This is a genomic window from Pedobacter hiemivivus (genome assembly GCF_004331685.1).
In the GTDB taxonomy this organism is placed as follows: Bacteria; Bacteroidota; Bacteroidia; order Sphingobacteriales; family Sphingobacteriaceae; genus Pedobacter; species Pedobacter hiemivivus.
In genome coordinates this window covers 1-115,343 of sequence record NZ_SJSM01000015.1, presented here as the reverse complement: position 1 = coordinate 115,343, position 115,343 = coordinate 1, and the positions used below count along the sequence as shown (strand labels likewise).

Annotated in this window: 89 protein-coding genes and 1 pseudogene (1 of these 90 running past the window's edge); 42 read left to right on the top strand and 48 right to left on the bottom strand. The window is 39.6% G+C overall.

What is annotated here, in order from left to right; translation table 11 throughout:
- Positions 1–438 carry the 5' portion of a UbiD family decarboxylase gene (locus tag EZ444_RS19740; protein WP_131610877.1) on the bottom strand. 1,395 nt of this gene lie to the left of the window's left edge, so only the first 438 of its 1,833 coding nucleotides appear in the window; it begins with the start codon at positions 436–438; its stop codon lies beyond the left edge, outside the window.
- An 81-nt stretch (positions 439–519) separates the two neighbouring features.
- Positions 520–999 (bottom strand): Dps family protein, encoded by a 480-nt coding sequence (locus tag EZ444_RS19735; protein WP_131610872.1) that lies wholly within the window; start codon positions 997–999, stop codon positions 520–522.
- A gap of 186 nt (positions 1,000–1,185) precedes the next feature.
- Here EZ444_RS19735 and EZ444_RS19730 point away from each other — a divergent pair, with 186 nt between their 5' ends.
- Both EZ444_RS19730 and EZ444_RS19725 read left to right on the top strand, forming a co-directional pair.
- A complete protein-coding gene (locus EZ444_RS19730) occupies positions 1,186–2,370 on the top strand; it encodes a LysM peptidoglycan-binding domain-containing protein (protein WP_131610871.1) in 1,185 nt (394 codons plus the stop codon).
- Positions 2,360–3,001, top strand: coding sequence for a uridine kinase family protein (locus EZ444_RS19725; protein ID WP_131610870.1), 642 nt, complete (start codon positions 2,360–2,362; stop codon positions 2,999–3,001). The genes EZ444_RS19730 and EZ444_RS19725 overlap by 11 nt, the downstream gene beginning before the upstream one ends.
- 158 nt (positions 3,002–3,159) lie before the next feature.
- Here EZ444_RS19725 and EZ444_RS19720 read toward each other — a convergent pair whose 3' ends face one another.
- The 5 genes from EZ444_RS19720 to EZ444_RS19700 all read right to left on the bottom strand — a co-directional run bounded on the left by EZ444_RS19720 (position 3,160) and on the right by EZ444_RS19700 (position 8,702).
- A complete protein-coding gene (locus EZ444_RS19720; protein ID WP_131610869.1) occupies positions 3,160–3,816 on the bottom strand; it encodes a 3-oxoacid CoA-transferase subunit B in 657 nt (218 codons plus the stop codon).
- Between the two features lie 17 nt (positions 3,817–3,833).
- A complete protein-coding gene (locus EZ444_RS19715) occupies positions 3,834–4,535 on the bottom strand; it encodes a CoA transferase subunit A (protein WP_131610868.1) in 702 nt (233 codons plus the stop codon).
- A gap of 52 nt (positions 4,536–4,587) precedes the next feature.
- A complete protein-coding gene (locus EZ444_RS19710; RefSeq protein ID WP_131610867.1) occupies positions 4,588–5,685 on the bottom strand; it encodes a PQQ-dependent sugar dehydrogenase in 1,098 nt (365 codons plus the stop codon).
- A 66-nt stretch (positions 5,686–5,751) separates the two neighbouring features.
- Positions 5,752–8,124, bottom strand: a complete 2,373-nt coding sequence (locus EZ444_RS19705) for an endonuclease MutS2 (RefSeq protein ID WP_131610866.1) — start codon at positions 8,122–8,124, stop codon at positions 5,752–5,754.
- Between the two features lie 2 nt (positions 8,125–8,126).
- The gene (locus tag EZ444_RS19700) at positions 8,127–8,702 is read right to left on the bottom strand and encodes a DUF4296 domain-containing protein (RefSeq protein ID WP_131610865.1); all 576 of its coding nucleotides are present in this window, start codon (positions 8,700–8,702) and stop codon (positions 8,127–8,129) included.
- A gap of 70 nt (positions 8,703–8,772) precedes the next feature.
- Here EZ444_RS19700 and EZ444_RS19695 point away from each other — a divergent pair, with 70 nt between their 5' ends.
- The 6 genes from EZ444_RS19695 to EZ444_RS19670 all read left to right on the top strand — a co-directional run bounded on the left by EZ444_RS19695 (position 8,773) and on the right by EZ444_RS19670 (position 16,341).
- A complete protein-coding gene (locus EZ444_RS19695; RefSeq protein WP_131610864.1) occupies positions 8,773–9,465 on the top strand; it encodes a YggS family pyridoxal phosphate-dependent enzyme in 693 nt (230 codons plus the stop codon).
- A gap of 6 nt (positions 9,466–9,471) precedes the next feature.
- A complete protein-coding gene (locus EZ444_RS19690; RefSeq protein ID WP_131610863.1) occupies positions 9,472–9,939 on the top strand; it encodes a GNAT family N-acetyltransferase in 468 nt (155 codons plus the stop codon).
- A 16-nt stretch (positions 9,940–9,955) separates the two neighbouring features.
- Positions 9,956–10,753 carry a DUF3298 and DUF4163 domain-containing protein gene (locus tag EZ444_RS19685; protein WP_225874778.1) on the top strand — a complete coding sequence of 266 codons (798 nt, stop codon included), beginning with the start codon at positions 9,956–9,958 and terminating at the stop codon, positions 10,751–10,753.
- Between the two features lie 3 nt (positions 10,754–10,756).
- Positions 10,757–12,031 (top strand): aspartate kinase, encoded by a 1,275-nt coding sequence (locus tag EZ444_RS19680; protein WP_131610861.1) that lies wholly within the window; start codon positions 10,757–10,759, stop codon positions 12,029–12,031.
- A 4-nt stretch (positions 12,032–12,035) separates the two neighbouring features.
- Positions 12,036–13,220, top strand: coding sequence for a hypothetical protein (locus tag EZ444_RS19675; protein WP_131610860.1), 1,185 nt, complete (start codon positions 12,036–12,038; stop codon positions 13,218–13,220).
- Between the two features lie 124 nt (positions 13,221–13,344).
- A complete protein-coding gene (locus EZ444_RS19670; RefSeq protein ID WP_131610859.1) occupies positions 13,345–16,341 on the top strand; it encodes a glycosyltransferase family 117 protein in 2,997 nt (998 codons plus the stop codon).
- A 153-nt stretch (positions 16,342–16,494) separates the two neighbouring features.
- On the opposite strand, the gene EZ444_RS19665 is transcribed toward EZ444_RS19670, so the two are convergent.
- Together EZ444_RS19665 and EZ444_RS19660 are read right to left on the bottom strand one after the other, a co-directional pair.
- Entirely contained in the window at positions 16,495–17,130 is a 636-nt protein-coding gene (locus EZ444_RS19665) for a peroxiredoxin (RefSeq protein WP_131610858.1), read from the bottom strand.
- Positions 17,131–17,203: 73 nt separating this feature from the next.
- A complete protein-coding gene (locus EZ444_RS19660) occupies positions 17,204–18,148 on the bottom strand; it encodes a DUF72 domain-containing protein (RefSeq protein WP_131610857.1) in 945 nt (314 codons plus the stop codon).
- A gap of 640 nt (positions 18,149–18,788) precedes the next feature.
- Here EZ444_RS19660 and EZ444_RS19655 point away from each other — a divergent pair.
- Complete coding sequence (locus tag EZ444_RS19655; RefSeq protein ID WP_131610856.1) at positions 18,789–18,971, top strand: hypothetical protein; 183 nt, start codon at positions 18,789–18,791, stop codon at positions 18,969–18,971.
- Positions 18,972–19,058: 87 nt separating this feature from the next.
- Here the strand turns inward: EZ444_RS19655 and EZ444_RS19650 are convergent, their stop codons facing one another.
- The gene (locus EZ444_RS19650; RefSeq protein ID WP_131610855.1) at positions 19,059–20,150 is read right to left on the bottom strand and encodes a S1C family serine protease; all 1,092 of its coding nucleotides are present in this window, start codon (positions 20,148–20,150) and stop codon (positions 19,059–19,061) included.
- A gap of 7 nt (positions 20,151–20,157) precedes the next feature.
- Entirely contained in the window at positions 20,158–20,724 is a 567-nt protein-coding gene (locus EZ444_RS19645) for an RNA polymerase sigma factor (protein ID WP_131610854.1), read from the bottom strand.
- Positions 20,725–21,258: 534 nt separating this feature from the next.
- Between EZ444_RS19645 and EZ444_RS19640 the strand changes: the two genes are divergently transcribed.
- Positions 21,259–21,471 carry a hypothetical protein gene (locus EZ444_RS19640; protein ID WP_090779564.1) on the top strand — a complete coding sequence of 71 codons (213 nt, stop codon included), beginning with the start codon at positions 21,259–21,261 and terminating at the stop codon, positions 21,469–21,471.
- Positions 21,472–21,853: 382 nt separating this feature from the next.
- Here EZ444_RS19640 and EZ444_RS19635 read toward each other — a convergent pair whose 3' ends face one another.
- Positions 21,854–22,099: a helix-turn-helix domain-containing protein gene (locus EZ444_RS19635; protein ID WP_131610853.1), complete on the bottom strand. Its 246-nt coding sequence runs from the start codon at positions 22,097–22,099 to the stop codon at positions 21,854–21,856.
- A 128-nt stretch (positions 22,100–22,227) separates the two neighbouring features.
- Here EZ444_RS19635 and EZ444_RS19630 point away from each other — a divergent pair, with 128 nt between their 5' ends.
- The 3 genes from EZ444_RS19630 to EZ444_RS19620 all read left to right on the top strand — a co-directional run bounded on the left by EZ444_RS19630 (position 22,228) and on the right by EZ444_RS19620 (position 24,814).
- Positions 22,228–22,536 carry a hypothetical protein gene (locus EZ444_RS19630; RefSeq protein WP_131610852.1) on the top strand — a complete coding sequence of 103 codons (309 nt, stop codon included), beginning with the start codon at positions 22,228–22,230 and terminating at the stop codon, positions 22,534–22,536.
- A 289-nt stretch (positions 22,537–22,825) separates the two neighbouring features.
- A complete protein-coding gene (gene purB, locus EZ444_RS19625; RefSeq protein WP_131610851.1) occupies positions 22,826–24,172 on the top strand; it encodes an adenylosuccinate lyase in 1,347 nt (448 codons plus the stop codon).
- A gap of 90 nt (positions 24,173–24,262) precedes the next feature.
- Positions 24,263–24,814 (top strand): NifU family protein, encoded by a 552-nt coding sequence (locus EZ444_RS19620; protein ID WP_131610850.1) that lies wholly within the window; start codon positions 24,263–24,265, stop codon positions 24,812–24,814.
- A 55-nt stretch (positions 24,815–24,869) separates the two neighbouring features.
- Here EZ444_RS19620 and EZ444_RS19615 read toward each other — a convergent pair whose 3' ends face one another.
- From EZ444_RS19615 to EZ444_RS19600, 4 genes are all read right to left on the bottom strand, one after another.
- Positions 24,870–25,664: an inositol monophosphatase family protein gene (locus EZ444_RS19615; protein WP_131610849.1), complete on the bottom strand. Its 795-nt coding sequence runs from the start codon at positions 25,662–25,664 to the stop codon at positions 24,870–24,872.
- A gap of 12 nt (positions 25,665–25,676) precedes the next feature.
- The gene (locus tag EZ444_RS19610) at positions 25,677–26,831 is read right to left on the bottom strand and encodes a prolipoprotein diacylglyceryl transferase (protein WP_131610848.1); all 1,155 of its coding nucleotides are present in this window, start codon (positions 26,829–26,831) and stop codon (positions 25,677–25,679) included.
- Positions 26,832–26,863: 32 nt separating this feature from the next.
- A complete protein-coding gene (gene mtaB / locus EZ444_RS19605) occupies positions 26,864–28,183 on the bottom strand; it encodes a tRNA (N(6)-L-threonylcarbamoyladenosine(37)-C(2))-methylthiotransferase MtaB (RefSeq protein ID WP_131610847.1) in 1,320 nt (439 codons plus the stop codon).
- A 154-nt stretch (positions 28,184–28,337) separates the two neighbouring features.
- A complete protein-coding gene (locus EZ444_RS19600) occupies positions 28,338–28,904 on the bottom strand; it encodes a UbiX family flavin prenyltransferase (RefSeq protein ID WP_131610846.1) in 567 nt (188 codons plus the stop codon).
- Positions 28,905–29,245: 341 nt separating this feature from the next.
- On the opposite strand from EZ444_RS19600, the gene EZ444_RS19595 reads away from it, so the two are divergent.
- A complete protein-coding gene (locus EZ444_RS19595; RefSeq protein WP_131610845.1) occupies positions 29,246–30,115 on the top strand; it encodes an AraC family transcriptional regulator in 870 nt (289 codons plus the stop codon).
- A gap of 3 nt (positions 30,116–30,118) precedes the next feature.
- On the opposite strand, the gene EZ444_RS19590 is transcribed toward EZ444_RS19595, so the two are convergent.
- The 5 genes from EZ444_RS19590 to EZ444_RS19570 all read right to left on the bottom strand — a co-directional run bounded on the left by EZ444_RS19590 (position 30,119) and on the right by EZ444_RS19570 (position 35,183).
- Positions 30,119–31,216, bottom strand: a complete 1,098-nt coding sequence (locus tag EZ444_RS19590; RefSeq protein ID WP_131610844.1) for an SGNH/GDSL hydrolase family protein — start codon at positions 31,214–31,216, stop codon at positions 30,119–30,121.
- Positions 31,217–31,307: 91 nt separating this feature from the next.
- Positions 31,308–32,072, bottom strand: a complete 765-nt coding sequence (locus EZ444_RS19585) for an SDR family NAD(P)-dependent oxidoreductase (protein WP_205945311.1) — start codon at positions 32,070–32,072, stop codon at positions 31,308–31,310.
- Positions 32,073–32,095: 23 nt separating this feature from the next.
- Positions 32,096–33,223: a DUF4861 family protein gene (locus tag EZ444_RS19580; RefSeq protein WP_131610842.1), complete on the bottom strand. Its 1,128-nt coding sequence runs from the start codon at positions 33,221–33,223 to the stop codon at positions 32,096–32,098.
- Between the two features lie 18 nt (positions 33,224–33,241).
- Positions 33,242–34,084, bottom strand: coding sequence for a 5-dehydro-4-deoxy-D-glucuronate isomerase (kduI, locus tag EZ444_RS19575; protein ID WP_131610841.1), 843 nt, complete (start codon positions 34,082–34,084; stop codon positions 33,242–33,244).
- Positions 34,085–34,139: 55 nt separating this feature from the next.
- Positions 34,140–35,183 (bottom strand): LacI family DNA-binding transcriptional regulator, encoded by a 1,044-nt coding sequence (locus tag EZ444_RS19570; protein WP_131610876.1) that lies wholly within the window; start codon positions 35,181–35,183, stop codon positions 34,140–34,142.
- Positions 35,184–35,330: 147 nt separating this feature from the next.
- Between EZ444_RS19570 and EZ444_RS19565 the strand changes: the two genes are divergently transcribed.
- The 3 genes from EZ444_RS19565 to EZ444_RS19555 are packed head-to-tail and all read left to right on the top strand — an operon-like array spanning position 35,331 to position 38,049.
- On the top strand, positions 35,331–36,065 hold the full coding sequence (locus EZ444_RS19565; protein ID WP_131610840.1) for a (Fe-S)-binding protein: 735 nt from the start codon (positions 35,331–35,333) through the stop codon (positions 36,063–36,065).
- Positions 36,066–36,095: 30 nt separating this feature from the next.
- Positions 36,096–37,475 carry a lactate utilization protein B gene (locus EZ444_RS19560; RefSeq protein ID WP_131610839.1) on the top strand — a complete coding sequence of 460 codons (1,380 nt, stop codon included), beginning with the start codon at positions 36,096–36,098 and terminating at the stop codon, positions 37,473–37,475.
- Entirely contained in the window at positions 37,468–38,049 is a 582-nt protein-coding gene (locus EZ444_RS19555) for a LutC/YkgG family protein (RefSeq protein ID WP_131610838.1), read from the top strand. The genes EZ444_RS19560 and EZ444_RS19555 overlap by 8 nt, the downstream gene beginning before the upstream one ends.
- On the opposite strand, the gene EZ444_RS19550 is transcribed toward EZ444_RS19555, so the two are convergent.
- Entirely contained in the window at positions 38,046–39,290 is a 1,245-nt protein-coding gene (locus EZ444_RS19550; RefSeq protein WP_131610837.1) for an MFS transporter, read from the bottom strand. The genes EZ444_RS19555 and EZ444_RS19550 overlap by 4 nt on opposite strands.
- A gap of 190 nt (positions 39,291–39,480) precedes the next feature.
- Here EZ444_RS19550 and EZ444_RS19545 point away from each other — a divergent pair, with 190 nt between their 5' ends.
- The 13 genes from EZ444_RS19545 (at position 39,481) to EZ444_RS19485 (ending at position 58,057) form a co-directional block, all read left to right on the top strand.
- A complete protein-coding gene (locus EZ444_RS19545) occupies positions 39,481–40,992 on the top strand; it encodes a choice-of-anchor I family protein (RefSeq protein WP_131610836.1) in 1,512 nt (503 codons plus the stop codon).
- Between the two features lie 111 nt (positions 40,993–41,103).
- A complete protein-coding gene (yiaK, locus tag EZ444_RS19540) occupies positions 41,104–42,087 on the top strand; it encodes a 3-dehydro-L-gulonate 2-dehydrogenase (RefSeq protein WP_131610835.1) in 984 nt (327 codons plus the stop codon).
- 67 nt (positions 42,088–42,154) lie between these two features.
- Positions 42,155–42,892, top strand: coding sequence for a FadR/GntR family transcriptional regulator (locus tag EZ444_RS19535; RefSeq protein WP_131610834.1), 738 nt, complete (start codon positions 42,155–42,157; stop codon positions 42,890–42,892).
- A 30-nt stretch (positions 42,893–42,922) separates the two neighbouring features.
- On the top strand, positions 42,923–45,064 hold the full coding sequence (locus tag EZ444_RS19530) for a heparinase II/III domain-containing protein (protein ID WP_225874777.1): 2,142 nt from the start codon (positions 42,923–42,925) through the stop codon (positions 45,062–45,064).
- 6 nt (positions 45,065–45,070) lie between these two features.
- Positions 45,071–45,406, top strand: coding sequence for a cupin domain-containing protein (locus tag EZ444_RS19525; RefSeq protein ID WP_131610833.1), 336 nt, complete (start codon positions 45,071–45,073; stop codon positions 45,404–45,406).
- A gap of 26 nt (positions 45,407–45,432) precedes the next feature.
- Positions 45,433–46,314, top strand: coding sequence for an alpha/beta hydrolase (locus EZ444_RS19520; protein WP_131610832.1), 882 nt, complete (start codon positions 45,433–45,435; stop codon positions 46,312–46,314).
- 13 nt (positions 46,315–46,327) lie between these two features.
- Positions 46,328–47,611 (top strand): MFS transporter, encoded by a 1,284-nt coding sequence (locus tag EZ444_RS19515; RefSeq protein WP_131610831.1) that lies wholly within the window; start codon positions 46,328–46,330, stop codon positions 47,609–47,611.
- Between the two features lie 13 nt (positions 47,612–47,624).
- The gene (locus EZ444_RS19510; RefSeq protein ID WP_131610830.1) at positions 47,625–48,377 is read left to right on the top strand and encodes an SDR family NAD(P)-dependent oxidoreductase; all 753 of its coding nucleotides are present in this window, start codon (positions 47,625–47,627) and stop codon (positions 48,375–48,377) included.
- Positions 48,378–48,528: 151 nt separating this feature from the next.
- Positions 48,529–51,732 (top strand): SusC/RagA family TonB-linked outer membrane protein, encoded by a 3,204-nt coding sequence (locus EZ444_RS19505; RefSeq protein ID WP_131610829.1) that lies wholly within the window; start codon positions 48,529–48,531, stop codon positions 51,730–51,732.
- 3 nt (positions 51,733–51,735) lie between these two features.
- On the top strand, positions 51,736–53,337 hold the full coding sequence (locus EZ444_RS19500) for a RagB/SusD family nutrient uptake outer membrane protein (RefSeq protein WP_225874776.1): 1,602 nt from the start codon (positions 51,736–51,738) through the stop codon (positions 53,335–53,337).
- A 17-nt stretch (positions 53,338–53,354) separates the two neighbouring features.
- The gene (locus EZ444_RS19495; RefSeq protein WP_131610828.1) at positions 53,355–54,941 is read left to right on the top strand and encodes a hypothetical protein; all 1,587 of its coding nucleotides are present in this window, start codon (positions 53,355–53,357) and stop codon (positions 54,939–54,941) included.
- Between the two features lie 17 nt (positions 54,942–54,958).
- Complete coding sequence (locus EZ444_RS19490; protein WP_131610827.1) at positions 54,959–57,280, top strand: chondroitinase-B domain-containing protein; 2,322 nt, start codon at positions 54,959–54,961, stop codon at positions 57,278–57,280.
- 6 nt (positions 57,281–57,286) lie between these two features.
- A complete protein-coding gene (locus tag EZ444_RS19485; protein ID WP_131610826.1) occupies positions 57,287–58,057 on the top strand; it encodes a polysaccharide lyase family 7 protein in 771 nt (256 codons plus the stop codon).
- 3 nt (positions 58,058–58,060) lie between these two features.
- Here the strand turns inward: EZ444_RS19485 and EZ444_RS19480 are convergent, their stop codons facing one another.
- The 3 genes and pseudogenes from EZ444_RS19480 to EZ444_RS27895 form a co-directional block, all read right to left on the bottom strand.
- Positions 58,061–58,384, bottom strand: coding sequence for a hypothetical protein (locus EZ444_RS19480; RefSeq protein ID WP_131610825.1), 324 nt, complete (start codon positions 58,382–58,384; stop codon positions 58,061–58,063).
- Between the two features lie 145 nt (positions 58,385–58,529).
- The gene (gene arr / locus EZ444_RS27900) at positions 58,530–58,937 is read right to left on the bottom strand and encodes an NAD(+)--rifampin ADP-ribosyltransferase (RefSeq protein WP_394365962.1); all 408 of its coding nucleotides are present in this window, start codon (positions 58,935–58,937) and stop codon (positions 58,530–58,532) included.
- Positions 58,938–59,219: pseudogene (locus EZ444_RS27895) on the bottom strand (NAD(+)--rifampin ADP-ribosyltransferase); the annotation flags it as partial. It lies immediately after the preceding gene.
- A gap of 274 nt (positions 59,220–59,493) precedes the next feature.
- On the opposite strand from EZ444_RS27895, the gene EZ444_RS19470 reads away from it, so the two are divergent.
- The 3 genes from EZ444_RS19470 (at position 59,494) to EZ444_RS19460 (ending at position 61,682) form a co-directional block, all read left to right on the top strand.
- Positions 59,494–59,706: a hypothetical protein gene (locus EZ444_RS19470; protein WP_131610823.1), complete on the top strand. Its 213-nt coding sequence runs from the start codon at positions 59,494–59,496 to the stop codon at positions 59,704–59,706.
- A gap of 148 nt (positions 59,707–59,854) precedes the next feature.
- Positions 59,855–60,418 (top strand): dihydrofolate reductase family protein, encoded by a 564-nt coding sequence (locus EZ444_RS19465; RefSeq protein WP_131610822.1) that lies wholly within the window; start codon positions 59,855–59,857, stop codon positions 60,416–60,418.
- Between the two features lie 43 nt (positions 60,419–60,461).
- A complete protein-coding gene (locus EZ444_RS19460) occupies positions 60,462–61,682 on the top strand; it encodes a dicarboxylate/amino acid:cation symporter (RefSeq protein ID WP_131610821.1) in 1,221 nt (406 codons plus the stop codon).
- On the opposite strand, the gene EZ444_RS19455 is transcribed toward EZ444_RS19460, so the two are convergent.
- On the bottom strand, positions 61,679–63,814 hold the full coding sequence (locus tag EZ444_RS19455; protein ID WP_165503672.1) for an ATP-binding protein: 2,136 nt from the start codon (positions 63,812–63,814) through the stop codon (positions 61,679–61,681). The genes EZ444_RS19460 and EZ444_RS19455 overlap by 4 nt on opposite strands.
- A gap of 335 nt (positions 63,815–64,149) precedes the next feature.
- On the opposite strand from EZ444_RS19455, the gene EZ444_RS19450 reads away from it, so the two are divergent.
- A complete protein-coding gene (locus tag EZ444_RS19450; protein ID WP_131610819.1) occupies positions 64,150–65,121 on the top strand; it encodes a c-type cytochrome in 972 nt (323 codons plus the stop codon).
- A 30-nt stretch (positions 65,122–65,151) separates the two neighbouring features.
- On the opposite strand, the gene EZ444_RS19445 is transcribed toward EZ444_RS19450, so the two are convergent.
- Together EZ444_RS19445 and EZ444_RS19440 are read right to left on the bottom strand one after the other, a co-directional pair.
- Positions 65,152–78,003, bottom strand: coding sequence for an MBG domain-containing protein (locus tag EZ444_RS19445; RefSeq protein WP_131610818.1), 12,852 nt, complete (start codon positions 78,001–78,003; stop codon positions 65,152–65,154).
- 137 nt (positions 78,004–78,140) lie between these two features.
- Positions 78,141–79,130 carry a helix-turn-helix domain-containing protein gene (locus EZ444_RS19440; RefSeq protein ID WP_131610817.1) on the bottom strand — a complete coding sequence of 330 codons (990 nt, stop codon included), beginning with the start codon at positions 79,128–79,130 and terminating at the stop codon, positions 78,141–78,143.
- Between the two features lie 236 nt (positions 79,131–79,366).
- Between EZ444_RS19440 and EZ444_RS19435 the strand changes: the two genes are divergently transcribed.
- From EZ444_RS19435 to EZ444_RS19415, 5 genes are all read left to right on the top strand, one after another.
- Complete coding sequence (locus EZ444_RS19435; RefSeq protein ID WP_131610816.1) at positions 79,367–79,558, top strand: cold-shock protein; 192 nt, start codon at positions 79,367–79,369, stop codon at positions 79,556–79,558.
- A 415-nt stretch (positions 79,559–79,973) separates the two neighbouring features.
- A complete protein-coding gene (locus EZ444_RS19430) occupies positions 79,974–80,528 on the top strand; it encodes an RNA polymerase sigma factor (protein WP_131610815.1) in 555 nt (184 codons plus the stop codon).
- A complete protein-coding gene (locus EZ444_RS19425) occupies positions 80,525–80,896 on the top strand; it encodes a hypothetical protein (RefSeq protein ID WP_131610814.1) in 372 nt (123 codons plus the stop codon). The genes EZ444_RS19430 and EZ444_RS19425 overlap by 4 nt, the downstream gene beginning before the upstream one ends.
- Before the next feature lie 53 nt (positions 80,897–80,949).
- Positions 80,950–81,285, top strand: a complete 336-nt coding sequence (locus EZ444_RS19420; RefSeq protein ID WP_131610813.1) for a hypothetical protein — start codon at positions 80,950–80,952, stop codon at positions 81,283–81,285.
- 54 nt (positions 81,286–81,339) lie between these two features.
- On the top strand, positions 81,340–83,529 hold the full coding sequence (locus EZ444_RS19415) for an outer membrane beta-barrel protein (RefSeq protein WP_131610812.1): 2,190 nt from the start codon (positions 81,340–81,342) through the stop codon (positions 83,527–83,529).
- Here the strand turns inward: EZ444_RS19415 and EZ444_RS19410 are convergent.
- Positions 83,526–84,221 (bottom strand): Crp/Fnr family transcriptional regulator, encoded by a 696-nt coding sequence (locus tag EZ444_RS19410; protein ID WP_131610811.1) that lies wholly within the window; start codon positions 84,219–84,221, stop codon positions 83,526–83,528. The two genes, EZ444_RS19415 and EZ444_RS19410, sit on opposite strands and share 4 nt — an antisense overlap.
- Before the next feature lie 268 nt (positions 84,222–84,489).
- Between EZ444_RS19410 and EZ444_RS19405 the strand changes: the two genes are divergently transcribed.
- Complete coding sequence (locus EZ444_RS19405; RefSeq protein WP_225874775.1) at positions 84,490–86,085, top strand: chloride channel protein; 1,596 nt, start codon at positions 84,490–84,492, stop codon at positions 86,083–86,085.
- Positions 86,086–86,215: 130 nt separating this feature from the next.
- Complete coding sequence (locus EZ444_RS19400; protein ID WP_131610809.1) at positions 86,216–87,100, top strand: sugar phosphate isomerase/epimerase family protein; 885 nt, start codon at positions 86,216–86,218, stop codon at positions 87,098–87,100.
- A gap of 69 nt (positions 87,101–87,169) precedes the next feature.
- On the opposite strand, the gene EZ444_RS19395 is transcribed toward EZ444_RS19400, so the two are convergent.
- The 9 genes from EZ444_RS19395 to EZ444_RS19355 all read right to left on the bottom strand — a co-directional run bounded on the left by EZ444_RS19395 (position 87,170) and on the right by EZ444_RS19355 (position 99,786).
- Positions 87,170–88,111 carry a sugar phosphate isomerase/epimerase family protein gene (locus EZ444_RS19395; RefSeq protein ID WP_131610808.1) on the bottom strand — a complete coding sequence of 314 codons (942 nt, stop codon included), beginning with the start codon at positions 88,109–88,111 and terminating at the stop codon, positions 87,170–87,172.
- 29 nt (positions 88,112–88,140) lie between these two features.
- A complete protein-coding gene (locus EZ444_RS19390) occupies positions 88,141–89,073 on the bottom strand; it encodes a phosphodiester glycosidase family protein (protein ID WP_165503671.1) in 933 nt (310 codons plus the stop codon).
- 4 nt (positions 89,074–89,077) lie between these two features.
- Complete coding sequence (locus EZ444_RS19385) at positions 89,078–89,989, bottom strand: phosphodiester glycosidase family protein (RefSeq protein ID WP_131610806.1); 912 nt, start codon at positions 89,987–89,989, stop codon at positions 89,078–89,080.
- Between the two features lie 8 nt (positions 89,990–89,997).
- Positions 89,998–91,365 carry an IPT/TIG domain-containing protein gene (locus EZ444_RS19380; RefSeq protein WP_131610805.1) on the bottom strand — a complete coding sequence of 456 codons (1,368 nt, stop codon included), beginning with the start codon at positions 91,363–91,365 and terminating at the stop codon, positions 89,998–90,000.
- A 12-nt stretch (positions 91,366–91,377) separates the two neighbouring features.
- The gene (locus EZ444_RS19375) at positions 91,378–92,658 is read right to left on the bottom strand and encodes a DUF5689 domain-containing protein (RefSeq protein WP_131610804.1); all 1,281 of its coding nucleotides are present in this window, start codon (positions 92,656–92,658) and stop codon (positions 91,378–91,380) included.
- A gap of 11 nt (positions 92,659–92,669) precedes the next feature.
- The gene (locus EZ444_RS19370) at positions 92,670–94,106 is read right to left on the bottom strand and encodes a SusD/RagB family nutrient-binding outer membrane lipoprotein (RefSeq protein ID WP_131610803.1); all 1,437 of its coding nucleotides are present in this window, start codon (positions 94,104–94,106) and stop codon (positions 92,670–92,672) included.
- A 13-nt stretch (positions 94,107–94,119) separates the two neighbouring features.
- On the bottom strand, positions 94,120–97,455 hold the full coding sequence (locus EZ444_RS19365; protein ID WP_225874774.1) for a SusC/RagA family TonB-linked outer membrane protein: 3,336 nt from the start codon (positions 97,453–97,455) through the stop codon (positions 94,120–94,122).
- Between the two features lie 475 nt (positions 97,456–97,930).
- The gene (locus tag EZ444_RS19360; protein WP_131610802.1) at positions 97,931–99,067 is read right to left on the bottom strand and encodes a FecR family protein; all 1,137 of its coding nucleotides are present in this window, start codon (positions 99,065–99,067) and stop codon (positions 97,931–97,933) included.
- A gap of 128 nt (positions 99,068–99,195) precedes the next feature.
- On the bottom strand, positions 99,196–99,786 hold the full coding sequence (locus EZ444_RS19355; RefSeq protein WP_131610801.1) for an RNA polymerase sigma factor: 591 nt from the start codon (positions 99,784–99,786) through the stop codon (positions 99,196–99,198).
- Positions 99,787–100,142: 356 nt separating this feature from the next.
- Here EZ444_RS19355 and EZ444_RS19350 point away from each other — a divergent pair, with 356 nt between their 5' ends.
- The gene (locus tag EZ444_RS19350; protein WP_131610800.1) at positions 100,143–100,775 is read left to right on the top strand and encodes a hypothetical protein; all 633 of its coding nucleotides are present in this window, start codon (positions 100,143–100,145) and stop codon (positions 100,773–100,775) included.
- Between the two features lie 546 nt (positions 100,776–101,321).
- Here EZ444_RS19350 and EZ444_RS19345 read toward each other — a convergent pair.
- The 10 genes from EZ444_RS19345 to EZ444_RS19300 all read right to left on the bottom strand — a co-directional run.
- Positions 101,322–102,641: a MutS-related protein gene (locus tag EZ444_RS19345; protein WP_131610799.1), complete on the bottom strand. Its 1,320-nt coding sequence runs from the start codon at positions 102,639–102,641 to the stop codon at positions 101,322–101,324.
- Positions 102,642–102,679: 38 nt separating this feature from the next.
- Complete coding sequence (locus tag EZ444_RS19340) at positions 102,680–103,984, bottom strand: MutS-related protein (protein WP_131610798.1); 1,305 nt, start codon at positions 103,982–103,984, stop codon at positions 102,680–102,682.
- Between the two features lie 12 nt (positions 103,985–103,996).
- Entirely contained in the window at positions 103,997–106,321 is a 2,325-nt protein-coding gene (locus tag EZ444_RS19335) for a Gldg family protein (RefSeq protein ID WP_131610797.1), read from the bottom strand.
- Positions 106,322–106,330: 9 nt separating this feature from the next.
- On the bottom strand, positions 106,331–107,254 hold the full coding sequence (locus EZ444_RS19330; protein WP_131610796.1) for an ABC transporter ATP-binding protein: 924 nt from the start codon (positions 107,252–107,254) through the stop codon (positions 106,331–106,333).
- A 36-nt stretch (positions 107,255–107,290) separates the two neighbouring features.
- A complete protein-coding gene (locus tag EZ444_RS19325) occupies positions 107,291–108,052 on the bottom strand; it encodes a DUF4397 domain-containing protein (RefSeq protein WP_131610795.1) in 762 nt (253 codons plus the stop codon).
- A gap of 26 nt (positions 108,053–108,078) precedes the next feature.
- Positions 108,079–109,515, bottom strand: coding sequence for a RagB/SusD family nutrient uptake outer membrane protein (locus EZ444_RS19320; protein WP_165503670.1), 1,437 nt, complete (start codon positions 109,513–109,515; stop codon positions 108,079–108,081).
- A gap of 58 nt (positions 109,516–109,573) precedes the next feature.
- Entirely contained in the window at positions 109,574–112,903 is a 3,330-nt protein-coding gene (locus EZ444_RS19315) for a SusC/RagA family TonB-linked outer membrane protein (protein ID WP_131610793.1), read from the bottom strand.
- A gap of 105 nt (positions 112,904–113,008) precedes the next feature.
- Positions 113,009–114,202 (bottom strand): FecR family protein, encoded by a 1,194-nt coding sequence (locus tag EZ444_RS19310; RefSeq protein WP_131610792.1) that lies wholly within the window; start codon positions 114,200–114,202, stop codon positions 113,009–113,011.
- A 63-nt stretch (positions 114,203–114,265) separates the two neighbouring features.
- The gene (locus tag EZ444_RS19305) at positions 114,266–114,859 is read right to left on the bottom strand and encodes an RNA polymerase sigma factor (RefSeq protein WP_131610791.1); all 594 of its coding nucleotides are present in this window, start codon (positions 114,857–114,859) and stop codon (positions 114,266–114,268) included.
- 230 nt (positions 114,860–115,089) lie between these two features.
- A partial coding sequence (locus EZ444_RS19300) for a transposase (RefSeq protein ID WP_165503669.1) occupies positions 115,090–115,343 on the bottom strand: 254 nt, incomplete at its 5' end.

Here is a 115,343-nt window from a genome sequence, read left to right as displayed (position 1 = left end):
CATTGTAATAAAAGGACCGCCATCCATAGGCCAGTTTACAATTTGTGGCAATGCACCAATCGTTGTTTTGCTGAATACGGATTTAAAAGTTTGTTTTAAAGGTAGTGCAGTCAGTGCCGTAAGTGCAATTCCTGGTAATTTTAATGGATTTTTTAAGGCTTTAACAGGATCAGAACGAAGGTTTACCAATTGTTCTACTTTAGGCAGACTATCCCTAAACATAAATTTAGACCGTTCCAAGGTGCCAAATAAATTGGAAACCGCTGGAAACTTGCTGCCTTTCACGTTTTCAAAAAGCAGGGCTGGCCCATTTTGCTCATATACGCGCAAATGAATGGCCGCCATTTCGAGGTAAGGATCAACCTCTTCTTTTATTCGAATCAAATGACCGTGCTTTTCTAAATCGGCAACACAATCTGCTAAGCTTTTATATCCCATCGCCTCAAAGATATTAAAAGAAAAATCGTCATGCCGAAATATATTCAACATGACGATTCGCATAAAAACTAATGTAGGAAATTATTTCTTACCGGAAAATGAGCGTAGCATCCAGGTGTTTTTCTCTTTAAACTGCATAAACTTATTTACCATATCGTTGGTACCATCATCACTTGCATCGGCAGTAGCATTAAGCAATTCGCGTTCTAATTCAATCAACTTAGCCATATCGTGCAGAACGGCATCCACCATATCCAGATCTTTCATTCCTATAGTATTCACTTCCTGAATGGTCGACTCTTTAATATAATCGGCAAAACGGCTATGTGGCGGTTTACCTAATGTCAACACACGCTCCGCAATTTCATCTATGGTCAATTGAGCATTGGTATATAATTCTTCAAACTTTATATGTAGCGTAAAGAAATTCTGACCTTTAACATTCCAATGGCAACCTCTTAATTTCTGATAGTGAACATGGTAATTGGCCAGGTAATCATTTAACATATCAACTACCGGTTTTACTTCTTTTTCTTTTAAACTGATTTCTTTTGCATCCATAATATTTTTTTAATTTTATTTTGAGAACAGTATTTGTCTGCTATTGTAACAGATGAGACCATAAATGGTTTGGAAAAATGTTAATCAGGCAGGCAATAGGACAGGAAAAAGAACGTTTAATATTCGAATTCGACGCTTTATTTATATTATTCGTATAATTGCCCTTTAAATTTTACAAAGACATTAATGCATAAATATTATATAGTATCCGTATTTGCACTCCTGATTAACTTGTCTGCGGCAAGTGCCATTACAAGAGATTCAATAGGAGTAGAAAGTCTCAACGGAAAAAAAATAATCGTACACCAAGTTGTTGCTAAAGACACTTATTATTCAATCGGCAGACGTTACAATGTAGTTCCGAAAGATATCATGAACTTTAACGACAGTAAGTTCTTACAGATTGGTGTAATTGTTAAAGTACCTACAAACACGCCTTTTACAGCTTCAGCTGCCAAAAGTAAAACCTCAACTGCTGCAAGTAAAGCAAATCAGACTGCTGTTGTGGCAACCACTTCAGAAGGGAACCTTTCGGAACATATGGTTCAGAAAAAGGAAAACCTGAACATGATTGCCAAACAATACGGGGTAACGGTTAATGACATTAAAGAGGCAAATAACCTCAACTCTAACAACCTTCAGATTGGGCAATTGTTAAAAATACCAGGAAATGCTGCTGAACAACCAGCAACAAAGCAACGCACGACGCAAGTGCCGCCGGTGCAACAAAAAGCAGAAGAAACTGTCGTAAAAACTAATATCCCCCCTGAAAACAGGTATAAAAAACCTGAGCAAAAACCAGAGAAAAAAGCAGCAGACACCAGTAAACCAGAAGAGTTTATTGAGCATAAAGTAGCTTCAAACGAAACCATGTATTCTATCGCTACACGCTATAAAATAACCATGGATCAGTTAAAAGCGAAAAACAACCTGCATGACAATTCTTTATTTGTTGGACAAAAGCTATTGATTAGTGGGCAGTATCCTCCGAAAAATGTTCCGTCTACTACAGAAAACCATGTAGATACTTTAAATTCTATAAAAGATCCTGCCTTAAGGTTACCTGCTAGCAGATACGGTTTAAATCAGGTAGATGAAAAAGGAACGGGTATCTGGATTATGGATGCAGACCTTGATCCTTCTAAAATGCTGGTATTACACCGTACAGCGCCTATTGGAACGGTGATGAAAATCACTAACCCAATGACCAACCGGTCGACCTTCGCTAAAGTTGTTGGTAAATTCACTGAGAATGAATCAACAAAAGATGTTATCATTGTAATGACTAAAGCTGTTGCTGATGCTCTGGGAGCTTTAGACAAAAGATTTTATTGCAATTTAACATACGGCGGACAAGACAATGAACAATAAGCCCTTCATTATTGGTATAGCGGGAGGAAGTGGATCCGGCAAAACCTTTTTTTTAAACTCTTTTTTACATCATTTTAAAAATGATGAAGTAACGCTCGTTTCTCAGGATGATTATTACCACCCTGCTGGCGAAATGACCCAGGAAGAGAATAAAATCTACAACTTTGATCTCCCAACCACCATTGACGATCAACAATTTTTAGTAGACATAAAAAAACTCATTAAAGGGGAAGTGATCTATAAAAAGGAATACAACTTTAACAACCCTTTGGCCGTTACCAAAATATTGGAAATCAGTCCTGCACCAATCATCATTGTTGAAGGACTTTTTATTCTCCACTTTAAAGAGATCGCAGCCTTACTGGATCACAGAATCTTTGTGGAAGCGGAAGAAGAGGTTGCCTTGCAACGTCGTATCAAACGCGATGGCATGGAACGTGGCTATCCTGAAGAAGATGTAGTGTACAAATGGCACAACCATGTAGTGCCAGCTTACAAGGAGTTTTTACTCCCTTATAAAGAGACCTGCGAGACTATTGTGATCAATAACAATGATACTCCTGATGACATCATTAAAATAACAGAAGAGATTTCTGTGGATTTGAAAGAAAAATACTGCAATCGCATTTAAACAAAAATACTGCAATCGTAATTACATAAAAAAGGAGCTTTAATAAGCTCCTTTTTTATTTGTACGGCCGTCATCCTGAATTTATTTCAGGACCACTCTTAGGGCGGTTTTGAATAATATGTGCGAGGTCCTGAAATAAATTCAGGATGACGACAGCATTAAAATACCATTTCTGGTACGTCGTCATCCGCAAACAATTTACCCAAGGTAGCTTGTCTGATAAAGTCAACACTTACCCCTGGCGCACGTTCAATCAGTCTAAAGCCGCCTTCTGGCAATACGTCCAACACAGCAAGTTCCGTTACAACTTTCTTAATACACTTTACGCCCGTTAGTGGCAAAGTACATTTCGGAAGTAATTTACTTTCGCCAGCCTTATTTACGTGCTGCATGGCAACAATTATATTTTTAGCAGAAGCAACAAGATCCATTGCACCGCCCATACCTTTCACCATTTTACCTGGGATCTTCCAATTGGCGATATCTCCATTTTCTGATACCTCCATGGCACCAAGAATAGTCAAGTCTATTTTCTGACTTCTAATCATTCCAAAGCTCAATGCCGAATCAAATATTGATGATCCTGGCAAAGTGGTAATGGTCTGTTTTCCGGCATTAATTAAATCGGCATCTTCTTCTCCTTCAAAAGGGAAAGGGCCCATTCCTAACAGTCCATTTTCAGACTGCAGTACTACATTTATTCCATCAGGGATATAATTGGCAACCAATGTTGGAATACCAATTCCTAAATTCACATAATATCCGTCACGTATTTCTCTTGCGATGCGCTGCGCAATTCCATTTTTATCCAGCATATAAATATTTTATAGGATTACCCTCTAGTTCTAACTGTACGTTGTTCTATTCTCTTCTCATAATTTGCTCCCTGAAAAATGCGGTGAACAAATACACCAGGCGTATGCACCTGATCCGGGTCAAGCTCCCCTGCCTCAACCAGTTCCTCCACTTCGGCAATCGTTATTTTACCGGCCATAGCCATCACTGGATTAAAGTTGCGACTGGTAGAACGATAAATCAAGTTGCCAGCAGTATCACCTTTCCATGCTTTTACAATTGCAAAATCGGCATCAAAAGCATACTCCATCAGGTAGTCTTTACCATTAAAGTTTCTTACCTCTTTACCTTCAGCAACTTCAGTTCCTACTCCTGCTGGAGTAAAAATTGCAGGCATACCATAACCAGCAGCCATACATCTGGTAGCTAAAGTCCCTTGTGGGATCAATTCCACCTCAAGTTCGCCACTTAACAACTGACGCTCAAACTCAGCATTTTCACCTACATAAGAAGAGATCATCTTTTTTACCTGACGTTGTTGCAACATCAATCCTATACCAAAATCATCAACACCCGCATTATTAGAAATACAGGTCAATTCTTTAACACCCTTTTTTACCAGTGCAGTAATGCAGTTTTCTGGAATTCCACACAACCCGAATCCGCCAAGCATTAAAGTGTCACCATCTTTAATGTCTTTTATAGCTTCTTCCGCACCCGAAACAACTTTATTGATCATACATTAATATATTTTGCTGCTAAATTATACTATATCTGCCGTACCGACCAACTTATTTAGCGATTTCTATGATCTTATCGTCATTCCCATTACTACTTCCAATATATACTTTGCCATCTGGCGACTGACAAATAGCCCTTAAGCGGCCATATTGGTTTACAAAAAAGTCTTTGCTACCCAGTATTTTATCGCCAGCATCACTCAACTTAAGTTGGGTAAACTTGGTGGCCTTTAAACTAAGTAGCAATAATGAATTTTTAAATTCGGGGATAAGACTAGAGTTGTAATAGGTAAGTCCAGATGTGGCAATGGTAGGTGTCCATGCCATCAATGGTTCTACGACATTATTTGCAGCACAAAATGTCTGCTCAGCACTCTTATCGCAGAAGCCTTCTACGTTTGGCCAGCCATAATTGCGTCCTTTCAGAATCAGGTTTACCTCATCATCATTATTTGGTCCGTGTTCTGAGGCATAGAGTTTATCACCAGCCTGTACCAATCCTTGAGGATTTCTATGACCAAAGCTCCATACCCTGTTATTCGGGAAAGGATTATCAGTCGGAATCGATCCGTCCATATTTACCCGCAGTATCTTACCAGATAACGAACCCATATTTTGGGCGTTGCTAGCCGTACTCGCATCACCGGTAGTTATAAAAAGTTTCTGATCCGCAGAGACCAATAATCTCGATCCATTATGGATAGACGATGCCGGAATCTGATCAAGAATAATTAATGGCGAATTTAAAGTATTACCAGTATAAGTATAGCGAACCACCTTTTCCTTATAGCCGCCGGAGTTGTAATTGTAAACTACATACACCCATGGATTTGTGCTAAACTGCGGGTTAATAGCCATCCCCAATAAGCCGCCCTCACCATCCGCCACCACATCAGGAACATTTAACAACAAAGTAACGGCACCAGTTTGCGGGTTAACCCGACTAATCTTGCCTCCACGTTCTGTGATCCAAAGCTGCTGATCCGGCCCATAAACCATTTCCCATACATGAGAAAGTCCGGCACTTAGTATCCGCGTTTTTATCTCGACATTAGGTAACTCTTCTTCCTCTTGAGTTGGCGACTTCTTTTTTGAACAAGCATAGAAAGCAATTAAAATAGAGAGGATACTGATCGCTAAAATTTTCATAATGATTGTGATTATATTTAAACGGACAAAACCGACTTAACTATAACACACTCATTCTAAATATGTTTAATTAAAATAAACATAGGTTATACCGTCTCCGCCTCTATCCGCATGCTCATCCTCAACACGGTTTACCTGGCTATATTTTTTCAGGTATTGCCTAATCATTTTTCTAAGGATACCATCCCCTTTACCATGAATCAGTTTAACCACAGGAAAGCCAAGCATAATCGACTTATCTAAATACTTCTCTACCTCATGCAGCGCATCCTCCCCGCGCATTCCTCTTAAATCCAGCTCAGCATTAAAACTACTGATCGCTTCAGAAATACTGCCGGAATAAGAATTATGCTGCACAATTTTCTTAGCCTGTTTATTGCTGATCTTTTGCACCCTATTTTTTTTCACTATAGAACGCAGATCGCCAAGCGCCAACACCAGGTTATCTCTATTAATTTCTAAAACCTGGCCCATGGTCTCAGTACCTTTCAATTGCACCAAATCCCCCACTTCGATAGGCGTATTTACAGGCTGAGGCACTTCCGGCTTTTTCTCTTCCTTTACCTGGTTCTGCACCAACACCTTTTGCAGGTTTTGTCTCAGTTCCTTGGTTGCCACTTTATCGGCCTGCTTCTCTTTAATCTCAGCTATGGTATTTTCTACCAGCTTATTCGCATTCTTAATGATTGCCTGCGCCTCCAACTTTGCTTCTTTAATGAGTAATTTCTTGTTCTCGTCCAAAAACAACTTCAACTTCTCATTCTCGGCAACCAGATTTTTAACCTTATTCTGCTGAGTAGATAAATGGAGCTTGGTATCGTAAATCTGCTTTTTCTCACGTTCCAGATCTACCAGCAAACTATCTATCCTGTTCTGATTGGTTCCCGTTTTCGCGCGAGCCAATTCAAGCACTTCCTTTTGCAGACCTATATTCTGGGCAATTTCAAAAGCATAAGAACTTCCGGGCTTACCAATTTCTAAAACGTACATGGGTTTCATTTTCCCATTGTCAAACAACATCGAAGCATTCTCCAGTCCGGGCGTATTACCGGCAAACAGTTTTAAATTCGAGTAGTGCGTGGTAATTACGCCCCTCACCTTTTTATTGTTCAATACTTCCAATACCGCCTCGGCCATAGGTCCCCCAAACTGCGGATCAGTACCTGTACCAAACTCATCAATCAGCACCAATGATTTAGGCGTAGCATGCGCCACGAAATACCGCATCTTGGTTAAATGTGCACTATAGGTACTCAAATCACTCTCAATAGATTGATCATCACCAATGTCCGCAAAGATATTATCGAATATACCTACCTCACTCGACTCATGAGCTGGGATCAGCAAACCTGATTGCACCATGATCTGTAATAAACCCACTGTTTTCATACAAACAGATTTACCACCGGCATTAGGCCCCGAAACCAATACAATTCTCAACTCATTATTGATGTGAATATTTAAAGGAACAACCGTCTTTTTATCTTCTTTAAAGGAAAGGTATAACAAGGGATGCATTGCATTGATCAGCTTCGTTTTAGCTTCCGGAATCAGTATAGGCATATCAGCCTCTACTTCTATCGCAAACAAAGCCTTAGCCCTTACAAAGTCAAGCTTGGTCAGGAAACCATGGTACGACAACAATAACGGCGTATAAGGACGTAAATCATTGGTTAAGGCAATCAAGATTCTAATGATCTCTCTTCGCTTATCAAACTCAAGGTCGCGCAGCTTATTGTTTAACGTAAACACCTCTTCTGGTTCTATGTAAACCGTTTGCCCACTTGCAGATTCATCATGGATAAAACCGCGCAGTTTTCTTTTATTTTCTGCTAAGACTGGAATACACATGCGACCATCACGAATGGTTAAACTACCATCGGCCACCCAATTGTTACCCACCGCCTGCTTATAAATCGAATCCATCCGCCTGCGTACATCTTGTTCTGTCTTAGCGATATCGCCAATAATACTTTGCAATTCATGCGAAGCATTTGGCTTAATTTTCCCTTTTGGATCAAGAACAGTCTCTATTTTTTTAAGGATATTTTTTTCTACCGGAAGGTGCTCAAACAAGGCTTCCAAATTAGGATAAACATCCTTTCTTTCTTCAAAAAACCGCAAAACAGCAAATACCGTTTGCAAAGAAGCATACATCTGGTGCAATTCATCCTCAACCAGGTAAGCCCCCTCTACCCTAATCTTTTCAGCAAGGGTTTTAATGTCAAAAAAGGTGCTGATTTGTAAAGGCTCTTGATTTTCAAGGATACTTTTAAACTCCTGCGTTTGCCTCAAAAACTTATTGATCTGGTCAAACTTGGTCATCACCTGCATCTTCCCAACCATCTGTTGTCCCATCGGACTCAAACAATGTTTGTAAATAAGCTGTCTTACCTCACTAAAGCCCAAACGCTCCAAACAATTCTCTGGATATAACATACTTATTTTAAATCTTTCAGACCTTTATAGTCCATTTTTAATCTGATCACGTCAATACTCTTTTTAACCGTGTCCTTTAACTTCGCGCTATCACTTAGCTTAGCAGTATCTGTTAACTTTTTCTTCAGCTTAGTCCGATCTTTCAACAAAAAGTCGGCCCAGAAAGTAGAATCTGCAGTCCTTGTCGAATCCCGAACCATTTTCAGCCTTGCTTTCTGTATTTCATTTGCATTAAAAATAGAATCGGCCTTCACTATGGCATCTTTTTCCTTTGTCAACTGACCAGTAACTTTTACATAAATATCATTCAATACTTTAGGCTCTTTATAATAGTAATTCATGCTCTTGTTATACAAGGCCGAATCGATATCATATTTCTTATAAATGCCCTTATAATAACCCGCAGCAATAATTTTCACCGAATCAGGGCGGGCAACCTGACCTATATAACTATCTGCAATATGAATATCGTGCAATACCTTCGCCATCTCATCAGGTTGGATGATATCTTTTGGGACACCCGGTTTACATCCTGAGATAGAAAAAAAGACAATTACGATATATAAAAAGTTCCTCATTATGTTAAAACATCATTATTTCTTAGACAAAGTTCGCTAAGGTTGTTAATTTTACCAAAAATACTGATAAATGAGTATAGCAGATAACTTATTAAAATATAAAAGCGAATTAGATCCGATATCCGTTAAATTAATTGCGGTGTCTAAATACCAGGAAGCCGATGCCGTTTTAGAAGCCTATAACGCCGGACAAAGGGTATTTGGTGAGAATATTGTACAGGAACTGGTTGATAAACAAGCTAAATTACCAAAAGATATAGAATGGCACCTAATCGGCCATTTACAAACCAATAAGGTTAAATACATTGCTCCTTTTATTAGCCTGATCCAATCGGTAGACAGCTTAAAATTATTGACGGAGATTAATAAACAAGCGCTTAAAAACAAACGGGTGATTGATTGTCTGCTTCAGATTTATATTGCTGATGAAGACACCAAGTTTGGACTAGGCTTTGATGAAGCCATAGAATTACTACGTTCTGATGAGTTTGCTGAGCTAAAAAACGTACGAATTGTAGGCGTTATGGGTATTGCGAGCAACAATGCATTGGAAAAACAAACTAACGATGAATTTAATGAATTAAAGGTGTTGTTTGACGGAATTAAACTGAGTTTCTTTAGAAAAGCAGATTATTTTAAAGAAATATCAATGGGCATGTCTAGCGATTATAAACTAGCCATCGAACAAGGCAGCACTATGGTACGCATTGGCAGTAGCATTTTTGGGAAGAGAAAGATTAAGCATTATAAAGAAGAGTTGTAAGGTAGAATGAACATAAATTTAAGAGTAGCGGTAAAAGAGGATTGTGTAAGATTATTAGAACTGGTACATGAGCTGGCAGTTTATGAAAAGGCTCCTGAAGAGGTTACAGTTACGTTAGAAGAATTTGTTGATGCAGGTTTTGGCGAGCATAAAGTATGGGATGCCTTTGTGGCCGAGGTAGATGGATTTATTGCAGGCTTTGCGATTTATTACACCAGATACTCCACATGGAAAGGCTGTCGCTTATACCTGGAAGATTTTATAGTAACAGAAAGTTACAGAGGTAAGGGTATTGGTAAATTACTTTTTGAACGTGTGATGCAAGAGGCAAAAGACAAGGGGTATAACGGTATGAACTGGCAGATTTTAGACTGGAATGAGCCTGCCCTTAATTTTTACAACAAGTACGATGCACAGATCGAAGCAGGTTGGCTTAATGGTTCATTCTCAACAGAACAGTTAAGTAAGAAATAATATTAAAAATGCAGCCATGAAAAAATTAGCCCTTTTATTCCTCTCATTAAGCTTCATCGCCTGTCAGAATGAGAAAAAAACCATTAGCAGTTCAGACCAAGTAAACGAGACTGACCTCTCTTTTAAATATGACTCGGTAAAAGTATCCAGCAACGTTTTGGTTAAGGGTAACGAAAACTTGACCGATACCACAAAAGCAGTCATTTCCTATCCTGTATTTTCAGATCAAAAGATAAACCAGTTTATTGAGCAAAAGGTAATGAAGTTTGCAAATGAGGGGGAACATTATGCCACTTACAATGACTTTGCAAGTTCTTTCATTAAAAACTTCGATGCTTTTAGCAAAGAAAATAAAGAATATGGCCAAACCTGGTTTTTGGATGCAAAAGTTAAGGTTGAGGAACAACACCCACAATATCTTTCTTTCCTGATCACTTTTGTGAACTACGAGGGCGGTGCACATCCCAATAGTTCCTTCACTTACCTGAATTATGATCCGCAAAATCATCAAGAGATTCTTTTAGATTCACTGATCAATCCGGGTTCAATGCCAGAATTAACTGCCATAGCAGAAAAAATATTTAGAAAAAATGAGAAGCTATCCCCTACTGCAAGTTTAAAAGACAATTACTTCTTTGAAAACGACAAATTTAGCTTAAATCAAAATTTCAGCATCAACAAAAAAGGCCTAAAGTTCCTTTACAATCCGTACGAGATTAAAGCTTATGCCTACGGAATTACTGAGCTGGTTATTCCTTTTGCCGATTTAAAGGATGTCGCAAAACCAAACAGCTTACTTAACCCCGCTAATTAGAAAATGAAGATATATAAATTTGGAGGAGCATCGGTTAAAGATGCCGAAGGAATAAAAAACGTTTCATCAATTATCCAAAACCATAAAGGCAATCAGCTGCTGATTGTGGTTTCTGCAATGGGTAAAATAACCAACAAACTGGAAGAGCTAACAACGGCCTATTTAAACGGTCAGGATGATGTTCACCAGATATTTGATGAAATAAAACTATATCACTTTAACATTTTAAATCAACTCTTTCCAGATCACAATCATCCAATATTCAATGATGTTGCAAATACTTTTGTAGAGATTGATTGGCTGATTGAAGAAGAACCAGAAGATGCTCCTGATTATATATATGATCAGATCGTTTCTATTGGCGAGATTATCTCTACCAAGATTCTTGCAGCCTATTTGGGTACCTTACAAAACAACGTGAAATGGGTAGATGCGCGTAATTTTGTTCATACCGACAATACTTACCGTGAAGGGCTGGTAAACTGGGAAAAAACAGAAGCTGAAATACAAGAAAATCTGGCTCCTCTTTTAAAGGACAATATTGCCGTAACACAAGGCTTTATTGGTAATACCAGCGAAAACTTTACGACTACATTGGGCCGCGAGGGTTCGGACTATTCTGCAGCTATATTTTCGGCCTGTTTAAATGCAGAATCTATGACGATCTGGAAAGATGTACCGGGCGTTTTAAATGCCGATCCTAAATGGTTTGATGAAACGGAAAGGATTCCACAGCTTTCCTATCATGATGCCATAGAGCTAGCCTATTACGGCGCCACGGTTATCCATCCAAAAACCATCAAACCCATACAAAACAAAAACATTCCTTTGTATGTACGCTCATTTCTTCATCCCGATGCAGAAGGAACGGACATTACCGATCTAAAGAATCATTTACCAGTACCTTCCTTTATTTTTAAGGTAAATCAGGTTTTGTTGTCCATATTTCCTAAAGATTTCTCTTTCATTATTGAAGAGAACTTGAGCCATATTTTTAGCCTCTTTCATAACCACAGAGTTAAAATCAATACGATGCTCAACTCTGCGATCAGTTTTTCCATCAGCTTTGATTATGATGCAAAAAAACTGGAAAGCTTAATCGCAGACCTATCTAAGGATTATAAAGTAAAATACAATACAGACGTTGAATTGGTGACCATCAGGTATTACAATCAGGAAACGATAGATCGCGTAACGGTAAATAAAAACATTCTTTTGGAGGTGAAAAGCAGAAATACCTGCCAGATTGTAATGAGAGATAAAAAAGAAACGGAGTAAATCCTTGAACAAGCACATTTTAGATAAAGCCGTACAGGAATTCATCAGTCAACACTTAAATGATGATGTCCATAAAATCGCTATGGCTAAAAGTCCTTTTAAGGATGTTGAAGCCCGCGAACTGGCCAATCAAATTGCTGCAAAAAACAAATCCGTTAAGAAACTATCCACGTGGTACCAGACAGAAGGTATCTACTACCCGCCGCTACTTTCGATAGAGCAATGCTCATCAGAGACAACAGCGGCATACAAAGCGAAACTGGTTATTGGAGACAGCCTTATCGATCTGACAGGCGGCTTTGGAGTAGACAGCCATTACTTTGCAAAGGCAGTTAGCTCGGTGGTACATTGCGAAATAAACCCTGAGCTATCCGAAATAGCAGCACACAATGCAAGGGTATTAGGGCAAGATAACGTGAACTTCCTGGCTACAGATGGACTGGCTTACCTTCAAAACACGAAAGCTACCTTCGACACCATCTATATCGATCCGGCAAGAAGAAGCAGCGCAGGAAAAGTGTTTATGCTAAAAGACTGTACCCCAAACGTGGTGGAACATCTAGATTTGTTACTTCAAAAATCTTCAAGAATCATCGTTAAAACAGCTCCCCTCTTAGACCTATCCGCGGGCCTAAAGGAATTGAGGAATGTTACTGAAATCCATATTGTAAGTATAAAAAACGAATGCAAAGAGTTGCTGTGGATTATAGAGAAACAGGAAGTCTCAAACGTAAAAATAACCTGTACCACCTTAAATGAAAGTGAAAAGAGTTTTAGTTTCTTAAAAGGCGATGAAGAAGCTAGCTTGCCTCAAATACTTACACAACCCCCTTCTGGCTACCTGTACGAACCAGATACAGCATTACTAAAGAGCGGAGCCTTTAACCTGATCGGTTTGACTTACGGATTAAAGAAGCTGAATACGCAAACACAGCTTTACAGTAGCGAGCAAATCAACCAACAGTTTCCGGGAAGAATCTTTAAAATAAATAGAATCATTAGCTCTGGAGAATTAAAAAAAGAAAAACAGCTTGTTGGCAATGTAATCGTTCGGAACTACAGAGATAAAGCAGAAAATCTGGTCAAAAAGTATAAAATAAAGCCCGACAACCACCGGTTCCTGATTTTCACAGAGAGCAAAAATGATGGCTACATCGTAATTGATGCCACTATCGAGCAGCATTATTAATCCTTTTCAAAGCATTCCTAATGCTAGGTTACCTTCTAGAATTTAACAAACTTTAACACTCACAACCAACTGTTTCTTAATGATTTAATTATTTTTGATTAACCATAAATCAAAAACCTAAATCATGAAGAACTACCAACGCATTAATAACCTCACGGGCTTCATTCTTTTCGCCTCTGCTAGTATTGTTTATTGGCTTACCATGGAGCCTACCGCTAGTTTCTGGGACTGTGGCGAATTTCTCTCTGCATCCAATAAACTAGAAGTAGGTCACCAACCCGGAGCCCCTTTATTTCTGATGATTGGCAAAATGTTCTCCCTCTTAGCCATGGGCGATACCGCCAAAATAGCTTATTGGATAAACTTCAGTTCGGTATTGTTTAGTGGGGCAACCATTATGTTTTTATACTGGACCATCACTGCGTTGGCTTCAAAAATATATCCAAAAGAAAAAAGCACCGTTCAAAGCTTTAGTATAATTGCTGCCGGAGTAATAGGTGCATTGGCTTATACTTTTTCCGACACCTTCTGGTTCTCGGCAGTAGAGGCTGAAGTTTACGCACTTTCTACCCTATTTACCGCGATTGTATTTTGGTCGATCCTAAAATGGGAAAACAATATGGATAATCGATGGTTGGTGCTCATTGCGTTCTTAGTCGGACTTTCCATTGGCGTTCACCTACTCAGTCTACTCGCCATTCCAGCTATAGTGCTGGTTTACTACTTCAAAAAAGCTTCAAAACCAGATTTAATCGGCACGCTCAAAGCCTTTGCAGTTGGCTGTCTGCTGGTAGGACTGGTACAATTTGTAATCGTACAATACCTGGTGCTCTTTGCTGCAAAATTCGACCTCTTTTTTGTAAACACTCTTGGCTTTAGTTTTGGTTATGGGGCTATGGCATTCATTTTCCTACTAGCCGCGGCTATTGCTTATGCCATTTTCTATTCTATTAAACATCATAAATACAACCTTAACCTTGCGCTTGTCTGCTTAACTTTCATTCTTTTTGGTTTTAGTTCCTATTTCATGATCGTGATCCGGGCCAATGCCAAACCCAATATCAATTTATCAAATCCAGACAATCCATTTTCATTACTTAGCTATTTAGGTCGCACCAATTACGGTGATACGCCATTGTTATATGGAAAAACATTCGACGCACAACAAACCGAAATCAAAGAAACAGGCACAGAATACAGAAAGGGTGCTAAAACTTATGAAGAGTCTGGTAAGGCTTACAAGCTGAGCTATGATAAAAACCTACTCTTTCCACGCACTTACAGTAATAAACCCAGACATGCAGAATTTTATAAAAACTGGATGGGACTCGAAGAAAATGAGAGCCCTGGCTTTTTCCAGAATCTAAGCTTCTTTCACTCCTATCAAGTAGGCTTTATGTACTGGCGTTATTTCTTATGGAACTTTGTAGGGCGCCAAAGCGACGTCCAGGGACAAGGTAGTTTAACAGAAGGAAATTGGATTACAGGAATTAAAAGTTTGGATGGTTTGAGACTTGGAAATCAAGCGAAATTACCACCTTCTATCACCGCCAACGAAGGAAACAACATCTATTATGGCTTACCATTCCTTTTGGGCATTGCAGGTTTGATCTTTTTATACAGAAAAAACAAACAGATGACGATCATCATTGCGACGCTTTTCTTTTTCACCGGACTGGCCATTATTCTTTACTTAAATCAGGATCCATTACAAGTGCGCGAAAGAGATTATGCTTATGTAGGCTCATTTTATGCTTTTGCTATTTTTATAGGCTTTGGAGTGTTGGCCATCAAAGAAACCATGGCACGCATGGCATCACATAAGTTAAGTCTGGCTTTGGCAGCTATCACAGGCCTATTGGTTGCCCCAGTAATTATGGGCACACAAGGTTGGAACGATCATAACCGCTCTGATAAAAAAACGGCTGTAGACTTTGCCGTTAACTATCTTAATTCCTGCGCGCCAAACGCCATCCTATTCACCAATGCAGATAATGACACCTTCCCTTTATGGTATGCACAAGAGGTTGAAGGTATCAGAACAGACGTAAGAGTGGTTTGTCTGCAGTTTTTAGCTGACAGTGACTATATCGATCAGATGAAAACGCAAGCCAACCTATCGGCTCCCCTACCAATTGGTATGACATCCGAAAAATATCAAAAAGGTGTTCGCGATTATCTCCCGTTTATAGATTATGGCTTTAAAGACAGCGTAGAGTTGAAAGATTTACTAACTGTACTTACTTCAGATAACAAGGATGATAAAGTAGAAATGCAAGGCGGCTCATTTGAAAACTTCCTACCCACCAAAAAGTTTAAATTAAGCATTGATGCTAATCAGTTGGTAAAAACAAATACCATCCAGGCAAAAGATAAAGACAAAATAGCCCCGCAAATGGAATGGGATTTCAAAAAGAACTTTGCTAGCAAAGCGGACCTTACCATGTTAGATATCCTTGTCAACAATAACTGGGAAAGACCTATCTATTTTGGCTCTTCACTTTCCGAGGATACTTATATAGGTTTGGATAAATACCTTTATCTGGAAGGCTATGCTTATCGTTTATTACCACTTAAAAGAGATGCTAAAGACAACCGCGATAAATCAGAGGTTACCAATTCTGATGTTATGTATAGCAATACAGTACATAAAATGGATTTCTCCGCTTTCAACAAAGCGAAATACCTTGATCCGGAAAGCAGAAGGGTTGCAAATGATACCTGGACTTACCAAAACGCACTTGCAAAAAATCTGATTTCAGAAGGAAAAAATCCTCAGGCCCAACAAATCATCACAAAGAGCATTAAAGAACTACCTTTAAAACTCTATTCAATTCATGATACATTGAACAGATTGGAGACTATTCAGATTCTACACAACTTAAACAACCATCAGGATGCAAATTTACTCGCCAGTCAAACGGCTTCATTTTTAGATCAGGAATTAAACTACATCGCATCATTGCCTGCAAGGCAGCAGCAAGTGTCTTTAAGGGATATTCAGATTGGAATGTATGTTTTAAATGGTTTAGCTGAATTGACCAACGAAACAGCGCTAAGCAAGAAGATCAAAAAAAAGTATAAAGAACTGGAAGATAGTTTCAGTAAATCCTTAGGTTAAATCCAGCTTTTTTAGGATTTTCCAGAATTCAAAGGGGTCGAATTCGATCCCTTTATAAAGGCCAGTGCGACTTCCCATTAACCTATTAAAAACAAAAATGGGATGTCCTTCTGGACATCCCATTTTTGTTTTCTTCAAAACCTATCTTAAATATTATTTATTTGGTTGAGGAGTCATTCTCAAATAAGGTTTAATTTCTTTATATCCTTTAGGGAACCTAGCAGGAATATCTTCAGTTTTAATGCTATTTGCAACAACGACATCCTCTCCATCTTTCCAATCAGCAGGTGTAGCCACACTATAATTAGCAGTAAGCTGTAAAGAATCAATCACTCTTAACACTTCATTAAAATTACGTCCTGTAGATGCAGGGTAAGTAAGCATCAGCTTCACTTTCTTATCAGGAGATATAATAAACAATGAACGTACAGTTAACGTCTCAGAGGCATTCGGATGGATCATATCATACAAATCTGCAATCTTCTTATCTTCATCCGCTATGATTGGGAAATCAACATTCGTATTTTGAGTTTCATTAATGTCTTTAATCCAGCCTTTATGCGATTCAGCAGAATCCACACTAAGTGCCAACACTTTCACATTTCTTTTCTCAAATTCACCTTTCAATGCCGAAGTACGACCAAGCTCTGTTGTACATACCGGTGTATAATCTGCCGGATGAGAAAACAACACACCCCAGCTATCCCCTAAGAATTCATAAAAATCAATATCTCCAATAGATGTCTCAGCCTTAAAGTTGGGCGCAACGTCCCCTATTCTTAAACTCATAATTATATTTTTTTGGTTTATTAATTGTCTAAAACAAATTTAACTAATAAAGTCTACAAATTAAGTATACTATCTAAAATAATTCTCCTTGATTTGTCAAATCATTAGGATCATTGATGAATTTAATAGGTGCCGCCTTTGCACTCAGGTGTTTATTAAATTGTTCGATGGTATAATTGGCCAGAATGGGCGTATCCTTTTCATCATGCTGGTGCAGAAAAAAGTAAACCTTTGCTAATCCCTTATCTAACCAGGTTTTAATCCGAACTACCCAGTCATCAATCCTTGCGAAATCAGAATCTTTGTGCTCCTGTCCATTTCCTACAAAGCGAATAAATATTTCGGGGATGGTCAATTCCATGTGTACACAATCCCGCCTGCCACTTGCATCCGTAATTATCGCCCCTTTTTTATACTTGGCTAACATTTCAAAAAGTTGGGCTCGTGCTGCATGATCCGAAAACCAATCTTCGTGCCTCAGTTCCACAAACACTTCTAAATCTATAGGTAAGTGTTTAATGTAATTCTCCAACACATCGAAGTTTTTAGGGCCAAAGTTATCACCCAACTGCAAAAAACAAGGACCTAAAAACTGACCAAATTCGTGAATACTAGAAAGGTAAAGATCGGTAGGCACCTCTGCATCTTTTAACCGTTTAATATGGCTGATGGTTCTGGAAAACTTAGGACAAAACAAAAAGCCATTGCTGGCATTCTCTTCAGCCTTTGCTCGCCATTTACGAATCAATTCGGCATTAGGAATGCTATAAAAAACTGCATTCAACTCAATCGAGTTAAAGTGCTTTACGTACTCATCCAAAAAGTCGGCCTCTTTGGTTTTTGGAGGATAAATCATATTCAACCATTCCTTCCGTCCCCATTTTGCACAACCAATATAAAATGCAGGATCTTTAACAGGTTTAGCGCCCGCAAGTGTTATTGCAGTTTGTTTCCCATCTTCAGGTAATGTAAAATCTACAGCTCTCAGCTCATTTGCGCCTACTTTTCCAAAGTCCATATTAAAAGTTTTATATAAAAAGAAACCCGAAACTAATGAATAAGTTTTAAGGATTCAATTTGTTCTTCGTCCAACATAACGACAAAATCACTAAAACTAGCAAAACAATAATTATTGAAAAATGTATATTTGATTTCCCATTATTATTAACTGCTCATAATGAATCACAAAACCAAAAAAGAAGAATTACGATTCGACTGCCAATTAAAAGCCAAAAACTTACAAACTGCCTTGAATTCGGTAGTTAACTATGATTTTCAATCATTTTTCCTCCTGGAGAACTACATTCGATGCAAAAAAGAAAGTATTGAAACAGTTGAGAGATTGATTAGACATTTGGAATCAGGCGAATAAAAAAAGAACCCCACATTAATTAAAATGTGGGGACTGTAAACGGTTTCTCAGGCCGTTCCTAACGCTCTCATCATGAAGGTAGCATTTATACTTTATTTATCAGTTTTTTTTTAAAAAAAATTAACGATTTTATCCCTACGTAAGTTTTCGACCCTATCCGACTGTGAACTTTCGCAGATCACCAGGATTGAAAATGGAGAGGTCAACACTATTGTTAGCTCAACTATTGGAAGAATAAATACAATCCTTAGCAAAAAAATGAATAAATTTTATTCAATTTGGTATTATGATCAGAAAAGAAATACAGGACGAATTAAAAGAGAATAAAACTACTGTTTTCTGGGACACAATTTTGAAAGAAAAAATCAAACCAGAAGATTCGAACTCAGTTGAAAATTATATAGAAAAAACTATAATTAAAGAAGCACCTGAAAACAGAGAAATAAAAAAAGAAGATAGACCTATATGAGTTTATAAAAATCCCCTCAAATGTATATTTAAGGGGATAAACGAAAAAGTAAATAAATCAAGGTTTCAATTCTTTTCAGAAGAACTACTATTTATAAACCTTGATCATAAATACATAATCCTTTATTTTATTGACTTGCTTAGGCTTGCTTAAGCCTTGCAATGAATTTCTTTTGCTGAACGCAACCTTAGTGCCCAAAGAATCATTAGGAATAGAATTTAACGCTTCCTGAATATACTTTGATTTAACAGCAAACGTAGCCCCATCAACCTGATTCTGCTTGGCACTGATCACCCCAATGATATTACCATCATGATCCAATAAAGGACCACCACTATTACCAGGGTTAACAGGAATAGACACCTGGTACTGGGTTGTATCACCATTATAACCTGTTTTAGAGCTCACATAACCTTGGCCATATACTGCATCATCCTTAGGGAAACCCAAAGTATATACAGATTCGCCCATACCTATCACATTTTGTTTTAGTCTGTAAGGCAAATTGGATAAGCTATTAAATGACTTATCTTCAATTTTAAGAATCGCCAAATCGTATTGCGAGTCTTTACGTTTTACAACAGCCTTATATGAATTACCTTTACTATCCTGAACATATACAGAATCCGCATCGGCAACTACATGTAAATTAGTTAAAATATAACCGTTGGATGTTAATGCAAATCCGGTACCTCCAAAATTAGCAGGCTTTAAATTAGGGGTTACTACATTACTGGAATTTATTTTCCGAATCAGGTTACTCTGAGAATTTTTAATCTTAGCCAACTCTCTACTTACCAACTCCACGCTTCCACTTTGTTGAGTAGTTTGTTGTATAGAATAAAGTGTAACTACGGTAAGTAAGATAAATGAAGCTGCCACCGCAATTGCCGCTTTATTTTTACGCCAGATATTTACAATAAACGAAGGATGAGGACCTAATTGTCTACTTAAGGTCTCCACATCAATCTGCGCATGCACCTGATTCATTTTATTTTTCAAATCAGAAATTGAGGCATAGTCATTTAATGACTCTAGAAAAACCTTGTGTGCAACCACCTTATGATCAACTGAAGGATCATTTAAACGCAATTGTTCAAAAGCTTTTGCCTCTTCTTCATTTAGTTTACCATTCAGGTAATCTTCAATTATACCCTCTAACTCTATCTCGTTCCGCATATCAGTATTAAGATTGAAAAAATAACTTTTTTAACCTTTGAAGGCATTTGTACTTCTGTGTTTTGGCATTATCCGTATTGGTATAGCCAAATTTCTCACAGATATCCTGCATTGAAAGGTTATTTATATAAAAATCCTGAATAATAGTTTTACAGGGTTCACCTAGATGAAGAAGTGCCGATTGCATTTTATCAAACTGGCGATCCTTCTCTTCATGTTGCTCTACATCCTCCTCCACTGATATTAAATCGTCAAAATCTGTAACGTCATTTGATTTTTTACTCTGCTGTGAAAGCTTCTTTAACCAAATTCGTCTACAAACTGAATATATGTAGGTTTTTAGTTTGCTGCTTAATTCAAAATTGCCGCTTTTAATTTTATTGTATAAAACGATGATTCCTTCCTGATACACGTCTTTTGCATCATCCTCATCACCATTATTATTCAGAATAAATTGTAAAATCATCGGGAAATACCCCGCATACAACTTATTTAGCGCTTCTTCTGAGTTATTTAAGATCCCTAAAACTACCTCTCTATCTGTTGGAACTGAACTGCTTATCTTATTACTCACCAATTAATACCTTTATACGTGAATGGTAACCCAATGTTAACTAAAAAAAATATTTTTTATTGCTATTATCTCTTAAAACATAAATTAACATCGATTAGTATCTCTTTACTATGCTTCGGAGATGGTTTTATACAACAAGGAGTCCGAAAGGAGTCTGAAAGGAGTTTCAAAGGAGGCAGGGTCCTACGAGAGTCCTAGGAGATTCCTAACAGAGTCCTAGCAGACTCCTAGGAGTCTTAGACTGTCCCCGAAGGATCTCAAAAGAAAGTGCGTCACATATCACACTCATTATAACCACTAAAGGAATTTTATTAAAATAAAAAGAAAATAAATTTGAAAACAATAAATAAATGATGATATATTTGCGGCTCGGAATTAGGACCTGAGAAACTTATCCGATTGTAAAACAGCACAATATAAAGAAAAAGCATTTTTATTAAATTAATTTTACTTTTTTTTGAAATCACTGGGTTACCTTTTAAACTTTCAGGTATTAATCAGTAAAATTAATTAATTATTTAAAATAGAATTAGAATGAAAAACGCATTTAAATTTGGCTTTTTAGCTTTAGCAATCACTTTATCAGTAGCAGCTTGTCAATCATCAGAAAAAACTGGCGAATCTACAGATACTACTTTAACTGATACTTCTGCTGTTGTAACTACAGTTGATACTACAGTTACTGATTCAGCTGTAAAAGATACTACAGTTAAAACTACTACTGAGACTACTGCTCCAGCTCACTAAGCTAAATTAGACTTTATAAAAAGGCCTTGGTTTCCCCAAGGCCTTTTTTATTGCCCAATACTTTTTATCACCATTTTAAATTGGAAGCAGTTTGTTTTCATAACCAATAATTCGAGGGGCAATGCTGGGACCTTCCCCAGGTATTGACGGGGCCATCCTGGGCCCAATAACCTTAACAACACACTGTCAATGACTGCCCCGGACCAAAGTAACAATCAAGCACTTTTTTGGTATTGATCTGAATTTGGTATTTATTCCAAACAAATTAATTTGTTGGATAACACAATATACAGTCCCAATTAACGTCTTTACATACGAGAGCGTTAATTTAGATGAGCGGAAATAGTTGGATTGACTATTTCCGCTTTTTTATTTGCCTGTATTATTTTTCAGTATTCAGTCCAGAAAAATCAAAAAGCGCCATCAAGTCCATATCAAAAGCTTTAGCGATTTTATTAAGTGTACTAAGCTTTAAATCAACTCTTCCCTTTTCAATATTGATAAGTTGAGGATGTTCTATGTCGGCAAGTAAAGCAAATTGTCTAATGCTCAATTCACGTTTCTCACGTAATCCTTTAATTCGTTCACCAAGTTTGCCTTTCAATAATTCTAGATCACTCGTATTCATCGATGAAAGATCAGCTTTGTAAAAAACATTTATGGTATACTTGGATATACCACTTTAACTCGATATATCGCATCTATGCAATTGATTTAATTATTATAAATAAGCAACTAATTAAAGGAGATCAAAATATGGAACCGCAAATCTTATCATTAGAAAACGATAAAATCATGAAAAAATTGGATTACCAGCCAACAGGCTTAACCAATGCTGACTTGGAAAATCCTTATGGTGTACTTGCTGATTTTTATGGTAACAACGACCTACATGAAATTAGAGAGAAACTTTGGCAATTGTATAGAAGCTGGGTCGGGCACTCAACAGGTTTCGCCGACGGAGAAGAAAATGCAGATATGTTGTTCTTCTATACACAACTAATTGATGTGATGAACGCTAGCTACATCTATACAGAAAAGAAAAAACTGTCCCCTAACTCCTAAAAAAAAAGACCCTACTTCAGAAAAATTTCTTTATAGTTAACTCCACGTTTACCGTTTGAAACCGCCATATTCCCGGACATTACCCGGACATTACCCGGACATTACTCGGACACTACCTGGGTGGAGCCGAGTAGTGTCCGGTTAACGTCCGTTAATACACTGTGAATTAAATTGCTTTATAATAGAGTCAGAGCAAAACCAGCCGGATCACTTCATAATTTATGCGACTCTACTGCTTTGCTTGCCGCCTAATAATGTTACCTTTGTGCTCGTAAAAACAGTTACATTCATGAATTTATCTCCACTTCAAGCTATTTCTCCGGTTGATGGACGTTATAGAAATACAACCCACGGCCTTTCTAAATATTTTTCAGAATCTGCATTAATTAAATACAGAGTCTATGTAGAAATTGAATATTTCATTTCACTTTGTGAAGCAGGATTACCTGGACTAGATCAGTTTGACAAAACAAACTATCCTAAACTCCGTTTAATCCATGAACAATTCAATGATGAACATGCACAGGAAGTAAAAGACACTGAAAAAGTGACCAACCATGATGTGAAAGCTGTTGAATATTTCATTAAAAAACAGTTCGACCAACTTGGATTTGAAAACTACAAAGAGTTTATCCATTTTGGACTAACTTCTCAGGATATTAACAATACGGCTATTCCTTATACTTTTAAATTAGCCCTAAACGAAGTTTACTACCCTAGTATTTCTCAATTAATTGGAAAAATTAGAGACTTGGCTACCGAATGGAAAGATGTTCCATTGTTAGCACATACGCACGGACAACCAGCCTCTCCTACTAAATTAGGTAAGGAATTCCTTGTTTTTGCTGAGCGTTTAGAAATTCAGTTACATAACCTGAAAGCCATTCCAAACAGCGCTAAATTTGGTGGTGCCACTGGAAACTTCAACGCACACCATATTGCTTATCCAAAAATCAATTGGGTACATTTCTCTAATCGCTTTGTAAATGAGGCTTTAGGTTTAACCCGTGCACAGCACACTACTCAAATTGAGCATTACGATCAGTTTGCAGCACAATGTGATGCTTTGAAAAGGATCAACAACATCATTATTGATATGGACAGAGATATCTGGGCTTATATCTCTAAAAATTACTTTAAACAAAAAATAAAAGAAGGTGAAGTAGGTTCATCGGCTATGCCACATAAGGTTAATCCAATTGACTTTGAAAATGCAGAAGGTAATGCAGGTATTGCCAATGCTTTATTTGAATTCTTTGCGGCTAAACTACCTATTTCCCGTCTACAAAGAGATTTAACAGACTCTACAGTACTTAGAAATATTGGTGTGCCTATGGCGCATACAGTAATCGCCATGGCTTCGACTTTAAAGGGCTTAAATAAGATTATATTAAACAATGAGGCTATCGCTGCAGACCTGGAAAATAACTGGGCTGTGGTTGCTGAAGCGATACAAACCGTACTTAGAAGAGAAGCTTATCCAAACCCTTACGAGGCGCTAAAAGATTTAACCCGTACCAATCAAAAGATCACTGCCACAACTATGGCTGATTTTATTGACGGCTTAAATGTGAGCGATGAGTTAAAAGAAGAATTGAAACAAATCACGCCATTTAACTACACAGGGGTGTTTTAAGGATGATTTAAGATATAATGACCTAAAACAGACACCTGCTAGGGGAATTGCATCTATGAATTATTTATTTTTGTATAAAAAAATAAGACAATGACTATCAACGTATATACAGAACAAACGCCAAATCCTGCTACAATGAAATTCATGGTCAATAAATTATTGATCAATGGCAGCGAAGATTTTGCAACTAAAGAGAGTGCTGAGCAATCTCCTTTCGCAAAAGAATTGTTTAAATTCAATTTTGTGAATGGCGTTTTTTTTGCAAGTAATTTTGTAACGATCACCAAAACAGAAGATGCAGAATGGGCAGATATTGAACCTATTTTGAAAGAATTTGTAAAAGGAGCAGTTGAATCTGAATACAAAATAAAAGAAGTTACATCGGATGAAGCACCTGCTTTTGAAGGAACTGATTTAGAGATTAAAATTCAGCAAATCCTACACGATTATGTTCGCCCAGCGGTGGAGCAAGATGGTGGAGCAATTAGCTATAAATCATTTGATGAAGGTATAGTAACAGTAGAGCTTAGAGGATCTTGCAGTGGATGCCCTTCTTCTACCATTACGTTGAAGTCTGGAATTCAGAATTTATTACAACGTATGGTTCCTGAAGTGAAAGAAGTAGTTTCAGAAGCTTTGTAGTAGAAAGCAATAACAATTTAGTAAAAAAGGGTTCATTTAACATGAACCCTTTTTTTTATGCGTTGAAATGTTTATTCATCAGCTCCAATAGCTCTTCATCAAGAAAAGCATTGGTTGCTAAAATCTCTCGTTTCTCAATAAATTCGTCGCCCCCACTAAAGTTCATGATATGTCCACCAGCTTGCTGTACAAGGTACGCACCGGCTGCTACATCCCATGAGTTGAGGTTGTATTCAAAATACGCATCAAAGCGACCACAGGCTACATAAGCAAGATCTACAGCTGCAGAACCAATCCTTCTTAAGCCGTGACATCTACGCATGATTTCTGCTAAGAGTTGCATGTACTGCTCCTGCTGAGCAAATTCATAATATGGAAAACCTGTAGCTAGTAAACAGTCTGACAGTTTAGGTCGAGAAGAAACAGTAATTGGTTTATTATTCAGATAAGCGGCACCACCTTTATAAGTATAGAACATCTCCCCTCTGGTAATCTCATAAACTACACCGATTACAGGCTGATCAGCTTCATACAAAGCGATACTGATGGAATAAGTAGGTAATCCATGAATAAAGTTAGTCGTACCATCCAAGGGATCAATAATCCAATTGTATACTGCCCCCTTAGTACTGGTTGTTTTTTCTTCGGTAGTAAAACCCGCTTCTGGAAGGATTTTAGCTAAATTTCTGACCAATTGCTTTTCCGCAGTTTTATCCACATAGGACACTAAATCATTTAGCCCTTTAAACTCGATGGCTTTAGCATCAAAGTTCATAGATTCCTTTCTGATAAAATTACCTGTAAGCCGGGCTATAGCAATAACCTTTGAGCATAATATTTCGTAATCCAAATCGGGTAAATTTTAATAGTTGGCTAATTTATCTTTGTTCTTTACTGCATTAAGCACAAGAAACAAGCCAGATAAGAACATGATACAAGATAAAAATTCTGCTTGTGTAAATTGTATACCAGCAACATTGTATTTAGTGTTCACGCGAATCAGCTCGATGAAGAAACGCTCGACACCATTCATCATCAGGTAAATTCCAAACATCATGCCTGGCAATTTAATACGGTCACGAATTTTCCATAAGATCAGGAACAAGATAAAGCAAACGATCACCTCATAAAGTGGAGTTGGGTATGCTGGTTGAGCTAGCTCATTACAAAACTTACCAACGCATCCAGGGATAGGTATCCCCTCATTGGCCACGTTATTCGGATACTTATAAGCCCAAAGCCAGTCTGGAAGCCATGAGAATGGTTTAGGATTTAAATTTGTAATCCCCCAATCACCATCACCTGACATGTGACAGCCAATACGACCAACGCTATAAGCAAGCATCATCCCTGGTCCACCAATATCGAGCATATGCAATACTTTGATGCCGTTTTTACGAGCAATATATAACACAGCTGCACCACCGCAGATCAATCCACCATAAAAAGTTAAACCACTAAAAGAAAGCAAGCTATTTATAGGGTCTGCTACAAATGAGTCCCAATGTTCTAGGTTATCAAATATCTTGGCACCTAAAAAGCCCCATACCGCAGCCCAAACAATCAGCGAACCCATCAACTCGTAAGGATGCTGAGTTACTTCAACAGTCTTTGGCTTATCTAGTTTTACTTTATTTTTTTCCTGGTAATCCCAGTAAGCGAACAAACCTGCAAAAAACAAACCACCCAGAATATTTCCTTTGGTAGAAAGCAAAACCGTTTGCGCATCGGCTACAAAGAGTTTATAGTTTAATAACGCATAAACCAATTTATAGCCAATAAGAAAGCCAAAAATAGCATTAGAAGCTATTTCTATTGCACTGGCAGGTTTACCTATAGTGATTAGTTTTTTTATCGGATGAATGATTCCAAGCGCTTCTTTTCGCTTAAATTCCTGAGTAAATGCCCAGTAACCGGCAACAAATGCCAAGGCAACAAAAACACCAAATGTATTAAAAGGAAGCGGAACCTGTATACCAAAAAGGTATTCTATAAAATGAGATACGGTTGGAAACATAAGTTAAAAAAGGTTTTTATGCGAATATAAGATTAATGCGCTAATACTTCCTGTGTTTCTTCAACTTCTACCTCTCCATCAGCAGTCAATTCAACTAGTTTAACAGTTTTGATTTCGTTAACCATTACCGGATCGTACTTCGCTTTTACTTTCACATAGTTTTTAGTAAAACCATGCATGAATCCGTTCTTCTGATCGTCTTCGAACAGCACTTCGCCAATCGTATTTAACTGTGATTGATAGAAGGCTCTGCGCTTTTTATCCGATAGGATATGGAGCATTTTACTACGATCGGCACGCGTGCTTCCTGCAACACGACCTTTCATTTCGGCGGCTTCAGTTTGCTCACGTTCAGAGTACGTAAATACGTGTAAGTAGGAAATATCAAGTTCATTCAGGAACTGGTACGTATCTAGAAAGTCTTCATGTGTTTCACCAGGGAAACCCACAATTACGTCAACGCCAATACAGCAGTTTGGCATTACAGCTTTTATTTTGGCTACACGTTCGGTATACAACTCGCGTTGGTAACGTCTTTTCATCAGGCCCAATATTTTATTGGAACCAGATTGCAGTGGAATATGAAAATGAGGTACAAACCTTTTTGAGGTCGATACAAATTCAATGATTTCATTGCTTAACAAGTTCGGCTCAATAGAAGAGATCCTGATCCTTTCGATACCCTCAACTTCATCAAGCGCTTTCACCAGGTCGAAGAATTTATCTTCCCGTTGGCCATCCCGAATACCAAAATCGCCCAGATTTACTCCAGTCAATACGATTTCTTTTACACCACTTTCGGCAATTTGCTGAGCACGGTTCACCACATTTTCGATGGTATCACTCCTACTGCCACCACGCGCCAATGGTATGGTACAATAGGTGCAAGGATAATCACAACCATCCTGTACTTTCAAAAAAGTACGGGTACGATCGCCGATAGAATAAGCGGCAATAAAGTTATGGTTAACCTTTTCTATGTTTTGCTGATGAATTACTGCTTTTGGTTGCTTGGTTAGATCCGAGATAAATTCTACAATTCTGAATTTTTCTGCAGCGCCTAATACCATGTCCACACCCTCAATCTCTGCTATTTCTGTTGGCTTTAACTGTGCGTAACAGCCAACAATGGTGATGTAAGCATGGGGTGCATATTTTAAGGCTTCTTTTACCACCTTACGACATTTCTTATCTGCATGCTCTGTCACAGAACACGTATTGATCACATATACATCCGCCGCGTCTGTAAAATCCACTACTGCGTATCCAGCGTCGGTAAATAAACGGCCTATTGTTGATGTTTCAGAGAAATTCAACTTACAGCCTAATGTATAAAATGCAACTTTCTTCATTCGTTATCTATCGGTATTTTTTATGCATTTCGTCATGCTGAATTTATTTCAGCATCCCGTTTAAGCATGTTTAGAATATCAAATCCGAGATGCTGAAATAAATTCAGCATGACGAACGTTCTAACAAGCCTGCAAAGATAAGGTTTTAGATGATTTATTCCTCATTCCAACGGTAACTATCCTGCTCTAGCCCTGCCAGATCAATAACCCTACTTACTACTGTTTGTGCCACCTCTTCAATGGTTTTAGGAAGACTGTAAAAAGATGGGCTGGCCGGACAAATAATCCCTCCGGCTTCGGTCACAGTTTTCATATTATTGATGTGAATGAGGCTGAAAGGCGTATCACGCACTACTGCGATCAATTTCCTACGCTCTTTAAGAATCACATCAGCCGCTCTTGAAATTAAGTCATTCGAAATTCCATGAGCTATTCGACCAAGGGTTCCCATCGAACAAGGAATAATAATCATGGTGTCATATTTTGCAGAACCCGATGCGAAGGGAGCATTAAAATCCATTTTCGGGTAAAATGTAAAGGGATAAAGATCATAGTCTTCATTGCCCAACTCAAAGCGCCAAACCTCTTTTGCATTGTCGGACATTACCACGCCTACTTTCTCTACCTGATCAGACAATTTCAACAAGCTATCTAGCAGCAATTTAGCGTAAACAGAGCCACTGGCTCCAGTAATTGCGACAATTATTTTCTTCTTCCTCATAGCGTTTGTAAAGATACAGAAGCAGGGCAAACAAAAAAGGGCCGAAAAATTAATTTCGACCCTACATCTACCTATGAAAAACATACCCTCGAAAGGGTAAGCTCAAATGTAATTATCTTTTTTAATAAATGAAAGTTTAAACACACTTTTTTCAACTATTTTTCTTAACAACAAATTTTTGTAGCCTTACAGAAAAAATTAACATTCTATAAATATTTGATAAAAGTATTTCTTCTAAAATAATTAAGCGATTTTAGCATAATCTATTGTAATTTTGGCAAGAACAGTGTATTTATGAAAGATCTTTATACATTTAATGTAATAATATCTAACCAAATATCATGAAACCACAACTACTCAAAGTTTCTAATAACTTAGTCAATTCTTTTAGTGCAAGAAGAGACAAAGTTCCCTACATTAATAATCGCTGGCATTACCATGCCGAGGTGGAGTTGATTTACTTTAAGAAAGGAAACGGTACTCAATTTATTGGAGATAATATCAAACGTTTTAGCTCTGGCGACATTGTCCTTGTTGGTGCCCATCTGCCCCATTATTGGAAATTTGATGACAGCTATTTTAACGATGAAGAAACAAACAACGCAGACGTAGTAGTTGTTCATTTTTGCGAAAACTTTTGGGGCAATCACTTCCTTTCCTTACCGGAAAATAAAGGGATGAAATTAACGCTCGAAAAGGCCCAAAGGGGTATTCAGATTCTTGATAAAAGCAAAAAACAGATTGGAGATCTGATGGAAGAAATCCTGTTGGCTACGGGACCAAGAAGGATTATCATTTTGATGGAAGCTTTGCTTGCTATTGAGGCCAGCGCGCAGGCTAAGCCCCTATCATCAATGGGATTCCGTAATAATTTTGAAGAAACAGAAAATGACAGGATCAATGCAATTTATAATTATTCGTTAACCCATTTTAAAAGAAAGATTCTCATGGAAGAAATGGCTTCAGTAGCCAACATCAGCCCAAATTCTTTTTGCAGGTATTTTAAAACAAGAACACGAAAAACCTATACGCAGTTTATCAGTGAAATACGGGTTGGTCATGCTTGTAAACTACTGATTGAGGACAGTATGAATGTAAAGCAAATATGCTATGAAAGCGGCTTTCATAATTTCGCCAGCTTTCATAAGCACTTTAAGATCATCACCGGGCAAAGTCCTTTAAATTATCAAAAGTCTTACCTCAGTAAATAATATCTATTTTATTTTTCGGATTGCTTTTTCATAGGCATTCGCATAATTCATCATACCTATATCATTTGGATGGGTACCATCTACAGTACTCTCAATATCCTGATTTATTGCATCTTTCATCAAATAATAGATATTTTTCACACCCTTTGCTTTAAGCTTTTCAAAAGCTGTTTTTAAGGCAACATTTGTAACCTCATAAGCTTTCTTCCTTGTAGCATTTAACCCATCATCAGTATAACCATCGTGCTCAGTTAACAAAATAGGCACACCTGGTTTCTTCAATTGTAAAAGGGCAACAGTAGCCTCTACTCTCTTTGTTACCTCTTCGCCAGTTACGCCGGTTAAATTAGGGAGACAGTCCAGGACGTATAAACTTGCACCGATTTCAGGCAACAATTCATAAACTTCTTTTTCCAGACGGCCGTTACCAGAAAAAGCCAAATTAACGATAGGTCGGTTCAGCTTACGACTTAACATAGAAGTCCATGCCAAGCCAGCGCGACTTGCACATCCTCCTTGAGCAATTGAGGTACCATAAACCACAATTGGTTTTTCTTTAGACACAGGTGTAGGTGTAAAAACACTTTGCTCCGGCACGCTGATTTCCATCCATTTTACGGTATTGTATAAAGGCAAGTATAAAGTATATTCTCGCGCCTCCTTACCTGTCGTATTTAGGTTTGTGAATGTGTACGTCACGGTATCTCCAAATTTATATTTACCGCCAGCCCAAAGCCATTTACCTTTAGCATCTTGTGCATATAAATCTACTCCACTTACACCAGTGGCAGGCATGTGATCCATTCGCATATAACCCGACACGGCGTACTTGATGATAATTTCCGGGGCATCTGATTTGAAACGAAGATTAAGGCCTGCGTTGTTTTTAGATAAATTCCATACCTCTTTGCGTACTGATCCTTCTGCTTTTGCAGGCAGACGATCGTAAAAACTTTGCAATCCGCTATGCCAGCCCTGCCCAGCTACAACACTGGTCTGATCCTTTGCAGGATTCCATGTTTTATAAACTGTTTGTTGTTGAGCAAAAGTGACATTCGTACCGATCAGTACAAAAAAGGTCAATAAAAGGTTTTGTTTCATGTGTTTACATTTGTTTGGTTTTCGAATATATAAAAAAAGCAGACTAACTATAGCCTGCTTTTTTATATTATTTAAAATGTATACACAGTTGTTACCTGCCCATCCATCCTCCATCTACCGTCATCACAGTACCGTGCATGTAATTAGAAGCTTCAGAAGCCAGGAATAGAACCGGACCTTTAAAATCTTCTGCTTCACCCCATCTGCCAGCCGGAATACGCTCCATAATAGAACGACTACGGTTTTCATCTGCTCTTAAGGCGGTGGTATTGTCTGTAGAGATATAACCCGGAGCGATTGCATTTACATTTACCCCTTTCGAAGCCCATTCGTTAGCAAACGCTTTAGTTAACTGACCAATTGCACCTTTACTAGCCGCATAACCTGGAACGGTAATACCACCTTGGAAGGTTAACAAAGAAGCTGTAAAAATGATCTTTCCACTTCCTCTTTCAACCATATCGCGACCAATTTCTCTAGTCAGGATAAAAGGTGCAGTTTGGTTTACAGCGATTACTTCATCCCAGAACTCATCCGGATGCTCAGCAATTGGCTTTCTAAGGATTGTGCCAGCGTTGTTTACCAGGATATCAATCACAGGGTGATCAGCCTTCACCTTTTCGCAAAAAGATTTCAATGAATCACGGTCGTTAAAGTTACACTGATAAGCATAGAAATTACGTCCCAATGCCTTTACTGTTCCTTCTACTTCGCTTCCACTCAGTTCAAGATTAGCAGATACACCAATAATGTCTGCTCCAGCTTCAGCCAAAGCCTCAGCCATTGCTTTACCAATACCGCGTTTACAACCGGTAACCAAAGCTACTTTTCCTTTTAAATTGAATAAATCAAGTATTGCCATTTCTTTTATTTTTAATATTAAAGAACACTAACCTTTAAAGGCTGTTCTAATTGTTTTTTAAAGTTATTCAGGTAATTAAACCATCCTTGCGCATTGGTAATCTCATTGCCTTTGCTCCATGCAGAACCATTGTAATAAACCACTGGTTGATTACCCTTAGCCAAAGTACGAGTCAACAAATGCATTTTATCTGTCCCCATACTTAACTGTTCACCCAACACAATAGTCGCTACTCCGGTAGTACCATCAACACCATGTTGCGGCTCCCAATAACCTACAATACCTTGTGCCTCGTCCATTAAAATAGTCCCAGGTTCTTTCCTTTTTACGATACCCACTACAACAGGCAAAGCATCACCACTATAAGAATAAGCTGCTTCGATCCTATTCATGTGCGATCCTGCATCCAAGGAAATCGTCTTAGTTACTTTCACAGACTTGCCTGCTACATCCCAGGCATCATAACCCAATTCAAACGTAGTGCGCAATGGTCCGTTATCCAATACTTTCCAGTAGTGGTAGTTTTTGGCAAAGAAAATAGAGTCTTTTACAATTGGAGCAACGTCTCCAGCACCCAATGTAAGACCTACACTGTAATAATCCATTCCATCACCATGATCTGTATGGTAATCACCAGTTTTATACCATTCGTTGATGATCAATTTGTTGGTTCTTTTCACCCAAACATCTGTTCCGAAGGCATTATCTTTCCTATTTTCCAATGCTTTTCCATACATACGGAAAGCTACCTTATCATTCTCCCATGCAAAATCGTCATAACGCTCTGGGACATAACGACCAAAGGTTTTTTTGGTGATAGCAGCCGGTTTACCCGGTACAATGGTCAGCTTAGCGCTACCATTTGCTTTCAAGCTTACTTGAACCAACAAATTCTGTACTTCGGTTTGTCCACGACGCTCTAACTGGAAAGGAATTTCCTTTTTCGTCGCTGAATTTAGCACTTTAAAGTTCGCCGTATCTAAACGCGGATATTTAGCCACAATACTGCTCCAACTCACCGGAACAACAGCATTGGTTCTGTCCAGTTTTGAAGGATTAGATACGGTAATCGTAGCTTTAGTTTGCGCCATTACCGGAGCATACAAAGCCGGAAACAACAACAAAAGGCCAATTATTTTTTTCATTCTATTATCGTTTAATCACTACTTCAAATCATTAATTGCGCAATGGTCCATATCACCATAGTCTAAGTTCTCACCTGCCATTCCCCAGATAAAAGTATAGTTGCTAGTTCCTGCTCCAGAGTGGATAGACCAATTAGGTGAAATTACAGCTTGCTCATTTTGCATCCAGATGTGTCTGGTTTCCTGTGGATCACCCATAAAATGACATACGCTTTGTCCTTGAGGTACTTCAAAATAGAAATATACTTCCATCCTTCTGTCGTGCGTGTGTGCCGGCATGGTATTCCATACACTTCCACTTTTCAATTCGGTCATACCCATTTGCAATTGGCAAGTAGGCAATACGCTATTCACCAACAATTTATTAATCACACGGTGATTTGCAGTTTCTGGCGTACCTAACTCAACGATTTCAGCATCTGCTTTAGATACCTTTTTGCTTGGATAAGTATGATGAGCTGGTGCAGAATTGATGTAGAATTTTGCAGGGTTGTTTTTATCATCAGAAGCAAAAGTTACTTCTTTTGTTCCTTTACCAAGATATAAAGCTTCTTTAAATTCTAATTCATAAGTAACGCCATCAGCAACGATTGTACCTTTTGCGCCAACATTAATAATCCCCAATTCTCTTCTTTCCAGGAAATAAGCAGCTTTTAGGTTTTCTGGATTAGACAAGGCTACAACCTCGTTTACCGGCATTACACCTCCTGTGATATAACGGTCGAAATGAGATAAAGTAAGCTTAACAGCATCTGCTTCAAATAAGCTTTCCATTAAAAAATTCTTGCGTAAAGCAGCAGTATCAAATTGCTTTGCTTCACCTGGACTAACTGCATAGCGGCTTTCAAAAGATGTTTTCATTGTTTTTTTTATTTATTTATTCATCCATCCCATTGGGATGTTATTGTGTTACTAGTTAGTTTGTACTTGTCGATTTTCTGACGATCAGCTCTACAGGAATCATTACCGGCTCTATTTTATAGGTAGGTCCCTCTGCATCATTGCTCAATAGCTCCACCACAGTCTCTACAATTCTTCTACCTACCAGGCTTGGAAATTGCTCAACTGAAGTAATGGCTGGAGTAATGATGGCCGTGCGTGGATCATTAGAATATCCTGCAACTTTCAATGCATCCGGCACAATGATCCCTTTTTCCTTTGCATATTCAATCGCGGCAATGGCACTGGTATCATTATCAGCAAACAACCCATCAGGACCTGCTCCCGTTGTAAACATTTTCTGCATGGCAAAAAGTGCATTTCCTTGCGTAAGTTCCTGATGAAAAACCCAATCCGGATTTACCGGCAACTGGTGTTCTTCCATCGCTTTTAAAAAACCTGCAGCTCTATCCTGATAAAGATTAGAAGTTAAAGGCCCCGAAATATGTGCTATTCTTTTGCAACCTGCGGCAATCAAATGAGAGGTAGCCAAATAGGCGCCTTTAAAATCATCACCTTTAATCAAAGTTGCTTTGTAATCCTCCACTGGAACCCTATCGTAAAAAATAACCGGGTTACCATGCTCTACAAATTTATCGAAGTGACTAAAGTCTACCGTTTGCAAAGTGCAAGCAGCAATCAGCGCATCCACCCTTGATGAATACAAGGTCTCAGCCAACTCCCGCTCCATACTTACCGAATCATTAGACTGGCAGATGATCAAGCTATAACCATGCTTATGCAAGTCATTTTGTATCGTGGTAATCACCTCGGCATGAAAAAACATAGAAACCCGAGGAATGATGAGCCCTATGGTGTGCGTTCTATTGCTACGTAAGCCCGAAGCCATAAGATTTCGGCGATAGCCTAGCTTTGCAGCCATCTCTACCACATCATTTCTAGTCTTTTCCTTCACATAAGGATGATTATTCAAAGCACGGGAAATCGTTGCAGGTGAAAGCTTTAGCGCTTCCGCGATATCGAGTATGGTATTCTGGTAATTCTTTTTTCCGACAGCCATAAAACAATTAAAGATTGGCAAGCTAGCATTTTTTTTAATCATCTGAAAACGTTTGCATAAATAAGCACAAATGTTAACCATGGTATGACAGCACAGGACAGTGCGATTATTTAAAAATACTATATTTAACCGCAAAACCTAGTATACATGAACGTAGGCCTATTCATACCTTGTTATATCGACCAATTTTATCCAAATGCGGCCATAGCTACTTTAAATTTATTAAGCGGACTTGGCATAACAGTAAAATATCCTGTCAACCAGACCTGCTGTGGACAGCCAATGGCCAACTCTGGCTTTGAGCACCTGACCCAGGGATGCAACGACTTATTTATTGACAATTTTGCAGAATTTGATTACATCGTTTCCCCTTCGGGTAGCTGTGTATTGCATATAAAAGATCACTTGCATTCGCCAAAAGAAGAAGATAAAGCATTAGGAATTAGAAAAAAAGTATACGAATTAACAGAGTTTTTAACAGACGTGCTTAAGGTGGAGAAACTATCCGCCCGTTTTCCACATAAGGTAGGTGTACACCAAAGCTGTCACGGTCAGCGCGGTTTAATGCTTGCGCAAATGTCTGAATTGGTCGATGCTCCATTTTCAAAACCCTTACATTTATTAAAAATGGTAGAAGGTTTGGAATTGGTTGAACTGAGCAGACCAGATGAATGCTGTGGTTTTGGTGGAACTTTTTGCGTAGCCGAAGAAGCCGTATCGGTAAAAATGGGCAAAGATCGTGTAGCAGATCATGTCAATCATGGCGCAGAATATATTACAGCTGCAGATATGTCCTGCTTAATGCACATGGAAGGTATCCTGCGTAGGCAGAACAGCAATGTTAAAGTGCTGCACATTGCAGAAATATTAAGCGCACAATAGTTTTACAGAAAAGTACAACAATAAAGACACATGAGTTCAGGAACAAAAGACCACGCAGCTTTATCGGATATATTTAATAAAGATGAGGCAAGGGTAGACTGGCACGACGAAACTTTATGGTTTGTTCGCGCCAAGCGCGATAAAGCCGCTCACAACATACCCGAATGGGAAGCACTAAGGGAAGCCGCTTCACAAATTAAAAACAATGTACTTTCTAACCTCCACAATTACTTAATTGAATTTGAGGAGCAGGCACAAAAGAATGGTGTTACGGTACATTGGGCAGCTGATGCAGCCGAGCACAATCAAATTGTACATTCCATATTAAAGGAGCACAATGTAAACCGGCTAATCAAAAGCAAGTCGATGCTTACTGAGGAATGCCATTTAAATGAGTACCTAAAGCAAAATGACATAGAGGTAATTGATACCGATCTGGGCGAGCGAATTGTCCAACTGGCACAGGAGCCACCCAGTCATATTGTATTGCCCTGCATCCATAAAAAGAAAGAAGAAATAGGTGAATTGTTCCATGAGCATCTGGGTACACCAGAAGGCATGTCTGACCCCGTATTTTTAACTGCCGCTGCGCGGGAACATCTACGCGAAACCTTTTTAACGCGCAAAGCAGCCATTACTGGGGTAAATTTTGCTGTTGCCGAAACCGGTGAGTTTGTGGTTTGCACCAATGAAGGGAATGCTGATATGGGTGCGCATCTTGCAGATGTACACATTGCCTGTATGGGGATTGAAAAGATCATCCCTAAACGCAAAAATCTAGGCGTTTTTTTAAGACTGTTAACGAGAAGTGCAACGGGACAACCGATTACGACTTATTCTAGTCATTTTAAAAAACCAAGACCGGGTCAGCAAATGCACATTGTGTTGGTTGACAATGGCAGAACAACTCAATTGAGCCGTCCTGATTTCCGCAACTCGTTAAAATGTATCCGCTGTGCAGCTTGCATGAACACTTGCCCGGTTTACCGCCGAAGTGGTGGACACAGTTACCATACTGCTGTTGCAGGACCGATAGGCTCTATTTTGGCGCCAAACCTGGACATGAAGGAATATTCTGATCTGCCCTTTGCCTCTACCCTATGTGGTTCATGCAGTAATGTATGCCCGGTTAAAATCAATATTCACGAACAACTTTATAAATGGAGACAGGTGATTGTTAAGGAAGGCTATGCCGACCCAACAAAGAAACTGGCCATGAAGGCAATGGAATTTACCTTGTCCAGTCCTTTCGTTTACAAAAACGCAGGAAAGGTAGGACGTTGGTTCATGAAACATGCTCCGTTTACCGTAAACAATAAACTAAACCTTTGGTACCAACACCGCGAAATGCCTGAAGTGCCTAAAGAATCATTTGGAGAGTGGTACAAGAAAAATAAAAAGAATGACTAGCAGAGCACAGATTTTAGAGAAAGTATTGAACAATCAACCGGATGCGCAGCCACTGCCAGCCGATTCATTCACCGCATTTCCCGCTGCAGATCCTGTACAAGCTTTTGCCACGGTACTAACGACTATTGGAGGCACTTTTATCGAGGTTTCGGACTATCAAGCTGTTCAAAAGTACATCCTTGAACATTTCACAGGTCAGCGTATTGTATCTACTTTACCTGAACTGGCTGAAGTATCAGAACAAGGCTGGGAAGATCAGGATCCACATAGTTATGCCAATGTAGATCTTGCAGTCATCAGTGCTCATTTTGGTGTTGCAGAGAATGCTGCTTTGTGGATTACCGAAGATTTAATGCATCAACGTGCGGTACCATTCATTTGTCAGCAACTTGCTGTTGTAGTCAGTAAAAAGGAGATTGTGCAAACCATGCACGATGCCTATTTGAAAATAGGCATCGCTGAATATGGTTTTGGAAGTTTTATTGCTGGGCCGTCTAAAACAGCCGATATTGAACAATCATTAGTGCTTGGGGCTCATGGGCCCAAAGGGATGACTGTTTTTGTAATGGATTAATCTTCCTCAATAAAATCAAGGTCTTTGTGATGAGTTTCAGGAATAGTTCTGATACAATAAAAGCCTATACCGAAACAAATCAGGCCTAGTAAAGCCGCAGAATTTAGGGGTAATACAATTGGTTTTAATGTCGTGTAAAAGGTGGTCATCAACACCACAGTTCCCCTTACCATATTTGGTATGGTGGTAGCTGCTGTAGCCCTTACATTGGTACCGAACTGCTCTGCGCCGATGGTTACAAACATGGCCCAGTAACCGATACCAAAGCCAACCCATAAACACATACCATAAAGACCAAATGTACTATTTACACCTCCATAAAGATATACAATTGCTCCAATTGCTGTGAATATCATCATATAGGTTACGGCGCGTATACGCGATTCCAGCCAATAGCTAACCACTCCGCTCACCAGATCACCTGCCGAAAGTCCGACATAACACCACATTACCGCAAGTCCTGGTTTTATGTCCTCAGCAATGCCTAGTGCCTTACCAAATTCATTACTAAAAGTAGCTAGAATACCAATTACATACCAGGTTGGCAAACCAATACCGATGCATTTTAAATACAGAATCAACCTGCTTTTCTTTGTGAAAAAAGATAAAAAATTCCCCTTAGCCACATTGCTCTTTTCTTTCATGTTATGAAACATACCAGATTCAAAAACACCGATTCTTAAAAACAAGAGCAAAATCCCCATACCGCCACCTATGAAATAGGCGTTTCTCCAACTGAACATTTCTACGGTAAAATATCCGGCAACCGCGCCCATCAATCCTACTCCCGCAACAACCGAAGTACCTATTGCCCTTAGTCTTTTAGGTAAGCTTTCCGAAACGAGGGTAATTCCTGCGCCCAATTCTCCGGCAAGGCCAATACCCGCAATAAAACGGAGCAGTTTATATAGGGTTACATCATGAACAAAACCACAGGCAAAGTTTGCTACGGAATAAGTAATAATGGAACCAAAAAGCACAGAAAGACGTCCTTTTTTATCACCCAAAACACCCCACAAGATGCCTCCAAGTAGTAAACCAGTCATCTGCCAGTTTAAAATGCTTGCACCTTCAATAGAAACCTGAGCTTCATTGAGGCCAAGTTCTGTTAAGCTGGGTATCCGTACGATACCGAATAAAAGTAAGTCGTAAATATCTACAAAGTAGCCTAAAGAAGCTACAATGACAGGAGCACTAAACAGATAGGCTGCAGCGCTTTTTTCTTTGGTTAGGTTGGTCATTTAATGATTATTGTTTGGTTTTTTATTTAGCTAAGATATTTATTTTTATAAGTAACTATTAAATTCATTTTAAATTTATTTCTTAAGATATCCTAATAGCCCATTTGCACAGCTAACAATATCATAATATTAAGATTAAGCAGCGATCATGTTGGAACTATACTTTAGCTCATAAACTTAATAAATACATATGAGAAAATTTTTACTATTTGCCCTTCTTTTAACCATCGGTATAACCAGTTGTAAAAAAGACAAGTCACCTGAGTCCATTGATAATGAAGATCCGGCTACCTTTTCGGAGATTGGATCGTTGGATATTGGCGGGGTTGGCGCAGCAGAGATTTCTGCATTTGATCCACTGACCAACAGATTATTTGTAGTTAAAAATGAAGCGGGTATCAATAAAATCGAAGTAATTGATTTCAAAAATCCATCTGCGATGAATTCCATTGGATCCATCGACATTACCGATCTTGGCGCTGTAAATAGCGTTGCAGTACACGATGGCAAACTTGCCGCAGCAATTGAGGCTAAAGACAAACAGGCCAATGGAAAGGTCGCTATTTTTAAAACCACTGATTACAGCAAGATAACTGAAGTTATTGTAGGTGCGTTACCTGATATGATTACCTTTTCTCCGGATGGAAAATACATCCTTACCGCAAATGAAGGTGAACCTAATGCTGATTACACAAATGATCCTTCCGGCACCATATCTATTATATCAGTAAATAACAATTACGCCGTAACTACAATTGATTTCTCTTCAATGGCCAGTCAGCAAACTGCCCTAATGCAAAAAGGCTTTAGAATCTTTGGTTTGAACAGCACCTTTGTTAAAGACATAGAGCCAGAATACATCACCATTTCTTCTGACTCTAAGACGGCCTGGATCACCCTACAGGAAAACAATGGAATTGCGAAGTTAGACATCGCCAGCAAAACCATTACCAATATCTTTCCTTTAGGATTCAAAGATTACAGTCTGGATGGGAATTTTATAGACCCTAGTGATAAAGAAGTAGGATACAAAGCTGCAAAGTGGAATGTGAAAGGCATTTACATGCCAGATGCAATAGCTGTTTTAGAAGAAAACGGAATACCTTATCTGTTCACCGCAAATGAAGGCGATGCCAGAGAATATGCAGCATTTACTGAAGTAAAAAGAGTAAAAGAAAACACGGTAGTATTGGATGCCGTTAAATTCCCCAACGCTACCGATCTGAAAAAAGATGAGCAATTGGGTAGGTTAAATATTACCACCACCCTGGGCGACACAGATAAAGATGGAGATCTTGATGAATTGTATTCTCTAGGTTCACGTTCATTTTCAGTATGGAACGGCATTACCGGGGCACAGGTCTTTGACAGTAAAAATGAGCTAGACAGAAAATGTAATGATGCTGGAGCATATGATGACGGCAGAAGCGACGATAAAAGTGTTGAACCTGAAGGAATCACCATTGGTATTGTAGGTAATAAAAAAACCGCATTTGTAGGTATGGAGCGTGCTGATGCCGTAGCAGTTTATGACGTTACCACCCCATCTAATCCGGTTTTTCTGCAATTGTTAAAATGTGGTGATGCACCGGAAGGTGTATTATTCATCCCCGCTAAAAACAGTCCTACCAAAAAGAGTTTATTAGTAGTAAGTAGTGAAGAAGATGGTGTAATTAAGGTATACACACCGAAAAGCATATAAATAAACCTATAAATACAAAAATTAAAAACCCCACAGTGATTAAGCTTTGGGGTTTTTCTTTTTACCTATTATTTATGTATTAGCTATATTTGATCATCCACGATTTATAATATGCGTATACCATTCGAAGAACTGCAGGAAGAATTCAAAAGAGTATTGTTACAACTATCCTTCACAAAGGAAATGGCTAATACCTGTGCAACAATATTTGCTTCAAATAGCAGGGATGGTATATCATCGCATGGATTAAATAGATTTCCAGTCTTTGTAGAGCATGTTCAGAAAGGCTTGGTTAAACCTGATGCAGCACCTATATTACTCGAAAAAATTGGGGCTATCGAACGTTGGGATGGAAACCTTGCACCCGGCATGGCCAATGCTACACATTGCATGAACCGCGCTATTGAACTGGCAAAAGAAAACGGCATTGGTTGTGTAGCCATCAAAAACACCAACCATTGGATGCGAGGAGGAACTTACGGCTGGCAGGCTGCAGAAGCGGGTTGCATTGGTATTTGCTTTACTAATGCAACAGCAAATATGCCTGCCTGGGGCGGTAAAGAATCTGTTTTGGGTAATAACCCCCTGGTAATTGCGGTGCCAAGAGCCGAAGGCCATGTTGTGCTCGATATGGCGATGTCGCAATTTTCTTATGGCAAAATGCAGGAATATGAGTTGAAACAAGAGTCACTCCCCTTTCCTGGTGGCTATGATGCAGAAGGAAATTTAAGTTCAGATCCTGCTACGATCAAAAAAACTAAACTGGCCTTGCCGATTGGTTTCTGGAAAGGTTCGGGCCTTTCCCTGGTACTTGACCTGTTGGTTGTGGCCCTTAGTGGCGGACGCTCTACGCAACAAATCTCTGCCGACGAGTACGAAACCGGCGTTTCGCAGTGTTTTATTTGTCTGCACCAGCAAGATATGCATACTGCCCTAATAGAAGAAATTCTGAACTTCACTAAAAACAGTACCCCTACGGAATCCGGTAAAACGGTCAGCTACCCGGGAGAACGCACACTGCGAACCCGTTCTGAAAATGAGAAAAATGGGGTACCAATCAATGAAGAAATCTGGCAACAGCTAAAAAACATGTAAAAATTTGGATTGCTTATTTTATTCTCTATATTTGGTTAACCAATAATTGGTAAACCAAATATATTGTATGAAATCATTTATAGAAACCATCAGGTCAATTGAAGTAGAATCTCCTGTTGATAAAATTATAGGACAGCTAAAACAACTCATTACTTCAGGACAATTACAACCCGGAGACAGATTACCTGCGGAAAGAATACTAGCTGAAAAATTTGGAGTAGGTCGTAGCTACGTTCGTGAAGCGATTTTAAAACTTGAATTTTACGGTTTACTCAGAACCAACCCACAAAGTGGAACCTATGTTTCTGGTTTAAGCATCAAAGTTTTAGACAATATCATCACAGATATCATCAAATTTAATAAGGAAGATTTTAACGCACTTTTAGAAGCTAGGTATTATTTAGAACTGGATGCCGTAAAGTTAGCTGCAGAAAGAAGAACAGCGCAAGATCTAGTTAACCTTAAGGAAGCGATGATTGATTACGAGAACAAGATCAATAGCAATCAGGATGCAATCGAAGAGGATATGCTTTTTCACATTGCCATTGCAAGGGCTACTAAAAACTCTGTAATCGAGTCTATGATTCTTATTTTGATCCCCGATCTGATCAAGAACATCGTAGAAAGTAAGATCTGTGGAGATAATCGCGGTAAACTAGCCATAGCCGAGCATAGAAATATATTAACGGCTATAGAAAACCAGGATATAGATGCTGCAGAAAATGCAGTTGCTGCTCACCTTAACGACATGTTTCAAATTAGCAAAGCCGGATTTTCCGCACAAAATATTATTAATGATAACTAACTAAGTACAAAAGCCTCTCATTTCTTTAAAATGCGTATAAACTACTTAAAAAAGTTGGTAATGGCCATGCTTTGTCTGATGTGTACCCTGCAAGTAATTGCTCAGGAACACCCCAGCATTATGCTTACCAAAAAAAATATCGAAGCAGTAAGAAAGGGAACAACTACTTATCCTTTACTTAAAAAATCATATCAGAAGGTAAAAGCCGATGCTGATAAAGCGATAGCAGAGCCTATTAATGTACCTACGCCGAAAGATGCAGGTGGTGGTGCCACACATGAGCAGCATAAAAAAAACTATACCAATATGCTGAACTGCGGTATTGCTTACCAAATTTCGGGTGATAAAAAGTATGCTACCTACGTAGAAAGCATGTTGTTAAAATATGCTGCTGACTATAGCAAATGGCCATTACATCCGAAAAGAAAAGAGAATCATCAGGCAGGGAAAATCTTCTGGCAAAGCCTGAATGATTTTGTATGGCAGGTATATACGATACAAGGTTATGATATGGTTTATGATGCCATATCCCAAAAAAACAGAGCTGCGATAAATGCCGGTTTATTTGAGCCAATGCTTAAATTCTTTACGATTGACTGCAAAGAAACCTTTGATAAAATCCATAACCATGGTACCTGGGATATTGCAGCGGTGGGAATGACAGGCTACGTACTCAACAAACCGGAGTATGTAGAAATGGCGATCAAAGGATCTGCAAAGGATGGCAAAACAGGTTACCTTGCCCAAATAGATCAATTGTTTTCTCCTGATGGCTATTATACTGAGGGACCATATTATCAAAGATACGCCTTGCTTCCTTTTATCATTTTCGCAAAGGCGATCAATAACTATCAACCAGCGTTAAAAATCTTCGAATACCGCAATCAATTATTAGCCAATGCCATAAATACCTCTTTACAGCTGACTTATACTGATGGTACATTTTTCCCTATCAATGATGCTGTAAAAGGCAAGACATACGAAACTGCCGAGCTGGTTTATGGAGTGGATATTGCTTACGCCGATATCAAACCTATGCCCGATCTACTGGACGTTGCCGGGAGACAGAATGAAGTCATCGTTTCTGATGCTGGACTGAAGGTTGCTGCCGATCTACATGCCGGCAAAGCCAAGCCTTTTGCTTACCAATCGCAACTTATAAAAGATGGTGCTTCGGGCAAAGAAGGCGGACTGGGGATCTTAAGGTATGGCAATAATGAAGATCAACAAACCTTACTGATAAAAGCAGCTTCTCAGGGTATGGGCCACGGCCATTTCGATCGTTTAAACCTATTGTATTATGACAATGGTGTCGAAGTATTTCCTGATTATGGTTCAGCTAGATTTATCAATATAGAATCAAAAAAAGGTGGCGATTACTTACCAGAAAATAAATCATGGGCAAAACAAACTGTGGCACACAATACACTGGTTGTTGATCAGACTTCTAACTACAAAGGCAACCCCGATGTTGCACAAAAAAACTACCCTGAGGTACTGTACTTTAAAAGTGATAAAAACTTGCAGGTGATCAGTGCTGCAGAACGCAATGCCTACCCTGGTGTACAAATGATCAGAACATCTGCCTTGCTTAAGGTAGCCGAATTAAGTAAACCCTTGGTAATTGATATTTTCCAGACCTTATCTGACAAATCACACCAATACGACCTTCCTTTTTGGTATAAAGGTCATGTTGTTGATGCTTCTATAAAAGTAAATGCTTTTGCAGATCAGTTAAAACCTCTAGGTGAGAAATATGGCTATCAACACATCTGGCTAAATGCCGAGCAGCCGGTTAAAGAAAAAACCGGATACCTGAGTATTTTAAACAACAAACGTTTTTATACCGTTCATTTTGCAACCGACACAGCTGTCAACTTAAAAATGTTGTCGCTAGGTGCAAACGACCCTGAAATGAATCTCGTAGAGAGTAAAGCCTTTATGCTTTCTTCTCCAAAATCTAACAACCAAACGTTTTTTAACGTCATCGAAACCCATGGCAACAGCAATCCGGTTAGTGAAACTACAACCGGTGCCAGCAGCAAGGTTAGTGATTTAAAGATCCTAAGCAGCAGCAAAGACCAGGTTACCGTTTCATTTAAGGTAAAAAACAAGCTATACACCTACCAGATCAATTATAACAACAAAGAAAACTTTATAAAACTTAATTAATACGTCATGTTACAGAACAATTTATTTCAAATAGATGCAGAAACTCCCTGGCAGGATTTAGGAAATGGGATCAAGAGACAGATATATGGTTATGATGACAAAATTATGCTTGTAAAAGCAAAGTTTGAGGCAGAAGCTGTGGGCATATTGCACGAACATCACCATTCACAGGTTACTTATGTTGACAGTGGCGTATTTGAAATGACCATTGGCGAAGAAAAAAAGCTCCTCAAAAAAGGTGATGGTTTCTACGCTCCTCCGCATGTATGGCATGGCTGCGTATGCATTGAACCAGGAATCCTGATTGATGTATTTTCCCCGCACCGGGAAGATTTCCTTTAAACTTTAACCTTAAAATATAAACTAAGATGAAGAAAATGATTATGCTTTGTGGCTTACTCTTTACCTGCTGCGCCCTTAGCGCTCAGGATACAGTAGCCATAAAAAAAGTAACCTATCCGGCGGGCTTTACTGAGCAGTTAAATGTGGTTTACACCAAAGTGAACGATTGGGAAGGCAAGCTTGATTTATACCTTCCACCAGTTAAAAACGCCCCTACTCCCCTTGTCATCAATATCCATGGCGGTGGCTGGAATAAAGGAAACAAAGAATCACAATCAGGATTTAGCGGTTTCTTCAAAAGAGGCTATGCCGTAGCTAACATTGCTTATCGCCTTACTGGTGTTGCAACTGCCCCGGCAGCTGTTGAAGATACTCGTTGTGCTTTGGTCTACCTGATCAGCAATGCTAAAAAACTCAACATAGATGTCAACAAAATTGTAATTATGGGCGGTTCTGCCGGTGGGCACCTCGCCTTAATGGGCGGATTGCTAGAAAACAACCACATTTTCGATACCAATTGCAAAACAAATGAAAAAATTAAGGTTGCTGCTATTATTGACAAGTATGGCATTACCGATGTATGGGATTGGGGTTATGGTCCTAACAAAACCAGCAAATCAGCCACAAGCTGGTTAGGTGCTAAAGCAAAAGATAAAGACTTCGCCATGTCAGTATCTCCACTATACCAGGTAAAGAAAACTAGTCCCCCAGTGTTTATTGTACATGGTGATGCAGACCCAACAGTGCCTTATCAGCAGTCTGTAGCCCTTAAAGCAAAGTTGGACGAGCTGGGTGTAAAGAACGAGTTTATTACTGTTAAAGGCGGTCTACATGGAAAATTCACACCAGAAGACAACAGCATGGTTAACGCAAAGATTATGGAATTTTTAAAGGGACTGGGACTATAACTTTAGGATAGAGATGAAAGTAAAAGGATTAAGATGGTACATTATTGCGCTGATTGCTTTTGCAACGGTGATCAACTATATTGACCGTAGTGCCATCAACATCATGTGGCCTTATATTTATAAGGAGTTTGGAATTGCTGATGTTGACAATAAAAGTGCGCTTGCACTAATTACCACCTTCTTTATGATTGCCTACGCCCTTGGGCAAACTTTTACAGGCAAACTGATGGATGCGGTAGGCACAAGACTGGGTATGACGATTTCTATCATTGGATGGAGTGTTTCTATTGCATTACATTCATTTGCCCGCTCATTAATGTCGTTCAATATCTTCAGGTTCATGCTCGGCTTTTCTGAAGCAGGAAATTGGCCTGGCGCGACAAAAAGTAATGCTGAATGGTTTCCGGCAAAAGAAAGAGCGATTGCACAGGGTATTTTCGGCGCAGGTGCATCCTTAGGTTCAGTAGTATCCGCTCCGATTATTGCGTTATTGTACATCGCATTTGGCTGGAAGATGACCTTTGTACTTATTGCCGCCTTAGGACTGATCTGGGTTATTCCATGGCTCATCATTAACAAAGCGGCACCAGAAAAGCACCCTTGGCTAACTGAAAAAGAACGTAACTATATCCTGGATACTGATCCTGATGCTAACGCTTCTGTTGAGGTGGTACCCGTACTAACCTGGAGAGAACTCTTAAAATTCAGAAATACCTGGGGCATCATCATGAGTAGGTTCTTTATTGATCCGGTATGGTGGTTATTTGTAACCTGGTTACCGACCTTTTTAAAAGAGCAGTTCCTCTTCGATATTAAACAAATCGGTGCCTTTACCTGGTTGCCCTATCTTTTTGCGGCCATAGGCAGCTTAGCTGGTGGCTATCATTCTTCATGGCAAATTAAACAAGGTACTACCGCTGTAAAAGCAAGAAAAAATTCGATTGCAATAGGCTCCGGAGTCATGCTACTTTCCCTGGTTGCCATCGTTTATTACCTGGATACATTGAAAGAAACCCCTACCCTCGCCATGGTACTAATTGGCACCACGCTATTTGGTTTTCAGTTCCTTATTGGAAACATCCAAACTTTGCCAAGCGATTATTTTAATGGCAAAAACGTAGGCACAGTGGCCGGTATGGGCGGGACAGCAGCAGTTGCCGGAACATTATTAACCACATGGGCCGTACCCATTATTACAAAAACAAGCTACGTTTCCTTCTTTGTACTGGCAGCTGTACTGGTTCCCATTGCATGGATCTGTATTAAATATATGACATCTAAAAAAATAACAAATTAATAAATCAAAGAATATGCGTTTAAAAAATAAAGTCGCAATTGTAACTGGCGGGTCCAGAGATATCGGTAGAGCTGTTTCCTGTCAACTTGCTCAGGAAGGTGCAAAAGTTGTGATCAATTATCACAGCAATTTAGCCAATGCTGAAGAAACTTTAAAACAGATCACTGATAATGGTGGCGAAGCCATCATTGTTAAGGGAGATGTAACTAAATCTGCCGAAGTAGCCGAGCTAATTGAAAAAGCCAAAGCAGCTTTTGGTGATGAAATTCACATTCTGGTTAATGTTGCAGGCGGCATGGTGGCCAGAAAACCAACCTTAGAGCTGGACGAAGATTTTTGGGATGCGGTGATGGACCTGAACTTAAAAAGCGTATATCTGGTGAGTAAAGCCACTATTCCTTACATGAAATCAGGCGCTTCGATTGTAAACCTTTCTTCTCTTGCAGGTAGAGATGGCGGTGGTCCTGGAGCAAGTGCTTACGCAACTGCAAAGGGTGGTATCATGACTTATACCAGAGCATTAGCTAAAGAACTTGGACCTAAAAACATCCGTGTAAATTCGGTTTTGCCGGGAATGATTGCCACTACTTTTCACGATACCTTTAGTAAACCTGAAGTTCGCGTTAATGTAGCCAATGCTACTTTACTGAAAAGAGAAGGACAAGCATCAGAGGTTGCAGACCTGATTGTTTACCTGACTACAGATCAATCCAGCTATGTTACCGGTACTAATATCGATATCAATGGTGGTTTAAACTTTTCATAAAAATACAAAGGGCGTTTAAATACTGCGACTGCTATTTAAGCGCCCTTTAAACACATTACCAGGCAGCAATAAGGGAGGCTGTCCCTGCAAAGTAAAATGGGGATTTTACACAGCAGGAAATACTATAACCAAATATAAAACCAATAAGAATATGAATTCGAAAGTTTACTTACGAGGTATACTCCTCATTGTATTTTCCTGTTTTCTGTTTTTGACACCAGGGTTTTCACAAACCAAGGTAAAAATACAGGGCGTGGTTAAATCGGCTGCCGGAGAAACTTTGCCGGGCGCATCTGTTACCATCAAAGATTCAAAACAAGGAACAATCACCAATAACCAAGGTGAATTTACCATTACTGCCGAATCTGGCAAACTACTACTGATAAACTATCTAGGCTACCAACCACAAGCCTATTCGGTTACTGTAGCAGCCAAGGTAACCATTACCTTAAAAGAGGTAAAAAATAACATGGACGAGGTGGTGGTTATTGGATATGGCACACAGAAAAAGTCTTCCGTAACCGGTGCCGTAAGTAAACTAAAAAATGAAAATCTGGATGAGATTCCTACATCAAGATTAGACAATGCCTTAATCGGAAAAATAGCAGGTGTTACCATTCAAAATGTAAGTTCAGAAGTTGGTGCCGAACCAATTGTAAGGGTTCGTGGATTCAGCTCCATCAGCGCCAGTTCTCAGCCTTTGGTTGTAGTAGATGGCTATCCAGTACCCGATGGTTTATCCTTTGTAAACCCTCAGGATGTAGAATCTATAGAAGTACTAAAAGATGCTGCATCAGCAGCGATATACGGTTCAAGAGCAGCCAATGGGGTAATTCTGATCACCACAAAAAGCGGCGTTTCCGATAAACCAAGATATTCAGTTAAATCGTATTACGGCTTTAAAAAACCCTATGCGCTTAACCCGATCATGAGTGTGACCGATTACACTAAAATGCTATTTGCTGAGGGCGCATTAAGGCAAAATGACCCAACAGTGCCCGCCAATCAAAAAAACCTAATTACTGGTCCAGAACGTGCAGCCTACATCATCGAAGACCAAATCAGCGGTGTACCTACTGACTGGCAGCAAGAAGCAATGCAAGATGCATCGATTGCAAATATCCAATTGGGCATTTCCGGAGGCAATAAAGATTTAAAATATTACATCTCTGCAAGTGGTCAGAAAGACCAGGCCATCTTAAAATATAGCGATAACGAGCGCTTAAATGTAAAAGCAAAGATAGATGGCGCATTGAGTAAAAAGGTTAATTTCAGTTTTAACTTTAACCCTTCCTATATTAAAACACAAAGACCGGCAGTTAATTTTACCGACTATTTCAGATTCGGATCCTTCCTTCCGGTTTATCATAATGACTTTACTGCAGCTTATGTACATCAAAATTCCCAATGGGCAGATATTCTCCCAGGAGATTTTGTTCAGGCTCGCCATTTTAATGGTTTGCAGTACACAGGAACCATGCCTGATGGAAGCGTATGGAGTAGCGGAGTACCTGTAGATCCCTTTGCAACGAGTAATAATACCCCACTTTCTATTGCAGCTAGAGAAACAAACAATCAGCAGACTTATAGAATACTGGGTGGTGGAGATATCAGCATTAAATTTCTTCCCAACTTAATCTTTAAAAGCTCTGTTGGCGGCTATTACACACAACAGGAGAACAATACCTTTACCAAATCGAACGCCAGAAAAGACGGTGATGTAAATGCTGCCGTCGTTTACACAAAAAACTATCTAGATGTTTTATTTGAAAACACCTTAAACTACAACCTAACCAGGGGCAATCACAATTTCACAGGCTTACTGGGTTTTACCACACAGCAAACTACGATCAAGGAATCTAATATGGTAGGTAGAAACTTCCCTACCGATGAATTTGAGACCCTTAATCAGGCTGCACAAATAGACCAGGCACTAACCAAAACACTGAAAGACCGTGTAGGTCTAATCTCATACCTTGGTCGTTTCACTTACGATTACAAGAATAAATACTTATTAGCGGTTAGTTACCGTATGGATGGAAGCTCTTACTTTTATAAAGGCAAAAAATATGGCTCATTCCCTGCAGTATCTGCAGGTTGGGGAATTGCAAAAGAAGACTTCATGAAAGATGTGACCTGGGTTAGCAATATGAAATTGAGAGCCAGTTATGGTGCTACAGGTAACAACAAAATCCCAAGCTTTTCTTTCCAAAACTTACTTTATCCAGGTAATTATTCTTTTGGAAGCGGAAATGGCGATGTGAACCTTGGACTGTCACCAAATTCGGATGTGCTGGCCAATCCCAGCATTACCTGGGAACGTACTTATGAGTTCAATGCAGGATTGGATCTAGGCTTTATGCAAGATCGATTCGGCTTAACTTTAGAGTATTACAATTCAAACACAGATAAATTACTATACAAAAGATCTACTCAATCTTTTAGTGGATCTTTTGAATATATCAACAACTCAGGTAAGATAAAAAACCAAGGGGTAGAAATAGAATTGACTTCCAACAATATCAAAAACAGCAAGTTTCAATGGACTACCAATTTAAACTTCTCCGCCAACAGAAATAAGTTACTGGAGCTAGGTGGAGAACCTTTCCAATATAACTATGGAGAACGTTCTGAAATCTATGCCGCTATAGTTGGTCAACCAGCCATACAGTTCTTCGGTTATAAAACAGATGGCGTATGGACTTCTCAAGCTCAAATTGATGAAGCAAAAGCCGGTGGACAAACTTCTACCCTTGCCAAATATTTCGCACCCGGGGGATTAAAGTTTGTTGACGTAAATGGTGATAACAAAATCGATGTGGATGACCGTACACCGATAGGTACTCCTTTTCCTGATTTTACCTGGGGAATCAACAACTCTTTTAAATACAAAGGGTTTGATCTGAATATTTTATTACAAGGCGTACAGGGTGTAAAAGTGATCAATGGTGATGCAAATTACAATGAATCAAGGAGATACAACGAGAATTTCAACAAAAACAGATGGATCAGTGCCGCCAATCCAGGTGATGGTAAAACACCATACTATACCAATGGAGAGAATTGGATGCTAACAGACTACGTGATTGAGGACGGCTCTTATGCTGCACTTAGAAACGTCATCCTCGGCTACACACTTCCTGCTAAATTCACTAAAAAGATAGGTGTAAAAGGGGTAAGAGTTTATACTGCTGCTGACAATGTGGTTTATTTAATGGGCAGCTCTTACCGTGGGATCAACCCTGAGGCCAGAGCTACCTCATCACAATATTCCTCCCCACTTATTGATGGCTATCAGCGTGGCGCCTTTCCAATTGCCCGCACTTACACATTTGGTATAGATGTTAATTTTTAAATCATGACTCAGCTAAAAATAGATAAGATGAAAAGCTTTAAGTACCTAACAGCAGGATTATTGCTTGCGATAAGCACTACTGCTTGTAACAAGATCATCGATATCGATCCCATTTCCAATATTGGGGTTGATGCCTTTTATAGAAATTATGAAGAAACCAAAGTCGCACTTACCGGCAGCTATAGCGGTCTGCAAAAGCCTTTGGAATTTGAATGGATGCTCACTGATCTGCGAACTGATAATTCGAAACAGGGTGTAGCCAATAGTTCGGCTACCATTAATTTTGAATTTAATGACTTGGACATGTTTACCCTTAACTCGGCACATGACAAGGTTTATCAATACTGGCTGATGACCTACAAAAACCTAAGGTCGATCAATTATGTACTAAAAAGTCTGGGCGCTACCTATGCAGGTGGACAAACCACTCTCGGCGAAGGAACCGCAAAAATGACCCAGCAGCAAAAAAATCAGCTCGCAGGCGAAGCTTTGTTTTTACGTGCCTATCATTATTTTAACCTGGTAAGGTTATATGGTGATGTGTTTTTAGTTACCGAACCCGTTGATCCTGAACAGTCAAAAAAAATCAACAGAACGCCGATCGCCGATTGTTATCAGCTGATCACAGCCGACCTTTTAGCGGCCAAAGACTTACTATCTCAAGCCCCATATTCAGCTTCAACCAATACCGATGCTGGGCATGCGACTTCCTGGGCAGCAAAAACGTTACTGGCTAAAGTTTACTTAAGTACCAACCGTGGGTCAAGCGCACTACCACTGCTTGATGATGTAATCAGCAACAGTGGCTATGGTATGCTACCTTCCTTTTCGGATGTCTTCTCTATCAACAACGAAATGAACAAAGAAATTCTCTTTGCAGTAAGGTTTAAGGCTGGTGGCTTTGGTTTAGGTAATTTAATGGGCAATAACTTTGCGCCAACATCTAGCGGAAGTGCCGTCATAAATGGTGATGGAAGCGGATACAACTACCCGACCAACGATTTGGATGTAACCTATAAAACACCTGCAACGGGCGCTACTGATGGAAGAAAAGCCGTAACAATGGCAAAATATAACGCCAAGCTGTATGTTAAAAAATTCATATCCCCGGTTTTGGTTAAATTTGATGGAGAAAATGATTTCCCGGTGCTACGTTTCTCTGATGTATTGTTGATGAAAGCAGAGGCTTTGGGTTTTGGAACGGCAAGTGTAAACCTAATTAACGACGTAAGGGCAAGAGCTGGTGCGGTAGATTATGTTACTGGAGACTTTAATACTGGTTTCTATAAATATCCAACGGATGGAAGTGCCAATGCCATTGCTACACCAGCACAGTTTTTAACCGCATTGTTAAACGAAAGAAGGTTGGAATTTGCATTCGAAAACCAACGTTTCTTTGATTTGGTAAGAACTGGACAAGCCATTACTGTTATCAAAAATCATTTTGCATTAGAATTTGACGCGCATTACAAAGCCTACAGACCTGCATTTACACTGGCAGAATTACAAGCTCACTTAACAGCTGAAAAATTGTTATTGCCTATTCCGCAGCGTGAACTCGATGCAAATGATCAGATAAAAATTGTTCAAAACCCAGGTTACTAACCTTCAAAAAATTGAATATGAAATCTATAAATAACCTTTGGATCATTGTGCTGTTGATCTCTTCAATTTTCATGCAAAGCTGCAAGAAAGATAAGGTAACAAACTCCAGTCCTGACACCTTCAGCACTAAGGAGTTTACCTACAATAAGGCTACCAAACAGCTCAGTCCTGATGCCACAATTAATGCTGAGCTGGACGCCCCTGCTGGCATAAAATTAATTTACTGCTATCTGGTGCGCAACAACACAACAGATTCCCTGATCTATATTGGTACGCCGGCCGAAGACAGTAGGAATAATTATAATTTTAGTATCCCTACAGCCAATTTTTCGTCGGCAAACCTAACGCAGGTTAGCGGGATTAGGGTAATGGTAAAACATCTAGACAACACTTCTTTTGAAGGATTTATTCCCATTAAATTCTTCGATCCTGACCTACCTCAGTTTAACAGTTTCCCTACTCAAATTAATGCAGATCTTAATGGAGCAACTGCAATAGCAGGTAACCTGACCTCGGACTATGGCATCAAACAGGTTGATATATTCGATGATTTCCAAACCGAGAACACCTATGTACTGGCACACAGCATTAACACGATAAACGGTGCTAAACAATATGCATTGAACTATGCATATACCTACCGTAAAGCTGCCCAGCACATTAAAATACGGGTTACAGACATCTACAACCAGACCAATGAATTAATTATCAATATGCCCGTGGATGTTGCTGTTTTTAAACCAAAATTCATTGGTTTTGCAGCTAAGATTACACCAATTACTGCAGGAACTACACCTCTAACCGGCAATATTACTTCTGTAACTGGTCTCAAGAAAATAGATATTTACGACGACCGTAATGGAGTCTATGAGCTGGTCTCCACTTTAAGCAACCTGAATGGAGTTAAAACTTATAATGTAAATACTACTTACTTATATAAAAAAAGAGCTTCAAACCTTAAACTCATTGCAGTTGACACAGAAGATCTTCAAACTGAGCTGATCATTCCTTTAAATGTCAATTATGGCAGTGTGGTTTACAGAGATGTATTCATGACCGCACAAACATTGGGGACCAACACCGTTTTCCTTGAAAATGGAACTACGGCAGGCAACTGCAATCTGATAGCTAATGAAGCAAATATTCAGTTTGTATTTTTTGCTCCTAGCGCAGGGCCAACCTTATATAACCCATTTAGTGGTACAACAGGAACCTTCCCCGCAAATATGAAATGTAATGGAACGGGATGGACGATTGCGGATCCAGCTGCATTAAAAGATACCAAATTCAGGGTCTTGATCAATGGAGCAAGCACCGGACAAACTGATGTTTATAATCTGATAGCCGCAAATGAAATAGACGATTTAAGTGATGCATTCTTTACTTCCAGAACATTGTCGGCTCCATCAAGCAGTGGACCTAGATATGAGGCATCAGCAGCACCTTCGGCATCTTTGTTTAATCTGACCACAGCAAAAATCATTTATCTGCGGATTACAAACCGTACGACCACTGCGTATAAAAATGCCATTATGGTCATCAAAGAAGTGAATTCAAGTGCTGGTAACTCGACCATGAAATTCGATATCTATATCCAGAAATAATTTATGACCACATGCATATGCTAAAGACCATATTATTTGTATCCTTATTACTCAGTAGCTTTTTTTCGATAGCCGAAACCGTCATTGTAGAAAATCCAGCAGCATTGAAAGCTACTATAAGCAAAGCTAAACCAGGTACCATCCTTCTGTTGAAGGATGGCACCTGGAACAATGCAGCTATACAATTACAAGGAAAAGGAACAGCTAAAGCCCCTATCATTATTATGCCACAAACACCTGGCGGGGTTACCTTTAGCGGGCAATCCTATATCCAGATTGGTGGCGAATACCTGATCATTAAGGGCTTCCACTTTAAAAATGGTTATAGCCCTAAAAGGGAAGTCATCTCCTTTCGCATCAATAATGAGGTGCTGGCCAACAATTGCCGGGTTAGCAACATGGTAATTGAGAACTATAGTCAGCCAGAACGCTTTAAAGCCGACACCTGGATTACATTGTATGGAAAAAACAACCGTATTGATCATTCTACATTTGTAAACAAGCTAAATTCAGGACCACTGATCATTGCAGAATTAGATGATGAACGGAGCCAGCAAAATAATCACCGCATAGATAGTAATTACTTTAAAGGCCGTCAGCGCTTTGGATCTAATGGTGGTGAAACCATTCGTATCGGCGTTTCCAGGTATTCATTAACGGCATCACGTACACAGATTGTCCACAATTATTTCGAGCGCTGTAATGGAGAAGTAGAGATCGTATCTATCAAATCAGGCGAAAACAATGTCAGCTACAACACCTTTTACGAATGCGAGGGCAGTCTTGTATTGAGACATGGATCAGGCAACATCGTTGAAGGCAATTTTTTCATAGGCAACAACAAACCCTTTACAGGAGGCGTAAGGGTAATCAACCCCCGTCAGCGCGTATTTAACAATGTTTTTTATCAGCTTCAGGGCAGCAATTTCAGAGCACCACTGGCTTTAGTAAACGGTGTGCCCAATTCACTCATCAATAGATATTACCAGGTAAAAGATGCTGTTATTGAAAAAAATACTTTTATCAATAGTGCTGAGATCTTATTTGGGGCTGGTAAGGATGCCGAGCGTACCCTTGGGCCTGAAAATGTTTCCTTCAAAAATAACCTTATCCTTACTCAAAAAAATGAAGTTTATACCGATGTCAATAACGACAAAGGAATCGCATTTGCGGATAACGGATTAGATGATGCTTTTAAAGGAAGCACACCTGCCGGTTTTAAAAAAGTAAAGATAAAATCTATTCAGATAAAAGGATTTAATCTACCCTACGATCCACAATACGGAGCGGATATAAAAAAGCTTCCTTTAATTAAAAAAGAGGCAACGGGAGCTACCTGGTATAGACCTACGGTAGAAACTCCTGCCCGCCTACCAAAAAGCTTTAAGGTAAAAGCAGCACAAAGTGCAATGATTGCCAACCTGATTAAAGATGCACTAGCTGGTGATACCATCATTTTATCAGACGCAGGACTTTACAAAATGACTGCTGAGCTTACGGTTAACAAACCGATAATCATCATGGCAGCCAAAAATTTAAAGAGCAGACCTGTATTTGTCAATGCATCCTACAAATCCTTACCCGCTTTTATCAGTATTGAAAACGGGGGTGACCTTTTGGTTAAAGGCCTTGCTTTTAAAGGCACGTACGAAAGTTTTTCCGCTGCTGACGCTGGTATCTGTTCTACTGATAAACCGATGAACAGACCTTATCTATTAACCATAGATGATTGTGAATTTTACGATTATAATGAGAGTACAAACAGTGGTTTTAAAGCGTCAAAAAGCACACTAGCTGACAGTCTGGTTATCATCAATTCAATTTTCCATCATATGTCAGGCAATGGAATAGACCTTTCTTCAGAGAAAGACGATAAGGGAATGTACAATGCGGAATACAATGTCGTTAAGAATTGTACTTTTACCAATTTACTGGGCAGTGCCATCAACATTTATCGCGGTGGAAATGACGAAAGTACTTTAGGCCCATTTGTAAATATTGACCATTGCACCTTTAATGAGGTAGAAAACCGTGAACAAGGAACTGTAGTCAGGCTAATTGGAGTACAGCAAGCTGTGATCACCAACAGCAATTTTTCTTATAGTGGACAAGGCGGAAGGTCTATTCAATTCCAGGAATACCGTTGGGATAACATACTTGTTGATCACTGTAATTTTTATGAATCTGGAAAGATCGAATCTTTTTACAACAAAGCTACTGGAAACTATATTTACCATATTAAACCTAAATATGCTGATCCCGAAAAACTTAATTTCCAATGGCCAGATAACACTCTTGCTGCAAACGACAAGCTATCAATTGGCGTTATAAAACAATAGTATCAAATGATAAAACTCACACAGACAATACTAAGATTAGCCCTTTCCGTAGGGCTAATCACTTTACTGAGCTCCGATATTTCGGCTCAGCAAGCCACAAAGCTTCCTTCACAAATATTGGACCTTAGCAATTGGAAACTAAATATACCTGAGGGCATTAAAACTCCTGGTGGATCGGATGAATACAGACAGCCCGAATTGCAAACCTATAGCAACGAATTTTGGTTTTATGCCAACAATGGAGGCAACGCAGTCGTATTTCGTGCGATAACAGGTGGAACCACAACAAAAGGATCGGGTTATCCCCGCTCTGAGCTTAGAGAAATGATCGATAATGGAAAAAAGAACGCCTCATGGTCATCATCAACCGGCACGCACACTCTTTTTATTGATCAAAGCATCATTCATTTACCGGTTAAAAAACCACATATTGTGGTTGGTCAAATCCATGATGTTGATGACGATGTTATTGTTTTTAGGCTAGAGAAGAATAAACTTTTTGTAAAAATGGATAATGACAAAGGGCCCATATTAGATGAAAACTACCAATTGGGCACTCGTTTTACGGTAATGTTTAAAGTAAGCAACGACCAAACTGAATGCTATTACAATGGCAAATTAAAGTTTACTTATCCGAAGGCATTTACGGGCGCTTATTTTAAAGCTGGCGCGTACGTACAATCATCCTGTCAAGGGAAAAGAAAAGTTGAAGGAGAAGTCTGTGATGCATATGGGGCGGTTGAAATCTATAAGGTTTGGGCAAAGCACGAACTTTAAACCTCAATTCTGAATTTCAACCAAAAGTTCCATATAAAGCCAGTACAGGCTCAATAAACCTTTTTCAATAAACTCCAATCTTTCCTTTTGCTTATTATCAAACCCAGCTTTCTCTATGGTGATCTTGGAAATGATCCTATAGACAATTAACTTTCGCTGAAGCAGATAATATCCAGATTTATCTGGGTTCAGCGCAGAAAATATCTCCGCATCTTCTTGCAATTCTCTGCATCTATCAAGAAACAATCGATCTTCTATTTCGTCCTTATAAGTACCATCCATGATACTGGATACAATGTCTTCAAATACGTCTAAATCTGTCGTCATGTGCGTTTGCGTTTATTTCAAGATATAAAATACAATAACAGCATGCTATACAAACCGAACCAGACGCTGAAAATGGAAATACTTACGTAAAATAATAGGCGACGGATTTCAGTTTATTAAATAAATATCTCTAAAGATGTTATTCTTAATTAATGATATCTCCTTTATTATTGGCAAGCTTTTCACGCCATTTCTGAAGTTCCTCAGGTGCCATTCTCACCCAATCAGTCACTTCACCAACGATTTTTAAGGGTGATTGTGAGCGATATGAGCGAGTCGGATTGCCTGGAAATTTTTTATCAGTAACATTTGGATCATTTTCAAAATTCCCTGTCGGTTCAACGATATAAACACGTTCCTTTCCATTGCTTTTTGCCAATTCAGCTGCAAGTCCAGCTCCATTAACAAGGGCTGTAAAATAAATGTGATTCATTTCGAGTCCGGTCTTGTAATTAGAACTGCCTCCTGCAGTCAGCAAATCGCCTAATTGCAAATCTGCTTTCGTTCCATGATAAAAAGGTCCCTTGTCAGATGGTTTATCATTAAACGAAATTGATAGTTCATAATTTTCTTTTGCCTTGTCAGTATCCCTTAGGTCCTCATAGCATTTAGCAATGTTTAAATACAGATTAGGAAAAGTACTCTTAACACTGTCGTTATTTATTTTTAATGCAAACTGCAGAGCCGTTTCAAGCCATTTTAATTTGTCAGAAACATTTTTTTGATATCGGGCTACATAATGAGCTGCAATAAATTTTTCTAAGTCGTCTATCGCTTCGTTCCAGGCTTGAAGAAAAAATTTGCTTGCTTCCTCTGGTTTGCCTTTTTCTTCCATGTCCATACCTTGAAGACAGCGTTTGACTACATTGTTACTTGGATTGAATTCCATTTTTAATTATTTACCAATTTAAATTTACTAAATCATTCATTCAAATGTAAATGCCGATTTGGATAAAAAGAAGTATTATAAAGGGGATTGCGTGTCCAACGAATTTGACCTGATCACCTGATATATACCATAGAAGGGTGGCGGAGAAGAACGTACTAATCAAGTTTCAAACTTTTCATTATAACTGCTGTTAATATTATAAAACTAAACAGAAACTGATATGAACAAAACTCTAGGATTAATTCTAACCCTTTTAGGGGTTATAATGTTAGTATGGACTGGTTTCAGTTACACGAAAAAAGAAAAAATAGTAGATGCCGGACCTATTGAGATATCGGCAGACAAAGAGAAAAATGTGAATTGGCCTCCTTACGTTGGTGGCATTATTTTAATTGCAGGAATCGTAATTCTGGTTGGTTCTAAAAAGAAATAAACCTCTATGAAATACGAAAACGTTCAAATAGGATGGTTCATGATCATCATACTCTTTTGACAATTCGGGGATACATATAATTTATGGTATTGGATTAGTACACAATTCTATACTGTGTATATTTGTTATATACTAATAGCGATCAATCATGAGAAAGATAATTGTTCAGGAATTTGTAACCATTGATGGTTTTGCGGCCGGACAGCAAGACGAATTGGATTTTATGCCACAAGCGTTTTCAACTGGTACAAAAAACAGTATTGAAAACAATCAGTTACAATTTATAGAAAACATAGATACCATGATATTGGGCCGGAATACCTACCGGATGTTTGAAGCCTACTGGCCAAACTCGACAGAGCCTATCGCTCCAGGATTAAATGCCTTGGCCAGGTATGTTGTTTCTGAAACTCTTGAACAAGCCCCCTGGGGCAATCTAGAACCTGCTTCCGTTATAAAGAAAAACACCGATAAGGAAATCTCAAAATTGAAGTCACAAGCAGGAAAAGACATCGTGATCTGGGGAAGTCTTGCGCTCGCACAATCGTTATTTAACAGTGATGTGATTGACGAATATCAATTCATTGTATGTCCTGCAATTTTAAGCAGCGGTAGAAAGTTGTTTACCGATGACCGCAAGTTACTCAAGTTAAATCTCCTCGAAACAAAGACTTTTGATGATGGGTGTGTATTGCTGAGATACTCTCGCTAAACCATTAATATTTAATATATTTAGGTAACCAACAAGAATTATAATGAAAGGTTACTTAAAAAATTATAGTGGAATCATTTGGCTATTGACCGGAATTATAGTTGGAAGTATAGCAGGATTGATTTTTGGTAAAAAAGTTGAGGTTTTAAAACCAATAGGTGATATCTTCTTAAATCTCCTATTTACTGCGGTGATACCACTGGTTTTTTTCGCCATCTCATCAGCTATTGCGAACATTAAGCCTTCCGAAAAATTAAGCAAAATGATGGGCATCACCGGTGTGGTATTCCTTGCTACAGTTCTGATATCAGCCATATTAACCATTGTTGCTGTTAAAATATTCCCAATACATGAATCGCTAACAGCTGCTGCTATTACTGAAAAAATAAATGAAAAGCCCTTTGCAGATCAACTTGCCGGGCTTTTCACAACTTCAGAGTTTTTTGAACTGCTTTCCCGTAAAAGCATGTTGGCCATGATCATTTTCTCCGTTATTATTGGCTTTGCAACCCATAAATCAGGAAAAGAAGGCATCCGTTTCGCTTCCTTTCTTCAGGCAGGAAATGAAGTCTTTAAAAACGTATTCATTCTGATTATGAAAGGTGGTCCGATTGGACTTGGTGCATACTTCGCCTATCAAGTTGGCGTATTTGGCCCCCAATTATTTGGCACCTATGCCAAGTCATTAGGCCTATATTATAGTTTTGGTGCCTTTTATTTCGTAGCCATATTTAGCCTATATGCATTTGTAGCTGGAGGTATGAAAGGGATAAAGCGCTATTGGAAAAACAACCTTATTCCCTCCGCAACTGCCGTAGGCACTTGTAGCAGCATTGCCACTATTCCTGCCAATCTGGATGCTGCAAAAAAAATGGGTATTCCAGATTATATTGCCAATGTAACCATACCCCTTGGCGCAACCCTACATAAAGATGGTTCAAGTATCTCTTCGATTGTTAAAATGGCTGTTGTGTTTGCGCTGTTTGGTAAAGGATTTGATACTGCTGATGCAATTATATTGGCTTTAGGAATGACCGTATTGGTGAGTATTGTAGAAGGTGGCATACCTAATGGAGGCTATGTTGGTGAGTTGTTATTTATTTCTGCTTATAGTCTCCCCATAGAAGCCTTGCCACCCGCAATGATCATTGGGACATTGGTAGATCCGATGGCAACCTTATTAAATGCCACCGGCGATACCGTAGCATCAATGCTGGTCACCAGGTTTACTGAGGGTAAACAATGGATAAAAGACAGTATCTAATCGATGTAATCGAGAATCTTTTCGATCAGTTCTATCTCTGTAAATGGCTTGATGATGTAATCGTTTAATCCTGCAGAAAAATAGGTATCATGCGCCCCTGCACTAATCTCACCAGTTAAAGCAATGATGGGGATTGCAGCTTTCTTATGATCCTTGTTAGCTCTGATTATTTTGGCAAACTCTATCCCATCCATTTCTGGCATTTGAATATCTGTGAGCACCATATCGCATTTATTTTTGTTTATAAATTGAAGTGCTTCAGCTGCACTTGTTGCCGCATCATAACTAATTCCATGCTTCTTAAAGATCATTTTAATCACCAGTAGGTTCATCTCAGAATCATCAACAACTAAAATGTGAATATTTTTAAAACGATCGCTATTGATCATCATTTCCTGCTGTTGTTCAAGGTTTTCTTCTCCATCAACAACAATGCGATAAGGCAACGCGACCGTAAAAGTTGTCCCTTTTCTCAGCGTACTTTCAACATCTATTTTCCCCTTATGCATGTCCACCAACTTTTTACTAATGGTTAAGCCAAGCCCTGAGCCTACTTGCCAGTCATTACGCTTAGCATCTATCACTTGTGAAAATTCATTAAAGATGACAGGAATATTTGCCGCCGATATACCTATACCAGTATCGATAACTTTAACAATCAGTAATACATTCTTTTCATCAGTTCTCTTTACATCCACTTGAATACTTACCCTCCCCTTCTCCGTAAATTTAATGGCATTAGCTGTTAAATTCATAATGATCTGTTTTAAACGATAAGGGTCGCCATCTAGCAACAAGTTGGGAGCACCATCCTGAAGCAGTTCAAGTTTTAATTTTTTCTGGTCAGCCAGCACTTTTGCGGTATCTGCAACTTCCTTTAAAACACGTTTGTATCTAAAAGGTGTTTTTGCAAGTGATAGCTTTTTAGTTTCCAAACGAGAAAAATCAAGCACTTCGTTAACAGCAGACAACAGCATAGAAGAAGAAGTATCCAACAATTTAGACATCATCTTCTGATCTTCATTTAAAGGTGTTGACTTTAGTTGTTCAGAAACGCCAATAATCGCATTTAAAGGCGTACGCATCTCGTGACTGATACTGGTAAAAAGTCTGGATTTACTAACCACCTGCTCAGCGGCCAGCTTATTCGCTTTCATGATCCTATTATAAGCACGGTAAAGCTTATACAGCAAAAATATAATGCCCAAATAAGATAATAAGCTGATCACAAAGTTAAGTTTGCCAGACCAATTAATATTATCCAATGAATTTTTTGCTTTATTTTTCAGCGCTACTTTTCTTGCTGTCTCACTTACATTGATATTGTCTTTATATTCTTTAAATAACAGCTTAATATTTTCGAATATCCGCTCATTTAAAGTTAAAATAGCTTGCTCTTTTTCGGTTAACTTAACATGATTCTTTTTTTGATCTTCCAACAAGCCCTTGTAATAATTGGTAATTCGTTCCAATTGCTTTTTGTTGTAAGCTTCCACCCCATTTTCAACAGGCTCGTATGTGGTTTCAGTTGTTCTTATTTTAGCGGTGTCTGCCGGATCGGTCTCGTTTAAAATCGCACTTTTAAGCCGCTGAAAAAACTTTTTCTTTTTCCCATTGGGTTCAGCTTTTATTTCTTCAATCTCAATCACCTTCTTTACCGCGGCTTTTGGAAACTTTTTTCCAGCTAGCAGGGTACTGCTTATCTTATCTACATTAAGCTGTAAATTAATATTCGTAATTGAATCGGCTAGTTTCTTAATTGCTCCATAAAGCAACATCTGCTTCCTTTTACTAGCCAAATCCCCCACAATGTTGCCCGATATATTTCTATTACCTTCTACAGAAAGGGTAGCCAATATGGTAGAAATAGATTTTATCTCTTCTGTATATTTCACAAAATATTCAGGCTTCCACAAAGCGGTATACATCCTAAAATTATTCTCTGCAACCTGCAAGCTTAAAGTAATGGTGTCCAATTTAGAGAGCTGAAGGTTGTTTGTCTCCAATTCTGTCAAGGTAGTCGTTAATACTTTTTGTTCTGATTGCTGTGTAATTGAATTGTGAAACAAGAGCGTTATAAACACGATGATAATGCCAAATATGACCAGAAAAGAACGCTGATTTTTTCTCATTAGATAATGCTTGCTTGTTTGCCTTAGTTCCATCCCTTTGCCAATAAGTATGCCAAAATCAAAACGGTAAGAAAACGCAAATCAGAATATTTTTTCTCAACCCTTGTTAGGAAATTAATATTTTATATATTTAAGAAACCAAACGTACCTTACAATAAACAAATACCACAAAAAACCAACACAACTATATACCTTGCGGTTTTTTGAGAAAAAAAGAACCTACGACGAACAAAATGTTTTCAGTATTTCGTCGAAAAAATGACTTTTTTATAGCTGTGTTACTGCTAATTATGAATAATACTAAAGATTTCTAACCTTAAAAAAATAATATATAAATGAAAATTTTAAAAATACTCGGGATAGTGGTTGCTGTTGTAATCCTTCTTGCATTTGCCGGTGGTTTGTACATTCACAATGCTTTACCAGATACGGGTGCAGCACCGGTGGTGAAAATAGAACCAACACCAGCACGGTTAGCACGAGGCCGTTACCTTGCAAATCACGTAACAGCTTGTATGGACTGCCATGGCACTCGCAACTGGGCGTTATTTTCTGGTCCACCCCTAAGCGGTTCTTTAGGTAAAGGCGGCGAGGTTTTTGATCAAAATATGGGATTTCCGGGGAAAATTTACGCAGCTAACATTACCCCACATGCCTTGGGAAATTGGACCGACGGAGAAATTTTAAAAGCCATTACTACTGGGGTTAATAAAGATGGGAAAGCATTATTTCCTTTGATGGGCTACCAAAGATTTGGCAAAATGGATAAAGAAGATATTTATAGCATCATTACCTATATCCGCAGCTTAAACCCAATACAAAATGAAGTACCGAACACCGAATTAGACTTCCCGGTAAGCCTGATCAATAAAATGAGTCCTAAACCAGCAGATTTCCAAAAAATACCTGCTATGCAGGACACCGTTAAATATGGTGCTTATTTGGTCAATGCAGCTGGGTGTGTAGATTGCCACAGTAAAATGGATAAAGGTGCCATTATAGCCGGTACTGAATTTGGCGGTGGGATGGAATTTCAGCAACCAGCAGGTACGATTAGATCGAGTAACATTACGATGCATAAAACCAATGGATTGGGTAGTTGGACTAAAGAAATGTTTGTTCAAAAATTTAAAATCTATGCGGATAGCACGGCAAAGCTGCCAACTATGGCTAAAACTGATTTAAACTCGCCAATGCCCTGGACTATGTATGCAGGAATGACTAACAACGATTTGGCAGCAATTTATACTTATTTAAAAAGCTTAAAACCATTAGACAACAAAGTTGAAGTAAGAACCATTCTATAGAATGGTTCTTACTGTATTTAAACAATTACCTTATTGATTTCTAACAATGGTGATATACCCTTTTTTAAATTCTTTCCCGTTTCCGAAATCGATGAGGTAATAATAAGTCGCCTCTTCCAGAGCGGCACCATTTACCCTGCCATCCCAATCATTTTTATAATCCCTTAGCAACAATAATAGCCTACCCGCCCTATCAAATATTTTGATACTATGGTTTGGAAACATATCAATATTATTGACTAGCCAGTAATCGTTGATACCATCACCATTTGGCGTAATCAGGTTAGTGGAATTTACAGCCATCAAACTTTCAACAACTTCTATTTTAATGGTCTGCGTGCTGCTACGGCCATATTGATTGGTCCCAATCACCGTGTAAGTAGTCGTAACTGAAGGGCGTACAGTAAGTATAGCCGTATTTTGCCCTGTTATCATACCATTAGCGGCCGACCATTGATAACTCACAGCACCGGATGCAGTCAAAATAGCTGTCTCGCCTTTATTGATACTATTTCCTTTATCACTTACAATCGTAATTACAGGTGCGGGGTTGTCAACGATCTTTAATGATTGAGTTATTGGTACCGCCGCGGCATAATTTACATTTCCGGCCTGACTAGCCGTAATGCTAACTGTTCCTGCCTTTAGTAACTCCACTTGATTACCATTGATGATTCTGGCAATAGTAGGATCACTGCTGCTGTAAGTAACGATCAATCCTGAACTCGCTGTTGCATTTAATGTAAACACAGGATCTGTCGATAACTTATCTGCAAGTGCAGCAAAGCTGATGGTTTGATTAATATTACCTATGGTTAAGATCCCTGTTACATTTGTGGCGGTGTAATTCGCATTTACTAAACTAGCTTCCACAGTATGTGCTCCCGCTGAAGTTGGAGGAACATTACCACCATTATAAGTTACAGTTACTCCCATTAGGTTTGCGGGATTGGTCGTTACGGTTATTGTTTTAGCTGTTCCGTCATAACTTTGAGATAGGTTACTCAATGCAAGTGTAGCAACTGCTTTACCAATTACCAAGCTACCTGTTGCATTCGTTGCTGTATAATTGGAATTTGTTAAGCTAGCTACAACTGTATAGGTTCCAGCTAGGATTGGTAATGTAGCACTTCCATTGTAGGTAAATGTAACCCCAGACAAGCCTGAAGGATTAGTTACTGCGGTTGCAGATTTTGCAGTGCCGTCGTAAGTTTGAGATAGATTATTCAATGTAATCGTAGCTGTTCCTTTGCCAATTATCAAACTGCCTGTTGCATTCGTTGCTGTATAATTTACATTATTCAAACTGGCAACTACAGCATAAGTGCCCGCAGCCGTTGGCAAAATCGCCGATCCGTCATATGTAATTGAAATACCTGATAAGCCGGCAGGACTGGTTGTTGCTGTTGCGGTTTTCCCTATCCCATCATAAGTCTGGGATAAATTGCTCAATGCAAGCGTAGCCGTACCTTTGCCAATCACTAAACTACCTGTTGCATCAAGGGCCGTATAATTCGCATTGTTTAAACTGGCCACTACAGCATAAGTGCCCGCAGCTGTTGGCAAAGTTGCCGATCCATCATAAGTAATGGAGACACCGGATAACCCAACAGGATTAGTCGTCACTGTTGCCGATTTCCCTGTACCATCGTAAGTTTGAGACAAATTGCTCAATGCAAGAGTGGCCGTTCCTTTGCCAATCACTAAACTGCCTGTTGCATCAGCGGCCGTATAATTTGCATTACTCAAACTAGCCACTACAGCATAAGTACCGGCAACTGTTGGTAAAGTAGCCGATCCATCATAAGTAATGGAGACACCGGATAACCCAACAGGATTAGTCGTCACTGTTGCCGATTTCCCTGTACCATCGTAAGTTTGAGACAAATTGTTCAATGCAAGAGTGGCCGTTCCTTTTCCAATTACTAAACTACCTGTTGCATCAGCGGCTGTATAATTCGCATTAGTCAGACTAACCACTACAGCATAAGTACCCGCGGCTGTTGGTAAAGTTGATAATCCATCATAAGTAATCGAGACACCGGATAATCCAACAGGATTAGTCGTAACTGTTGCCGATTTCCCTGTACCATCGTAAGTAGCAATCAAACCACTTAAGGTTAGCGTAGCAGTTCCTTTGCCAATTACTAAACTGCCTGTTGCATCAGCAGCTATATAGTCCGCATTACTCAAACTAGCGACTACAGCATAAGTACCCGCAGCTGTTGGCAAAGTTACCGATCCGTCATAGGTAATAGAGACACCAGATAATCCAGCAGGATTAGTCGTCACTGTTGCAGATTTTGCGGTACCATCATAAGTCTGAGTCAAGCCACCTAAGGTAAGCGTAGCTGTTCCTTTGCCAATCACTAAACCAGCCGTCACATTAGCGGCCGTGTAGTTCGCATTGTTTAAACTAGCCACTACAGCATAAGTTCCTGCGGCTGTTGGCAAAGTTGCCAATCCATCATAAGTAATGGAGACACCGGTTAGCCCAACAGGATTAGTGGTCACTGTTGCAGATTTTCCAGTACCATCATAAGTTTGTGTCAAATTGCTCAGCGTAAGAATAGCCGTCCCTTTGCCAATCACTAAACTGCCTGTTGCATCAGCGGCCGTATAATTTGCATTACTCAAACTAGCCACTACAGCATAAGTACCTGCAGCTGTTGGCAAAGTTGATGAACCATCATAAGTAATAGAGACACCAGATAACCCAGCAGGATTGGTTGTTGCAGTTGCCGATTTTGCTGTACCATCGTAAGTAGCGGTCAAACCACTTAAAGTTAGCGTAGCCGTCCCTTTGCCAATCACTAAACTACCTGTTGCATCAGCGGCCGTATAATTTGCATTACTCAAACTAGCCACTACAGCATAAGTACCTGCAGCTGTTGGCAAAGTTGCCAATCCATCATAAGTAATCGAAACACCAGATAAACCCACAGGATTGGTAGTTGGTGTTGCCGATTTTGCAGTACCATCATAAGCTTGTGTCAAATTGCTCAATGCAAGAGTCGCCGTTCCTTTACCGATTACCAAACTGCCTGTTGCATCAGCGGCTGTATAATTTGCATTAGTCAAACTAGCCACTACGGCATAGGTACCTGCAGCTGTTGGCAAAGTTGCCGATCCATCATAAGTAATGGAGACACCAGATAATCCTACAGGATTAGTCGTCACTATTGCAGATTTCGCAGTGCCATCATAAGTAGCAGTCAAATTGCTCAGTGCAAGTGTAGCTGTTCCTTTGCCGATCACCAAACTCCCTGTTGCATCAAGGGCTGTATAATTCGCATTGCTCAAACTGGCAACTACAGCATAGGTGCCGACAGCCGTTGGCAAAATTGCCGATCCATCATAAGTAATTGAGACTCCTGATAAGCCTGCAGGATTGGTTGTCGCGGTTGCAGATTTCGCAGTGCCATCATAAGTAGCGGTCAAGTTGCTCAGCGCAAGCATAGCCGTCCCTTTACCAATCACCAAAGTACCTGTTACATCAGCGCCTGTATAATTAGTATTGTTTAAACTGGCAATTACCGCATAAGTACCCGCAGCTGTTGGCAAAACTACCGATCCGTCATAAGTAATTGAGACACCAGATAATCCTACAGGATTAGTCGTAACCGTTGCAGATTTTGCAGTACCATCATAAGCTTGAGTCAAATTGCTCAATGCAAGCGTAGCCGTTCCTTTACCGATTACCAAACTACCTGTTGCATCAACTGCTGTATAATTCGCATTAGTCAGACTAGCCACTACAGCATAAGTACCCGCGGCTGTTGGCAAAGTTGCGGATCCATCATAAGTCATAGAGACACCAGATAATCCAGCAGGATTAGTCGTCACTGTTGCCGATTTTGCGGTACCATCATAAGTTTGAGACAAATTGCTCAATGCAAGTGTGGCCGTCCCTTTGCCAATCACTAAACTGCCCGTTGCATCAGCTGCTGTATAATTTGCATTAGTCAAACTAGCCACTACAGCATAAGTACCGGCAACTGTTGGTAAAGTAGCCGATCCATCATAAGTAATGGAGACACCAGATAGCCCAACAGGATTAGTGGTTACTGTCGCGGATTTTGCTGTACCATCATAAGTAGCAGTCAAACCACTTAAAGTTAGCGTAGCCGTCCCTTTGCCAATCACTAAACTACCTGTTGCATCAGCGGCCGTATAATTTGCATTACTCAAACTAGCCACTACAGCATAAGTACCTGCAGCGGTTGGCAAAGTTGCCAATCCATCATAAGTAATGGAGACACCGGTTAGCCCAACAGGATTAGTGGTTACTGTTGCAGATTTTCCAGTACCATCATAAGTTTGTGTCAAATTGCTCAGCGTAAGAGTGGCCGTTCCTTTGCCAATTACTAAACTACCAGTTGCATCAGCGGCTGTATAATTTGCATTAGTCAAACTAGCCACTACGGCATAGGTACCCGCAGCTGATGGTAAAGTTGCTAATCCATCATAAGTAATGGAGACACCAGATAGCCCAACAGGATTAGTCGTCACTGTTGCCGATTTTCCGGTACCATCGTAAGTTTGTGTCAAATTGCTCAATGCAAGTGTCGCTGTCCCTTTGCCAATCACTAAACTACCTGTTGCATCAGCGGCTGTATAATTTGCATTAGTCAAACTAGCCACTACGGCATAGGTACCCGCGGCTATTGGCAAAGTTGCGGATCCATCATAAGTAATCGAAACACCAGATAAACCCACAGGATTGGTAGTTGCTGTTGCCGATTTCCCTGTACCATCGTAAGCTTGTGTCAAATTGCTCAATGCAAGAGTAGCCGTTCCTTTACCGATTACCAAACTGCCTGTTGCATCAGCGGCTGTATAATTTGCATTAGTCAAACTAGCCACTACGGCATAGGTACCCGCAGTTGTTGGCAAAGTTGCCGATCCATCATAAGTAATAGAGACACCAGATAATCCAACAGGATTAGTCGTCACCGTTGCCGATTTACCTATCCCATCATAAATCTGAGTCAAATTGCTCAGCGTAAGAGTGGCCGTTCCTTTGCCAATTACTAAACTACCAGTTGCATCAGCGGCTGTATAATTTGCATTAGTCAAACTAGCCACTACGGCATAGGTACCCGCAGCTGATGGTAAAGTTGCTAATCCATCATAAGTAATCGAGACACCGGATAACCCAACTGGATTAGTGGTTACTGTCGCGGATTTTGCTGTACCATCATAAGTAGCAGTCAAACCACTTAAAGTTAGCGTAGCCGTCCCTTTGCCAATCACTAAACTACCTGTTGCATCAGCGGCCGTATAATTTGCATTACTCAAACTAGCCACTACAGCATAAGTACCTGCAGCTGTTGGCAAAGTTGCCAATCCATCATAAGTAATGGAGACACCGGTTAGCCCAACAGGATTAGTGGTCACTGTTGCAGATTTTCCAGTACCATCATAAGTTTGTGTCAAATTGCTCAGCGTAAGAATAGCCGTTCCTTTGCCAATCACTAAACTACCTGTTGCATCCGTTGCCGTATAATTTGCATTAGTCAAACTGGCCACTACAGCATAAGTACCTGCAACTGTTGGCAAAGTTGCCGATCCATCATAAGTAATGGAGACACCGGATAATCCAGCAGGATTAGTCGTCACTGTTGCCGATTTCCCTGTACCATCGTAAGTAGCAGTCAAACCACTTAAAGTTAGTGTAGCCGTCCCTTTGCCAATCACTAAACTGCCCGTTACATCAGCTGCTGTATAATTCGCATTAGTCAAACTAGCCACTACCGCATAAGTACCTGTAGCTGTTGGCAAAGTTGCCGATCCGTCATAGGTAATGGAGACACCGGATAACCCAGCAGGACTAGTTGTTACTGTTGCCGATTTTGCAGTACCATCATAAGCTTGAGACAAATTACTAAGTGTAAGTGTCGCTGTTCCTTTGCCGATCACCAAACTGCCTGTTGCATTAACAGCTGTATAGTTTGCATTAGTCAAACTAGCAACTACGGCATAAGTACCCGCGGCCGTTGGCAAAGTTGCCGATCCATCATAAGTAATGGAAACACCAGACAAGCCAACAGGATTAGTCGTTACCGTTGCCGATTTTGCAGTACCATCGTAAGTGGCAGTCAAACCACTTAAGTTTAATGTAGCTGTTCCTTTACTAATCACTAAACTGCCTGTTGCATCAATTGCTGTATAATTCGCATTTGTCAAACTAGCCACTACGGCATAAGTACCTGCAACTATTGGCAAAGTTGCCGATCCATCATAGGTAATTGAGACACCAGATAGGCCAACAGGATTAGTGATTACTGTCGCGGATTTTGCTGTACCATCGTAAACAGCAGTCAAACCACTTAAAGTTAACGTAGCCGTCCCTTTGCCAATCACTAAACTGCCTGTTGCATCAATTGCTGTATAATTCGCATTAGTCAAACTAGCCACTACCGCATAAGTACCTGTAGCTGTTGGCAAAGTTGCCGATCCGTCATAGGTAATGGAGACACCGGATAACCCAACAGGATTAGTCGTCACTGTTGCCGATTTTCCGGTACCATCATAAGTTTGGGTCAAATTGCTCAGCGTAAGAATTGCCGTTCCTTTACCAATTACTAAACTACCTGTTGCATTCGTTGCTGTATAATTAGTATTGTTTAAACTGGCAATTACCGCATAAGTACCTGCGGCTGTTGGCAAAGTTGCGGATCCATCATAAGTAATGGAGACACCAGATAATCCAACAGGGTTAGTCGTCACTGTTGCAGATTTTGCGGTACCATCATAAGTTTGAGACAAATTGCTCAATGCAAGTGTGGCCGTCCCTTTGCCAATCACTAAACTGCCCGTTGCATCAGCTGCTGTATAATCCGCATTAGTCAAACTGGCCACTACAGCATAAGTACCCACAGCAGTTGGTATAGTAGTAGAGCCATCATAGGTAATCGAAACACCAGATAAGCCAACAGGATTAGTCGTCACTGTTGCAGATTTTGCACTGCCATCATAAGCTTGAGACAAATTGCCCAGGGTAAGAGTGGCCGTTCCTTTACCGATCACCAAACTGCCTGTTACATCAGCAGCTGTATAATTTGCATTAGTCAGACTAGCCACTACAGCATAAGTACCCGCGGCTGTTGGCAAAGTTGTCGATCCGTCATAGGTAATAGAGACTCCAGATAATCCAGCTGGATTAGTCGTCACTGTTGCAGATTTTGCGGTACCATCATAAGTGTGAGTCAAGCCACTTAAAGTTAGTGCGGCCGTTCCCTTACCAATCACTAAACCAGCTGTCACATCCGCAGCCGTATAATTTGCATTAGTCAAACTAGCCACTACAACATAAGTACCCGCAGCTATAGGCAAAGTCGTTGAACCATTATAAGTAATCGAAACACCAGATAAACCGGCAGGATTGGTTGTTGCTGTTGCAGATTTTGCTGTACCATCGTAAGTAGCGGTCACGTTGCTAAGAGAAAGCGTAGCTGTTCCTTTGCCAATTACCAAACTGCCTGTTACATCAGCTGCCGTATAGTCTGCATTGTTTAAACTGGCAACCACAGCGTAAGTTCCAACTGCAATTGGTGCAATGGTTGAACCATCATAAGTAATGGAAACACCAGATAAACCAATAGGGTTGGTTGTTACTATTGCAGATTTTTGTGTGCCATCGTAAATAGCGGTTAGGTTGCTTAAACTAAGCGTAGCCGTACCTTTTCCTACAGTTAATAAGCGACTTACATTTGAGGCAGGATTATAAGCTGCATTGCCAGCTTGCGAAGCTTTTATCGTTGTCGTTCCCACACCAATAATGGTTACCGTATTTCCATTTATGGTTGCAACCGTATGATCTGAACTGGTATAAGTTACCGGATTCCCGGATCCTCCACCCGTTGCCGTTAAGTTAAAATCTGCATCACCCAAGTTTTTAGCGACTAATGCCGCAAAAATGATTACCTGACCTTCAAGTGCTCTGGTGACCGCAAAGGTATATTCTTTAACGGTAATTCCAAGTTCATCAGTCACCTTTACAATAATGGTATTGCTACCTAGATTTAAAGACAAAGGACCGGAAACAGCCCCACTGGCAACAACTTGCGGCAGGCCTCCATTAATGCTCAGCTCAATCACAGAATTAACAAAAGCAGCTGTAGGAGTAATAGTTAATGAGGTTGTTGCGAACGGAACAACAGTAGTATAACTTAAAACAGCAGATGAAAAACCCGGAGACAGCATCCCCTCACTTAACAACAATGCAGAAAGATTCGCATTAATTAAGGCAACAGTTGTGGTAGGCGTATACGCGCCATGACCTGTTAAACTATTCATATCAGCCCTTAGCCTATAATAGTAGCTGTCGCTTTGAGATAAACCAGTGATGGTTTTCGAAAGTCCTGTTACGTTAAATGGGGATCCTATCACTGGCGAGGCAAAGCTGTTGTCTGTTGCTACATCAAGTATATAGTTGTCTACTGTGCCCAGTACCGGAGCAGTCCAGTTTGCTGTAAATTCTGTATCAGACACCCCTGACAGGCTTGTTGGTACAGGTAAAACCATAGCATAACTTTCAACCCAATTGCTTTGCTGCCCCGTCAGAGAGAAGTCAGACAAGGTACCATTATATCCAAAAGTTCCCTGATCGGTAAGAACGGTACTTTGACTTGTAACACCTTGATCAAAGTTATAATGAGCGACTAGTGTGGATGGTTGAACGGGATTGGTATTCAACATATCTGTTTGTACATCTAATGCCGATAATGCGGAACTGTAGATCTTTATTTCATCCATATCACCCTGAAAAAAAGTACTTTCAGTTGAACTCTTACCAATCGTAAGATAATGTGTCGCATCCAGAAGCAAAGGATTACCATTTACCCTTGCAGCTCCAACTTCTGCTCCATTTGCGTAAATTCTACAGATCGCAGGCGTAACTACATAAGCCACGTGCAGCCAATGGTTTGCTTCATATTTATAATTGGCATCTGCAGTATTGGTGAGCCATGCGCTACCAGTTCCTATATCCGCATGTATTTTATTGCCGCCAACCAATTGTATATCAAAAGAGCTGTCGCCACTTTCTCTGGTACTGAGAATATGCATAGTTTTAGTTGCATTTGTGGGCCTTACCCAAGCCATTACAGTAAAATTCCCTGAAACAACTCTTGCCTGTGGCGGCACACTTACATAATCCTTGGAACCGTCAAAATTTAATGCATTACCAGGTGGTGTGTAACTTTGCATTGTAGCCATCATGGTTTTAGAATAGGCTCCTGTTCCAGTAACACTTAACTTATCTGCACTTACCCTATAGTAATAATTTGTGCCTAATGTTAAACCCGTAAAGGTATGCGAGGTACCTGAAACCGTAAAAGGAGAACCGATAACTGGCATCGTAAAATTAGCATCGGTAGCCATCTGTAACACATAACCATTGTCTACCTTACCTATTTCCGGTGAAAGCCATTTTGCTTCAAAGCTAGATTCGGATAAACTTAAGACTGGAGCAGTGCCTGGTACAACCATCGCATAACTCTCTACCCAATTGCTTGTTACTCCAGTTGAGGCAAAACTATTCAGCGTCCCATCATAGGCCTTAGCACTTTTATCTTTTAAGGTAACAATGCCTATATTATTTCCCTGTACTTGTCCCTCATCAAAATCAAACCAGGCTACTAAATCTGAATACATAGGCGGATAGCTACTCACCATATCAGCTTGAATATTGGCCTGAGTCATCGCTTTATTGTAAATCCTTACCTCATCAAGATCGCCTTTAAAATAGGTATTCTCCGTACCGTTGTTACCCAATTGTAAAATGTGGTTGGCATCCATTAACAGGGGTGTTCCCGAAAAAGCTCCATTACCAGCCAGCTCGCCATTGATATAAATTTGATATCCTGTAGGTGATACGGTATAAGCAATGTGCATCCATCGCCCAGTGCTATAATCAAAAGTAGCATCCGCAGCATTGGAAAGCCATCCTCCACTGCTGCCGATATTGCTATGAATGGTATTCCCATTTTTAAGCTGAATATCAAAACCATACCCACCTGTTGATTTGGTACTGAGGACATGCATGGTTTTACTAACATCAGTGGGACGTACCCAGGCCTGTACCGTAAAACTGCCACTTACAGTTGCCGCCGGAGCTGCGAAAGTTACTTTATCGTCAACCCCGTCAAAGTTTAAAGCTGCCGAAAGCATTTGTGTCTCATAAGCCCCCATATCGATTGTTCCATCTGCTTTTCTAGGGTTCCCTTTCACATCAGTAATCAGTGCGGAAAGGTCTGGACTTTGGCCTGAATTGAAAAAAGTGTTGCTGCCAGCATTTATGGCAGGACTACCCAACTGTATACGATAATCACCTTTAAGCACATCTCTAAAAAGCGGATCTACACTGAGATTTCCCGTTCCCGGAGCTGCTTCCTGCAATAAACTGTAACTGATAGTTGGAGAACTGGTACGATTGTAAATCTTTGCCTCCGGACCACTATTGCCCCAAATGATACTGTTGCGGATCACAACATCATTTGTAAAAAAATTTTCCATTGCCCCGCCACGTAAACTTGCATAGTTTCCGGCAACAGTTACATTGGTTAAAACGACAGGAATTTGGGAAATAAATAGACCACCGCCCCGCTCACTTCTATTATTGATGATTGATACGTTAATCAGTTTAGGGGAAGAAAGCTCACGGCAAGCGATCCCACCACCGAAACGAAGCGATTCATTTTCCGATAGGATAGAATTAATGATTATGAGGGATGATGATTCAGCAGATATTGCTCCTCCATATTGCGAACTAAAGTTTCTAGTCATCAAAACATGCTTAAATACAGGGTTTCCAACTCTTATGTATACAGCACCACCACTACCACCACCAGGTGCGGAGATTGCGGCATTGTCACTTACGGTTGAGTTTGTAAGCGTAAATGAAGAATTTATACTTTGTATGCCCGCTCCAAAATTTTTTGTTTTATTCCAGCTGATCACCAGATTGTCCATGATTGGCTGTGAGTTTTCTATGTTCATCCCCCCTCCCATATCCCCATAGTTGCCTATAATACTCAGGTTTCTTAATTCTGGCGAAGAGGATTTTAGGACCATCCCACCGGCATCAGAATTCACAAACTGGATACCATTTATCGTCCTGTATATCCCATAATCTCCGCAACCCCCAGTAATGGTAAAACCATCTAACAAGGCATGTCCAACTTCGCCCATACTAAATACTACATGGTAGGCGTTATCACCCCGGTTAAGAATGTCAAAAGTACCCTTAGCCCCCACCCGCACATCGTCATTGTTGAAATCACCACTTAAAATACTTTTGTTAGCCATCTGCGTCAAATCTCTATCGGCCAAACGGGTTTCAATTCCCGTAAAACCACCGTAAACCATCACATCTGCTTTCAACAAAAACGAATTAAGCCGATCCTTAATCGTGATCACATTCAGGTCTTCCGGTTGACGATTGGGTTGATACGTACCGGCCGCAACGAAAACAGAGTCAAAAGCGATGGAGTTGTTAATCATCAACTGCAAATCATCCGAAGCATTTTGCCAGGAAAGTCCATCTTTGGTACCCGTAGCCACCGGTTTTACAAACCGTTTTATAGCTACGACCCGGCTTACGGTTAAGGTATACACTCTACTGGCAGAACCATCACTGACTTTTATTTTAATGATATTCGTTCCGATGTTCAGGGGAACAACATTTTGGCTTCCGGAAGTCAGCCCCTGAAATCCCCCAGCATTGATATCCATTTCTATCAGGGCAGCCGGATTGTTCTGTCTGGCGACCAGCTGTACAGAACTTGTAGAAACGATTGTTGTATAAGACAGCTGATTTTCCGAAAAGGGCTGTGATAATGTTCCTTCACTAAGGATTAGTGCAGAGAGCTTATCATATGTCGCTACGGTAGTAGCGGTCGCTGTTTCTGACCATGCTCCCTGCCCGCTAACACTTGCTTTATCGGGCTTTACCCGGCAATAATAGGTAATACCCGACATAGCAGATACCATTTTTGAAGTACCTGTCACGATAAAGGGTGAACCGATGAGAGGTTCCGTGAAATCTGACTTTGGAGACACTTCCAGCAGATAATTGTCCACAGTTCCATTAACTGCCGATGCCCAGTTAACTGTAAATTCATTAGGCCCTATTCCAGTAGTTGTAGGCCCTTCTGCCATAACCATGGCGTAGCTCTCTACCCATGATGATCCTGCACCAGTCACTGTCCCATCATAACCATTACCACTCAGATCATTCAAGATACTTCCTGACTGCTCAAAATTATAATAGGCTAACAATTGTGCGGGTAAAGCTGAAGATGTGTTCAACATCTCAGCCTTTACATCCGCAGCTGTGAGCGTTGCATTATATACTTTTACCTCATCTATGTTTCCCTTAAAATAGGTGTTTTCAGTTCCGTTCTTACCAATAACGATCTTATGTGTGGCATCAAGTAACAATGGACCTCCTGAAAGTGTTCCAGCACCAACCTCTATACCATTTGCATAGATTTTATATCCTGTTGGCGACACAGTATAGGCAACATGCAGCCACTGATTACTAGTATACTTAAAAGCTGCATCAGCTGCAGTGGTTATAAAATCACTGCCATTTCCTATATCTGCATGTAATCTATTCCCATCAACAACCTGCATATCAAAAGAACACTCAGCGGTTTCCCGAGTACTAAAAATATGCATTGCACCTGATGTGCTTGTCGGCATTACCCAAGCCATTACGGTAAAGTTATCTGCAATCCGCGTGCTTTTAGCAGGAACAGTTACATATTGTGTACCTGTAACACGAAGCGCATTACCCGGTTGAGCATATAGTTTAGCATTTGAAAAAAGAAAGGCAAGAATAAAAAGTATGGGATAAGTAAGGATTTTTCTCATGTACGGGATCTAGTTTTACGAGCACGAAATTAAAGCGCAATTTTTCTAGAACGCGAACAAGCTTGTCCTGATTCATTAAACAGGACAAAGTTTTATTATCCAAAAAGAAAATAAGCTGATTGATACGCCCTTGAGAATTAAACCAGTTTTTCTGATTTAATATTTCTGGCATATTGAATGGGGCTCATGCCTACCAATTTTTTAAACGCAGTATAAAAGGCACTCCTGGATGCAAAACCAGCATTCCCTGCTAATGCTTCAATGGTAAAATGATGAATAGCCTCTGGGCTGGCCATGAGATTTTTAATATAATTGACCCGATAAGTGTTGATAAAATCTACAAATTTGAGCTTATAATAATGATTTAAAACTGAAGATAGTTTATTTGGCGAAATACCCAATTCACTCGCCAAAGTGCTTAAAGAGATGTCCTGCTTTCTAAAAGTTTCATGAACTTTAATGTGTTCTTCAATTTTACGATATAAGGCTTCGGTGTCTTCATCCTTTTTTAAGGATAAAGCATGCTGTTTCTGGATTTTAACTAAGGTTAATGGCTTTACATCCAAAAGTGAGGCCACACATTCCAGGGGCAATCTTTCCAAATATCCAGGTTTGTTTTTAATGAAGTATAAATATCTTTCTTTAGCATTCCCAACCCTAACAATATAAGTACGCTCCTGGGCATCTTTATAATACTGTTCAACCATTACCCTGAACAAAAAATTAAGATCAAAATGGGATAAAAATAATCGTTGAAGCGTATCATAATGCATAGCCAGCAAGCTCACCTCTTCAACAGCCACAATGGCTTCCTTTGAAACATTGTCTCCAAACAGACCGGAAATAGAGCTCACAAATTCGTTCTCCACAGATATATAAGTTACAATCTGCTTACCGTTGTGTGTTGCCCGCCCCATAAGTGCGCCCTTCTTAATAAAGTACATATAATGGCAAATACAGCCTTCTTCTACCAAAACATCGTTTTTGTTAAGATCTAAAGCGATAATGTTGTCATAAAATTCCTGAATTAAGGCTTCGCTCATTGGATAAACCCTGCTCAGTAATTGAATAACGGCTTCAATATCTTCATGAACTACTTCCTGCGATGATTTTTGTGTGCTGGACAAAATATGGTACGTTAATTTTAATACCCCAAAAGTAATAGTAAAACTTACAATTACAATGTATCTATTTAATTAGCATCCTTTTACCGACATTAAGTCCCAAAGGGGACAAATTTCAGTAAAGAGGCATTCTGTAGTAATTTAATTTGTTTTGAAGCATCAAAAATAATTATATTGCATTATTGTTTAATACCAATACTATAATAATACCTATACTTAAAATTTAAATTAACATTGCAATGCCAGAAGGAACAGTAAAATTTTTTAATGAGTCAAAAGGATTTGGATTCATCGTACCAGAGAATGGTGAACCGGAAATATTTGTACACGTTACAGGCCTTATTGATAAGGTAAGAGAAAACGACCACGTTACTTACGAGGTTGAAAATGGTAAAAAAGGCTTAAATGCAACGAAAGTAAAACTTAGTTAAGCCCAGGAAATCAAAAAAAGCATCCTTCTATGGGTGCTTTTTTTAACACATAATTGCAAATATCTATTCGAGATATTGCAATTCAAACCCAAAATTTTGGTTTGAAAAAATCAGCAAAAGCGGGCAATTCCAATTTAAAATCAAATCTTAATCAAACCTGCAGGAGACTAGTACCGTCGTCCTTAACATAGCCGTACCAAAGTATACTCTGGTTCGTCTATGGTTCGACTTGGTTCGATAAAATCCGACTCAAAGGCATCTAGCAGTAGAGCAGCAGTAAAAATCAAGTGCGCTGTCCATACCGCTTCAATCTCGACCTCCTAAAAATCCGAAAAAAATTATCATACAGCTGACATACTTAAAAATAAATCAGATTTATTGCAACATTCCTTCTTTGGCCATTGTCTAATAGCTGATGTTTGATGAAAGGGTAGCAATCCCTAAAATTCTTAATGGCGACCTCAGAGCCTTTGATTTATTGGTAAAACAATATGAAAGGCTAGTCTTTCACATTTGCTTTAAGCTGGTGAGCAGTAATGACGATGCCCAGGATATTTGCCAGGAAGTATTCATCAAGGTTTTCAAAAGCCTTAAAGATTTCAGCTACCAGTCTAAGCTTTCTACCTGGATTGCACGAATCGCATATTCAACGGCACTAAATCACATCAAAAAAAATAAAAGAGACAGTTTCGATCAGTACCCTGAGGATATTGAAAATTACCATTTCACGCTTACAGATCCCGAAAATGAACTGATAAAAAAAGATGTGAACAAATATGTTAATTACCTGATGGCTCAGCTACCGCACCAATACAGAATGGTACTTACCTTATTCCATCTGGAGGAATTTTCCTATCAGGAAATTGAACAAGTTACCGCATTACCAGAGGGGACAATTAAAAGCTACCTATTCCGTGGTCGAAAACTACTAAAGGAAAGATTGGAAGATTACTTAAAAAATGACGTATGATGAAGAAATATAGTGAAGAGGATATAGAAAAATTAGTATTCAATGCCCTTTCTACACCTCCAGAAGAAGGATTGAGGATGGACTTTTCGGCTAAAGTCCGCAACAAGTTACAGCATCAGTTGCAACGCAAAAACAGGATCAGGTTTTATGGAGGCTGGGCATTTATCTTCATTTCGGCCATGACCGTATTGTTCCTGGGTTTATTATTTCTAGACAAAGCCTACCAAACCCATATAACGAAGTCGATAACTGAGCATAAATGGATCTTCATCCTCACATTTCCATTACTTTTTCTGATCCAATATCTCGACCATATCATGATAAAAAAAGCCCCTTTCAAAGAAACTAGTACTTCAGAAAATAAATAAACTGCAACTTTATTCAATTGGCAGTTGTCTAATTGCCATAAACAGATCAACACATGAAAAAAGAAATCATTTTTCTTACCCCTATAGCCATCTGTATTGTAGTGGCCATCGTCATCATCGCTCTTTATAACTATAGACTTAAAAAAAGAATCATCGATTCAGGTCCGATAGATGAGAACAGTTTAAAATTTCTAATGAGTCTTTCCGGTTTAGGTTCAGAAGTACTTAAATGGGGACTGATATTTTTATTTGGTGGAGCAGGGCTTATTCTGATAGAGTTCCTTCCCTATCCGGCCGATGAATCCAGTCTTCCATATGGCGTAGTTCTAATTAGCATCGCAATGGGTTTTCTTACCTATTATCTCATCATGAAAAAACAGCAAAAGTAAAAACTCGCTGAAAGCTTTTACAGCTCATTCTACCCACCATTTATTTCAACTCACATGCTTACGAAAAACATAATTTCCGTAATAGGGATTCTTATTGCCCTATTTTTTCTTCCTGCCATCAGCAGGGCACAAGACGTTCAGAAAAAAGTAATACCGGCCACGAAAGCTACAGATTCGGCCAAAACACTTTCAACTGTAACCATATCTGCTAGCAAACCCCTAATTAAGCAAGAGATTGATCGGCTCAGCTATGACCTGCAAGCTGACCCTGACAGCAAATCGAGCAGTACGCTGGAAATGATGAAAAAAATTCCTATGCTCAGTGTAGATGCTGCAGACAACGTTGAGTTAAAGGGAAGTTCCAACTATAAAGTCCTGATCAATGGAAGGCCCTCAGCAATGATGGAAAGAAATCTGAAAGAGGTATTGCGTAGCATGCCCTCATCAACGATTCAAAAGGTTGAGGTGATTACCACTCCACCTTCAAAATATGATGCGGAAGGATTAGTAGGCATCATTAACATCATTACAAACAAAAAACTATCTCCTGGATACAATGGAACTCTTAACTTAAATGCTACAACCCCAACTGCTGGGCCTAGAGCAGGAGGCTCGCTTTCTGCGAAATTAGGCAAATTCGGTTTCACTGCATTTAGTGGTGGGGGTATCTACAATACACCGGTCACATCTGACTACAATACCAGAACCTCTACCAATACTATCTTAAACCAAGATAATTCGAAAAAAAAAGACAGTCATAGCGGTTACTTCGGTACAGAGCTTAGCTATGAAATAGATAGTTTAAATCTACTCTCTGCGTCATTAAACGTTAGTGGAAGCAAAGAAAGTGGTTATAGTACACAACTAAGCGCTACTACCGGGCAATCCATGCAGCAGTACCTGCTCGATAATAAAAACATAGGCAATGGAAACGGCACAGATGCCTCGCTAAACTATCAGTTGGGTTCTGTTAAAAATAAAAAACAACTGCTTACGCTGTCCTACCGTTTTTATACCTATGGTTACCAGAGCGATAACCATATCAGTTTTTCTCAGCAAATCAATTTTGATCAGGCAGATTATCAACAATACAATAAAGGAAATTCAGCCGAGCACACTGTACAGCTCGACTTTGTCACAGTCGTCAAAAAAATAGATATTGAAGCTGGAATTAAGAGCATATTTAGAAGCAACAGCAGTGATTTTCATTATTTAAGTTTCAATAACTTCTTGGGTAACTTCGAGATTGACCCGCAAAGAAGTAATAATTTTGATAACAATCAAAATGTATATGCAGCCTACAATACTTATCAGTTCCGTTTAAGCAGCCTCAACATCAAAGCTGGATTTCGATTAGAATATACACTGATTCATGCAGATTTTATGAGCAGCCAGACTAGTATTTCCCAGAAGCAACTGAACTTATTGCCAGCCATTGCCATTAGTCACAAGTTAGGAAATGCTTCAACAATCAACATGGGCTTCACACAACGCATCCAGCGACCGGGAATTTATCAGCTTAATCCTTTTGTAAACAGGTCAAATCCTAATGTAGAAACGAGTGGTAATCCGGCACTGCACCCAATTGTAGCCAATGGCCTGCAGCTCAGCTACAGTCTGCAAAAAAAGGCTTTTATTAATATTGGTCTTGATTACACGGTTTTTAATTCGCTGATCAATCAAGTTGCCAGCTATGATCCTACAACCAATATCACTCGTATAGCCTATCAAAACACTGGATCTGCCAAACTACTGAGTTCCAACATCAGCATTAACTATCCCATTACAAAAAAGTGGAATTTTTCAACCAATGCCAAAGCAATGTATGGTAAGATTGAGGGTAGCGACGGAAAAGCACCCATCAGCACCAGTGGGTTAATGTATTCTGTAGGCCTCAATAGTGGTCTTAAGTTAGATAAAGGATGGCGAGCCAGTGCTAGTATGAACTACAAAAGTCGAAGCTTCACACTTCAACGCGAGACCAACTACCAAAGCAGTTCTTCTTTTGGCTTATCAAAGGAGCTCATTGCCAACAAACTCAGTTTTTCTGCTACAATCAATAATCCGTTTATGAAGTACCGATCTAACATAGTACAATTGACTGGATCTGAATTTGAGCAGAGCTCAACCGAAATCTCCTACTTTCGTTCTTACAAGGTAAGCCTGAATTACAGCTTTGGAAAGCTAAAAGATGCTGTAAAAAAGAGCACGAGATCAATTAAAAACGATGACGTTTCCAACTAAGCATTATCACTAGCGATAATTTCCAGTAATTTAGTTTCATCCAAAACCTGGATCTTTCTGCCTGTTATCGTTAAAATTTTAAGTTTTGCAAACTCATTTAGCACCTTAAACAAGGTTTCGTAAGTTGTTCCAGCAAATGAAGAAATATCTTGCCTACTCATTTCTACAGCAATAACACCATCTTTATCCAGACCAAACTGGGATCCAAGAGAAACAAAAGCTTGTGCAATACGTGCCTTCACTGACATATGAGCTAAATTCCGCATACTTCTGTGTGAATTCTGGAGTTCATTTGCAAAGAACTTCATGAGTTCATAGGTGAGATTCGCATTTACTTTGAGGGTAGTTTCGAAAAAATCCATTTCCAGAAAACAAACTACTGCAGGTTCTAATGCCGTTGCCGAAACAGGATAAAAAAGCTTTTCGCCTAATCCCATATGGCCCACAATATCTCCGGAAGTTGCAAAACGAATGATCAGTTCCTTTTCCTTATCCCACCTTTTGTGAACTTTAAAGTTTCCCGTATACACGAAATAAATTCCGGTCACCGCATCTCCCTCAGTAAACAGCAACTCCCCTTTCTTTACTTCAAAATTCCGTTTCTTAACCGCAAGAGCTGGCAACCACTCCGGTAAACAAAGTTTACATAAGAAGCAACTTTTAAGATCACATAAATCACTGCATTCTTTCATGCCTCAAATATGCAACTTTTAAGACAATCTCCCAATGCTCAAATCATAAAACACAGAACACAATTAATATTGCTTAAACAATATTTTAAATCAATTAAATATCAAATAATCAAAAATAAATATATTATAAACAATAAAAATATTAAAAAAACAAATCACAAACCATACCTTTGCAGCAGTTTTCAAATCAGAAATTGATACAGCTATAAATACAATTAAGTAAAAAATGAAAAAGCGTTTATTACAAATATCTTTGTTATCCATTTCGGTGGCTCTTTTAATCAGCATCATCGCCAAAGGCTTGGTATTATTAATTAATCTGGTCACGAATATCTGCTTCTATGGGAACTTTGAGTTCAGTTTTAACAGTCCTGCCAACAACCATCTTGGGTTATGGGTTATCATTCTTCCAGCGTTGGGGGGAATTCTGGTCGGCCTGATGGCTTTATTTGGTTCCAAAGCGATCAGAGGCCATGGAATACCTGAGGCAATGGAACAAGTCCTCGTTAATCAAAGTAGAATCAAACCATCCATTGCTTTTTTAAAACCAATTTCATCCGCTATTGCAATTGGATCTGGTGGACCTTTTGGTGCGGAAGGACCAATCATTGCTACAGGCGGAGCTTTAGGCTCAACTATTGGACAGCTGTTTAAAATTACCCCCAACGAACGTAAAATCATCCTTGCAGCCGGTGCAACAGCTGGGATGTCGGCCATATTCGGCACCCCCATCGCAGCTATTTTCCTGGCCATTGAATTGTTACTTTTTGAGTTTTCCCCGAAGGCAATTTTACCTGTAGCGCTTGCCTGTATAACAGGGGCTGCAGGACACCAACTGCTTTTTGAATCCGGACCCGTATTTCCAATGTCTGATTTAGAGAGCCCATCAAATATGGCGCTTGGTATTTATAGTGCAATCGGCATCGTCATTGGTTTTATGTCCTTAGGGCTAACGAAAATTGTTTACTTGATTGAAGACACCTTTGAGAAACTACCTGTTCATTGGATGTGGTGGCCAGCAATTGGCGGGCTTGCAGTAGGCCTAATCGGCTATTTTGCACCCCATACATTAGGCGTTGGCTACGATAACATCATCAACATGTTGTCTGGTAAAGTTTCGCTTGCACTGATGCTGAGCTTATGTTTTTTTAAGTTCCTTTCCTGGGCTATTGCGCTTGGAAGTGGAACATCTGGTGGAACGCTGGCTCCTCTATTAACCATAGGTGGTGCCGCAGGAGCCATTCTAGGCAGCATTATCCTCTTATTCTTCCCAGCTTCAGGAATCAGTATCCCCATGGCCGCTCTTATTGGCATGTCTTCCATGTTTGCTGGCGCTTCTAGAGCCTATTTAACAAGCATCGCCTTTGCCTTAGAGGCTACTATGCAATCTCATGCCTTACTACCGCTATTAGGGGCTTGTACCGCATCATATCTGATCTCTTTCTTCTTTATGGAGAACACCATCATGACTGAAAAGATTGCCCGAAGGGGAATTTACACTCCGGACTCCTATGAACCAGATGTATTGAGGGGCATAACGGTTGCCCAGGTACTTGGTGAAGGGGGAAAAATTGCAGTTGAAAGGAAGATGATTAATGAACTCACGCATAAGGACCTCCCGATATTAAAAGACAGCGATCGACTTTCCAAAGCTGTAGAATTGATGGCATCTACAGGAGAAGAATTTTTACCAGTTGTCTCATCCGGGGATTTGAATAAAGTGATTGGCATACTTAATTATAAAGATGTGCTCCATGCCTACAAATTATATCATAGAGAAAATCAGGAAGCAGGTGTTAACCTCTCGCTCAAAAGACAGCGCTTAAAAATCATGGTTAAAAGGCGTAAACTAATGGAATCATGATTTTCTGGGGAGTAGTAAAAAATTCAAATTAGTTATGATAAAAAGTCAAAAAAATATTGGACTTTAGCGAACTATGTAGCTAAAAAAATAAAATATTAAACAACTAGATAAAATTCTAATAGAAGACAATATGAAAAATAGATACTCAAACACCAACAAACTGCTGCTTTTTGCTGTAATTATCATCACTACCTACATATCATGCAGCTCAAGACTTAATTCCTCTAAAAACACTACACAAAACGATCCAGAAGTAAGTCTAGGTTGGAAGCTTGGCGCGCAAGCCTATACTTTTAACAGATTTAGTTTTACCCAGGCTTTGTCTAAAATAGACAGTTGTGGTTTGCATTTTGTAGAAGCCTACCCTTCACAAATTATCGGTGGAGGAATACAGGAAAAGATGGATTTCCGTATGTCCGAGACAAGTAAAACCTATCTACAAAAACTGCTTAAAGCAAAGGGTATCCGCTTGGTTTCATACGGTGTAATCACGACAAAAGATAGCAATGATTGGGAAAAAATATTTGCATTTGCTAAGTCTATGGGTGTCGAGAATATCACCTGCGAACCACAGAATAAAGACATTCCCCTGGTTTCAAAACTATGTGATAAATATCAGATTAATGCAGCGATCCATAATCACCCCAACCCATCTATTTATTGGAAGCCAGATGTCGTATTAAATACCATTAAAGGTCAAAGTAAACGTTTAGGAGCCTGTGCTGACATCGGCCATTGGGTCCGTTCTGGCTTAGATCCTATTGCGGCGTTAAAACAATTAGAAGGCCATGTGATTCAATTACATCTTAAGGACCTTAATGAATTTGGGAATGTTAAAGCTCATGATGTACATTGGGGTACGGGCGTAAGTAATGTTAAGGGAGTAATTGCCGAATTAAAACGTCAGCAGTTTAAAGGAGTAATCTCTGCAGAGTACGAGTACAATTGGGAAAAAAATGTTCCTGATGTGACAGCAAGTGTAATCAACTTTAGAAAAATGGTACAAGAAAAATAAGGTTCTCGGACTTATTGTTTCACAAATTTGGCATTGATCTTTCCTTTATAAGGATCAATGCCAAATTTTCTATTTCTCTTTAATAGTAGAAAGGAAGTTTGTATACATTGTTTCGTAACAAGGCTTCATAGCCGCTAATGAAGGATATGCGGATTCATAAATAAAAGCTCCGTCATAACCTGCGCCATACAAAGCCGAAAAAATAGCATTCCAATCATTCTTCCCCTTTCCTGAACATGGAAAGTAATGTCGTTCTGCTAATCCGTCGCCATCTGCAATGTGGACAGATTTCAATCGATTCCCTAATGCGTTAATCAGTTTTTCCGGGTTTTTAATATGGTTCATATCTACCGCCGCATAAATATTTTTTGGCAATCGTCCCATAATTTCTGTTACTTCATCTACAGAGCGGCATAATGGTCTTTCCTGCTGAGGGCTTTTCAATAATTGCGGACCAAGCATATTCTCTACAACCATTTTAGCATTAATTTTTTCCACCTTCTTATTGAGTTCAAGTGCCGATTTTATAAGTTCATCTTTTCGCAATTCGCGTTCATTTAAGCCTAAATACCAACTGGGATGGAATAAAATAATCTGAGGTTTTAGTACAGCAGCATATTTAATAATTTTTTCATGTGTACTTAAAGTACGCTTTCTTGCAACTTCGTCCGCAATAGAAATATCTTCATCTTTTCCATATGGCATATGTAATGACCATATTTTTATGCCTGCTTCATCTGCAATAAGTTTTACCTCGTCTATTTTCTTTTTAAGATCCTCGTCACTCAGAATAAATGCTCTGGTTTGCTTATCCAGCAAAGCATTCCAACCGCCTATTTCGATATAATCTATCCCCGCTTTTTTTGCGTTTTGCAGTTCTTCTTTACTAATTTTATTGAGCCCGATTGAGTAGCCCAACTTTAATGGCTTGTAAGCAGTTTTTTTTTGTGCCGCAGCACAAAAAAAACACAAAGACAAAACCCATAATAGAAACTTCTTTTTTAATTCCATTTTAATTACAATAATTTATGTGTGAGGATTTACTTAATAATAATCGCTGTTTCCACCATACGTTGCCCGTAATGATCAAACTTTTTATTGTCTGTAGGGTAGTTCACAATACCATTGTATGGCTGTCCTTTTACCCACATCATAGTAGAGCCTCCTCCATCTATGTTCATTACTGATTTAGGGTTGAAATAGCGTCGCAAAAATTCTGTAAGTTCTTTCGCAGACATGCCTTTTGCTATTTTATTTCTACCATCAACGGTGATTAACAATAAATAACCTTTTTTAGTTACGGCAATCGCGGTCCTTGGATGCCTCACTCCCTGATGCCTCAGGTAGTGCTCATAGTGCAGTTTGTTGACCTTGCTCCCCATACCTGTCGTATCGGCAAACTTCAAACCTACCGGATTGAAATTGTCTATCAGCATAGGTGCGCCAGTCATAATATTAGCAGACTTTACAGTTCCAAAATTCTCTGGAGAAAACCTGATGTCAAAAGCAGTCCCTTCATCATTAAAACTAAACATGCCTTGATGTTTCCACCAATAAATACTGGTTTTTGGAATTTTTACCTGCTGGAGATCTTTACCTTTCAACCTTAAGTGCATATAGTCTGCGGAATCTTTTTTTTCTAAAAAATACGTTGCATTGATTCCCGCAATAGCCCCTGGAATTCTCCCCGCAAAAACAGACAAAGAGTCTTTTTCCTTTTTGTAATCAAAAACCATCTGACCTGATTTCGCTTTTGGATTAAAACAGATGACATTAACATTTTGATAGGCAAATTGCTTATCTGTTGCAGAAGAGAATTTGTACCAGATCACATCATTTCTAAGTGTGTCAATTGTCCAGCCCGTTTTATCTAATAGAATTTCATGAATGGGGTTATTATTTGTTAAAAGCTTCTTCCCCGAACATCCGGCAACAAAACCGATCAATATAACCCAAAGCCAATGTTTTTTCATTTTATTATTTTTTAACACATATTGCCCATCCATTTGCAACCTGTCTTGGAGTCCCATCAGATGGCTTATTTTTTACCGTAATCTTATCTGTATTTACCACAAAGGTGGAGGAACCTCCCCCATCTATGTTAATCGCCTCTTTTACATCCAAGGCTTTCATTAGAGATCCCATTTCTGCAAAGCTTAGACCATTCGAATAATTTTCTTCTCTTCCATCAGCTACGAGCATATAAACTATGTCATCTGAGGTATATCCGATGCCTGTACGAGGCTCAATGGTTACATCAGTTTGTTTAATTTCCTGTCCTCCGGTTACTAGTATTTGTCTACCGCCTAGCGCGTGTAATAAGCTTGCGGAATACTGACTGTATAAAGACGATCCCGAAATCAATGGATAACCATTTTTATCGATGGCAAAAAAAGCCCAGCCAGTCAAAATGACTGGCCGTATAGCTTCTCCGTTAATATAAACCAAACCTCTAGGTTCCCCGGTAACACTGTCAAAGAAATCCCCATTTGTTGCACCTAATATTTGATAGCCTTCAAAGACATTTTTTTCCATCATTACCGGTACACTCTGTCTTCCATAACTTTTGCCACCGTTGGGCATTAGGGGCTTAATGGCTATATTTTTATTTTTCAGATTTACTTCAAACAAAAATATAGCCATTTGCTGATTCTTATTATTTGTATATTTTAAATTGATTTCTCTCACACCATCAGCCAGACTATTCACGGTGTAAGCATTTATCGTTTTAATAAGGGCAGTTTTTTCTTTTAAACTTTTAGCAACATCTATTTCTTTTTTTACTCCCTGCTCCGTTTTGTTTTCAGGGTTTTCGACACCTTCTTTAGTTTTACAGGCAATAAAAAAATGACAGAACAAAAGGAGTATCGCGACATTGATTTTTATCATGGGTGTGTCTATTTAGAAACGGGCGTCATCTTGATAATTCTATTATTAGACATATCTGCAATAAAAATATTGCCGTTAATGTCTACATCTATGTCTGTAGGATTGTTAAAGCTAGAGGTACCTACCCCACCCAAAGTATTACCGGTACTTCCTATACCTCCGATAGTGATTACTTGATTGGTAGTCTTAACAAGTCTGATAGAATGACTTCCAAGATCAGCAACATAAATATTGTTCTGCTTATCTACATTGATACCAAATGGTCCATTAAATGTTGCCTTTAAAGCTTCCCCATCTACACTGCCAACGATCCCCGTTCCAGCTATCGTTGTAGTTTTACCTGTATGCCTGTCAATTTTTCTAATCCGATGATTAAACCTATCGGCCACCAGGAGATATCCCTCATTGTCTATACAAATTCCAGAAGGCTTGTTAAACTTTACATTAGGCCAGGAACCATCAGAAAAACCTGCCGTACCATCGCCGGCTAAGGTTGTTGTCGATCCATCCAAATCTATTCTCCTAATCGCATGGTTATTATTATCTACTACATATAATATTCCCTCATCATCAACAACCATATCTATCGGATTATTAAACCTTGCATTTGCACTGGTTCCATCTAAAAACCCAATAGGCCCGGCTACCGGTGTAGAAGGTCCCGAAAAAAGTGTTACATTTTGTGTAGCTACATCTATTTTTCTAATTCTATTTCCGGTTAAATCTGCGATATATATGATAGTTCCAGCTTTGTTAACGGCTAATCTGTATGGATTATTAAACCTAGCAATTGCACCTATTCCATTTACATATCCTGCTGTACCACTTCCAGCGATTAGTGAAACAACACCGTTGGCTATCCTCTTGATTCTTTGGTTTGTCCTATCAGCTACCAACAAATCACCATTTACATCAAAAGCAATTCCTTCAGGATTATTAAAAGAGGCGTCTGCTAATGCGCCCAGCACATTCCCTGAAACACCTTTCCCCGTATAAACAGAGGTTATATAGTCTATAATGTTATTCGTATCGTCATCTATTAAATAAGAAAATATTGGTCCTTTGCTGGTTCTGTCTTTCACTGTAATGGTAATTAAACCAGTACCTCCATCCTCCGGTACCTGTACTGTAAGCAATGTATCCGTTGCGCTTAATACCGTTGCCTTTACACCAGAAAATTTTACGATGTTTTCTACAGGTATAGCAGAGAAACGTTTCCCTTTTATAGTGACGGTTGCATTTGCTGCAGCAGATGTGGGTATGAGACTTTGGATCACTGGATTAATACCTTCTGATGGTATAGACGGCCCATCTTTTTTATTACATGCAGTCAGAAGTAATATTGCTGCAAAAAATAGGTTAAATAATGCTTTCATAATCTTTGATGATTAAATATTTTGATAAACTGTAAAATCGTCGATATTAAGTCTTCCGTTTTCTATTAAAGGATAATCCGACAATCCTAAACCATGCTTATTGATCCTAAACCTTACCTTTCCAACGATGTTTAGTATGAAAGTTGCTGATTTTGGGCTTATTTTGGCATCTTTTACAACCTGTCCTGACTGTAGCCATGTCGCGCCTCCATCTTGCGAATATTCTAAGCTCCATGTAGACGAAAGGTCATTTTCATATGTCCCATATACTAAAGTAACTTTTGAAGCCCCACTCATTAAGTCAAAGCCCATTTCCAACACAGCCGATTCGCTAAGATTCCCTTGCAATCTAATCGCCTGTTTTCCTAAAGGATTGAATTTGTCTTTATTTACTTCATTGCCAATAACACCTTGATAGATTTTCCAGTTTCCGGTTTTAAAAGTTACGGTATTGTTAATTAAAGGCATATCATAGAGCACTTTACTAGCAGCCGGTACGTTCTCAAAATTTTCGGGAAAATTGGTATACGCTACGCCGCTTATATTTGACAGGTCATTTGTATTCCTCATCTTTAATAGATTATCAGCTACAGTATAACTGTCTTTGCTTGGATGATAATAAGTAGCTATACCTGTTAAACTTGCGTTTAAAGGCAGGAGGAGATCAGAAAAGCTAGCCTCTGCGCTAGTAGATAATATGATCTTTCCTCCGGTGTTGTCGTTTAAGTCCTTACTTCCTTCAAATGTTTCATTAACATGCGCTTCTGCAAAACCTACGTTGTTAATTTTAACCAGCGTGCTTTCGTAATTGAAGAAATCTCCATAAAGTTGGCTTAGGGTTACTTCCCTGATTGTTATCATATTACCAGAGGAGATCTTTGTCACTTTAGAAAAATCCAGTCCCTTAATCATCAGTGAACCATTTTTTCGCGTTAAAACCGTATTGTTAATTTCTACCTTAACCGAATCTCCTAACTTAAAGCTGTCACTATTATTATCAAAACGGACAATAATTCCAGCTATACGCCCTTTATAAAAGTTTTGTATCACCAATTCGTTTTTTACAAAGTTTCCATTGTCTACATCTGAAATAACTACACCGGTGATCTGTGTAGCTCCCATTAATTTTTCCTTTACCAAAGAAAGATCGTCACCATTATGCAACTTCTTGATATAGCTTACATCTATAATAGAGCTAATGGTACCTGTTGCCTCATTTTCATTTTTCTTACATGAACCTAGCACCAGTAAGGCCATCATTCCGATTAGGAAAGCGTTGTTTATATTTTTCATGTTAAATATCATTATCTGTTCCACCAAACTTTAGTTTTTAAATCATCGCCACCCATATTGGCAACCGCCTGTTGGTAGTTTGTCCTATTCAGGGTTTGAACATTTACCGGATATTTTAAACGGGTCGGCATCATACCGTCATTTTGCAATCCGTTACCTTTTGGAAGAATAGGGAAACCTGTTCTTCTATATTCTATCCAGGATTGAAAATCTGTAAAAAACAAGGTGTAATATTTTTGGACTGAAATAAGCTGTATTTGTTCTATGATGTTGTATGAAGTGCTCCATCTGGCAGTTGATCCCGTCAGATAATCATCTGGCACAGTAAATCCCCACATCGTAATTGCAGCATTTACTCCGGCTTCGTAATAAGATTGTGCTGTATTGAGAGATATAAAACCTCTGGCGGCGCACTCGGCCAAAATAAATTGTAATTCCCCATAATTAATAATATTACCCAACAGCGGTTCTTTTTGTAAGTCGGCAGGGTATTGTGATATAGGGTCCTGGCCCTGACCAACCGCATATCCACTTTTAATACCCGTGTAGGCATTATCTTTCTTAGTGGCCCATTTCGCGAGCCTCGGATCGTTCCAACTGTTCAAATTATTGATAAAAAATTCGGCTAATCCATTGTTGACACTAAAATCCAGCGTACGATATTCTGCAAATTCAGATAGGTATGGTGCTGTAGCCTGAAATTTTAAAATTGCGGAGTCGTTATTACTTGCAAATATTGGATAATTCGATTTATTACTTTCTACTATTTCTTTAATCTTATCCACTGCCCCCAGCTCCCCTGTTCCAGAAACTCTCAACAGCAGCCTCAAATACAAACTGTTTCCAAACTTTCTCCATTTAGCTACATCTCCGTTATAAATAGGATCTAAAGACGCTTCAGAAGTCCCAATTGTTGCCGTTTTTAACAACTCATTGGCTTCTTCCAGTTTTCTGAACAAGTCTTCATAAATGTCTTTTTGTCTGTCGAATCGTGGTTGAAGGATTTTGTCTGTACGACCTTTATTTGCATCGAAATACGGCACATCTCCATAAACATCTGTAATCAGAGAACTTACCCAACTATCCAATATCAAAGATATTCCCATAAAAGCGTTGCTATTTACAGCCTTTCCACCTTCATACATATCCTTGATATTTGTTAGTTGCAAATACCAGTTATTCCACATATAATCAGATTCTAAGGGCCTGATTACATATCTGTGAATTTCATCACCATCTGATGTGGTTACATGTACCTGCATTAGTTCATGTGTCAACCGCAGACATCTGTTCAAGTTATTTTTGATAACCGTGTGGACTGCAGGCCCTAATAAAGTCTCGGGAGCAGTAAACTTAGCCCCGTCTTTACTGGTATTTAGTTCGCTGAAGTTTTTGGTACAGGATACCAGACTTCCTGTAATTAATAAAGCTATTATAATTTTTCTCATGAGTAATCTCTTCTTAAAAATTGAATGTCACGTTTACACCAAAATTTCTTGTTGACGGGAATTGTGCGACCTCAAAGCCCCTTTGAATATCACTGTTAGCCAGTGTTCCAAACTCCGGATCGTAGGCTGGCCAATCGCTCCATACAAATAAATCTCTCCCATAAATTCCTACCACGGCCCGCTGTAGGTTTAATTTCTTAACCAATTTAGCAGGCAGTGTATAATCTAACCGAGCTTCGCGAAGTTTTATAAAATCCGTACTGAATGTATTCGCCTCTACATTGTCGCCCTTAAAGTGTTCCGTATAATAAGTTCCTATTTGCTGCGCAATTACATCGTTTGGACGGTATGTACCATCAGGATTTAACTGTACACCATCACCAATAATACCAGTGTATCTTCCTGGCAAACTATTGGTAAGCTTACCGGCTACAGATGCAGCAGAGTGCGTATGAGAATAAGCTACAGCGCCATACTGCCCGTCGACCAGGACTTTAAATCTCCATTGTTTATACCTAAAGTTATTGCTAATGCCCCAGTTAAAATCGGGAGTTGCCCTACCCAGGTATATAATTCCTTCGGTAAGTTTTGGATATCCTTGTGAGTTATAAACAATCTGCCCGTCTGGCGAACGTAAATATCCCAAGCCATATAAGTCGCCCATACTCCCCCCAACTCTGGCTTCCATCGTTCCGCGTGGGCCGCTTTGCATCAAATAAGTATCTACGCCATCTGCTAATTCTACAATGGTGTTTCTATTGGCGGCAAAAGTAGCCGTAACATCCCAGTTCAATCCTTTTACAGATTTCAAGGGAACACAGCTTAACTGAAGTTCTACGCCTTTGTTCTTAATTGAACCAGAATTCATTATAGAATAATTATAGCCTGTGGCCCTGTCTACAGGCACTTTTAATATCTGATCTTTAATATTACTGCTGTAATAGGTTGCATCTAAGTTCAACCTGCTCTTGAACATGCGGATATCGACACCAAACTCTATTGTGGTTGATAGCTCAGGCTTTAAATTGTTGTTAGCAATAAAGACCGGATTTGCCATACCTGCAGAATAGGCATCTTTTGAAACGTAATCATATCCGGTAAGATATGGTGTGACACCGCCTCCACCAACTTGTGACCAGGATGCTCTTAATTTCAAATAAGAAAAGGCTTTTGGTAAGGTGAACATTTCTGAGATTATGCCACTCGCATTTACTGAAGGATAAAAAAAGCTTACATTATCAACTGATGTTTCTGTTGCCAGTGTAGAAGCCCAGTCATTACGCCCCGTAATATCCATAAATAAGAAACCTTTGTAACTAAACTGTGCCAGACCATACAAACTGTTTACTGCATATTCCTGAGTTCTAGACAATGCCTCAACTTTATCCAGCCTGTTCGCAAACGTGTAGATCCCCGGGTATCTTAACCTGTCTGCGCTTAAAGAAACCAGTTTATATTTGTTCAACATTGTCGCCCCACCTAAGGAATAAGACGCTTCAAAATCTTTAGTAATCTTATGATTATATTTTAACAGGAAGTCGTTGTTTAACTCTCTAAAATCGATATCCTGTGTTCTAAACATCCCATCAGGAAACCTTGCACTATCTTTTGGTTTTTGTTGAGCACGAGCTTCTCCAGACCAATCAATAGAACTTCTCACCATTAGACTCAGGTTTTTAGTAAAATCATAACTGGCACTGATCGTTCCGATCATCTGGTTTCTGTCAGACTTATTCAGCATCTCATAAACTTGCAGATAAGGATTATCTAAGCCATTGCTAAACATCCTGATCTGCTTTAAGCCTTCGCTACCGGGAATCCAATATTGCTTATACCAGTTGACATCGGCATTAGGAACCATCGCTATCATAGAGTACATAACTGTCTGGTTATTATAACCTGTTGACGGTAAATTGTCGCTGGATTTGTTGTTATAACTCAATTTGGTTGAGATATTAAGCTTATCACTCACTTTTTGCGATACATTTAATCCTAAGGTGTTTCTGTTATACCCTGTATTCGGAACAATCCACTCATTTTTCAGATTGGTATAACTTAAACGGGCAGTTGTGCGTGCATTACCCCCACTTACCGAGATACTATTGGTATAGGTTTTAGCTACCTGGAAATAATCTTTTCTATTATCTTTATATGGAACCCATGGAGTTCTCTCGGCTCCTCGGGCAAAATTTGTGGGATCTATCTGGTAATATTCCTGACCATCAAATTTGGGTCCCCAGGCTGCTCCGGTATTTTTGGTATTTGCACCGTCTTCTGTAGCTCCATAAGAATAATAAGCATCATCACCGATGGCCCCCTGCCCATATTCATATTGAAAATCAGGCCATCTGTTAATTGTCCCAAAAGTAGTATTGGAATTAATAGAAATACCTAATCCCTGTTGCGTTGGCTTCCCTGCTTTGGTAGTTATGATAATAGCACCATTAGCACCTCTGGAACCATAAAGTGCAGCAGCACCAGGGCCTTTCAAAACAGAAACACTTTCTATATCGTCCGGATTTAAATCTCCAATGCCATTTCCATAATCTATTGGATTCTCAGCTCCGAGATAGGCCCCGTTTGGCTCAGTTATTTTAGAACTTACTACCACCCCGTCAACAACGATTAAAGCAGAATTATCACCACCCAAAGAACTTTCTCCTCTTAAAATAATCTTATTAGATCCGGCAGGGCCACCGCCAGACTTAATCATATTTAAACCAGCAACCTTTCCGGTTAGGGCGTCTGTCCAGTTATTAGAAACCGCATCCATTAACTCCTCTCCTTTCACCTGTGTAATGGCATATCCTAGAGATTTCTCCTCTCTTTTTATGCCCAAGGCAGTTACAACAACTTCAGTTAAAGCTTTAACATCTTCGATTAACACAACATTAATAGTTGTTTGCTGGCCAATTGTTACTTCTTTTGTCTGAAAACCGATCATACTAAAAACCAACACCGCTTTCGCGTCAACATTCTTAATATTGTATTCTCCATTAGCATTGGTGATCACTGCAATGTTGGTATTTTTAATTTTCACGGAAACACCCGGCATCGGAAGTCCATTACGGTCTTTTACCTGGCCTCTAACTTGTACAACAGTTTGTTGGGATACCGTTTCCTCTCTTTTATTTAAGGGCACGATGATGACCGTTTTATTTTCGATGGAATATCCGAAAGGCTGGTTTTCAAAGCATTTTTTCAGTACTTCATTCAAGGGCCGATTTCTGACATCAATGCTTACAGGACTTCCTGTTTTCAGCATCTGGTATTTATAGACAAAATCGTAACCGCTTTGCTTTTTGATTTCTTTAAAGACAGTAATCAATGAAACGTTCTTTTTTGACATCGTAATGTTCTGGGCTTTTGACGCCTGGGACACTTGAAGAAAAACAACAATGAGAGCTATAAGAGTAAGGTTTATACGCATAAGCCACTTTTTGAAATTTGGATTTATTAGCATTTTCAGTACTAGACCAACCGAAGGTAATACGCTCGTATTATTCCGTCTGAGTCCAGTTAAGTTGCTTGTAACAGTAAGCAACAGATTTTGTAAACGTTTGTACATATTTTTGTCTTTGAATAATTTGCATAATTTGTTTTCCAATTAAGTTTCCAATTACAATTAATAACTCGCTGTATGTATTTATAGCGAGTCTGCGACGCATTCCTACCAAATAAATTTGGTTTAATACGCAGTGCAGTATACATTTGCTTGGATTTGTTAGTTGGTACTATTGTTCGACGCAATTTTATAATAATTAGGAAATCAGATCGGGGACACGCCAATGTTCCCGATTCTTCATTTATCTGTAGCTGGTATTTTACTTTGTCACTAAAATCCTCCTTCCTGTCAGCTCAAAGTGAACACCTTGTGTCATTTCTAATACCTTTAATACCTCGTTAATATTCTTTGTTCTGGAGATGGATCCGCCAAACTCAACATCAGCAATTGAGCCCTGATAAACGACTTCTACATTATACCATCTGCAGACCTGCCTCATTATAGTTTTAAGAGGAACTCCTTCGAAAGTAAAATCCCCATTTTTCCATGCCATAGCTTGGTCTATATCGGCGGTTGATACTTTAATATCGTTATCGCGGGTCAGCAAGGCCTGTTGGCCGGGTTTAAGCATTTTAACATTACTGCGGTTACTTACGCTAACACTTCCTTCTAATAAAGTAGTCCTCGCCTCTGGTTCATCATTATAGGTATTCATATTGAAATGCGTCCCTAATACCTCGACAGTTTGTCCAGCAGAAACAACTATAAATGGTTTTTCTTTATTATGAGCTACCTCGAAATAGCCTTCACCCCTAAGCTCTACCTTCCGTTCTCTTCCACTAAATTCTATAGGGTAACGCAATGACGAAGCCGCATTAAGCCATATATTCGTACCATCGGGAAGACTTACCTGATATTGACCGCCAAGCGGTGTTTCTATGATATTATAAGCTCCCGGTTTACCCTGCGTGGCAGAGATTGTTTTGCTTATATTATAAATCACACTGCCATTACTTGCTTTAGTAATTCTAATACCGGCCTGCTCGGCCAGCTCACCATTATCAGCATCTTCTAAATTAATTTTCCTACCATCGGCCAATGTTAAAGTAGCTTTGTTCCCGCCAGGTTTAATCGTATGGACAGCAACCTGAGTCTGATTTGTTATTTGTTTGTGCTGTACATTGTATGAATAGAAGGCAATGCCTGCCGCAATAATAATGACAGCAGCGGCAGCAACTCGTGGAAGTAAGGATATTTTTTTAACCTTAATATTACGCTTTAGCGCTATTCCCTTCCATATTTCGTCCTTCGCAGCTTGATAATTAGGTTGAGCGAGCGTATCCTCGTTAATTAAACTTTCATTTAAGTACCAGCTTTCAACCAATATCTTTTCCTCAGGTGTACAGGTACCTAGGTTGTATTTTTTTATAAGCTCTTTTGCATTGTTATCTTCCATAATCGCTTTGCCACTAAAGGGCTATTATGGTTAAGACAGTTTGCTCCGGCAGATGTAGCAGAAAAAAATAAAATATTTTTAAAAAGATTTATATAATCACCGCCGACCACCCTAAGTGGTGATGGCATTTAGAAATTAATCAGATATAATATAGCTGATAATAAAGAAATTAAAGTCCCTAGCTTGAGACGGAGGATTTTAATGGCATTACTTATTTGTTTTTTAACCGTATTGTCAGATAGTTCTAAGTCAGCCGCAATTACTTTATAGCTCATATTTTCTTTGCGACTCATTTCGAAAATCGTCCGCATCTTTCTTGGCAATAAGGAAATTTCATGTTCAATTCTCGCTGAAAGCTGGCGTTCTCTTAATAAATGATCAGTCATATTTTCACCATGACTTATAAATTCCGTTAAAGATGAGAGATAGTTCGATCTGACTTTCTCTTTATCGTACATATTCAATATTCTGTTTCTTACCGTAGAATACAAATAAGATGATAACGAAAAATTAAACTGTATTTCAGTTGCTTTATCCCATAATGAAACAAAGACATCCTGTACGATATCTTTTGCAAGGTCATCGTCTTTAGTCATTCGCCTGGCATGCCGGAAAAGTAATGCCCAATACCGGTTATAAATTTCGGCAAAAGCATCTCCGTCCTCCTGTGCTAAAAAGCTTGAAAGTTCCTGATCGCTACAAGTCTTATATAAGGGCATTCAAAATCAATTATACCTAATTCAACACAATATCTATATATATCCTTAATTAATTATAATAAAGCTATATTTTTTATATGATTTAACCAAAAACTTCATTCAATACATTTAGAAGGCATTATTATTCATACAAATGCATAAATACATGGCCTTTAAAGGCACAAAAATACTATTACTTCAGCCTGCTTAGATTAACATACAATCAAGTTATCATTAACTTATAGTGCAGGTTATATCAATGATTGTCGTATTCCTTAACGATCAAGATCAGTACTAAAAATACCAATTGCTAAGTATTTACAAGTTGCTGTCGTTGGAAGATATCGAACCTGTATCTTTGCAAAAATTTAATCATAATGTCTGAAAATAAACCATACGCAGTACTGGAATATGTTGTAGATGTCCTACAAGATGCCATCATAGGCTCTAAAGTAAAAAAAACATCGGCTGATGAATTTGCCATTATTGATGGTAATGCATCTATAAGAGTAAAGCAAAACTTTGAAAGCAATGGCAATACAGGTGCAATTCAAATCAGAGACGAAAAACAAATTCTGTTTAGCGAAGAACTGTTGGAAACGGTGTACAAAATTCATGAAGGTGCAGATCATGGTCCCGATCTTAAAGCAGCCCTATCCATTGCCAATATCATCATCAATGGCCTGAACATAGAAGCAGAATTAATATTTCATGCTGTAAAAGATCAATTCTATGCCTTAAGCGATAGTTACGAATTTCTAAAGTTCATTGAACGAGACATTCAGCAAATGAAGTTCAACATGAGCTTTGGTGACGAGCTTACATTTGAAGTGATCGTTTTAAATGAACCTAATTCCGTAACCATTGATACAGTCATTGGAGAATCAGTAGCACCTGCCGTAAAAGCAACCATTAATGCAAACGTTGAAAAGGTACGCCTTGAAATCAATAAGCAATTCAAAAAATATCTTTTAGATAAGGTGATGGACTTTAAACTAACAGGGCAATAAGCAATAAAAAACCCTGTTCCACAACAGGAACAGGGTTCCTAATACAAGAAATCTAGAACCCACTAAGTTCAATTGCATCGTGCCCCTACTGGGCGCTTCTCGAACCATTTCACATCTGGTTTACATTTGGATGATTACATCAAAACTATAAAAATCAACCAATCAAAAAAGTTAACAATTGTTAACAAAAACAGAATTTTATTGCATAACCAGAATGTTACAAGTAATGATTCTGGCCCCGAAAATTTCTTTACAGTTAACCCTTAGAGACCGCTTAATGAACGCCATTTACCCGGACATTACCCGGACATTACTCGGACATTACTCGGACACTACTTGGGTTGAGCCGAGTAGTGTCCGCTTAACATCCGCTTAACGCCCGTTAATCCATGGTGAATTAAATTACCTCAAAGTACACCCAGATAAAAACATGCGAATTGACAATCAGCATCTTAGTGCATACATTAGGAAAAAAAACTATGGCAAGAACGACCAAAGGGTGAATTGGCCTATAGCTCGGTAAATGCTGTTACTGGGAATTCAGTGTCACCGTTTATTTATCAACTCTAAAATGCCTTCGTTTCTGATGATCATCATACCCTGACGGTCTTCGGTTATGCCTTGCTGCATTTTGTAGGTATAACAAGGCTTGGCCCCATCCATCACAGTAGGCATATAGACGAAGTGAATATTGCTGTGCTCCTGCAATGCCTCTCCTACCTCAATAATATGCGTTGAAACAATAAACAGGCAATCTCTGTACTCCGCAAACGCTTCTGTTACGGCCAGTGTACCATCGTAAGCATCCTTCACATTGGTGCCTTTAAACAATTCATCAAACATCAGCAGCAGCCTTTTGCCACTTGCGGCAGCATCTGCAGCCTGCTTTACTCTTACTACCTCAGCATAAAAATGGCTGTAACCAAGACTAATATTATCGGCTACATTGATAGAGGAATATAAACCCTCTCTTACTGAAAACTCCATTTCAGTGACCGCTACAGGAAAGCCAATATGCCCCAGATACAAGGCTATCCCCACCGACTTCATAAGGGTAGATTTTCCGGCCATATTAGCGCCCGTTAAAAACAACACGTTGCTATTCTCCTGCATAGCTATGGAATTGCCTACGGCCCGATCAATGCAGGGATGGCAAAGATCGGTGGCCAAGAGCACATTTTTTTCTTTGGCCAATGCATGGGCATAAGTAAATCCTTTGTTGCGGGCCACATCACTTACGGCAATATTGACATCCACTTCATAAATAAATGACAAGAGAACTTCCATCTCTTCATGGAGCCTGCTTTTTAATAAATGATCATAAAAAGCCAGGGTTTTAACAGGGATATCTTTGTAGATATCTGTGTTTCGCAATCTTTCCACCTGTTTAATAGATAATATTTCTCTTACTGCCTTAATGCGGTCAGCAAAAGGACCGGGCTTGTGCTGCAGCATTTCTACGAACCCATAACATTTGTTCAGTGTAACGATGGTTGCCTGCAAGCCCTGCACATTTTTTTTGTAGCGTTCATCGCGGGTTAAACTGGAAAGCCATTTTTTGATAAAGGTATTCGCCAGTATCAGTACTGCATTTTTTCCTGCACCCTCATCCAGATATTCCCGCATTAAATTTAGTTGCGGGACATCAAAAGGAAAGCCCGGTTTCTCCTGCTGGAAAAACTGAAAAATACTGCTACGCTTATTGATGGTCGGCGCATCTGCTAATGGATGACGGAACATTTCGGCTAACAACTGCTCGCCGCCTCTTGTCTTTACCTGGTTGAACAAATGATATACCGAACCCTGACGGAACTTGCCCAGCAGGTTTAGTTCTTCTAAGGTTTGCCTATCTATACTAAAACTCATGATTGTTGCTTATAATTTTTTATCAATGATTACAATTCCTATTCCCCGGCGCACTTACGTCCGTTTTTCAGCGTCTCAAGAATTCCTTCCTTTCTGATGATGATCATCCCATGCCGGTCTTCCGTAATGCCCTGTTCCAGGGTATAAGTATATTCGGGTGTATGCCCATTCATACGCGTAGGGAGATACTGGAATTCGATAGTTGGTTTTTGTTTTAACTGCTCTCCTGCTTCAACAATATGGGATGAAATAATAAACATGCTGGTCGTTTTTGCCGCAAAAGCATCAGTGATGGCAACAGATGCCTCATGCGCATCCTTTACGTTTGTACCCCGAAACAGCTCATCAAATATGATAAACAATGATTTTCCTCTACTTAATTCCGTAGCTACTTTTTTTACCCGTAACACTTCTGCATAAAAATGACTCGCACCAATACCCAGGTTATCCGGAAGGTTGATGGTGGTATAAATACCATCCATCACCGAAAATTCCATTGATATTGCCGCTACCGGAAATCCGATATGCGCTATATACACAGCTGTACTCAAGGCACGCAGGAAAGTAGATTTTCCAGCCATATTGGCCCCTGTAAGAAAAATAACATTCTTTTCAGCATTCATCGAAACCGTATTGCCAACCGGGTTTTTCAACTCGGGATGATATACGCCTTCCAGTTTCAACCAAGAGGTTCCTTTGTCCAGCGCCCTGGGAAAAACAAAGGCCCGGTCCACGGCTACTTTTGCCACGGACAAATACACATCCAGGTAGTAGAAATAGCCCAATAGCTTTTCTATTTTGTTTCGCTCAGAAACTCTGAATAGCACATCAAAAGCGGCAACGGCGGAATAGGATAATTTCCCTTTCAATTTTTCCTTTAATGCCGGTTCAAACGCGGCATCTGCCAGCAGTAGTGCAATGCCAGTACGCTCCTGCGCATAAGCACTGATGCGTGTGATCTCATTCTTCTCTATAAACGTATGAATAAGCTGAATGAGTTCAATAACTGAGGTGACTCCATTTTGTATATCTTTTTCACTGAGCCCGCTTTGATGAGCTCCACCTTTCGCATGTTCATTAGCGTTGGTCAGATATTTTTCTGCCATATCAAATAAGGATGCATTGAATGGAAAAGCCAGGTTCAGCTGCGCAAAATGTTCAATAATACTGCTCCGCTTATTGATTTCTTCTTTGTCTGATAATGGGTTGCGGAACATCTCTTCCAGAACAGCTTCTCCACCCCTGGTATGCGCATGATTATAGATATCATAAATACCGCTGGTATCGCGCTTGTTAAAAATCCTAAGATCATCTATCGTTTGATCGTCTGTTTGTAAAATCATTGCTGTTAAGTTTTATTGCCTTTTGCGTCGGATCAATATTGTTGTACCTAGGATCAGCAGTATTGCCGGCAGTATCCATACGAAGATGATCCGCATCATGTTTGCTCTTGCGTACGTGGTACTGAATCTGTCATCAGCTGGTTTGGGTTTTGGCGTGTAATTAGGGAATTGATTATAATTCATCCAGCTGAAGAAGGCCATGCTCATAAAAGCTCCGCCACCTCTGTAATTACTCAGGAAATCGGCATCGCCGCAAACAACAATGCGTTGCTCGCGGTTATTCACTTTCCGGGTGAGGCCAAGCATTACCGGGAATGAATTTTCCCTGGTGTCTCCTTCTTGCGGACTAAATATTGGCGCAACGGAGTCTGTTACCAGTCTGCCTGCTTTCAGCCAGCTTTTGCCTGGAACAGTTGTCATCAGGGTGGCCATTTTAAATTTGCTGCTATCTATAATATGAATAGGAATTGCTCCGGGGAAACCTACTCTAAGGCTGTCTTGTCCTTTGGATTTTTTCAGGTTTAACAGGTAATCGTCGGGTGCGAGGTCTGCACCAGACAGGGTTATATAAGGTATTATCTTTTCGGGTGTCTCATGTTTTGATAACTCCACCAGTATGCCCGGCATCAGCTGTATACCTATTTGCTGAAGCAGTGGGTTCAGCATCTGTTGCTTGCCAGGTTCTCCCAGGATCAGCATGTTTCCGCCCTTGTTGATATACTCCTGCAATTTGGAGATAGCAGTAGCACTCAGCATTGTTTTTGGATCGGCCAATACCAGCGTGGAAATATCAGTAGGAATATCCTGGTAATCCAGTGCAACAGTATCCAGATCAAATCCCTGGTTGATTAACGAGCGACGCTGTTCTTTATCAAGCGAGTGGAAGCTGTATTCTCTTTCCCCTTTCTTGTGAATGTTACGTTCCAGGTTGCCGGTAACATACATTATCACTGGCATTTTTGGTTGCGTCAGCCGCTTGAATGCGGCACCTACCTGCGACTCATCCGGCCAAAAATCATTATCAGTAAAGATTCGGAGAAAAGTGGTTCTGCCTTTGTATTTCAATTGCATCACCAGCCGGTAAGCCTCGGGCTTCAGGTCGATGATCTTGCGCATTTCCGGTGGTGTTTTGAACATAGAGATGTTCACATCGCTGGCATAAGCTACCAGTGCAGCAATTTCTTTCAGGCTTTTGCCGGGAAATCTCCGGAAAATGGTACTGTCTTCATCAGCAACATCATAATAATATTCATAATTGAATTTGATATTGTGTTTGAAGCGCAGATAAGGCTCCCAAAGGGCCCATAGATAATTGTTTCGGCTTTGTGGAAAGCCGGAATACTCGCCAACGCCAAGCAGATTGGTATACAAGGTCACTTCCAGCGGTTCATCCCCCAGCTCTGTGATGATCTTTTGTGTATTTTCATGCAGGGTGTTGGTTTTTCCTGCGGTGGTATCCCAGTAGCCAATTACACCGGGGCGTGAAGTAGCATAACCTATCAGCAATGCAGTGATCATTACTGCCATATAACGGCCTGCTTTTACAAACCATGGCCTTACCTCTCTTGCACCTTGCAGTCTGATCCAGGTAAATCCGAGAAATATGTATACAATCAACAAAAAGTATATCACGTCATTGCTGGTGATCAGCCCTTTCAACATCTTGTGGGTCCTTCCTGAGATGGAAAGAAAATAAGTAAGATCCCTTACAAAATCATATTTCTGCCACAGTACGCCGATGCGGGTCAGTATGAAGATCAGCATAAAACTTCCGATGGCAGATACAATCTGGTAAGTAGTGAGACTCGACATAAATAATCCGATGGCTGTATAAGCGCAAACCAGCAGATAGAATCCAAGTGCGGCAGAAAGTAACAGCCCGTAATCAGCAGATTGAATATCAAACAAGCCGGCTACAATAAAAATACCTAACATGGATAATAATATCATGTTGTAGATCATTACAGCCACATATTTACCAAAAATAATTGTGCGTGTTTTTACCGGTGAAGAGTAAAGCAATTTGATGGTGCCGTTATTAATCTCCCTGCTTATCAAGCCCATGGTGAGTAAGGGAATAAATAAGAACAGGTTCTGCAGCACAATATTAAAAACGCCTTCACCATTTACAAAAATGGATTCCGTCAGAGACACCCCGTAACCTTTAAAGTTCGGATCGTTCATGACCGATACATCCTGAGATTTGGCCCAGGGGCCTATTCCGCTTGTATAAAAAACGGCGCACAGCACCAGAAAAGTGATCGATAAAAACCAGGCTACAGGAGAATAAAAAAGATTCCGCAACTCGTTTTTCGCAATTTTAAATATCAGTTTCATTGTTCAGAGTTAGGCAATAGATTGAGTAGACAATTGTTTGAAAATATCATCGAGCAGGGGCTTATCGAGATTAATCTCTTTAAGTCTCCAGCCGTATTGTACACTGGCAGCAATCAGCCTTTCCGTGATCTCCTCTTCATTGTCAAAATACACACGCAGCTGATTGCTGTTTAAAAAATCAACTTTAGTGACGCCTTTTATTTTTTGCAGTTCGGACGCCGGGGGTGGACTTTCCATTCTCATGAAAATACTATTGGGCTGAACATAATTATTGAACGCATCCATTGTATCGGAGAAGATGATCCTGCCTGCTTCAATCATTACTATTTCTCTGCAGAGCAGGTGTATTTCTGAGAGTATGTGAGAAGATAGCAGTACCGTATAATCGGTTCCGATTTCCCTGATCAGCTTCCTCACTTCAATCAGCTGATTCGGGTCGAGACCATTGGTGGGTTCATCCATTACCACCAGTTTAGGTTTGTGGATAATGGCCTGCGCAATGCCAACACGCTGCCGGTAGCCACCCGACAGATTACGGATAAGCCTGGTGCTGAAATGCGCTATACCGCAGCGTTCTTTTGCTTCTTCAACGGCGCTGTTGATTTTGTTGTTTTCTATTAATCGAAGCTCGGCGCTGTACGTCAGAAATTCATCAACAGTGAGGTCTGTGTACAGTGGCGGATTCTGTGGTAAAAAGCCAATCTGTTTTCTGGCGGATTCCGGCTCCTTTCTCGTGTCTGTCCCGTTGATATAAACACTGCCGGCTGTCTGGTTCAATACGCCGCAGAGGATATTCATGGTGGTAGACTTGCCTGCCCCGTTAGATCCTAGCAGTCCTACGACCCCTGTCTGATCAATGTTCAGGTTGATATCCTGTATGGCCCAGGCACTAGAATACCTATGGGATAATCCCTCAATTTTTAATATGCTCATAAAATGATTAAAATGTATAAAAGAAAAAACGACCTGTCAATGAGTAATTAATAAAACCTTTTGCGCATCGGCGCCTGTGCCGCCCGGCTTCCCTATCAATGCCAGCGTAAAATTGCGGAAGAGCCAGGGATTCGGGTATTCTATTCCCGGGTCATTCACATAAGAAGTGGTGTAGTCAGCTATCAGTGTGCCACTGACAGCATCACGGAATTCAAAGGTATAATCATTAATATTGACACCAACTGCGTATTTTTTAAAGTCGGTAATGCTTTTGAAAGAAATAGTCGCGGTTTCTGAACCATTTGATTTTCCGACAAGATTTACGCTTAGGGCTGCGCTACCCGGAGAAAGGTTTACAAAACGAATGCCCATAAGGCTGTCAAGTTGGCCATAATAGGGGAGCGTTTCTTTTAGTAAAAGCATGTCGGGAGTGCTGACGGTTCCTGTTAAGAACAAACTATAAATAGAGCCAACAGGAAGATTCAGCGTCATATCAAAAAGTGGTTTGCTTTTGTCGGTGGTATCGGGGTAATTATACAATGCGAGCCGCTGCTTGCCGCTATAGGAGGTAAACAGATTGCGGTAGTTGCAGCTGTTGTAATCAAGAATACGTGCCAGGTAATAATCAATGGGCTCAGTGCCTTTGAAATTGGTTACCAGCTTTTCACAGCCCACAACAGTATTTACTATCGTAATCGCTGCCGTTCCGGGAAGGGAATTTTCTTTTTTACAGGAGATCATAACCAGCAGGAACAATGCTATGCATCTAAGGCAATTAGGGAAGAATATATGTCGCATAATATTAAGATTTGTGGTTTGTATTGTTAATAGCCTGGTGTTTGGATCAAAAAAGTACTTTTCATTATTTCCTCTAAAGGAATGGGATATAACAACTGATGATCTCCGATCCAGGGTAGCTTTAATGGATTTGTAATGAGTACATCATGCGCTCTTCCGGTACGCTTGAGGTCGAGCCAGCGGTGTCCCCATTCAGCAAACAGTTCCACCTGACGTTCTTTGGCAATTGCTTCCATCACCTGGATTTTATTTAGTGTGTAAGGTAGTGCCGGTAAATCTGCTCTGTCTCGGATGATGTTCAAGTCATCGATGGCAGCCGATAGTCCGCCGGGAGCACCATTTACAATTGCTTCGGCTCTGATCAGGTATTGCTCTGCCAGGCGCATCGGCGTGTAGTATTCCACTTCAGGCCCGCCCACAACAGAAGATCCAAGGGCCAATTTGTATTTGTAAGGATACCAGGTGGTACCTTGCGGTGATCCTGTGGCCATTGAATTGTCAGTGTTACCTGTCCATTTTACCCATCGTTCATCCCCTGTTTCAAATGCATTTTTCAATTCCTGAGAGAGGCCGAAAATAGGCGTACCTGTATTTGTTGAGTAAGCGGGCACCATAATATTTCCTTCAGGTGTAGCATTTCTTAGGAAGTAATGCCCTGTAGCAAGTCCTAATTGCCAGATCGCTTCGCGGCTAATTGTTGAGAAAACATTGTTCAGGTCAGCCTCCAGCTTAAACAGTGAAGTTGTATTGATGATTTCTGTTGACAATGCTGCGGCATTGATATAATCGCCCGTATAGAGATAAACTCTTGCCAATAAGGCTGCTGCCGCCCATTTATTGGGCCTTGTCCTTTTACCCTTACCCACTGAATAGTCAGCCGGCATTAATGTCATGGCATCTTTCAGGTCTTTTATGATTTGCAGGTAAACATCTCTTTGCGGGGCTCTTGGCAGGCTGATCGTTTTATGGAAATTGATCGTGAGGGCAAGGGGGACATCACCAAATAAATTGCTGAGATAGAAATAGGTAAAAGCGCGAACAAATTTTGCTTCTCCCGTCAATTCTTTCCTCACACTGTCACTAAGTAAAGAAGATGTGGAGGCTTCGACTCCTTCCATAACGGAATTGGCTCCATAAATAGTGGTATATGCTGTACTCCATACCTTGTAAGAACTATTACTGTTATTAATGTTGAGCTTATTGGTACTGTAAGGATAGAAGTTGGTTTCGCCGGTGGGGCCGGCATAATGAAACAGCTCGCCAGAAGAGAGCCCTCCCAGTATCGTAATGAGTCCACTGCTGAAATTCTGAGTTGGGGTATCGTCAGGACCATAGGCCATTTTACTGTAAACTCCTGCTATACTGCTTTCAGCATCTTTATCGTTGCTGAAAATTTGAGTGGTTGTCATAGTATCATTAGGGTCGGGAATTGAAATCAGCTTTTTACATGAGCTATTTATCATACTCAATAAAAGTAAGAGCATCGTTATAATTGGTTGTTGAATGCGCATAAATATGATTTTAGAAGTTAAAGGATAAGCTAGTGGTAAATAGCCTTGGATTAGGCACGTTTGACGAAACATCAACTGTAGGATCTATGCCTTTATAACGTGTGAGGGTAAAAATATTCTGAATATTAAAAGAGAAGGCGCAACTCTGCATACCGGCTTTTTTGACTAATTTAGCAGGGAGCGCATAACTTAAAGAAACATTATTAAGCCTGAGGTAAGAAGCATCGGTATAAGCACCGTCGGAGTCTTCCAGTGTATTAGGCGATGTTACTGAATAGCGTGGATATTTCGCAATATCGCCGGGCTTCTGCCAGCGGTTGTTCCGTACTTCTTCGGGCAGGTACAGGTTGAGCATGGAACCCGGGATAATATGGAGAAAAGGAGTTCCGCGTGATTGCCGGGTGAAATCAAAGCCGAGACTCAGACTAAAATTTTTATACCCGAAATTGCTGTTGATACCTCCGGAATAGTTTTGATTACCATCCTGTTCAATCATTCGGTCATCTCCCGGGGTAGTACCAAAAGAAGCATTGTATGGTGACCTTATTTCTCCGTTCTTATCGTAGTCTTCATAACTATATGTCCCGGTTTGAGGATCTATTCCAATATAATGAAGCAGGTGTCGAACACTGAGTGACTTGCCGATAGAATAAATTCTGGCGTCCGGCGTAAATTCCAGACCAGGGTACGACAGGAGCTTGTTCTGGTTGGCACCTATGTTAAAGGAGACAGACCAGTTCATATCTTTTTTCTCTATCAGCTTTGCGCTGAATGATAGGTCAAGGCCACTGTTCTGAACATTGGCTGTAGAATTAACACGAACCACAGAGAAACCGGAATGGATGGGCGTTTGCTGTAGTGTTAACTGGTTGCCCGCCCGCTTCCGGTAATAGGCTACGTCCAGGCTGATCCTGTCTTTCAGAAAGCCCAGGCTCATGGCTCCTTCCAGCTGTTTATTTGATTCCCAACGGTATTGCTGGTTCACGGCATGAATGGGAATTAAAGCACCAATGCCATCGTATTTATGCAATAGCGCATTGTAAGCCGGGTCTATGGCACTCCATTGCGAGAGGTATTCATAATCACCGATTTTGTCACTACCGGTTAGTGCATAGCTGCCTCTGAATTTAACAAAACTGAAAGCTGAGGGGAGGATCTTTTTCATCCATTTTTCTTCCGAAGCTATCCATGCCAGGCCAAGGGATCCGAAATTCCCAAACTGTCTGTCTAGCGCAAAACGGGATGAACCATCGCGCCTGACATTCAGGTTAAGGATGTACTTATTTTCCCAGTTATAATTGATGCGGCCGAAGACTGCCGTATATTTATATAGACTGGAAGCTTCAAATAGCCGAATATAGGTTGCGTTATTAACACTTTTAAGGAGTGCGTCACTGGTATAACCATTGGAATTAATTGTGCTTGCGCTTGTATTGGTGTTCTGCAGGCTTCCAGCTACCAGAACACTTAGATTTCCTTTGCTGATAAATCCGGAATACGTTAGTTGTGGTTCAATGTTCCAGTTACTATTGTTTGTTTTACCAAATATGGCACCACCTATCGGATTATCCAAGGGATTCTGTGACGCGATCGGGTTAAAAAAATTGTTGCTATTCAGGGCATTGTTGTACCCTGCATTAACGCTTAGCGAAATACCTTTAATCAATTCATAATTTATATTGAGACCGCTAGTAAGTAAATTGTTTTTGGCGAGTCCTTGTTCAAAAATATATGAAAATGGATAGCTGATTATTGCTCTTGCTGAATTCCATTCTGCATAGTTAGGTTTGCCTTTACTGTTGAAGATAGGTGGTGCATTGGGTGGTAGGCTGAAGATATTAGCCGGATCAATAATAGCATCCACTTTTGAAAAAGCATAACTGGCGAAAAGCGTAACGGCTAATTTTTGGTCCAGGCTACGATGGAACGCATTGAAAGCAATGGTAGCGCGTTGGTTGGCACCAGACCTAGCCATCTGGTCTGCCTGCTCAGTGTAATTTGTGTTGATACCAAAGGTGGTTCTGGCATCTCCGCCACTCAGCCCTGCCGAAACAGATGTCATACTTCCGGTACCTAACAGTTCCTTTTGCCAGTTCGTGTAACGGGTTGTATCCCATAAAACCAGATCCGGGGCATTGGCTGCGGTAGGTTGTATGCCATCATTTTTAAATGCTTCGCGGCGCATGGCCAGGTATTCCCGGGTATTCATCATTCGAGGGTAAGGGGGCACATCAGTGATGCCCTGCGTAAGGTCCATATTGAATGTGGTTTTTCCCGGTTTTGCTCTTTTGGTTGTGATCAATATGACACCGTTTGCTGCGCGTGAACCATAAATGGCTGTCGCATCGCCATCTTTCAATACTTCAATACTTTCTATGTCCTTTGGATTAATATTGAACAAAGGGCTCTGTCCGCCTATAGGGGAAAAACCACCCTGCGCAAAACCCGGTGAAACGCCATTTGTACGTGGGGCATGTTTTACATCCAACACCGTCAATGGAATCCCATCTATGATGAACAAAGGCTCTGACGAAAAATTCTGGTTGACAGAGTTTCGTCCTCTTATTTCTACTTTCACCGGTGCGCTTGCGTTTCCATTGTTTTGGGAGATCACCAGGCCCGGCACTCTTCCCTGCAATGCCAACAAGGGGTTCATTACAGGTTGTTTTGCGATTTCTTCAGCAGTTACTCTACTGATATTTCCCGTGGCGAGTCGTTTGCTGGTGATTCCGTAAGCCTGGACCATTACGCCATCCAAATCATTTTTGGTCTCCATCATCAAGACAGAAATATCCGTTCTTCCCTGTACCGGCACATTCTGGGTGTTATAGCCTATAAAGCTAATACTGAGGGTATCGTTGGTCCGTACATTTTGAATCCTAAATTCTCCTTTGGCGTTGGTCATGCTGCCCAAATGGGTACGTTTGATAATTACGCTGGCGCCGCTTAAGTTTTTCTTATTGCTATCGTAAACGAAACCATGAACGGCGCCTTTGGAAAAAAAACTGCCATCGGTTGTGATGTTCCCATTGTCATCATTTTTATTGGATAGCACCACGGTCTTTTCAAAAATGGTGTAGTTAATAGTGGTGTTTTGAAAGCATGCTTTCAAAACAGTTTCGAGGTCTGCTTTTTCTGCCTGTACAGACAGCTTTCCTGCTGTTTTTAATACTTCTTTATTGTAAGCAAAGGTAATCCCTGTTTGTTTTTTGATTTGGGCGAGCACCTTTTCCAGCGGCACATTCTTCAGCGAAAGTGTAATGGTTGGGGGTTTCTGCCCAAAAAGTTGAATACTGGTTAGCAGACAGATAAAAATCAGTGATAGTGTAAAAAATTTCATACAAATTGGTTAGTTTAGGTTGTATATTTTTAGCAATAGTCTTCCCGTCTGGACCTATTAACAGGTCTTTTTCATTCTTGATTATTTATTAAAATGCTTAATTCTTCAATTGTTATTGACATTAGGGGTAACGATGATCTTTTTACCCTCTACGATAAAATGTACATTATTAGAGACTTCCAATATTTTTAACGCCTGCGAAAGTTTGGTATTGCGCGGTATTTCACCACCCAGCACGACATCAGGTAACTTGCCTCTGTATTCCACCTCTAAATCATACCATCGCGAAAGTTTACGCATAATACCTGCAATATTTTCATTATTGAGATTGAAGTAACCATTCTTCCAGGCTATTGCCTCTTCTGTGTCTGCATTTTCCACTTTGATTGTATTGCTGCCATTGGAGATAATTGATTGCTGCCCGGGAGTTAGGTGTTGTGAGTTGCGAGTTGTGGCTTGCGTATTTTGGTGTTTGGTTAAGGCGGTTACCCGTACTGAGCCTTCTAAAAGCGTGGTTTTTATATTTGGTTCATTGGTATAAGCATTGATATTAAAGTGCGTGCCCAGTACCTCTACCTCCTGCCCCTTACTTTCGACAATAAAAGGACGTTTTTTATCCTTAAAAACCTCAAAATAAGCTTCACCAACCAACTTCACCCTTCGATCTACGCCCTCATTTAGAGAGGTAGCATAAGTCAAGCTAGAAGCGGCGTTAAGCGCAACCAAAGATCCATCAGGCAAACGCACATGATAGGTTTCTCCATTTGCAGTAGATAATGTATTGATTTTATTTTCGTCAGCCTTAGCCTGATCTTTAACTTCATAAACCAACTGCCCATCAGCAGTTTTAGTAATGCTCAAACCCGCCTCTTTCGCCAACTCCCCATTCATCGCATCTGACAAAACAATTCGTTTACCACTAGCCAAAGTTAAAGTTGCACCACTTGATCCCGGAGCCACATCATTCGTATAAGCCGAGGTTTGTACAACCTTACTGGTTTGATTCCTATACAACAACACTCCGACACCAACAACTAAAAAAATAGCAGCCGCAGCAGCAATACGTGGCCAAAGGACTGAGCGTTTTGTACCCATACGGTTAATCCTTTCCATGAGGCTTTCCCAACTATCTACCCCGATTTTATTGAAGCGTGCATCTTTGCTAAGATCATCCTTCATTGGTGTCCTTGATGAAGCCTTCATGTAGGATTGCTCCAATAGATTCCTTTCATCGGATGTAGCCTCTCCTGAAAGGTACTTGTCAATTAATCGGTCTAAGTCTTGTTTTGAATGTTCCATAATTGTCTTCTATATACAAGACGCATATAATTGATCCAGGGGGACATTTATGGTAAAGATTTTTTAAAGTATCAGTAAAATGGAGATTCCGGCATAATTTCCAAGCCTAAGTTTTAAAGTCCTGATCGACCTGTGAATTTGTTTCTTTACCGCTTCTTCGGTCATATTCAGTCTTACCGCAATTTCCTTGTTCGTTAAGAACTCTTTCCGGCTCAACTCAAATACCACTCTCATTTTTCCAGGCAATTGTTCGATTTCCGCATCAATCAACCTAATCAATTCCCGCTCATCAATGCACTCTATTGTGGTATTGTCTAATTGATTCAGTTCCTCCATCACGATATCAACGAAATCAGGATTCACCTTTCTTTTACGGATTAGACTAAAAATCCTATTTCGGACAGCGACAAACAGGTACCCTTTCAAATTCGATTTGATTTGTAATTCCCCCGATTTCTCCCAAAAGGAAAAAAAAGTGTCCTGAACCAAATCTTTCGATTCATCTTCATCTCCCAGAATTTTGAAGGTATGCAGGTAAAGCATATGCCAATGCCGCTGGTAAATTTCAGTAAATGCCAACTTATCTCTTTCTTTCAATAGAAGGATCAGTTCTTCGTCAGTAAATTCACCATAATTTTTAACAGCATTTACATCCACAACTTATCTGGTTGGTTTTTATGTCTTTAATTTAGTTTTTGGGGAACGATTATCTTAGATATAAGCATTTTCCAGCTCAATTATAACTAATTATTTTGAAAAAGCAGCCATATCACTTTCGAAGTCAAAATTATCCCCCCAAGAATTCCGCTTGATCCCAAGAATTCCGCTTGATCCCCATTGATCGGATCAATCCCAAAAGTTGTGGAGCAGGCGTGAATTTTTGGATTTTAAGCATACAATTGAGTTAGTCTATACAGGAAGAATTCTATGTTTTTCACACCTCTAAACAGATTTCTAAAAGCCTTTATTTTTGCATTAAAAGATTCCGCGGAAGCATTAGTAGATCTGTTATCAAAGTAGTTCAATATAGTCTGATAATGGTTCTGTATGGACCTGGCAATTGTATTAAAAGACTTGAATCCCGTTTGCCGTACTTTTTCATGCCATTTGGCCAATCTCGCCAAGGCGAAGACTTTATCTG

Bases quoted from the DNA above. Each gene is read 5' to 3' on its own strand.
- purB (WP_131610851.1), top strand. From the start codon at position 22,826: ATGAATTTATCTCCACTTCAAGCTATTTCTCCGGTTGATGGACGTTAT.
- EZ444_RS19735 (WP_131610872.1), bottom strand. From the start codon at position 999: ATGGATGCAAAAGAAATCAGTTTAAAAGAAAAAGAAGTAAAACCGGTA.
- EZ444_RS19415 (WP_131610812.1), top strand. From the start codon at position 81,340: ATGCTTACGAAAAACATAATTTCCGTAATAGGGATTCTTATTGCCCTA.
- EZ444_RS19410 (WP_131610811.1), bottom strand. From the start codon at position 84,221: ATGAAAGAATGCAGTGATTTATGTGATCTTAAAAGTTGCTTCTTATGT.
- EZ444_RS19570 (WP_131610876.1), bottom strand. From the start codon at position 35,183: ATGGCTGTCGGAAAAAAGAATTACCAGAATACCATACTCGATATCGCG.
- EZ444_RS19340 (WP_131610798.1), bottom strand. From the start codon at position 103,984: ATGATTTTACAAACAGACGATCAAACGATAGATGATCTTAGGATTTTT.
- EZ444_RS19430 (WP_131610815.1), top strand. From the start codon at position 79,974: ATGTTTGATGAAAGGGTAGCAATCCCTAAAATTCTTAATGGCGACCTC.
- EZ444_RS19470 (WP_131610823.1), top strand. From the start codon at position 59,494: ATGAACAAAACTCTAGGATTAATTCTAACCCTTTTAGGGGTTATAATG.
- EZ444_RS19535 (WP_131610834.1), top strand. From the start codon at position 42,155: ATGAAATCATTTATAGAAACCATCAGGTCAATTGAAGTAGAATCTCCT.
- EZ444_RS19495 (WP_131610828.1), top strand. From the start codon at position 53,355: ATGAAATCTATAAATAACCTTTGGATCATTGTGCTGTTGATCTCTTCA.
- EZ444_RS19695 (WP_131610864.1), top strand. From the start codon at position 8,773: ATGAGTATAGCAGATAACTTATTAAAATATAAAAGCGAATTAGATCCG.
- EZ444_RS19660 (WP_131610857.1), bottom strand. From the start codon at position 18,148: ATGGACTTTGGAAAAGTAGGCGCAAATGAGCTGAGAGCTGTAGATTTT.
- mtaB (WP_131610847.1), bottom strand. From the start codon at position 28,183: ATGAAGAAAGTTGCATTTTATACATTAGGCTGTAAGTTGAATTTCTCT.
- EZ444_RS19680 (WP_131610861.1), top strand. From the start codon at position 10,757: ATGAAGATATATAAATTTGGAGGAGCATCGGTTAAAGATGCCGAAGGA.
- EZ444_RS19580 (WP_131610842.1), bottom strand. From the start codon at position 33,223: ATGAAAAAAATAATTGGCCTTTTGTTGTTGTTTCCGGCTTTGTATGCT.
- EZ444_RS19525 (WP_131610833.1), top strand. From the start codon at position 45,071: ATGTTACAGAACAATTTATTTCAAATAGATGCAGAAACTCCCTGGCAG.
- EZ444_RS19520 (WP_131610832.1), top strand. From the start codon at position 45,433: ATGAAGAAAATGATTATGCTTTGTGGCTTACTCTTTACCTGCTGCGCC.
- EZ444_RS19640 (WP_090779564.1), top strand. From the start codon at position 21,259: ATGAAAAACGCATTTAAATTTGGCTTTTTAGCTTTAGCAATCACTTTA.
- yiaK (WP_131610835.1), top strand. From the start codon at position 41,104: ATGCGTATACCATTCGAAGAACTGCAGGAAGAATTCAAAAGAGTATTG.
- EZ444_RS19465 (WP_131610822.1), top strand. From the start codon at position 59,855: ATGAGAAAGATAATTGTTCAGGAATTTGTAACCATTGATGGTTTTGCG.
- EZ444_RS19635 (WP_131610853.1), bottom strand. From the start codon at position 22,099: ATGAATACGAGTGATCTAGAATTATTGAAAGGCAAACTTGGTGAACGA.
- EZ444_RS19335 (WP_131610797.1), bottom strand. From the start codon at position 106,321: ATGAAACTGATATTTAAAATTGCGAAAAACGAGTTGCGGAATCTTTTT.
- EZ444_RS19510 (WP_131610830.1), top strand. From the start codon at position 47,625: ATGCGTTTAAAAAATAAAGTCGCAATTGTAACTGGCGGGTCCAGAGAT.
- EZ444_RS19555 (WP_131610838.1), top strand. From the start codon at position 37,468: ATGACTAGCAGAGCACAGATTTTAGAGAAAGTATTGAACAATCAACCG.
- EZ444_RS19545 (WP_131610836.1), top strand. From the start codon at position 39,481: ATGAGAAAATTTTTACTATTTGCCCTTCTTTTAACCATCGGTATAACC.
- EZ444_RS19590 (WP_131610844.1), bottom strand. From the start codon at position 31,216: ATGAAACAAAACCTTTTATTGACCTTTTTTGTACTGATCGGTACGAAT.
- EZ444_RS19330 (WP_131610796.1), bottom strand. From the start codon at position 107,254: ATGAGCATATTAAAAATTGAGGGATTATCCCATAGGTATTCTAGTGCC.
- EZ444_RS19655 (WP_131610856.1), top strand. From the start codon at position 18,789: ATGATCAGAAAAGAAATACAGGACGAATTAAAAGAGAATAAAACTACT.
- EZ444_RS19490 (WP_131610827.1), top strand. From the start codon at position 54,959: ATGCTAAAGACCATATTATTTGTATCCTTATTACTCAGTAGCTTTTTT.
- EZ444_RS19630 (WP_131610852.1), top strand. From the start codon at position 22,228: ATGGAACCGCAAATCTTATCATTAGAAAACGATAAAATCATGAAAAAA.
- EZ444_RS19685 (WP_225874778.1), top strand. From the start codon at position 9,956: ATGAAAAAATTAGCCCTTTTATTCCTCTCATTAAGCTTCATCGCCTGT.
- EZ444_RS19710 (WP_131610867.1), bottom strand. From the start codon at position 5,685: ATGAAAATTTTAGCGATCAGTATCCTCTCTATTTTAATTGCTTTCTAT.
- EZ444_RS19665 (WP_131610858.1), bottom strand. From the start codon at position 17,130: ATGAGTTTAAGAATAGGGGACGTTGCGCCCAACTTTAAGGCTGAGACA.
- EZ444_RS19690 (WP_131610863.1), top strand. From the start codon at position 9,472: ATGAACATAAATTTAAGAGTAGCGGTAAAAGAGGATTGTGTAAGATTA.
- EZ444_RS19610 (WP_131610848.1), bottom strand. From the start codon at position 26,831: ATGTTTCCAACCGTATCTCATTTTATAGAATACCTTTTTGGTATACAG.
- EZ444_RS19345 (WP_131610799.1), bottom strand. From the start codon at position 102,641: ATGAGTTTTAGTATAGATAGGCAAACCTTAGAAGAACTAAACCTGCTG.
- EZ444_RS19380 (WP_131610805.1), bottom strand. From the start codon at position 91,365: ATGAAAGCATTATTTAACCTATTTTTTGCAGCAATATTACTTCTGACT.
- EZ444_RS19395 (WP_131610808.1), bottom strand. From the start codon at position 88,111: ATGGAATTAAAAAAGAAGTTTCTATTATGGGTTTTGTCTTTGTGTTTT.
- EZ444_RS19720 (WP_131610869.1), bottom strand. From the start codon at position 3,816: ATGCTGGATAAAAATGGAATTGCGCAGCGCATCGCAAGAGAAATACGT.
- EZ444_RS19705 (WP_131610866.1), bottom strand. From the start codon at position 8,124: ATGTTATATCCAGAGAATTGTTTGGAGCGTTTGGGCTTTAGTGAGGTA.
- EZ444_RS19725 (WP_131610870.1), top strand. From the start codon at position 2,360: ATGAACAATAAGCCCTTCATTATTGGTATAGCGGGAGGAAGTGGATCC.
- EZ444_RS19500 (WP_225874776.1), top strand. From the start codon at position 51,736: ATGACTCAGCTAAAAATAGATAAGATGAAAAGCTTTAAGTACCTAACA.
- EZ444_RS19390 (WP_165503671.1), bottom strand. From the start codon at position 89,073: ATGAAAAAACATTGGCTTTGGGTTATATTGATCGGTTTTGTTGCCGGA.
- EZ444_RS19385 (WP_131610806.1), bottom strand. From the start codon at position 89,989: ATGATAAAAATCAATGTCGCGATACTCCTTTTGTTCTGTCATTTTTTT.
- EZ444_RS19530 (WP_225874777.1), top strand. From the start codon at position 42,923: ATGCGTATAAACTACTTAAAAAAGTTGGTAATGGCCATGCTTTGTCTG.
- EZ444_RS19565 (WP_131610840.1), top strand. From the start codon at position 35,331: ATGAACGTAGGCCTATTCATACCTTGTTATATCGACCAATTTTATCCA.
- kduI (WP_131610841.1), bottom strand. From the start codon at position 34,084: ATGAAAACATCTTTTGAAAGCCGCTATGCAGTTAGTCCAGGTGAAGCA.
- EZ444_RS19480 (WP_131610825.1), bottom strand. From the start codon at position 58,384: ATGACGACAGATTTAGACGTATTTGAAGACATTGTATCCAGTATCATG.
- EZ444_RS19560 (WP_131610839.1), top strand. From the start codon at position 36,096: ATGAGTTCAGGAACAAAAGACCACGCAGCTTTATCGGATATATTTAAT.
- EZ444_RS19325 (WP_131610795.1), bottom strand. From the start codon at position 108,052: ATGCGACATATATTCTTCCCTAATTGCCTTAGATGCATAGCATTGTTC.
- EZ444_RS19650 (WP_131610855.1), bottom strand. From the start codon at position 20,150: ATGCGGAACGAGATAGAGTTAGAGGGTATAATTGAAGATTACCTGAAT.
- EZ444_RS19550 (WP_131610837.1), bottom strand. From the start codon at position 39,290: ATGACCAACCTAACCAAAGAAAAAAGCGCTGCAGCCTATCTGTTTAGT.
- EZ444_RS19350 (WP_131610800.1), top strand. From the start codon at position 100,143: ATGTCTGAAAATAAACCATACGCAGTACTGGAATATGTTGTAGATGTC.
- EZ444_RS19595 (WP_131610845.1), top strand. From the start codon at position 29,246: ATGAAACCACAACTACTCAAAGTTTCTAATAACTTAGTCAATTCTTTT.
- EZ444_RS19515 (WP_131610831.1), top strand. From the start codon at position 46,328: ATGAAAGTAAAAGGATTAAGATGGTACATTATTGCGCTGATTGCTTTT.
- EZ444_RS19355 (WP_131610801.1), bottom strand. From the start codon at position 99,786: ATGCCCTTATATAAGACTTGTAGCGATCAGGAACTTTCAAGCTTTTTA.
- EZ444_RS19315 (WP_131610793.1), bottom strand. From the start codon at position 112,903: ATGAAATTTTTTACACTATCACTGATTTTTATCTGTCTGCTAACCAGT.
- EZ444_RS19445 (WP_131610818.1), bottom strand. From the start codon at position 78,003: ATGAGAAAAATCCTTACTTATCCCATACTTTTTATTCTTGCCTTTCTT.
- EZ444_RS19375 (WP_131610804.1), bottom strand. From the start codon at position 92,658: ATGAAAAATATAAACAACGCTTTCCTAATCGGAATGATGGCCTTACTG.
- EZ444_RS19620 (WP_131610850.1), top strand. From the start codon at position 24,263: ATGACTATCAACGTATATACAGAACAAACGCCAAATCCTGCTACAATG.
- EZ444_RS19715 (WP_131610868.1), bottom strand. From the start codon at position 4,535: ATGATCAATAAAGTTGTTTCGGGTGCGGAAGAAGCTATAAAAGACATT.
- EZ444_RS19730 (WP_131610871.1), top strand. From the start codon at position 1,186: ATGCATAAATATTATATAGTATCCGTATTTGCACTCCTGATTAACTTG.
- EZ444_RS19485 (WP_131610826.1), top strand. From the start codon at position 57,287: ATGATAAAACTCACACAGACAATACTAAGATTAGCCCTTTCCGTAGGG.
- EZ444_RS19365 (WP_225874774.1), bottom strand. From the start codon at position 97,455: ATGTCAAAAAAGAACGTTTCATTGATTACTGTCTTTAAAGAAATCAAA.
- EZ444_RS19460 (WP_131610821.1), top strand. From the start codon at position 60,462: ATGAAAGGTTACTTAAAAAATTATAGTGGAATCATTTGGCTATTGACC.
- EZ444_RS19455 (WP_165503672.1), bottom strand. From the start codon at position 63,814: ATGAGAAAAAATCAGCGTTCTTTTCTGGTCATATTTGGCATTATCATC.
- EZ444_RS19505 (WP_131610829.1), top strand. From the start codon at position 48,529: ATGAATTCGAAAGTTTACTTACGAGGTATACTCCTCATTGTATTTTCC.
- EZ444_RS19600 (WP_131610846.1), bottom strand. From the start codon at position 28,904: ATGAGGAAGAAGAAAATAATTGTCGCAATTACTGGAGCCAGTGGCTCT.
- EZ444_RS19425 (WP_131610814.1), top strand. From the start codon at position 80,525: ATGATGAAGAAATATAGTGAAGAGGATATAGAAAAATTAGTATTCAAT.
- EZ444_RS19420 (WP_131610813.1), top strand. From the start codon at position 80,950: ATGAAAAAAGAAATCATTTTTCTTACCCCTATAGCCATCTGTATTGTA.
- EZ444_RS19310 (WP_131610792.1), bottom strand. From the start codon at position 114,202: ATGGAACATTCAAAACAAGACTTAGACCGATTAATTGACAAGTACCTT.
- EZ444_RS19320 (WP_165503670.1), bottom strand. From the start codon at position 109,515: ATGATAAATAGCTCATGTAAAAAGCTGATTTCAATTCCCGACCCTAAT.
- EZ444_RS19370 (WP_131610803.1), bottom strand. From the start codon at position 94,106: ATGAGAAAAATTATAATAGCTTTATTAATTACAGGAAGTCTGGTATCC.
- EZ444_RS19700 (WP_131610865.1), bottom strand. From the start codon at position 8,702: ATGAGGAACTTTTTATATATCGTAATTGTCTTTTTTTCTATCTCAGGA.
- EZ444_RS19450 (WP_131610819.1), top strand. From the start codon at position 64,150: ATGAAAATTTTAAAAATACTCGGGATAGTGGTTGCTGTTGTAATCCTT.
- EZ444_RS19400 (WP_131610809.1), top strand. From the start codon at position 86,216: ATGAAAAATAGATACTCAAACACCAACAAACTGCTGCTTTTTGCTGTA.
- EZ444_RS19360 (WP_131610802.1), bottom strand. From the start codon at position 99,067: ATGGAAGATAACAATGCAAAAGAGCTTATAAAAAAATACAACCTAGGT.
- EZ444_RS19670 (WP_131610859.1), top strand. From the start codon at position 13,345: ATGAAGAACTACCAACGCATTAATAACCTCACGGGCTTCATTCTTTTC.
- EZ444_RS19435 (WP_131610816.1), top strand. From the start codon at position 79,367: ATGCCAGAAGGAACAGTAAAATTTTTTAATGAGTCAAAAGGATTTGGA.